The sequence below is a fragment of the Proteus sp. G2669 genome, from assembly GCF_009915245.1.
Taxonomy (GTDB): domain Bacteria; phylum Pseudomonadota; class Gammaproteobacteria; order Enterobacterales; family Enterobacteriaceae; genus Proteus.
In genome coordinates this window covers 115,343-207,793 of the sequence record NZ_JAABLX010000026.1, presented here as the reverse complement: position 1 = coordinate 207,793, position 92,451 = coordinate 115,343, and the positions used below count along the sequence as shown (strand labels likewise).

Here is a 92,451-nt window from a genome sequence, read left to right as displayed (position 1 = left end):
AGAGCGCCTAGCTAAAGAGCAAGCGGACAAAGCCAATGCTGAACGAGAGCACCTAGCTAAAGAGCAAGCGGACAAAGCCAATGCTGAACGAGAGCGTCTAGCCAAAGAGCAAGCGGACAAAGCCAAAGCTGAACAAGAGCGCCTAGCTAAAGAGCAAGCGGACAAAGCCAATGCTGAACGAGAGCGTCTAGCCAAAGAGCAAGCGGACAAAGCCAAAGCTGAACAAGAGCGTCTAGCTAAAGAGCAAGCGGACAAAGCCAAAGCTGAACGAGAGCGCCTAGCTAAAGAGCAAGCGGACAAAGCCAAAGCGGAGCAAGAGCGCCTAGCCAAAGAGCAAGCGGACAAAGCCAATGCTGAACGAGAGCGCCTAGCTAAAGAGCAAGCGGACAAAGCCCAAGCAGAGAAAGAACGCTTAGCGGAAATCACCAAACAACAAGAAGCCCAAGCTGAAAAAGAAAAAACAAAACCATCCATTGTTATTAGTAAACCTATTGATATTGAAAATACCTATAAATCAATGCAATTAATGGCTGAAAACGGTTATAAGTTTATGGATATGCAACAAGGGCAACTGCGTTATTTAGCTTCTGCAACCTGTTCTGTTGGTACTGAAAAAGCCTGTATTAGTGGCTTTGCACATCATCAACGCGTGAGTAAAGCCAATGCAACGCAAACCGGTATTAGCGCTGCTTATCGTTTTGATATTAATCATATTCCATTAGTTGTAGGGCTTGCCATTGATACAGATATCTCTTCTTCATTACCTAAAGGCTATCAATATCAAAGTTATGCATTACCTTTAATTGGTTTTAGCCTAGATTTAATACCATCACTCAATGCTGAGTTAAATAACAACGCATTACATCTGTCATTAAAAGGTGCTTATTTAAATCGTAAAGTTTCTATTGAAAGACAAGCATTAGCAGATACTGAATCAGGTAAAGGCAACACTAAAATATCTGGTTATCACATTGATTTACAAGGCTCTTATCCATATGCCATATCAAATGAATTTATGCTTACACCATTTGTAGGACTTACTTTTAATCAAATCTCACGTTCAGCTTATAGTGAAACTCAAAATGCCCAATTTGCAGCACACTATGATGCCCTCAAAACGCATTCATTATTAGCCAAAATAGGATTGGGTATGGATCATTTATTAGGTTCCTCTTTCATACTTAATACAAAAGCAGGATTACTGTGGAACTTATCACATTATCAAGGAGACTTCCGTAGCCATATTGACTATTTAGGTCAACAAAAAATTGATTATTTAGAAAATAAAAAGCAGTTAAAACAACGTCCATTTGTTCATATTGGATTAACGTATCAAGTTGATAAACACTCATCTATTGGTACTAAAGCAAATTGGGAAATGACTACATATCGTAATCACGATATGCAATTTGGTATTGACTACACTTATCGCTTCTAATTCCTTATTGTTTTGTTTGAGGTTAATTTTAGCTGTATTATTTGGCTTCCTATAAAAATATAGGAAGCTCTTTTTTTATTAGCTGATTGAAGAATTCAAATTTAAAATAGTAGAATTATTTTTTTCTTCATTAACCCACCACACCTTCGTCGATACTTTTTCAAGTAGTGCTTTATTGTGGCTAAAAATAATCAAACTTAAAGGACGCTTCTGACTTTCATCGATCAATACTTGCCAAATATCAGCTTGAATTTTCGCATCTAATTGTGCCGTGACTTCATCTGCAATCAATATTTGAGTACGAGGATCTAACGCACGTAATAACGCAATACGTGCCAGTTCTCCGCCAGATAGTTCATTAGGTCTACGTGTTAACCATTCTGATTTTATTCTTAATTTTTCAAACCAATCTTTATCTGGCGACCAAGCATCACGAACACTATCTCCTGTTGTTCTAAACGGATTAAAACATTTATCAGGATGCTGAGGGACTAATTGAATAGGGCAATAACCCTTGTTAGATAATGGTTTACCATTAACAAGAATTGAACCTTGAGTTGATGCTTGCCACTGCGCTAGAACACGACCTAATGTCGTTTTTCCTGTACCGCTTGGCGCTGAAATACCGAGTCGCTCTCCCGCATCTAACGAAAAGGAGAGATCTTGCCATAACACCTTACCTGCTTGCTCCACAGATAATTGTTTTAACTCTAAAAGTGGCATAAAGATAACTCCCAAAATAACAAATGAAATGTATAAAAATAAAACTTAAGAACTCAATATTATAATGGATTAAGTGATGCTTCTTTTGTATTTATAAATTGTTGTTCAGGTAATGCGTTCCAGAGAGTCTTCAACCACTCACTACCTTCATGACGATTAAGCACATTAGCAGGAATAACTTCGTTAACTTCACCCTGATTAAGCACTGCTATCGTATCCGCAAACCTTGCGGCTAAGGCCAAATCATGTGTAACCCAAAGTACTGATTTACCTTGATTACATAACTCTCTTAAATGCCCTAATAACAAACAAGCATGTTCATCATCCAGCCACGAGGTGATTTCATCAGCCAAAATATATTGTGCATTAGAGAGTGTTGCATTACAGGCCAATACACGTTTTGCCATCCCACCAGATAATTTTGCTGGATAGGTTTTTATCAATGAGCCAGAGAGATGATAAAGCCCTAATTGCTGCACAATATCATCTGATGTAACTTCAGCACCACTCAAATGCGCAGAGCGACTTAACTGTTCACCGATACAAATTAAAGGATTAAGTGCAGTCACTCCCTGAGGAATATAGCAAAAAGTATTTCCTCGATAAGCAATAAGCTCCCGTTCACTTAGTGTATGCCCATTCAATTTAATCGCACCACGAACGCGCATATTGGCAGGCAAAAGTCCTAAAGCGCTTTGAAGTAATAAACTTTTACCTTCGCCACTTCCCCCCACTAATGCCAACATTTTTCCTGGTTTAATATCCAAAGAAATTGATTTTAGCAACGGTTGCCAATTTCGTTTTCCCAACCAACGAAATTGTGCAATATCAATGGAAAGCTGTTCAAAACTTAACATCCTGCCCCTCTTAACCACAGTTGTTGCATTGCCTTAGCAAATTGATCGAAAATCAAGACCAAGCACATCAAAATCAATCCCGGAAACACCACCATCCACCAAGAGCCTGTACTTAAATAACGTAATGCATCAGATAGTAATAAACCTAAAGAAGGTTCATGAGCCGCTTGTCCAAAACCTAAAAAACTTAACGCTGCGCTATGTAATACTGCATGAGGAAACATCAATAGCGTTCCTACAATCCACTGCGGTAATAACATGGGAATATAGTGTTTTTTTACACATTCAAAAGGTGAATTGCCAATACGACGTGATAGCATGACGTAATCCGCCTCTCGAATACGTTGAATTTCACCACGTAAAATCAACGCAAGCTTAGGCCAATGAGTTAATGCCACAGCCCAAATCACTCCTTGTTGCCCACCACCTAAGGTAAAACAAATCAAAATCAATAGTAATAAATGAGGTAATGCTAAAAGCGCATCAACAATACCTCTAACAAAGAAATCACAATAACGATTAATTGACGAAATACCCGCGAAAATCAGAGCGATAGCACCACTAACAATCGCACTTGTCACACCAATATTTAAACTGCTTAACATTCCTTGAAAACAACGCAACCACAAAGAACGCCCTAAATTATCAGTACCGAACCAATATTGATCTGACGGCGCCTGATTTCTCGCCAAAAAGTCCATTACGATATCAGTATGAGAAACAGAAAAACCATATGCAACTAACCCAATTAACGCGAGGGTGACTAACAAAAGTCGTAGCAAAGGCTTGTTCGGATCGTAAATCATGAGTCTCGTAAAATTCCTTTATTAATACGTCTTAATAATATGTTAGAAATACTATTACCAAAGAAAATCAAAATAGTGCTGAAAACAACAATCCCCATTAAGAGAGGAATATCACCTCGTAATCCTGCATCGACCGTTGCTTGCCCTAAGCCTGGATAAGCAAATACTTTTTCAGCCAAAAGTGAGCCACCAAGTAATTCACCAATTGATGCAAACTGTAAGCAAAGTGCAGGCGTTATGGCATGACGTAGAACATGAAATAGCATCATAGCCCAACCTTTATCACCTTGAGCCTTAGCAAAATGAATAAACTCACTTCCCATCACTTCAGCAACTTTCGCTCGAGTATGCAGTGCGATATTTCCTGTACCTAATAATCCAAGAGCAATCATAGGTAAAATAAGATGAGAAAAACGTTGGCTTAATGTTGCTGTTTCAGCACTACTTCCCATCGGCCATGCGCAACAAATTGGTGCCCAGTGCAAAGTGACAGAAAACAGTGATAACAGCAGTAATCCTACCCAGAATGTCGGTAAAGAGGCTAACAAATAAGAGAGTGTAGAAATAATTCTATCGGGCCAACGATTAAGGTATCGGCCAGCCACTAATCCCATCACAACACCAATAACGCCTGAAAACACCCACGCGGAAGAAAGTAAAATAAAGGAAGGTCCGGCACGCTCACGAATAACATCAATAACAGGCATGTTATACAGCATGGAATAGCCAAAATCCCCTTGGATAATTTGACTAAACCAGAGCCAAAATCGCATCCATAAAGGCTGATCAATTCCCCAACGAGCTGCGATTAAAGGGTATTGCTCAGGGGGAACATTCAGGAGATCACTACCGATATAGGCCTTAATGGGATCAATCGGTGAAAAACTTAATAAAATAAAAACACCCGCTGTTGTCACCAACAGCAGGCAGAGTAATCGCAGGAAAAAACCTGCACTTTGACGTATTACTGACAAGTCCACTTCCAAGTATCTACGCTATTTAATAATGACCATGAACCATGGATTTCAGGTGTTCCTGTACCCAGATCAACACAAGGGTTAGTTAGATAAGTATGTTGCACATTCATCAGCCAAGCCCAAGCTGCGTCACCTTTAACACCAACGCCATTTTTACCATCCCACTCAACAGCTTTCCAATGAGGAACGGCTTCTTGCCATGTATGAGCATCAAGTGCAGCTTGTAGGTGTTTTTCAACTTCAGCGTTTTTGTAATAACCTGGATTATAATAACCAACACCTGCCGCATTTTCGCTGTAGTGATGATATAACTCCATAGGATCAAGACTTCCCCAACCAAATAAAGTTGGATTTGAGTGCATATAACGCTCTACCGTATCCCAACTTCCTGATTTAAGATCCATTTGAATACCAAGAGGCTGTACTAACGCACGAACTGATTCTGCTAAATCGCGACGTGTCGCATCACCACTGGTATACCACAAGGTTAATTTAGCTTCTAAACCGTCTTTTTCACGAATACCATTTTTGTTGAGTTTCCAACCTGCATCTTCAAGAATTTGTTTTGCCTTTTCAACATCACCATCTTTAAATGCTGCCTCAGTTTGATCCCAAGGTAGTCCTTTTACACCGGTATAAGCGGGAACTGCATAACCATCAAGGACTTGTTCTGACAGCAATTTACGATCAAGAGCATAATTTATGGCTTTACGGATAGCGATATCAGCCGTGATATCATTACCAATATCATAGCCTTGTGCGTTCTTCTCACCTGATTTTACCATTGGAAAAACAATACCGCGATTTTCAACACTCGGCCTTTCCCATAATTTTGTATTAGGTAAATTTTTAGCAATAGCCGCTGTTGCTGGTGGAATACGAACGATGCCTAATTGCCCGCTTTGAGCCGCAGCAAAGGCCGCATCTTCATCAAGAAAAACAAAAATGAGCTTTTCAAAATCGTTTTTCTGCCCCGCATAATAAGGGTTAGCTTCAACAATTAATTGCTGACCCGGTTGGAAACTGACCATGCGATAAGGACCTGCACCAATTGGTTTTTGTGCATAGGTTTTTTCATCATACTTATCAGCAGAGACGATACCTAACGAGCCTAATACATTAACAAACGTACTCTGTGGTGCTTTTAAGGTAATAGTGACATGTAAATCGTCATCTGCTTTTGCAGAAAGAAAATTTCCCATATCTACTTTACCGCCACTTGCAGCCGCATTGTTATAGGTAAACACAATATCTTTTGCCGTTAGTGACAAGCCATCCGAGAATTTTAAATCAGGTTTTAATGTTAATTTCCATGTTTTACCATCTTCACTTGGCTGGTAGTCGCTTAACATATTGCTATACCAAGAGAGATCCGCATTTTGCTTTAACAATGGGCTATGAAGAAGTAAATAGCTACCATGGCTCCACCCCAACATTGGGTCAAAACCTTCTGTTGGCTCTTCACCAATAGCCAGTTTTAACGTTTGAGCAGATGTTGCAAAAGGAACGCTTAGTGCGGCTAAGCAAGTTAAAGTTACTAATGATTGCCGCCAACCAAACCGAATAGACATAAAACATTCTCCGATTTTTTAGATACGACTTATCACCAGTCTCTGATCCCATTAGAGAAGAGGCTGAAATAAGATAAATAACAATGATAATTACGATGCTCTACAATTATTGCAGATAAAGAATAAATCAGTGGCACCATAATAAAATTTTTCATCCAACTACTCGAATAATATTCGACAGTTTATTGATTTTACATAAACTTTTATTAAGCAGCATTACTCATTATGGCAAACTTCTAGCAAGTGCACAGTATTTTTATAATAAATAAGTTATATATTTATCATTGAATTTATCAGTGAGCGTAAAACTAAATAAAGTGACTTTTTAACGAAATTAAATTATTTCATTTTATTTAATATGCATTAAAAATAAAAAGGCACATTATTGTGCCTTTTTATGATTATGAGTTTAATATTTTCTTTAATTTAAAATAACGCCTACCTAAACGCCAACGTAATCTGAAATCTTTCGCATTCTGCCAGATAAGTGTCCAAATTCCTCTATCAAAAAACTCTTTAACTATTTGTTTTTTAACCTCAATAGATTGAATAGAACCGATTGAGTGAATAATTCCCAAACCTTCTTTTGCGATTTGCCAATAACATGCATTAATATTTTTAGCGACATCCTTATGCTTTTGATTAATAGCATCAAGCATCTCTAATATTTTCATGTAATTATGAATAGTTCGAACATGAATAGTATCATTAGGCGTTGCATGAGAAACTGATTCAGAGTGAATAAGATAGTCGTAATAACGCTCATCAATATATTTAACACGTTCGGCAGTTAATAATACCTCCGTTGTCCATGGAATATCTTGATGATGTAAGCCTGGCTCAAAATAATAACCATGAGCAAGTAAAAACTCACGTCGATAAATATTTAACCAAGTTACATGTAAGAATTTTTTAGAGTTTAATGCTATTTCTAACCACCGTGGCCCTGTTAAAACATCCGTTGAATGTAATCGGTTAGATGGAAAGATAGGACGTGAAGGGCGTCCATCGGCATAAACATAATTACCATTGCAAGTCGCAATATCTAAATCATCTGCAAGGGCGATTTCAAGTAACCGAGGATACATTCTGGCATCAATAACATCGTCAATATCCGGGAAAGCAACGTATTTTCCACGGGCAACATGAAAACCAGTATTACGAGCAACAGAAACGCCTTGGTTTTCTTGGGTTAAAATAGTGACATCAGGGAATTTATCTTTCCATTCATAAAGTAATTTTAAGGAATTATCTTTAGAACCATCATCAACAAGAATAAGCTCCCAATTCTGTAGTTTTTGCGCTTGTAAATAATTAAAAAATTGCGATAAAAATTTTTCACCATTATAAACGGCAACCACAATACTTAATTGAGGTACAAAAGAAGACATAATCAACCTTTCATTCTTTGTAATAGGTAACTTTTGCTCTGAAAATACTGCTTAAGGATAGCAGAGGTACCTAGCTGAATATGGAGCTATTCTTGCTATTCTCTTGTTATGCTTAAGTGAAAAAGTTACTTTTCTGCTAATTCGAAGTAAAAATCATTATTAATAAAGAATTAGTATAGTTAACTTTTGAAATATCCGATGAAGAAAAGGTTAAGCAGGATTGTTTTTTAAAAGAAATTACTAAAGGAAAAATTAAGGTTTATACAAAAAAAACATGTTATCAGTCGTTATGCTATTTATTAATGAGTAATATAAGTGTCATTAATGAAAAACATCCGCAAAGCGGATGTTTTAGTTTTTATCTATAATCTTTGGATACTTGTTCTATTTTTATTCTTCGATATCTTCTTCATCACAAACTTCAAGCTCTGGAAAGTAATCAACTCGCCAAGACTTGATACCTTGATAAACCTCATCAACGGCATTTTTTACTGCTTCAGTCATTGGGTAGTAAAAACCGACTAAATCAGGTTGGATCCCTAGAAAAGTGATATCAGGAATATCATCTTTTAATTGATCAATAAGAAAATTCAGTGGCATATTATGGGTGCTCATAATAAACATTTCCGCTATATAATCAGGATCTATCACCCTAATCTCACCTGGGTTTAAACCAATGTCAGCAGCATCAACAATGACAACACATTGCGGTTGTAGCGCTCTTACTTGGTAAGAAACATTCTCAGGTGCACTTCCCCCATTGATAACAATCCATCCATCAATTGGGTTTGCTTCCATTAATTCAGCAAGCAGAGGGCCTGCACCATCATCGCCCATCATGCTGTTGCCAACCGTTAATACCACTTTAGGTGCTGTCATTGCTTCACTCATGGTTTTCTCTTCACTATCAAATAAATCGCAGGTTCTGCGTGGATCTCACCTAGTAATTTAATCAGCGTTTGACTCCACTCACTAAAAATAGGATCGTCACTTTTTGTGATAGGATCAAATGCTAACGCTAATAAGTGAGTATGCTCAGAGTTAATATTGATTTCACCAAATGTCAGTAATCCGTGCATTTTGCGCTTCGCTTCACCTTCAGGTAATAAATCGATCCACTCTTTATATTTTTCTAAAGGGCAGACTAACTCTGTTTTTAAACAGTCAATCATTCCCACATGGTGGCCAATTGCGAGCGAGTAATACATCACCTGTTGTGCTTGTTCAGGAATATCATCATCACTATCTACAAACTTTTGTCTTAATGACCAAAAGTAGACTTTAGCGTCATCAGGCATATATGCCTCCTTGACTTAAAGAGTAAACCAAGCGTTTCACAATCTCTGATAAACGAGGATCGTTAGCTTGTCGTAACCATTCATCAACACGGCCACTCACTTCTTGAATTGTGGCACCTTCAAGTAACGTCAAGAAATGATCACTGATTTGTCTTCCTTGGTAATAACCTGCAAGACGACGCGCTTCACGCTCAATCATTACCCGAGCATCAAGAGGAATAGAAGGCAAAATAAGTGAGGCTTTTTCATTCTCAACTTCTATGTGTGATTCGCCTTTTAATTTTTGATCGAGCAAACCTAAAGCAACAGCAAAACCATAAATAGTTGCTGCTGGCGTCGGAGGACAACCTGGGATCCATACATCAATAGGCACGATAGATTCGCTACCACCCCATACGCAATATAGATCGTGGAAAATACCGCCACCACAGCCACAAGCACCATAAGAGATACAAATTTTTGGATCCGGCGCTGATTCATAAGCACGTAATGCAGGAACACGCATCTGACGCGTTACTGCGCCAGTGAATAATAAAATATCAGCGTGACGAGGTGAGGCTACCACTTTGATACCAAAACGTTCAGCATCAAAAACCGGTGTAATTGCGGAGAAAATTTCAATCTCACAACCATTACAACCACCACAGTCAACACGATAAACATAAGCTGAACGCTGAATATCTTTCAACAATGTTTGCTTTAGCTTTTGTACCTGTTCATCAAGAGTGATAGGTTGGCTAACATGATGATTAATGGGAATTTCTGGTAGACTCATTTTATTGTACTCCCGATCTCGCCCATACTAATATTTTCACGGCCATCAGATAATAAGTTATGTTTACGCTTACATTCAGGGCAGGTTTCAAATTGTGGCCGCATTGCTTCCACGGTATTTTCATCCCAACCCGATTGCACTAATAATGCCATCGCATATTCAACAGATTTTTTAGGGGTAAATGGCTGATGACACTCACGGCAATTCAATAACTTAAATGTTCCTTTAATATAAAGGTCTGATTTTTTCGTTACTGCCGTTTCAAACATATCCGATAAAACAATCGCTCTTGTTGGGCAAACCTCTTCACAGCGACCACAGTAAATACAACGACCAATAAACAGTTGCCAGTGACGCTCACCTGTTTCTAAATTGGTTTCCATCGTTAATGCATTGGCAGGGCAAGCCGCAGTACAAGCACCACAAACAATACACTGCTGTGGATCATATTCAGGCTTTCCTCTAAAACCATCCGGTAAATCCAGTGGTTTAAATGGATATTTTGTTGTTGCTTCGCCTGTTTTGATTATGGTTTTAAACAATTTTAACATCGTTCATTCCCTCACTTGAGCGGCGAATTTTTACGTTCGATGCTATAACGTTCAATTTCTTTATAAGAAACTGTTTTAGATTTACGTTTTTTCACATCGACGAGCGTTACCCTGTCAGTACAGGAATAGCAAGGGTCAAGGCTACCGATAATCAATGGCGCATCGGATACGGTATTTCCTTGCAACATATAACGTAATACAGGCCAGTTAGCATAAGTCGCTGCACGACAACGCCAGCGGAAGAGTTTTTGGTTATCACCCAACATACTCCAGTGAACATCTTCACCGCGTGGTGCTTCTGTAAAGCCCAGTGCAAATTTATAAGGTTGATAAGTAAAGCCTTCCGTTAATAAAGGCCCTTCTGGCAGGTTATCTAAGGCATATTCAATCATTGCCATTGAATCCAATACTTCTTTAATACGCACCATCACACGAGAGAATACATCGCCACCTTCATAACTAAAAAGAGTGAGAGGGAGATTGCCATAATCGGCAAATGGATGGTCAAAACGCACATCACGTTTAAAGCCACTCGCTCTGATCATAGGGCCTACAGGGCTAAAATCACGAGCCACTTTCTTATCTAAAATACCTACGCCGACAGTACGCTGTTCCATATTAGGGGTTGATAGAAGTATATCTACCAATTCAGTGACTTCACGACGCATTTCTCTAACTAGTTGAATAGTTTTAAGGCGCTGATCTTTTAAGATATCGCGACGAATACCACCAATTAAGTTTAAGCCATACGTTTTACGTGCGCCGGTGAGCATTTCTGCAATCTGCATTGATTTTTCACGAATGCGGAAAAATTGCATAAAGCCAGTATCAAAACCTGTAAAGTGACTCGCTAAACCAATATTTAATAAATGGCTATGAAGGCGTTCAACTTCTAATAAGATTGAACGAATGGTATGCGCACGACGAGGCACTTCAATACCTAATGCATTTTCAACAGAAGTCACATAGGCCACACTGTGAGTGAAACCACAGATACCACACACGCGATCTGATAAAAATGTCACTTCGTTATAACCCATTCGGGTTTCAGCCAGCTTTTCCATACCACGGTGAACATAGAACATGCGGTAATCTGCATCGACAATATTTTCACCGTCTACAAATAAACGGAAATGTCCAGGCTCATCTGAAGTAATGTGCATAGGGCCGATTGGTACAACACGCGCATCTTGCTTACCTTCATTCACAAAAGGGTAAGTCTCAACTTCTGTCGTTGGAGCCGGACGTTGACGATAATCCATCGCATCTTTACGCAATGGATACATCTCTTCAGGCCAGTCATCTGGAAGCACTAAACGACGCTCATCAGGTAAACCAACGGGAATAAGGCCATACATATCACGGATTTCACGTTCACCCCAGACAGCAGCTGGCACTCGCGGGGTTACAGACGGAAATTCTAGCGTAATTGGACTAACATGGGCTTTAACTACAACCCAACATTTTTCACCCTCTTCCATTGATAATGCGTAGTACACGGCATAATCCCCGTTTAAACTACGTTCGTCATTACCAAATAAAACCGGCAACCAACCGCCTAAGCCGTAATACAAGTATTCCACCACTTCAGGGAGTGATTCTGTTTTTACTGTTATCGTCAATTGATCAGCGGTTTGTCGCTCTTCATCAAGAACAGCTGATGGGAATTTTTCACGAACTTTGGCAACATAATCTCCACCTAGTTCTTTTCCCTCTTTTCTACTGACATAATTTTGGTAGCTCACGTTACATCTCCTGAACTGATGTGGATTGATTGCTGATTAAAGTTGTTGGCCATGCATAATTTGGTGATTCATTTTTATCAATATTCATCACGATATTAGCGGCATTTTCTAACAGCTCGCTGACAGGCTTAGGAATGTGAGTTCCCATTAACAACATAAGGGCAATCAAAATGACCATTGGTAATGTGGTTAAGATCCCCAGTTCACCTTTAGCAACAACATCAGGTTTTGGACCAAAGACAGTTTTCGCCACCATACGAACTAATCCACCTAATACTATGGTTAATAACAATAATAGTAGAATAGTTAAACCTATGTGCTGAGAAGCTAAACCTGCCACAACAATCATAAATTCACTGATAAAGACGTTGAAAGGAGGCATACCTCCTAACGCTAACGCACCACCAGCAAAAAGAGCCGCACTTAATGGCATCACTTTAAACATGCCTTTTACGACATTTAAATCACGTGTACCGTATTTCAATAGCACGTTACCAGAGCCACAGAACAACAGTGCTTTCGCTAAACTATGGTTTAAGGTGTGGAATAAAGCCGCCAAAATACCGATTGGTCCGCCAATTCCTAACGCGACGGCAATTAATCCCATGTTTTCCACACTGGAATACGCTAAAAGACGTTTCATATCGCGCTGAATAAGAATAAAGAAAGCCGCGATAGCAACAGAGAGGAAACCAAAGATTAACAGTAAGTTACGTGTGAACTCAGTGCCAATAGCAGCATCGATAATGATGTAGTAACGAATAATGATTAATAGAGCACAGTTCAGTAACACTGCCGATAACAAAGCACTGACTGGGCTTGGTGCTTCACTGTGCGCATCTGGTAACCAAGCATGCATTGGGAATAACCCCGTTTTGGTACCAAAACCGATTAAAATAAAGACAAAAGCTAAATGCATCAGAGTTGGGTCTAACTGGTCTGTATATTTCAACACTTCAGTCCAGAAAATGGCCTGATCTGGATCAGGCATAAAGCTTGCAGCATTGGCATAAACCAAAATAGTACCAAAAAGACCAAACGCGACACCGACACTACAGATGATGATGTACTTCCACGCTGCTTCCAAAGAAGAACGTTGACCATAAATTCCCACTAAGAATGCAGAGCTTAGGGTTGTTGCTTCAATGGCTGCCCACATTAAGATCAGGTTATTACTGGTGATCGCTAATAACATGGTGAATAAAAACAGGTGGAAGAAGCCATAGTAATTACACAAAGTACGTACTGAGATTTCACCCTCATCCACTTCGTGGCTCATATAGCCAATAGAATAAAGCCCCGTTAAAAAGCCAATAATGCCTAAGATTGCTAGGAATAATGCGCCTAAGCTATCAACGTGAACCCAATTAGCCGCCGCCAATATTTCGCCATGAGACATGACATCTGCCACAGTTCCTAATGCGGCGACTAACAAGACGGTGATACCAATTGCATGAATGCCTGTCACAATAGGACGAGCACCCGCTTTTAATAACGGACTCAGAAACGCCAATATTGAAAATACCAACGGCGCAAACATTAAAATTGTTAACATGGTTGTTTGGTTCATCTCCTCACCCCTTCAGCGCGGTCAGTTGATCCACGTTCAGTGTGTTGAGCGTGCGGTAAATCTTACGAGCCAACACTGCCATCACAATCACAGCAAAGATGGCGTCAGTGGCGATACCGATTTCGACCAGTTCTGGTGCTCTCCAAGCTAATAATGCCAGTGTTAAGTGAGAGCCGTTTTCCATTAAGCAGTAACCAAAAGCTTGTTTTAGGATATTACGTTGAGTCACAATACAAAGTAGCCCCAACATAAAGTGCCCCAAAGAAACTGCGAGTGCAGGTTTCAAATCAACAACCATTGGTATTTGAATTGGTTCAACCACAAACCAGCTTAAAATGACGATAACAGCCGCCAGCAACATCAATAGTGCGGGGCTAATAACACTGATATTCGCACTAGGATCTGATAACTTACGGAATGCAAATCCTAAAATAAGTGGAACAAGCAGAACTTTAGTAAAGAAGGCGGTAATCGCCCAAAGTGTCAGTTGGTGTGCATCTAACGTATTAGCCAAGGTGACAAAAATCATCACCAAGACGAAAGATTGCAATGCATAGAACCAACAAGAAGCAATCGGCTTTTTCGCGCCAATTACCAATAGCGAAGTTATCATCATTAACCCCGCCAAATTGTTTACGATAAGTGCTCCAGTCATGATTTATCTCCCTTATCCTAGCCAAGTGACTGCGATAACACTGGATGCAAAGGACATAATAATCAGTATTCCAATGACAATTTGCATCGCCATAGGAACGGGTTGTCCTTCCTCAACTTCTTTACTTGGCTTGCCCGGTACAACACGACCAAACCAGTAGATAAACCAAGTGAAGCTAGCCACAGACTCAATCAGCACTAGCACCATAATTGGTGTCATCACCCAGAAAATACTCGACAGTTCAAAACCTGCAGCAAAAATTGGGAATTTACTAAAGAAGCCATTAAGTGGTGGAACACCTGCAATTGCCAATGCGGCGACACAGAACCCCACACCCAATAATGGATATTTATTAATTAACCCTTTTAAGCGAGGCAACATACGAGTACCGCAGCTATAGCTCAATGCACCAGCAACTAAGAAGAACAAACTTTTAGCAAAGGCATGGTTAAAGATATAAGCGATACCGCCTTCAAACGCTTCGCGCGGTCCAAAGATAGAGATAGATAATGCGAGGAAGATATAAGAGAGCTGAGTAATGGTTGACCATGCTAACAGGCGTTTCATATCTTTTTGTGGCAGATACATCATAAAGCCATAAATCAACGTGATAACCGCCATAGTAATACCCACCCACCCAATAAGATGAGGGACATCTCCATCAGCTGACATAATCGCACGAGCAAAGATATAAACACCGACTTTCACCATTGATGCTGCGTGTAAGTAAGCACTCACAGGAGTTGGTGCTTCCATCGCATCAGGTAACCAAGCTTGTAGTGGTAGTTGAGCTGATTTACCCCAAGCAGCAAAGAGGATACCGCCAAACACAATCAGTTTGGTTGGTTCATCTAAGGTGGCAATGGCGGTTAATTCAAATGTACCCGTACTCACAAATAAAGTTGCTGCTGCGAGATAAAGACCGATTGAAGCAACGTGAGTGATCAACAACGCTTTCATTGCTGAACGGAGTGATTTTTCAGATTGGTAGTAACCGATTAATCCCCAAGAACATCCCCCTGTGATTTCAAAAAATAGGAGTTGCCCCAAAATAGTCGATGAAAGGACTAAACCAGCCATTGCTCCAATAAAAATCAGCAAGAAGGCATAATAGCGACGAGTACCATCATGTGGATGCTCACGGTTGCCGTTAGTCAGATAGCCAGTAGAGTAAAAACTCACTAACAATCCTAAGAACACAACAGCGAAAGCAATCAAAGTACTGACACGGTCAATGGTAAAACCAAAGAGCGCGACATCACCATATTGTACTAGCGTAATTGTGGTATCGACTTTACCTTCAGCGAGGAACTGCCAACCTAAAACAACCGTTCCTAATGTGGCTAATAAAGCGAACAGTGTACATAACCACTTCGCCATCCGATTTGGCATTAAGGACGTAATCAACGCCCCCGCAAATGGGATGAGTAAGGTCGCAAGAGCTATATTTTCCATTGTAATCATCGCTCCTTATAGACCGGTTAAATAGAAAACAAGAGCCAGTGCCGCAACACCGAATCCTAACCATGTCACATGGTGAGTCAGCAGGAAGCGACCACGCGCTAAACTGTTTTCAACCAATGACGCTAATACAAACACCACTAACAATTTCACTGCCATTAAAACTAACGCTATGATCAGTGCAATAAAGGTGAATTCTGTTGCTTTACCGAAAGGAATAAATATGGCTAAGAACAGTTCAGCCACCACGACTTGTTTTAAGCCAAGACCTAGTTTCACCATGGCAAAACCAGAGCCTGAATACTCAGTTAATGGTCCTTCTTGTAACTCCTGTTCAGCTTCAGCAACGTCAAATGGCATTTTGCCCATTTCGATAAATGCCGCAAAAGCACAAGCTAATAAGGCTAACAGTGTGGCTGTGGGTGATACCCAACCTTGAGCCAGTGTTGCACTGATGGTGCCAACGTTGGTTGAACCTACAATTAAAGCCACCACAATCAGCGATAACACTAAAATTGGCTCAACTAACACACCCAATGTTAATTCACGACTAGCACCAATACCCGCAAATGGGCTTCCTGAATCCAGACCAGATAAAGAGAAGAAGAAACGATAAAGTGCAAACAAATAAATCAGTGCGATAAGATCAGCCGCACCCGCAAACAGTGACGTTGCAGTAAAGACGGGCAGTGCCATAGCAACCACTAACATACTTCCGAGTAACACATACGGCATCACTTGGAAGATCACACCAGATTGCTCGGGCGCTACTGATTGGCGTTTAAATAACTTAAAGATATCTCGATAATCTTGCAAAATTCCGGGGCCTCGACGCGAATGCATCTTGGCACGAATTGTGCGCGAAATACCTGTACATAATGGGGTTATCGCCAGCAAAAAGAGTGCTTGAATTAATGCGAATATTCCCATCATTAACGTAGGTGCTTCTTGGAAAGTCATAAGTCCCTCTCCTTACGCTGCGATGACTAAAAGCAAGATGACCAGCGCTGCGACAACGTAGAGACAATAGAGTCTGAAATCCCCGCCTTGTAGGCATTGGATACGTTTTGCAAAGCGTTGGATACCACGAACCAGAGGATAAATAATGCGTTCATCCCAGAATGGTTCGACCTTTTCAGCACCGAGCTGTGTTTTATTAAAACCACGAGACAGCAATGGAGATGGATCAAGTTGTTTACGCATACGATAAAGCGGTGCAAACATGCTACGTAATGCTTGAGTAAAGCCACCTGCTGATACTGCCATGTCTTTTTCCCATACATAACCACACGCCCAAGGGTTACCTTTACGACGAAACGCAGGTTGATTGCCCTTTAGGCCGAGATAAATCAGGAATGGGATAAGCGGTAAGGCAATTAATAAAACAAATGTTAATGCTGGAGAGAACATTGCTTGTGATGCGGTATCAGGAACAAGCATTGTGCCTTGAGTCACGGTTAATGCACTGGTTTCGCTAAGTGACATTGCAATGTTTGCAATAATTGGCGCAACAAAAGCAGCCCCAACACCTAATACAACACAGAATAGTGCTAATAAACCCATTGCAATCGTCATTGGTAAAGGCACTTCTTTCGCTTTTGTTGCTTGCTCGCTACGCGGGCCACCACAGAAGCTAACACCATAGACTTTAACGAAACACATGGCCGCTAATGCCCCTGTAATTGCCAACATAATAATGGCAATTGGACCACTTAAGCGCATTACAAAGTTACCTTCGTAACTCATCGAGAAAAGGGATTGATAGGTATACCATTCACTCACAAAACCATTTAATGGTGGTAACGCTGAAATCGCCATACAACCAATTAGGAAGGCGGTTGCGGTATAAGGCATTAGTTTTGCTAAGCCCCCCATTTTATCCATATCACGAGTGTGAATTTGGTTAATAATGGCACCGGCACCAAGGAATAATAATCCTTTGAACACCGCATGGTTTAATAAGTGATATAAAGCGCCTAATAGGCCAAGTGCTGCTATAACAGGATGATCGGTTGCCATTCCTACCATGCCAACACCCACACCCATTAAAATGATGCCGATATTTTCAACGGTGTGCCATGCGAGTAAGCGTTTTAAGTCATGCTCTGCTAAGGCGTACATAACACCTAATACAGAAGAAACAGCACCAAACCCAAGAACAACAATGCCCCACCACATTTCTGTGGCACCTAATAAATCGATACCGACTTTGATTATCCCAAAGATACCAATTTTAACCATGACACCTGACATTAATGCCGATGCGTGTGAAGGTGCTGCGGGGTGGGCTTTTGGTAACCAACTGTGTAATGGCAACATACCGGCTTTGGCACCAAAACCAAAGAAACCCAGTAAGAACACCACAGAGGCCATTGCAGGAGAAAGAGAGAGTTGACGGAATGAATCAAAATCAAGGCTACCACTTTCACGCCACATCAAGAAGAAGGCAATCATGATTAACACGGAGCCTGCGTGAGCGATAAAGAAATAAAGTAAACCTGCGTGAATAGATTCGTCATCTTGATCAGCAATAACTAAGAACCAAGAAGCTAGTGACATCATTTCGAATAGGATAATAAAGTAGAACGCATTATCCATCACTACTAAGCCAACCATAGAAGCAATAAACAGATTCATAAAGAATCCCATGCTCCAAGCGCCACGTCCTTTATATTCTTGCACATAAGCAAGAGAATAAAGCGCGCACACACTGACCAATAATGAAATGACGAACACCATAAAGGCGCCTAACATATCCATGCGTACCACGAAGGCAGCAAATTCAAATGGGCCTGCCGCGGTAAATGTGGCGATTTCACCACCAAAAATAACCGGTAATGCACTTAAAACACCTAATACACCGCCGATGATTGCGCTGATCCCTGAAATAAGGATTGCCAACCCTTCCTGTCTCTTTAAAAACAGTGCAATAACGCCACCAACAACATACAGGATGACTGACCACAGCAGTAACTGAAGAGGTTCCATATTACTTCCGCTCCTGTGTCAAAGTAGATAAATCGTCAAGACTCGTAATAGGTTCCATCACAGAATCTAAGCGACGCGTTTTCATCTGCTCTTCAAGTTTGTCTTCTTCAACTAAATGCAATGCATCTGTCGGACACACCTTGACACAAGCAGGGCCTTCATCAGAGAAAGCACACAAATCGCATTTCACTGCAATTGCACGAATACCCACATTCCACGCAAGAAATGGGTTGGTTGTTGGAAGACTTGCTGGCACATCGGCCAACATCTCTTCTGGAACAAAATGTTCAAAGACAGCTGGTAAGTTAACGGGTTTGCTACCTGATGGTGTAATTGCCCCAAAGGGACAAACCAGACCACATAACTTACAGCCAATACACAGGCTCTCATTAAGAAAGATCATATTATCTTCATGAGTAATGGCATTGACTGGACACACGCGAGCACAAGGAGCATCCTCACAGTGCCGACAAAGCATCGGGGCTGTCTGATCCTCCACTTTTACCACTGTAAGACGCGGATGCGCCTGTAATCCCACAGCTTGGTGAACTTCCGAACAAGCTGCCATACAGGTATTACACCCTATGCATCGTTGTGGCTCTGCAATTACAAAGCGATTCATTCGCCACATCCTCCGAGAAAAACGTTTAACAGCATTACTGTCGTCAATTTTTCTTTAGATGAAGCATATTTCGTGCCAAGAGATGACTTATTTTATTTTCATTTAAAATCAATAAATTAAAAAACAGAAAGGAAACAAAAAATGACGTGTCGACAATTATGACGTTGACAGTAAGTGGTGAGTCCTAAACAACAATTTTGTCATCACTATGATGAGGTATCAAAAATGGCAGAGCACAAAGAAAAAAATAGCTGAATTATCTTTAGATAACTCAGCTAAGTTCAAATACGTAATATTAATATTTTCTTTTATAACATAAGATTAAGGCATTAAAGGCGATACCAGTGGTGTTCTTTCATCATTAACCACTTTACCAAAACGCTCACTGCCTGCATTCCAATCGGTGATTGCTTGTTGAATTTCTTCTTTGCTACGACCAATAAAATTCCACCACATCAAAATTTTTTCATTTAAAGGTTCGCCACCTAAGAAAAGAATTTGAGCATTATCACTTAGTTCAATCGTTAGTGATTCAGTGTTTTGTATTCCAATATAAGCAAGTTCATTCGCAGCAAAGGTTTCCCCTTCTATTGTCATTTCTCCAGTTAAGACAAAAAGCCCATATTCATATTTAGGATTTAATGATAAAGGAATCCGAGTAGCATGTTTTGCCATAATATCTATGCCAACCATGGGTAATAAACATAATACGGGGGAATTGTAGTTTTGATAATCACCGATTAGTAACGTGAAATCAGCGCCATCGGCTTGCCATTTAGGGAGATCAGGATAGTGATCAAAGCGCGGTGGCATATTTCTTTTATCTTTTGGTAGCACTATCCATAATTGTGCCAGATGAACTTCTTTTTTATCACCGTGACTATCTTCTGAATGGCTAATACCGTGACCTGCTGTCATTAAATTCACTTGTTGAGGTCGAATAACTTGCTGAAAGCCGAGGCTATCGCGATGCAAAATTTCCCCTTCTAACATCCAAGTAAAAGTTTGCAAGCCAATATGGGGATGTGGAGAAATAGCTAATTTATCGACAGTGTCATTAAAAACAGTGGGGCCTAAATGGTCGAGAAAACACCAAGGCCCAACTAATCGTTGTTTTTTATCAGGTAAAGCACGATAAGTTTCAATCCCTCCAACATCACGGGTTTTAGAGGTAATACGTAATGGGGCATTTACTGCATCAGAGTGTTGATGTTCCATTGTTCACCTACTTTTAATTTATTGTTAAGCCATAAAAATGCTTTATTTATTATCTAGTATAGATACTAGATCTTTATCTATTTAATAAGCAAAATATATCACTTAAGCAAAAAATAAGCCTGATAATTCAGGCTTATAAAAGTGAATAATAATAATGACTTAAATTTTATAAATTTTCTTTTCTATTTGTCTCATTGAATTTAAGCCAGATTGCAAATCTTCTGGTGTTGCTTCAGAAAAACCTTCTGTAAAGGTCGCTGACAAATAAGCATCAACCATCATTTTAGCTTTAAACGGTGTTATTAATAAGCCACCCATTGCCATCATATTACAGTTATTAATGATCTTACAAAAACGGGCTGTCGTGATACTTTCACATACACCACAATAAACATTTTTATGTTTATTCGCACTAATGCTCACCCCCATTCCTGTACCACAGAAAACAAAGCCAATATATTCAGGATGTTCAGAAATAATTGAGCCTACTTTATCACCTACATCACAATAGCCAATAGGGCCTGATTCTGTGAGATCTTTTATTGTGTAATTTTTTTCTAACAAATACGTTTTAATCGTATTTTTAAGTTCAAATCCTGAAGGGTCAGCGCCCATAATAATCGTTCTATTTTCCATATAGCCTCCTAAAATAACTCAAGCACTACTGGTAAATATAACTAATTGATAATATTCAAATTTAAAATAAATTTAAAGACTATTATTTATATTTAACCTACATAAAGTATAGATTAAAATTCTATTACTTGTGTTTAAGTATGGGGGATTTACAAAAAATAAGAAGAAATAAAGAAATGGAAATTCATTCCATAAAAAAAGTATTTAACCTATAAAATAAGTTAAATCTTTTATGTCATAAATTGAATTGATAAAAAAATAAAAGAGATATATCAAAGTAAATGTCTATATTGAAAGGGTTTCCCTAGTACAACTAAAATATAAAATAAAGATCAATAATATTACAGGATTAATGTTTTTATCTATACTCTTCAATATCTCTTAAAGGAAAGTCAAAAAACTTAAAATAAATATTGCTGTGGATTATCTTTACCAAAACAACCTACACATTCATTCTAAGAAAATGGTTATTTTTTACCAATTCCAATATTGAATAGAGCATTCATTTTTGGCATTTAAAATATAATGAAGGGATAAATAAATTAGGAACAAAATAATAACATAAAAAATTAAATAATGCAGTAATACAAATTAATCAATTTTTTAGAAAGAAAATAGTATAGTTTATTCAATTATTATAAATTAAAACAAAAAAATACCGCAGATAGTTAACATTATCTGCGGTAATTAATTATTGTACTTAACGTTGTACTCAGTAAAATAATCTACGCGATTATTTTACACGTGATACGTATTCGCCTGAACGAGTATCAACTTTGATAACTTCACCAATTTGTACAAACAGTGGAACCTTAACAACAGCGCCAGTGCTTAATGTTGCTGGTTTACCACCTGTACCTGCGGTGTCACCTTTCAGACCTGGATCAGTATCAACGATTTCTAATTCAACAAAGTTTGGTGGAATAACAGCAATAGGACGATTATCCCACAGTGTTACGATACACTCAGCTTGGTCGATCAACCATTTAGCATTATCACCAACAGCTTTTTCGTCTGCAGCTAATTGTTCGAAAGTTTCATTGTTCATGAAATGCCAGAACTCACCGTCGTTGTACAGGTAAGTTAAGTTGATATCCATGACATCAGCACCTTCTGCTGAATCAGTAGATTTAAATGTTTTTTCCAGTAATTTGTTAGAGATCAGTTTACGCAGACGTACACGAGCAAATGCCTGACCTTTACCAGGTTTAACAAATTCACATTCAGTAATGACGGCTGGCTCGCCATCTAACATGATTTTAAGACCTGAACGAAAATCGTTGGTATTATAAGAAGCCATGAATATCCTCTAACTTTTTTAATTTAAAATGGCATAGCCAAAAAATGGCACACATTGTAACTCATAATCACCCCACCAGAGAAGTCTGGTTAACACAACTCGCGCAGGCAATCAGTGATCCTGTTGAATTACTCCAACTTTTAGCATTGGAACATCACGCTGATCTCCAAAAAGGGGCTCAGGCGCGACGGCTTTTTCCGCTACGGGTTCCCCGTGAATTCGTTGCACGCATGAAAAAAGGCGATCCTAACGATCCATTACTTTTACAAGTATTAACTGCAAATGCTGAATTTACCATAACACCGGGATTTTCTACGGATCCGTTAGATGAGCAACAAAATGCGGTGCCAGGTTTATTACATAAATATCAGAATCGTGCATTGCTTCTGGTCAAAGGTGGTTGCGCTGTCAATTGTCGCTACTGTTTTCGTCGTCATTTTCCCTATGAAGACAACAAAGGAAACAAGGCTAATTGGCAAAAGGCAATAGAGTATATCAAAAATAACCCAAAACTCGATGAAATCATCTTCTCTGGGGGCGATCCTCTTATGGCGAAAGATGATGAGCTTGATTGGTTAATAACACAACTAGAAGCGATCCCCCATCTTAAACGTTTACGTATCCACTCTCGCTTACCTGTGGTTATTCCTGCTCGCGTCACTGATGCACTATGTCAGCGCTTACAACAATCACGTTTGCAAAATATTATGGTACTGCATACCAATCACGCTAATGAAATTGATGACGCATTGAGAGAAGCCTGTTTAAAGCTAAAAAAGGCCAATGTCACTTTATTAAATCAAGGTGTGTTATTGCGTGGGGTTAACGACAGTGCTGAAGTCCTTGCCGATTTAAGTCGTGCCTTATTTGATGCAGGTGTTATGCCTTATTACTTGCATGTTCTAGATAAAGTACAAGGTGCGGCTCACTTTATGGTGCCAGACAGTGAAGCTAGAGAAATTATGAAAGGGCTTATGAGCTTAGTATCAGGTTATATGGTGCCTAAACTCACGCGTGAAATTGGTGGTGAACCAAGTAAGACGTTACTTGATTTAGGGTTACGTCAAGAGTGATCCCTGATGCTAACCGATACTATTTACGTTTAGATTATATAATTAACCCAACATAATCACACAAAAGTGACTACACTATAAAGATAGGTTTGGTGGTGATTTTCATAAAAATCATTTATCTAATTAAGTTATGTTCACTTTCTTTCATTATGAAAAAGCACCTTCTTGGGTGCTTTTTTGTCTTTTAAATCAGTGAACACTTAAATAGTATTGAGGAGACAATATGAACATAATGGTAATCGGTGCAAAAGGGCGAGTTGGGCATAAATTAGTTGGAACACTATTAGCTAATGGGCACCATGTCATCGGAACTACCAGAAAAATCTCACACTCATCTAAAATCAAAGATTCACATTATCGTGAAATTGAACTAGATATCACAAAACCTTTGTCTTCCATTTCTCATAAATTCCCTGAACATTTAGATGCCATCTATTTTACAACAGGCTCTAGAGGGGAAGATCTATTACAGGTTGATCTACATGGTGCTGTAAAAACCATGCAAATTGCCATGGAGAAAGGTATAAAAAGATATATCATGCTTAGTGCAGTAAATTCTTTATTACCTGATAAATGGACCACATTAGTTGATTATTTTACTGCTAAATATTTTGCAGATCTTTATCTGATCAATCAGACCAACCTCGATTACACAATAATTCAAGCTGGTTATTTAACTGAACACTCAGGAACACATAAGATCTGCACAAAAAAAGAAGAAATACCCGCTGATGGCGAAATATCTATTGATAATGTAGCGTTAACGCTTGCTGAAATTTTAGATAAGAAGAATACCTTTAAAAAATGTATTCCAATATTAGATGGTGATATCGAGATAAAAGAGGCTATTAAGCAGATCTAAATACTCAATAGAATTTGCCCTTAATAATAAAAAAACAAACCTGACCCCAAAGAAAAAAGTATTGAGGTCAGGTCTTGGTACTTAAAAAGTAACCACGTATTCAATTACTGACACTTATAAACTTGCCCACTCATTTTGCTATCTAATGGTGCAAAGCTATCAACAAAGCTACCTGCGCCAGTACCAACGTTAAAAATAACGTTACCACCCATTGAGGCTGCTTTATTACGTAAGTCGTTAGCAGCACCTCGCAGTGATTGGCTTTCAGTACGGGAACCTGATAACCAGTTATTTTGAACACCTGTCACTGTTCCTAATAATTGGCATTCACTGCCTGGTTGCGTATCAGTGATTTGTACCTGTGAGCCAGCAGTGCTTAATGTGTTTGTTGCAGAACAGCCTGCTAATAACAACGCTGCAGCAGCTCCCAATAACAATTTAATTCGCATGATCCCCTCATTTATTTGAGTGTCCGTTTAGTCAAGACAACAATATACCTTGTCATCCCTCTTATGCGCAAAAATAAATCATTATTACTATCTCACATTAGCCAATAGCCTTAAGATATTATTTTCGCTTTAAACTTATTTTAACGTATAAATTCGGCTTTGAGATAGACAAAGCAACAATGCCCCTATTCTACACCGCTTTTATGCTTTTAAAATGATCTGTCCTATTTTCAGCCTACACAGTGCGAGAATGAACACACTATTTGTTCATTTTTTAAAAATCGTCAGACAATCAATCATCATCTGACGATAATATTGGCCTAAATTAACTCAAATGATGATTCAGCGCTTCTTCTTTTAAATCTAATTCATGACGTAAACGATGATAAATATGTTCACTAATATGACGAGATTTACGCAGTTGTTGCAATGCATCACGTTCAACCTTTAATGCACTACGAGATAATTTTCGCTCCATACTAAACAAGCGCTTAAGATCAAGCGCACCTTCTTGCACACTATCTTCACTATCAAGGCGGCGACTGTAGATCTCTAATAAATGAGAGCCTGCTTCTATGCGTAGCGACATTTCATCTAAGTCTTCGCAAGGTTGATTCATTAATTCATTGATATGTGCAATTGCTGCTTCATTTAAGGCTAAACGTGTACGAATTTCATCATCCTCATATGGTAAGTCTTCTGAGAGCCCTTTAGTTAAAATCGGCAATGCGATTGTTGCGATTAATAATGAGCAAAGAATAACTCCCATAGCAATAAAGATAGCGAGATCACGCGTTGGGAATGGCGAGCCGTCAGTCATTAATAAAGGAAGTGTTAAAATACCAGCTAATGTAATTGCACCTCTCACACCAGCAGTTGCCATAATCGCCATTAAACGCAGATCATGACGAGATAAACGTTTATTAGGTGAACGAAAAACGGTAAGTGACATTGATACCCAAACCCATGTAAAACGCAGTACAGCAAGTCCTACAGTGATCACGATAATGTAACCTAAAACAGCCCAAGGGTTAGTAGCCCCAGCGGATTGCGTCACTTCAGGTAAAATTTTCCACATTGCCGGAAGTTGTTCACCTAATAAAATAAAGATCATGCCGTTAAGTGCAACTTGAACCGTATCCCAAACCGCTTTACTTTGCATACGTGTGGCCGCTTGCATACGGCCAACAATTTTTTCATAGTGCATTGCAATACCTGCAACCACTGCAGCTAAGATCCCCGATACATGGAAATGCTCTGCCAATAAATAGGCAAAAAATGGCATTAATAAACTAATCAAAATTTGGATTGCAGGATCTTCACCAGTGCGTCTCACCAAAAACTGATTAAACCGCCCTATAATACCTGCCACAATTAAACCAATTGCCGCCCCACCTAAAGCCACAACTAAAAATTGTCCTGTTGCTGAAGCAATAGAAAAAGATCCCGTTAATGCAGCCGCAACCGCAAAGCTAAAACAAACTAAACCTGTTGCGTCATTAAGTAACGATTCCCCTTCTAAAATATGCGTCATACGAGAAGGAAGTGGCGAATTTACAGTCATTGCAGATACTGAAACAGGATCGGTTGGAGACAAAATTGCTGCTAAAGCAAATGCAATCGCAAGCGAAATAGAAGGAATAAGCCAGTGAATAAAAAAGCCCATGCCAATTACGGTGACAACCACTAAACCGATCGCCAATGACATAATAGGTTTAATTTCTTGAAATAGTGCCTCTTTAGGGATACGCCACCCATCTAAAAATAGAAGCGGTGGAATAAAGAGGAACAAAAAAAGATGTGGATCAAAAGCCACCTCAAAACCAAAAATCGACAAACAAGCCCCTACAGCTATTTGGATCAATGGCAGAGGAATTTTTTCTGACAATAATCGTGAGATAAACACACTCACAATCACAGCAAAAAGAAAAATAAGTACAATCGCGACGACAGACATGGTGGATACCCCAATTTATTTAATTATTTTTAAGCGATGCAGTAAAAACGATCTGTTGTCTCGTTGTAAAGAAATAAGTTGTTTCTAATTATATAAAAAACAAATTATCTGATAATTCTGAAATAAAACAGCATAAAAAAACCCGAGCCTAAGCTCGGGTTTTTCGTGTAAAACAGTTAGCTGATGAATTACATCATGCCGCCCATTCCACCCATGCCGCCCATACCACCAGCGCCACCTAAATCCATTTTGTCATCTTTAGGTGAATCAGTGATCATCGCTTCTGTTGTGATCATCAGACCTGCGATAGATGCAGCAAATTGCAGTGCAGAACGAGTAACTTTAGTTGGATCTAAGATACCCATATCAATCATATCGCCGTAAGCATCAGTTGCAGCGTTATAACCGTAGTTACCTTCACCCGCTTTCACGTTGTTTACAATAACAGATGGTTCTTCACCTGCGTTAGCAACGATTTGACGCATTGGAGATTCCATTGCACGTAATGCAACACGGATACCCACGGTTTGTTCTTCGTTATCACCAATCATCTCACGCAGAGCGTTAGCAACACGAACCAGTGCAGTACCACCACCAGCAACAACGCCTTCTTCAACAGCTGCACGAGTTGCATGCAGAGCATCGTCAACACGAGCGCGTTTTTCTTTCATTTCAACTTCAGTTGCTGCACCGACTTTAATTACTGCAACACCGCCAGCTAATTTAGCAACGCGTTCTTGTAATTTTTCACGGTCATAATCTGAAGTTGCATCTTCGATTTGTTGACGGATTTGAGCTACACGACCGCTGATTGCGTCTTGGTCACCTAAACCATCAATGATTGTGGTAGTGTCTTTGTTGATAACAACACGTTTTGCTTGACCTAAGTCTTCTAAGGTTGCTTTTTCTAACTCCATGCCGATTTCTTCAGAAATGACAGCACCGTTAGTTAACGTTGCGATATCTTGTAACATTGCTTTACGGCGATCACCAAAACCAGGTGCTTTAACCGCAGCAACTTTAACGATACCACGCATGTTGTTTACAACTAAGGTTGCCAGTGCTTCGCCTTCAACATCTTCTGCAATGATAAGCAGAGGTTTGTTAGCTTTAGCAACACCTTCTAAAACAGGCAGTAATTCACGGATGTTAGACACTTTTTTGTCAACTAACAGAATGAATGGGTTTTCTAATTCTGCTGTACCTGTTTCATGTTTGTTGATGAAGTAAGGAGACAGATAACCGCGGTCAAACTGCATACCTTCAACAACATCTAGCTCATCTTCTAAGCCAGTACCTTCTTCAACAGTGATAACACCTTCTTTACCTACTTTATCCATCGCTTGCGCGATCAGAGTACCGACGGTTTCATCAGCGTTAGCAGAAATTGTACCAACTTGAGCAATCGCTTTAGTATCTGAACATGGAACAGACAGTTTTTTCAGTTCTTCGACAGCAGCAATAACTGCTTTATCGATACCACGTTTCAGATCCATTGGGTTCATGCCAGCGGCAACGGCTTTTAAACCTTCGGCAATAATTGATTGTGCTAATACTGTTGCAGTTGTAGTACCGTCACCAGCCGCATCATTGGCTTTAGAAGCAACTTCTTTCACCATCTGCGCACCCATGTTCTCGAATTTATCTTCAAGTTCAATTTCACGTGCGACAGATACACCATCTTTAGTAATAACAGGTGAGCCGAAAGATTTATCTAAAACAACGTTACGACCTTTAGGGCCTAAAGTTACTTTAACTGCATCTGCAAGAACATTAACACCACGTAACATTTTATTACGAGCATCTACACCGAATTTGACGTCTTTAGCTGCCATCGTATATTTCCTTTGAATTCGTTCAGTTTAAGAAGATCTTAAAAGAGAAAAATTATTCTTCTACAATTGCTAAAATGTCGCTTTCAGACATGATAAGCACGTCTTCGTTATCAATTTTTTCTGTTTTAACGCCATAACCGTCGTTAAAAATTACGATATCGCCAACTTTAACATCCAGTGGTTTAACGTCGCCGTTTTCCATAATACGGCCTTGACCTACGGCTAAGATTTCGCCACGAGTAGATTTACCCGCCGCTGTGCCAGTAAGGACGATACCGCCTGCTGATTTAGCTTCGACTTCTTTACGTTTAACAATAACACGGTCATGTAATGGACGAATCTTCATTAATAGTGCTCCTATAAAAAAGTCCATATCAGGATTAAGGTTGATACCAGTGCCTAAGATGAACCAGTACCATGACGATACAGGTGGGGGCATCCGGTAAAACTTCAAGGGGAGAAGTGTGTTTTTTTTTCAAATTTTCCCCTTTTTAGTCGATTATGCTTTGGGCTAATTATTTTTTATCAGAAAAATGGTCGTTATCCTGATCTTCACCCTTATTATTCAGTTGGTTACTTGGTGAATCTTCTTTGCGCTGATACTCACCTTCAAAAGTGGTGCCATTTTGACTAGAAGAAAATCCACTTTGTCCGTTACTACCTGAATAAACACGAATACGAGAAATTAATTTTGTCACTAACAGTGCTTGTAACGGTGGCAGTAATAACAGCAAACCTAAGAAGTCCGTAAAGAAGCCGGGGATCAGCAATAAAATACCCGCCAGTATTAACGAAACGCTTTTCACCATTTCAGCAGCAGGCACTTCACCCACGGCAAGTTTTTGCTGCATTGAAGCAATATTTTTTACGCCCTGATTTTTTACCAATGAGACACCAACACAAGAAGTCAGCACCACAAGGAATAGTGTTGTAAGTACGCCAATCGAAGATGCTACATTGACGAAAATAACAGCTTCTACATAGATAAGAAGACAAATAACAATTAATGGGAGCCAACGCACTTGGTTCTCCTTTTTATAAAAAAAGATTCATATTATTAATAGAAAGGAGTGTGAACTACATCTAAGGTGATGGTTTACGAACTCGCTTTTTCTTAGTTTATCTACATAATAATGGGGAGCCTAACACTCCTTTTCAAGGGGCGTTAAAAAGAGAAGTAGAACTGTAAAATCCATGAGATAGATCACAAAAAGAAAATATTTAGACGTTATTTACGTATAAAGTGATCCAGCTTAAAGGTATTTGTTCACAACCCGAATATGATCGTGTCAGTACCAAGCAAAACGGTAAGTTATATTACATTATTAACCGTTAACGATATATTTTATTAACAAGCGCATAACTAGACAGTTAAAATTTTAATAAGAAGGTTCTCATGTCAAATAAAACTCGTATCGAAGAAGACCTGTTAGGTAAAAGAGAAGTTCCTGCTGATGCTTACTATGGCGTCCACACTTTACGTGCAATTGAAAACTTCTACATCAGTGATCGTACCATCAATGATGTTCCAGAATTCATCCGCGGTATGGTAATGGTGAAAAAAGCCGCAGCATTAGCAAACAAAGAACTTCACACTATTCCTCGTGAAATCGCTGATACGATTATCAAAGCCTGTGACGTAGTATTAGAAACAGGTAAACACATGGATCAATTCCCAGTTGATGTATTCCAAGGCGGTGCGGGTACTTCATTAAATATGAATACCAATGAAGTTATCGCAAACATCGGTCTGGAATTAATGGGCCACCAAAAAGGTGAATACCAATACCTGAACCCGAATGACCACGTCAATAAGAGCCAATCAACAAACGACGCTTATCCTTGTGGTTTCCGTGTAGCGGTTTATAACTCTGTTATCAAATTAACTGAATCTATCGAACTGCTGAAAGCAGGTTTTGATAGAAAAGCAGTTGAGTTTAAAGACATCCTGAAAATGGGTCGTACTCAATTACAAGATGCTGTACCAATGACTTTAGGTCAAGAATTCCACGCTTTCTCTGTACTGATGAAAGAAGAAATCAAAAACCTGAAACGCACTGCTGAGTTACTGTTAGAAATGAACTTAGGTGCAACAGCTATCGGTACTGGTCTGAACACAGCACCAGGTTACCAAAAACTGTCTGTTGAAAAACTGGCAGAAGTAACTGGTTTAGCTTGTGTTCCAGCAGAAGACTTAATTGAAGCAACTTCTGACTGTGGTGCTTATGTAATGGTTCACGGCGCATTAAAACGCTTAGCTGTGAAAATGTCTAAAATCTGTAATGACTTACGTTTACTGTCCTCTGGTCCTCGTGCAGGTCTGAAAGAAATCAATCTTCCAGAACTACAAGCAGGTTCTTCAATCATGCCAGCTAAAGTAAACCCAGTTATTCCAGAAGTTGTTAACCAAGCTTGCTTTAAAGTTATCGGTAATGACACTTGTGTAACAATGGCTGCTGAAGCAGGTCAATTACAATTAAACGTAATGGAACCTGCAATCGGTCAAGCAATGTTCGAATCAATCTCTCTGTTAAGCAACGCTTGCCGTAACTTAGTAGAAAAATGTGTTGATGGTATCACTGCGAATAAAGACGTCTGTGAACACTTCGTATTTAGCTCAATCGGTATCGTTACTTATCTGAACCCATTCATTGGTCACCATAACGGCGACATCGTTGGTAAGATTTGTGCAGAAACTGGTAAGAGTGTACGAGAAGTTGTTCTAGAACGCGGTTTATTAACCGAAGAACAACTGGATGATATCTTCTCTATCGAGAACTTAAAAAACCCGGCTTACAAAGCAAAACGCTTCGATGATTAATAATTGTGTTTTATAACATGACACTGTTAAACATAAGAATGAGCTCTTAAAAATACAAGGCACGGACTCTTTAAGAGGCGTGCCTTTTTACTTGATTGTAAAAACAAAAATTTAACTTATCTTTCTCATTTTTTTAATTATCTCAAGGAGTAAACGCTATGTTAGCCGTAGAATTGATTATCGTTCTGCTGGCCATTTTCCTCGGTGCGAGACTTGGGGGAATTGGTATCGGGTTTGCCGGTGGTTTAGGGGTTTTAGTTTTAGCTGCTATCGGTGTTAAACCTGGTTCAATCCCTTTTGATGTTATCTCCATCATTATGGCTGTTATTGCCGCAATCTCTGCGATGCAGGTTGCTGGTGGTTTGGATTACCTTGTTGGCCAAACTGAAAAACTGTTAAGACGTAATCCAAAATACATCACAATTCTTGCGCCAATTGTGACTTATTTCTTAACTCTATTTGCAGGTACAGGGAACATTTCTCTAGCAACACTGCCAGTTATCGCAGAAGTTGCAAAAGAACAAGGCATCAAACCTTGCCGTCCTTTATCAACAGGTGTTGTTGCAGCTCAAATCGGTATTACTGCATCTCCTATCTCTGCTGCAGTTGTGTACATGGCATCAGTCATGGAAAACCCAGCAATGGTCGGTGAAGGTAATACAGTAAGTTACATCACTCTACTGTCTATCTTATTACCAGCAACTTTCCTTGCTATCATTCTGATGTCATTCATCGTGTCTTGGGTATTTAACTCAAAACTATCTGATGATGCTGTCTATCGTGAACGTTTAGAACAAGGTCTGGTTGAGTTACGTGGTAGCCAAGAACGTAGAGAAACATTACCAGGTGCTAAATCATCTGTAATGCTGTTCTTACTGGGTGTTGTCTGTGTTGTTACTTATGCAATCATCAACAGCCCAAGCTTAGGTATTGTGAAAGAACCGTTAATGAACACCACTAACGCTATTCTTATCATCATGCTGAGTGTTGCAACGCTTATCACTGTTTTCTGTAAAGTTAAAACTGATACCATCCTCAACTCAAGTACTTTTAAAGCCGGTATGAGTGCATGTATCTGTATTCTGGGTGTTGCATGGTTAGGTGATACTTTCGTTTCAAGTAACATTGATTGGATCAAACTGACTGCGGGTGATTTAATCACTGGCCATCCTTGGTTATTAGCCGTTATCTTCTTCTTCTGTTCTGCACTGTTATATTCACAAGCAGCAACAGCAAAAGCATTAATGCCAATGGCTTTAGCACTAGGTGTATCTCCATTAACTGCAATTGCATCTTTCTCTGCGGTTTCTGGTCTGTTCATCCTGCCAACTTACCCAACACTGGTTGCGGCAGTTCAAATGGATGACACCGGTACAACCCGTATCGGTAAATTAGTCTTCAACCACCCATTCTTTATCCCTGGTACAATTGGTGTGGTATTAGCTGTCGGATTTGGTTTCCTCTTCGGCGGTATGATCCTGTAGTTTGAAGTAAAAAATTAAAACATTGCAAAAAAGCGCCTAGCGCTTACAAGAAATAAAAAAACAAGAAAATACCCCGTCGCAAGATGGGGTATTTTCATTTTACCCTGTCGCCTCTTGCTTTCATTTTTAGTTAAAGTCTGCTAATTATGATGTTTTCGCGACAACGTGATTTAAGGAGATTTCCGTGCAACGTGAAGCATTATTAGACCACGTACTTATCAAGCTAGAGCAATACGGCTTAGCCGCAACTTTACCAGAGCTTCTTCAAGATTCGGGTATCAATGAATCTCAACTTCACCCATTTTGGCCTGATAGAGATGCCTTAATTTTTGATTGTCTTCGCCATCATGGGCAGCAAATTGATATTTGGCAACGCCAAGTGATGTTAGATGAAGAACTGACTATCGAACAAAAGTTACTTGCCCGTTATGATCAACTGGTCATACGTTTAGAGAAAAACCGTTTTCCTGGTTGTTTATTTGTTGCAGCATGTAGCGCATACCCTGATGAGCACTCTCAAATTCACCAATTAAGCCAACGTCAAAAGCAAAGCTCATTTGATTACTCTAGAACGCTACTACGCGAGCTTGATATCGAAGACAGCGAGTTAGTTGCTAAACAGATGGAACTCATCTTAGAAGGCTGTTTAAGCCGTTTAATGGTGAATCATCATGCTGATGATATTATTACAGCAAAATTATTGGCTGAGGATATTCTTAAGATTGCTCAATGCCGTAAAAATGGTGCATTAAGTTAGTTTTGAGTGTTGGAAAACGAGAAAAATGATCTGTTTTTTTGCTTGTACCCAATTTCTCTCTGCTGAGTAGTAAAAATCAAATTTAATCATCAAAAAAAGAGAAAGTTTTCTCTTTGATCTGCAAAAAAGTGAATATCTTTACTGATTGTTATTTAAGCACTTTTTACTAAAAAATTGCTTATGATGAAAATTTAAACTCGAATAGAATAAAAAGAAAGCAAACAAACTTATTTTTGCATTTTTTATTAAAAAGACGTTGACGCATCACGCTGAATACGGTTTAATGCGCCTCGTTAGCCCGAATAGCTCAGTCGGTAGAGCAGGGGATTGAAAATCCCCGTGTCCTTGGTTCGATTCCGAGTTCGGGCACCATCTTTAGAAAAACCAGCCTTAGGGCTGGTTTTTTGCTTTCATAGACTAAACTAATTGTTATTCTTACTAAATATCGCTTCTCTTTTCTACCTACCTCATTCCTATCTATTAGAAAGTAGATCAAAATAAATACAACACTATTAGTAATATGCTAGTTCAGATATATTTGTATCATATGAGGATCAGGAAGATAGATTATGAAAAATGGAATTGAAGGCTTAATGTTAAAAAATGACATTTTTAATTACCATCGCTATCGTTCTTTTCTCTTCCACACCAATATTAAGATATAAATCTTTGTATTTATAAAAAACACAAAGGAAAATAATTAGCTACCATTATTATCTCTTAAATATCATAGGTCGAACACGTTGAGTGTTTATTAATCACCTCATTAAAAGAGTGAAATACGACTGACTCATCGATAACTAAAAGCATAATTGAAAACGATAGAGCAACTCCTACATAAACCAAACATCTAAGTATTTTCTTATATCCTAATAATTCAAATATTCCTTCATACTCTTTTCTTACAAAGCCTTTATAATTTGGAACATGATAAAAATAGAACTACCTCATCGGTATAACTTCAAGGATCAACAAAAATGGAATTTCCCAAAGACCGAATTTATCACTCCTTTATTTGCGTACTTGCCTTTATAGGTTATTTTTTCTCATCTTTTAGTCTATTACTGACTCCCTCTCCTGTTGCACTATTTCAATCACCTTATATCATCTCATTGATCAGTTTTTTTATTTATCTCCCCTACTGTCTAATTATTTGGTTTGCCTATCAAAAACATATTAAATTAATGCCGTTAGGTCGCCTTCAATGGAGTACACTAAAAGCCCCCTTTTTGGCCTTAGTGGGATTATATTTTATTAGTCTATTTTTAGGCTCTGAAGATGATTCATGGGTTACAGAAATTGAATCCATTACAGGTTTTGCCTTCTTCTTATTTGCACTCTCAGTTATTTTTATTGCTCCAATTACTGAAGAAGTCATTTTTAGAGGTTTTCTACTAAATGCGGGTATGTGGTATGGCAATATCGGAAAATGGATTGCCATTATTATCTCTTCACTTTTATTTGCCGCTATGCATACTCAATATGAGTCAATGACTACGTTTATCCTTATTTTTGTTGTGGGTGTTGTGTTTTGCCAAATCAGAATAGGAACTCGTTCATTAATCGCACCGATAGTACTGCATGGAATGCACAACACTATTAGTGTCATTTTTTTAATGTTATAGAGTTTTTATTTAATAAATTTCTATTTTTTATAACAAAACACTTATTCAGTTAATAAGAAATGATATGTAATAGATAAAAATATTTTTATTATTACTTTAGAGAATGATCTGATTTTATACGCAATAATACCGAATATTATTCATCATTATCTAAATAAGTTATATTAACTTCCATAAAAAATAAAATGAAAAAATAAATATAGAATGTGATTATAACTACATGCTTTTTCAGCGTATTAAAGTATGATAAGAGATATTAATATGACAAGGATATTACCTTCTTCTTAAATTAAGAGAACTCTTTATGAATTTGTTTTTCCAAAATAGCCTAGCTTTTCCTAGCATTATTTTTAGTGCATTACTTATTATTATCTCTTTTTATTGGCTTTGTGCTGCTTTTGGATTATTAGATATTGATTTATTTAATATTGATAGTGAATTGGATGTTGATGCAACAGGTTTCGCAGGTTGGTTAACAAAATTAGGATTAGCCGGTATCCCAGTTACGATTATTGTAACCTTTTTTACCCTTATTGCCTGGTTTATCAGTTACTTTACTAACTATTGGATTATCAGCGCTATTGAAACCAATTTTATTCATTATTTAGCTGGCTTTGTTGCTTTAATCATTATCTCTTTTATTTCTCTTAATCTTACTGCGGTATGTTTAAAACCTATTCGCAAAAAACTCATGTCGCGTAATAAGCCTAAATCAGTACACCAATTAATAGGTAAATTAGCCATAGTACGATCAGCGAATGTAGCGGAAAACAAAGGTGAAGCCGTTTTAGAGGATGGAGGTGCAGGTTTAATTTTACAAGTTAGAGCACCAGAACAAGAAAATATTAAACGAGGAGACAACGTTATTATTATTAGCTATGACGCGTCTACTCACAGTTATCAAGTCGTAACGGAAGATGAATTTCATCGCTGATATTCGCATTCGATGAAATGCAATTAAGTTAACAGACAAATACGATTAAAAAATGACGGCATCGTCTGAACCTATGGAGAAAAAAGTATGGATTTGGCTTTCGTTATGCCTTTCTTAACTATTGTTGGCTTCGCAATTCTAATTATTTTAGGGTTATTTGGATTATTTAAAGCTTTTTATATTAAAGTGCCACAGGGTACAGCCTTAATTGTCAACGACATGAGCTCACAACCTAAAGTCCATTTTACAGGTGCTTTAGTTTATCCTGTTATCTACAAAAAAGAGTTTATGCGTATTTCTCTTTTAACGTTAGAGGTTGATCGTCGTGGTAAAGATGGTTTGATTTGCCAAGATAACTTACGTGCTGATATTACCGTTGCATTTTATTTACGTGTAAATGAAACCACTGAAGACGTATTAAAAGTCGCAAAAGCCATTGGTGTTGATAGAGCATCAGATCACCAAGCAGTCAGTACCCTATTTAGTGCTAAATTCTCAGAAGCATTAAAAACAGTAGGTAAACAGTTTGAACTGTCTAAACTTTTTGAAGATAGACAAAATTTCCGTGATCGCATTGTTGATGTCATCGGTAAAGATCTTAATGGTTATGCATTAGAAGACGTTGCTATCGACTATTTAGAACAAACCCCGAAATCAGCACTTGATCCTAATAATATTTTTGACTCTGAAGGTATCCGTAAAATCACGGAAATTACCGCCATTCATAATATTGAAACCAACCAAAAAGAGCGCGACCAAGAACTTGCTATTCAAAAGAAAAACGTGGAAACCCGAGAAGCAAGTCTGGCCTTAGAACGCCAACAAGCCGATGCAGAAGCACGCCAAAAACGTGAAATCGATAATATTCGTGCTCGTGAAACATCTGAAACCTTGCGTGTACAAGAAGAAGAGCGCTTAAAAGCAGAACAAGCCCGTATTCAAACGCAGCAAGAAATTGAAATTCGTGAAGAAAACCGCATGCGTGAAGTGGAAGTTGCACAACAAAATCGTACTCGTGCAGTCACCATTGAACAAGAGCGAGTTAATCGTGCTCGTGAATTAGAAATTGTTGCTCGCGAACGCGAAGTTGAGTTGCAACGGATTGAGAAAGAAAAAGCGTTAGAAGAAGAACGTAAAAACATCTCAAATGTTATCCGCGAACGCGTGGTTGTAGAAAAAACGGTAGCACAAGAAGAAGAGCGCATTAAAGAAGTCCGTGAAATATCTGAAGCGGATCGTATGAAACAAGTCACAATCATTAATGCACAAGCTGAAGCAGAAGAATCATTAGTGCGCCAAGTGAAAAAAGCAGAAGCAGATGAAGCCAGTGCAAAGCATAAAGCGGAAGAAATCAGTACGATGGCAAAAGCAGAACTCGAAGCCTCTGTTAAACAAGCAGAAGCCAAGAAACGCTTAGCAGAAGGTATTGAAGCAGAGCATGCTGCATTAGGTCTTGCCGAAGCACGAGTGCGTCAAGCCACAGCCGAGGCTGAAGAGAAAGAAGGTCTTGTACTGGCAAACATCACTGCTGAAAAACTATTAGCTGAAGCACGAGGCATGAAAGAAAAAGGCTTAACGGAAGCGCAAGTGATGGAGGCAAAAGCACAAGCCCAGCAACAACAAGGTCTTGCTGAAGCCAAGATTTTAGAAGAAAAACTTACTGCACAAGCGCGTGGTGAAGAACAACAAGCCAATGCAAAAGAGAAATTAGGTCTTGCTGATGCGAAAATTCTTGAAGAGAAACTCGCAGCACAAGCGCGTGGTGAAGGCCAATTAGGATCAGCACAAGCTGAAGTTATTCGCCAACGCTTGAAAGCAGAAGCCGATGGTTTAACAGATAAATTCAAATCTATGGATCACCTTAGCGATACGGCTCGTTCACATGAAGAGTTCCGTATGCAACTTGAAAAACAATTTGAACAGGCTATGGCGTCTATCGAAGCCAACAAAGAAATTGCACGCGAACAAGCCGATGTATTGGCCGCTGCACTGAGCAAAACCAATATTGAAATTGTAGGCGGTGATGGCAGCTTCTTTAACACCTTCTCTAAAGCATTAAGCTTAGGTAAAGCGGTAGATGGTTTTATGGATAAAAGCAGTTTTGCCAAAGAGAACGTTGAAAAACTGATTAACCGTACTCAACAAGATAAAAAGCTCGATATCGCTTCTTTATTAAAAAATCCTGAAGTTCAAGATTTAATTAATGGATTTATGGCAACAAAAGGTGCCAGTCAGCTGATTAAAGATGTGACAACTAAATCAGACTCCTCTAAAGAAGAATAATGCTATTTAGGAGGCGAAAGGCATAGAGACATCTCTATGTCTTTTATCTTGTTTTTATCGTTTAAGCCAAGGAAATCCGTTATACCATGTCTGAAATTCTGGATACGAATCGCGAGCAGGAAATACTCGATAGCGCCGTTGCACAAGGTGGCGCGTATGAAATCTTACGCAAACGCCTCACTGAGCAAGGCCAACAACTTCATCAAAAAGCCACTGAGTTAAATCAACATCGCTTAGATGAATTTGGTCAAAGCCAAATGGATATTATTGGCCGTATCCGTATTCGTACTGAAAATAACTGCCAAGCCAGAGATATTGTTCGTGTTGGTGAATGGCTACTGTTTGGTTATAACGTTTTCCTTGGATTAAAACGTGAAATTCATCTTGAAGATGTCTTTTCACTTTATCGTTTAACTGAAAGCGAGGGAGAGTTTGACGTTGAGGCAGTCCCTTATGAAGAGACTTTTTTAAACGATAATCGTTTTATTCAGGATTTTACTGAGCTTTATACTTATTACAAAAATACGCAACTACTACAACTTGTTGAGCGTGATGGGAAACTGCTTGCCAGTTTTCAAATTGGTGCGCGAATTACTGATGTGCGTGTTTTCCGCTGGGCTATCTCAAGTGATAAAAAGCGTATCGACTATATTGATAATCGTGGTGAACGCGATATTGCCCTCCCTCCTGCTTACGATTTCGAATGGACAAAAACCCAACGTGAAGATACGGTTAATGGCCGTTTTCCCCATATCAATATTCTTGATACCGTTTTTGTCGAAACGACTGGTGGTGATCTAACCGTTAAATGTGAAAATAACACCGAAGATGGTTTAGGGATTTATCGTGAAGCCGTCTTAGATAAAAACCAATCTCTCGATGATGCACAAATTGAATATGCTCAAACAGGCAGTTTAATTCTGTTAAAAATCTTACCGTATCGCGAAGAAAACTGGCGTTATTTGGTCTACAACATTTTGACGCAAACTGTACAACGCATTGATGCAATTGGACAAGCTTGTGTTCAATTACCTGAAGATCACGGCATTATTTTCCCGGGTGGCTATTACCTGCAAAATGGCGAATATAAAACCTTTGATCAACCAATGGAAGGAATGTATTTCCGCCGTCTACGCCGTTCGCCTAATGGCGAAGATGTGTTATATGTTTTCTACTCTCCTTCACAAGGTCGCCTTGCGCTTTTCAATTACAATATGATTGAGCGTAAACTTGCTGTGCCGTTAGTTGGTCATGGCTATGCGATGCTTGAAGATGGGAAAATGGTGCTGTTTGAAGGTGAAGGCGAAGAAGCCACGCGTGTTCATCCAATGCAAGTTTGGCAAACTCCCTTCTATTCTGAAGAATTTGCCGATAAACAACCGCCTCGTAATGGTTTTTATGGCCGTATTGGTAATGCTGATTTAGTACGAGGTATTTCTGAAATTTTGCATGTTTCAAAAGAAATTGAAGGTGATCAAATCTCTATTGCTCGTTATGAGCAACTCAGCTTACAACCTAAAAACTTATTAGATCTCTATTATTGGTTTAATGATGAACACTGTTTAGGAATTGGTAAATTATTAAAAGATATCGCTCAAACCAGTGAATTAGTACTTGATGAATATGAAAAAGTGGAAAGTATTCGTCAACAATCTGCGAAATCAATGCTTGAAGCGGTTAATCGCCAAAAATCACTACTGGCCTTAACACTCCCCGATAGTTGGACTGATATTCAACAATTTGTTGATAGCTTGAATTTATTAAATGCCCATCGAGGGCATCTGATTTCATTGCGTGAATTCCGTTATATGGACTTAACCAAGCTTAGCGCCATGGAAACAGAAATTACCGAAACACAACAGCGTGTTTCACAAGCAACCGCACTTTTCCTTGCCAGTGATAAAGCATTACAACCATTCAAAGCTCAACTTGTTACCTTTGAAAACCTCATTGAAAAAGCCCAGAACAGCGCACAACTAGATGCACCAATGAATGACATGGAAAAAATGTCTGCTGATTTGGATATGCTTTCTAACTTAATGGCATCTTTAACGTTCCAAGACGTTACCCAACAAACGCATATTATTGATGCAATCTCACAAATCTATGCTCAGCTCAATCAATCTCGCGCTCGACTACAACAAAAACGCAAATCACAAAGTAGCGTCGAAAGCGTGGCACAATTTGGTGCTCAATTTCGCTTATTTAGCCAAGGGATCACCAATGCTTTATCCCTTGCAACCGATCCTGAACGTTGTGACGATCAGCTTTCGCGTCTTTTAGTTCAATTAGAAGAGCTAGAAAGTCAATTTAGCCATCATGATGAATTTCTTGATGATATTATGGCTAAACGTGAAGAGTTAGTAGAAACTTTTGAGTCACACAAACAAGTGTTGCTTGATGATCGCCAACGTCGCTCACAAAGCCTATTAACCGCAGCCAATCGCTTACTGGAAAATCTGCAACGTCGAACATCTCGATTACAGTCACAAGATGAGTTAAATGCCTTTTTCGCATCAGATCCTTTATCACTAAAAACACGAGAGATCATTGAAAAATTAAGAGAAATCAATGATAACGTCAAAGCTGATGATATTGATGCACGCTTAAAATCCTCTCGCGACCAGGCTATTCGTATTCTGCGGGATAAAACTGATATTTTTGAAGACGGTGGCAATGTTATTAAATTAGGGCCTCGCCATCGCTTTAGCGTTAATACGCAAGAACTTGATCTCACTATCTTACCTAAAGAAGATAAGCTTTGGTTATATCTGACAGGAACGGATTACCAAGAACCGATTGAAAATACAGAACTTGCTCAATTACAGCCTTATTGGAATGCCTCACTTGAATCTGAATCGGACACTGTTTATCGTGCAGAGTACCTTGCTTATTCCATTATTTATGCAGCGGCAAAACGTCAAGATGGTCTTGATTACGAAACGCTAAAAGAAGCACTCACTCTTCCAGAAAAGCTGGAAAAACTCGTGCGTGATTTTGCAACCCCACGTTATAAAGAAGGCTATGAAAAAGGGATCCACGATCACGATGCGATCGCCATATTGAAAAAGCTGATCCCTATTGGCGAAAGTGCTGATCTTCTACGCTACAACCCAACGGCACGCGCAATAGCTGCGCTCTTTTGGGAAACAAAACAAAATGAGCAATATCCCGCTTTATGGCCTGAACGCGCAAGAACCGCACTGAATATTCAGCAATTATTCCATACTGACGATGCGTTAACCGATCTGCAAGCAGAAATCGAAGCAGATATACGCCTCTTCCTTCATGATAATCCGATTGAGTGCGAACACTATGTACCGATGCAGGCCTCTGAATATTTAAGTTTTGCGTTGGCGAGAACACCTATTGAATTAGTTTATAGCAAATATGCTAAAGAGTTAGTGATTGCATTACAAAGTCGATTAGAAGAAGCCCATATGTGGATAGACTTTAATCGTTCACAACAGAATTTAGGTACGCGATACGCACAGCGTTGGGCGCTGATCCAAAATTGGCTACAAGGGTTATGCTCTCTGCCTGATTATGCCGAACTCTCACCTTATATTCCGGGTGCTATCGCTATCATTATATTAGATAAAGTCGCATCAGCTCGTTATAGTGAAGCTGATTTATACTTCACTGTAACGGGTTTATTAGGCTCTCACTCCACCATTGAAAACCAAGCATTATCACTCAGTTTAGATGACTATTTCAGCCGAATGCGCGGGCAAAGAAAGAACTTTATTCCTGCATTCCGACAGTATCTCACACTGCGTCAAAAAATAGTCAGCGATGAACGTGAACGCTTAAAACTGCATGAATTTAAAGCCAAACCATTAAGCTCTTTTGTCCGTAATAAGCTGATTAACGATGTCTATTTACCGATTATTGGCGACAATATGGCAAAACAAATTGGTGCGTTAGGCGAAGGTAAACGCACCGACTTAATGGGATTATTATTAATGATCTCCCCTCCGGGTTATGGCAAAACCACATTAATGGAATATGCAGCCGCACGTTTAGGTCTTATTTTTATGAAGATCAATGGCCCTGCATTAGGACATAACGTGCTATCACTCGATCCCGAACAAGCGCCCAACGCAACAGCGAGACAAGAGCTTGAAAAACTCAACTTAGCATTAGAAATGGGTAATAACGTTATGCTGTATGTGGATGATATTCAGCATACTCACCCTGAATTCTTACAAAAGTTCATTTCGCTCTGTGATGGAACAAGACGTATTGAAGGGGTATGGAAAGGAAAAACCAAAACCTATGATATGCGGGGTAAAAAATTCTGTGTCGTCATGGCAGGTAACCCTTACACCGAATCAGGTGAAGTCTTCCGTATTCCTGATATGTTGGCTAACCGAGCTGATATTTATAACTTAGGTGAAGTATTAGGTGGTATGGACGATGCTTTTGCCCTGAGTTATATCGAAAATAGCTTAACGTCGAATGCGGTATTGGCACCGCTTGCACTACGTGATCTTAACGATCTCTATATTTTAGTTGATAAGGCGATGGGGAAATCTGTCTCTACCAATACATTAAGTTATCCTTATTCTGATGCTGAAATTAATGAAATTGTAATGGTGCTTAAACACTTAATTACGCTACGCAATGTCATTTTAAAAGTAAATCAGCAATATATCGCCAGTGCGGCACAATCAGATAAATATCGCACAGAGCCAGCATTCCGTTTGCAAGGCAGCTACCGCAATATGAATAAATTAAGTGAAAAAGTCTCTGCGGTAATGAATGATGAAGAGATTGAACGCTTACTCGACGATCATTATCTTGGCGAAGCACAATTGCTGACAACTGGAGCCGAAGAAAATTTATTAAAACTCGCTGAATTACGTGGAAAACTAACTGAAAAAGACGCTATTCGTTGGCAACAAATCAAGAAAGACTTTATGCGCAATAAAGCATTGGGTGGTGATAATGCCGATATTGGCGACCGCGTAGTATCACAGTTAGCCAATTTAGTGGAAAGTGTGCAAGGTCTACGTTAAAGATAGAAAATATTCATTTTCAGCCCACTAATTTTAGTGGGCTAAATACTACATAAATAATGTTTATAAATCGAGAAACCTATTTCACGCTCACAATATTGATTTTTTCAAAACAAGTGAAAACGTGAACGTCATTAAGATTAAATATATTTACTGTTAATACTTAAATTTATAAAAAATTAATTTAATTTTATATAATTAATAATTATATGATTAACAATAAAAAAACAAAATTATTTAACAACCAATTCTATTATGTACATAAAATCCATATTAACTCACACTCTGAAAAGAATGAAATAAATAAGACATTAATAATAATCACTCTTAATCCATTTATGAGATCTCTCTCTAAAGATAGGAAATTAACTTAGGATTAATAGCATAGAAATGATAGCATCAAAAATGCTATAAATTAATTATATTATTTATATGGCTTTAATTTAAAAAATTAAAAATTTTTAAATATATTACCTTCAATTTATTAACAAAAAAGATAATAACTATCTTCGCTAATAATTATTTAAATGTACTATTTTAAGTTTAAAGTTATAAAAAATATTATTCTATTTCCGTCTAGTTTAAGTTGTTTTTTATACTAGATTGATGGCAACACAACAAAAATACTTTCAATAAAAGTGGGCGTACTATGAAAAGCATGTTTACGACTCGGGAACTCCCTGACGTAGATCGGTTTTCCGTATTCAGGGATACAATAAAAGACCGCTTTTTATCGTCTTATGAATGCAATGAAGTCGAATTGCCTCCTCATTCTCGATTTTATGCCAATATTGTCGAGCAGCAGGTGACAAATATGCGCTTTATTCAGTTAGAGTCTAATGGACACTGGGCAAGTAGCCGTCCTTTGAGCCATAAACTGAGCTTAGAAGAACATTTTCAAATTGAGATACAGCGTTCAGGAACCAGCCATCTAACTCAAGATGGAAGAACGGCATTTCTGCGACAAGGCGACTTTTGTATTTTTGATATGGCAAGACCCGTATCCTGGTCTTTTGATAACGACTACTCGTTATTTAAGATCCTTATCCCAAGGGAGAAACTAGCATCACGTTTAGGTAATACCCAAAATCTTACAGCAAGAGCAATACGCGGTAATAGCATTACCGGCTCTCTCGTTTATAGTTTTGTGATGCGTTATATTCCATTTTTGGATTCAATGCCACCACAACATGCACAACAACTTGCTGATATTTTATTGAATTTAATTACTTCAGCCTTTAGCGAATTTAGTATTGCGACACCACCGCAAAGCTTAGGAAGATCAACACTGTTTTATTTTGCTCAGCACTATCTTGAGCAACATCTTTCCGATCCCGATTTAAGTGTTAATGAATGTGCTAATGCGTGTGGGATCTCAGTCCGCTATTTACAGATGCTATTTAAAGAACAAAATACATCTGTACTTCGTTGGATCTACCAAAAGCGTCTTGAGAATTATAAAACAGCGTTAGTTAACCCGCTTTTAGCAGAGAAAAATATTACACAACTGGCTTATGAATGTGGGTTTAGTGATATTTCTAATTTAAGCCGAAAATTTAAATCTGAATTTTTTATGACACCTTCAGAGTATCGAAAAATACACTCGTTGAGATAAGTTATAAAACAAAATTATGGGTTATATAAGTATCATTACAAGCATTATGGTTCGTATATGAATCAATATGTACCCAGAATACTTATCCCCCTCTAGTTTAAATTTTGGAGGTTACACTAGAGGGGAAAAAGATCTATTTCATTAGCCGTAACGAAATTCAATGCCTAGTGTGCCACACGGATATTCCCATTTCTTTAAAATCGTCTCACCACATAACACACGGCAAGTACCACACTCTAAACACCCCGCATAATCAAAAAGATATTGCCCTTTCTCATCTTTTTTATATAGCCCTGCGGGACAAGCTTTCATTAAGATTTCAAATTGCGCAGGATCGATATCATCCTTTAAGACAATATGCGGATTTTCTTCATCCACATTAAATTTATTGACGCCTAATTTAACGTCTACGTTTACTTGACTCATAAAGAACGTACTCCTTTAAAGCCATCTTTAATTAAGTTCATCACACCAACTTTCTTCACTTGAGACAGTATTTTCTTACGTACTGGTTTTTCTGGGCCATTAATCACGAATAAATCATGCATGACATTGGCCGCCATTTGTGGGTAATCCGTAAAAAATCTGGTGTTATCAAGGAAAGCAGGCAGATCTTTATATAGCTTCATATCTTTCATCACAAAGCTGTCATTTAATAAAGATTGATAACAACTTAATTCTTTTTGGCTATAACTACCTTGTTCTTTCGCCATTAATACCGCTTTTGCGGCCGCTTCACCTGAAGCAATCGCCAGATCCATCCCTCTTACGGTATAACCCACATTGAGGCAAAAACCAGCTGCATCACCCGCCACTAATACACCATCTCTCACTAATTCAGACACCATATTCATGCCACCTTCTGGCACCATATGGGCTGAATATTCTAATAATTTTCCGTCTTTGATAAGCGGTGCAACAACAGGATGTTGTTTAAAATCTTCTAATAATTGAGGAACCGTTTTTTCGAACTTATCGACGTTATGTAGCCCTAAAACTAGGCCTAAAGAAACGGTATTTTTATTGGTATATAAAAAACCACCACCTAAGTATCCCCCTGATGGTGCGCCCGCAAAAAGCCAAGCTAACCCTTCATCATTGGTGCAACCAAATCGGTCTTCCATTTGTTGAGGAGTAAATTCAAGTAACTCTTTAACACCAACGGCAACAGTATGAGGATTTACTTTTTGCGTCATACCTAATTGCTTCGCTAATAATGAATTAACACCATCAGCTAAAATCACAACATGGGCTTCAATTTCATCATCACCCGCTTTAACGCCGCATACTTTGCCCTCTTTTACTAATACTTCATCGACACGAACGCCCGTGATCACTTGTGCGCCAACATCTTCCGCTTTTTCCATTAACCACTGATCAAATGAAGAACGCAATACAGTATAAGAGCGCGCCGCTTCCTCTTCTTGCTGTGTATGCTGATAATCTAACGTCACGCCATCTGTCGGCGTTAACATGGAGATCTTTTCACGCGTCACAAGGCGCTCAACTGGGGCTTCTTCAGCAAAGTTAGGAATGATTTTTTCAAGACTATGTGCGTATAAACGCCCACCCGTCATATTTTTACTGCCAGCGAAATTACCTCGCTCAACCACTAAAACATCACATCCTGCTTGCGCTAAAACATAGGCAGCAGTACCACCAGCAAGTCCACCACCCACAATAATGGCGTCAAAAATATCGTCTGACATACTTTTCTATCCTTTTATTATGTGTGGTCGCTTAGCACACTTTCACTAAGCGACCGACGGGGATTAGCCGCCAAGTTTTGCTGTTAATGCAGGTAACACTTTGTAGAGGTCGCCGACAATCCCGTAATCCACCATATTAAAGATAGGCGCATTTTTATCTTTGTTGATACCAACAATAATTTTTGCTCTATCTACACCGACCATATGTTGAATTTGCCCTGAAATACCGACAGCAACATAAACATCAGCACCTAAGGTCACGCCTGAAACACCAATGTAGCGATCGTGTTCCATCCAGCCTTCACCTTCAGCAATTGGACGTGAGCAACCCACTTCACCTTGAAGGGCTTTTGCTAATGCTGACGCTAACGCAATATCATCTGCCTTACCAAAGCCACGTCCAACACCAACAACACAATGCGCTTTACCTAAATCAACGCTACTACCTTGTTTTGGCTTACGTGTTAACACTTTTAATGTATGCGCAGGGGCGACAAAGGTGCCTTGTACCACTGATGCATTGGGAGCATCTGTAATAACTTCCACATCTAATGCACCACCAACAGTAGCAATAGCATAAGGTGAGCGAATTTCTGCTTTAGCATGTGCTAAACCACCATAAACTTGGTGTGTTGCGATCACGGTATTGTTTTCAACAGTCAGACTTAATGCATCACTGACAACACCCGCTTTTAACGTAACACCTAGGCGGGCCGCAATGGCTTTTGCTCGTTTTGATGATGCTAATAAAACCAATGCATTAGCACCTGCTTCTTTAATAATTTCAGCAAAAGAGGCCGCATAATCTTCAGCAATCACACCTTCTTGTGGCGCAAAGCAATAGACACAATCAGCACCAAGGCTGACACATTCACGCGTGCTTTCGTCATCACCGATAAATAACACATTCACTTTTTCACCAAGACCACGAGCAAACGCTATCAGCTTTGCTAAATCATCCGCTTTCTCGGCATAAACAAAGGTAGTAGGTAGTAAACTAGCCATTTTTAATCTCCTTATTGATTAACCGCTTGGCGTAAATGCTCAGCAAATGTGGCAATATTTTCATCTGAATCACCTTCTAAAATAATGCCAAGGCGATCAGTCTGTTCTGGTGCGCACACTTGTGTTTGCACGACAGTCAGTGCTGAAATATCAACACCAATATCACCTAAACCAAGTTTCTCAACAGGTTTTTTATTCGCAGCTAAAATGGCTTTCATTGACGGTAATTTGGGAGTGTTAATGCTTGATGTCACGCAGACAACGGCAGGTAATGTCAGCTCTAGCTCTTCAGTGATATTTTCTAAATCACGCTCAACAATGATTTTGTCACCATCAACGGTGATTTTGTTAACGGCATTAACACAAGGTAAGCCTAAGTATTCACCTACTGCTAAACCTGTTTGTTGAGCGTATAAGTCACCAGATCCTTCACCGAAAACTAATAAATCAAAACCCACCTTTTGTGCTGCTTGCGCAATAATATTGGCGGTATCTGTTGAATAAAGAGCATTGCACGCATCATCAGCAACAAGTGTTAATGCATCAGGGCCACGCGATAAAATATCTTTTTTAATTTTCGCGTTTTCTACCATTGCACTAGTGCCTACACTAAGCGCAGTTACGGTACTATCACCCAGAGCAGAGGCAATTTCTACAGCGGTTTCAATTGCATTTAAATCATATAAACTAATTTTTAAACCCGCATTATCAGTTGCGAGTGTACGATCAGGCCGCGTTGTGATGTCTTGTTCGTCATGAACAACCTTACAGCAGGCAATAAGTTTCATAATTCACATTCTCCGTTTTGCTCAAGGGAGCAAATTAATAAAATCCCAATGTCATTACGCTAAAATATGTTTAGCGATCACCATGCGTTGCACTTCGCTTGTGCCTTCAAAAATTTCAGTGAGTTTTGCTTCACGCATTAGGCGTTCAACAGGATAAGATTTGGTGTAGCCCATACCACCGTGGAGTTGAACAGCTTTTTGAGTGACATAGGTTGCTGTTTCAGAAGCGTATAATTTGGCTTGCGCTGATTCGCGGGTATAAGGAAGCCCAGCAATTTTTGCCGCAGCTGCGCGATACACCAACATACGAGCACAATCTACGCGGGTAGCCATATCCACTAGCATCCATTGCACACCTTGGTTAGCTGCAATAGGTTTTCCAAATTGAATACGCTCTTTGGTGTAATCAATCGTGGCATCTAATGCACTTTGTGCGATACCTAACGCAATAGCTGAACAGCTTAAACGGCCACCATCTAAGGTTTCCATGGCAATGCTAAAGCCTTTACCTTCCGCGCCTAAACGTGCACTAACAGGTACAACACAGTCACTAAAACTGACAGAACAAGTTTCAGAGCCATTCATACCCATTTTTTCTTCTGGTAAACCAATGCTGATCCCTGGGTTATCACGCTCAACTAAGAATGCGGTGATCCCTTTAACACCCGCACTTTTATCAGTCATGGCAAATACGATAAAGAATGCACCTTGAGGTGCTGCAGTGATCCACAATTTAGAGCCATTGATCACATAATTATCACCTTGACGAACAGCGGTTGTTTGTTGAGCAGCAGCATCACAACCCGCACTTGGTTCGGATAAACAGAAGCAACCAATTTGTTCACCTGAAACCACTCCCGGTAAAATACGTGCTTTGGTTTCTTCATCAGCATATTTTTGAATAACAGGGCCAGTTAATGAACACTGTGATCCCATGATCATCGCGTGTGCAGCGCTGACTTTTGCCATTTCTTCTGTTGCTAATACATAGCTAATTGCATCCGCTTCTGTTCCACCATAATTTTCATCAATATTGAAACCAAAGAGTCCTAATTCAGCCATAGGTGCAATGCTTTCACTTGGAAAACGGTGTTCTTTATCAATTTCGCCAGCAATAGGCTTAATATCATTTTCAACAAACTCTCTGACCATATCGCGGATCAGGACTTGTTCTTCTGTTAGCTGAAAATCCATGTTTATTTTCCTCTGTGAATATATAGGGTTATCTCTATGGCGTGCGATTTCACGTTTGTCGTCTTATCGCACGCATTAATGGGTTAACGTTATTTCTACATCGTCGCTATGGATGCAGGTAAGAAGGTGTACAGCAGCAACATAAACATCATGGCTAACAGTGGAATAGCGAGAGTTAACGTTCCTACAGGGCCATAGCCCTCTTTATGGCTGACACCACAAACGCTAAAGACAGTAATAATCAATCCGTTAAATGGTGGAGTTGTACTCATTGATGCCATTGTTGCCACACGGTGTAAGGAGCCTTGATCAACCACAGTTGCAGGGAACATTGCGGCAATCATTGGCATAGCAATACTTAGCGCACCAGAGCCAGAACCACTGATAAACACCAAGGCACCGACTGAAATTGCAGTAACAACAAGTGGATTAAGACCCGATTGAGCAATCGCTTGGAATGATTCTTTGAACGCAGGTAAGGTCATCACTAATGCCCCAAACCCAACAATAACCGCCGTATTAAAGAGGGAGGTCACCCCTTCCATTGTTCCTGCGGCTAAATTAGGTACGAGCTTTTTCCAATCGAGATAGCGTAAATACACAATCAAGGCGGCGATAATGGCGCAGAATAGTGCGATAGCTGGGTCCCATTTCAGGATATTCAGCACGACCAGCAAAATAAGCATAGGGAGTAATGCAACGAGCACATTAGGTAATTGACGATCTTTTTTACCTTCTTCGGCTTTTGCTGTTTTTTCGTCTTCAACCCAGCCTTCACCTTTCGCTTTTACACGCTTAAATAACCAAGTGAGATAAATAATCACTAAGGTGACTTGGAATAATGCTGTCAACATACCCGGTACTAAACCGGCCGTAGCTGACGTACCTAAGAACTTCATTGGGATAAGGTTTTGGATTTGTGGTGATCCAGGCATTATCATCACAAACGTACCTGCACCAGCAAAATAGACAGCAGGAATAAGTCTGCGAGGAAGATTCGCTTTGCGGAATAAACTCACCATCATCGAATAAACGGTAAACAGTGCAACAAACACTGAAACACCGCCGTAGGCTAAAATGGCACAAGCCGCAACTAATGAAGGAATAACGGCTCTTTCACCAAATTTACCAATAATAAAAGAGGCAACACTATCAGCAGCGCCACTGATAGCGGTTAATTTGCCAAAAATCGCACCAAGTACGAAAATGAAGAAGAAGCTACCAAAATAGCCACCTAATCCACCGGTATACACTTGTAACAGTGCATCGACAGGATTAAGCATATCTGGTGATACAAGCCATGCAGTCACAGCAAGAAATAGGCTGGTGGTAAAGACAGAAATGAAGATATGTATGCCTTTCATACACATGATCATTAATATCGCTAGCCCAATGATTAAACAAATAATACCCATGATTGCCCCACTTATATGTGTTAGGGTTCAATTGACCTGTGCTATCCACACAGGTCTTTTGTGACTATTGATTAATGTTGTTAAGCAGAAAGCACATCAGCAAAAGTTTGCAGTGCCGTTCTAGCTTGTTCATACGTTTTAGTTTGCTGATCGATTTCGATAATGATGGAAGGAATGCCTTCTCTATCGAGGAATTTCTTCACTATCGGGGCATCGAACTCTTCTGGATCACAGAATTTTGTTAGCAAATAGACAACACCATCAGCGCCTGTGTTTTTCACCATATCGGCAATTAAACGGCCACGTTTTTTCTCTGGATCATATAAAAGTGAACACCCTTCAAGCTGGGCGATTTGCTCTGCCATTGCTTCATAAGGTGCGTTATTTTCTGGGATATCTTGACGGAACTGACGAGACTCATGTGCCACTTCATCTGCCACAATCGCTATCTTGTTATCAGCCAAAATTTGTAGAATAGAAGGGCTATCCGCAATAATGCCTGTCACAACAACTTTGTGCCCTTTCCAAGGTTCTGGAGATAAGGTTTTGCATTGTGCAACAATGGCTTCAACGGCTTTTGTATGTTCAACGACATCCATAAAGTAACCACTTTTGATCACAGTATTACGACGTTGTGGTGTGATTAAGTTTGGATGAAGCGCGGCCATCTCTGAAAATTCGCGTAACGCGGCGCGTCGCTGATTAAACAAATGGATTGCACTTTTTAGTGCATCATCTGTCACAGGCTGACCTGAAATTTCCCCTAATTGCAGTGCGATTTTTTTGTATTGTTCGGTTAAGAAAGCAATACCCGCTGGGGTTTTACGATTTTGTGGATGCACCAGTTGGATAAAAGGCACTTGTGGCACACCGGCTTTCCAGTTTTGCCCTAAGCATTTTAAGGTGTCACACAAAGAAGGAATTATGGCTGCTGACAGTTTATTCAGCGCACCATCCAATCCCATCTCAAGAGAAGAAAGCACTAGCGCACAATAGAAAGGAGGAAAATATTTCTTCGCTTCTGAGATCTCACGTCCTTCCGCGCCCCAAATGCCAAAAGGCACCATGCCTGCTGCATAGACAATTTCATTCGGAGTATATTCAGGAAAACAACCAATCACCTTTTTGCCACTACGAATAAAACCCTCTAATTGCGCAACGGGGTTATCCACCACGGCTTGCAGCTCATCAAATCTATCCGTTAATGCTTTCATTAGATGTCTCCCTTTTTCATATCTGCTTTATTCGCAGCCATAATTTCTGTTAATGCTTCAACACGGGTGACATACTGCGCTTCAGAGAAAACACGAGGATCAGCTTGGTCGCCATCAAAAGTCACTGTTGGGATCTTAAGTTCATGGCGAATCCGGCGCTCAATTTCGGGCATAATGCCACTCCAGAGCTTACAACTGCGGTTAACGTGAATAATCGCGCCATCCACTTTATTCTGACGACTAACGTCAATACGCATATCAGCAGCACGCTCAACAGAGACACAGTTAGGAACATAAGAGTAAGCACGCATCATCTCGTCACTGTTTTGATAAATCACACCAAATGCAGTGGCGTAAACAGTAGCGGTAACGTTAATACCTTGCTCTTTTAACGGGGTAGATGTGGCACGCAAATAAGGCCAGCAGGCAATACCTTCAAAGAGAACACGGTATTTTTCTTCACCGCGGTAAGTCGATTTTTTCTCTTTGATATTTTGTTCCATCTCCTCACACAGTTGCTCAAAAGCCAGTGCAGCTTCTAATTTACCGCGAGCACAAACAGCAACCGCCATGTGATTAAACAGATCAAAACCATTCATTGGAGACGGCTCAAATTGGCAATATTCTGCCGCTTTTAACCATGCACGCCCTGTACGTTGTGAGATCTCACAAACTTCTTTAAACTTCTCTTCGGAGAAGACTTTGCCAGTGACTTTTTCAAGTTGTTTAATCGCATCATCAAATTGTGCTTGAACATACTTCACTGTCACATCATCAGTGTCATAATCATTTTTATAAGGAATATCGATAAGGATCATCGGGATATTCAATTCGTATGCGATATTTTCATACCACTTGATCATGCAGTTACAGATATTGTTACAGCACAGCAAGAAATCAGGCTGAGGCATATCCATCTCTTCACACTGCTTAATATCCATGTAAGAGAGGCTGATTCGAGCATAAGCACAGATATCATTGGAATATCCCATGCTTTCTGCATGCTCACACATTTTTAAACCTGCACCTTTTGCCGCAATGGCTGCGGCTTGGTTTTCAGGATAAACCACGCATAAACCTAATGTTTCAGCAATTTCTTGTGGGAAGTTAGAGGCACACCAGCCTATTTTTTCACCGCTATTTTTAGCATCCCACGCACGCTGATAAGCATCAGCAGCGATTTTTTGCAGTCGTTTTTTCGCAGGAATATAATCCGGCGCATTCATATCTACATTGCTCATTTTGATGTTCCTATTGTTAACGCATCGTCTTCCAGTTGATGGCGGTACGCTTCAAAGGCATAAATGGCGGCACCTATCGCCCCGTTGTATTGTGATAAAGGTGAAGTGGCGATAGAGGCGTTCAACTCTTCGCTAACATAACGAACAACTTCAAAATTACTGGCAACACCGCCTGTCATCACGACAGGGGCTTCAACCCCCACTCGTTTTGCAAGACCAGCAATACGGCTAGCCACAGAACGGTGAATGCCATTAATAACGTCGGGTATTGTTTCGTTATTCGCGAGATGAGAAATCACTTCTGATTCAGAGAACACGGTACAGGTTGAGCTAATCGTGACTTTCTTAGTGGACTTAGCGCCCTCTTGAGCGAGGTCAGAAATCTTGGTTTCTAATACTCTCGACATTACATCTAAAAAGCGTCCTGTACCGGCGGCGCATTTGTCATTCATCACAAAGTTTAATAAACGGCCTGCACCATCCATATGAAGTGCTTTAACGTCTTGACCGCCGATATCAATCACTGTTTTTACGCCCGGAAAAAGAAAGTGCGCGCCTTTGGCGTGACAGCTCAATTCGCTCACTTCTTTATTGGCTTCTTTCAGAGAATTACGGCCATAACCGGTTGCACAGATCCAACTGATCTGACTGAGATCGCCACCAAACTGGCTTAATACTTCAGCGATCGCTTTTTCAGGCCCAGAAGTTCCTGCACCCACAGATGCCAGTGATTTAGCGACAATAGCGTCACCATTTTTCATGATGATGCATTTTGATGCAGACGATCCGATATCAACGCCCATTGTGAAAATGTCTTGTTGCATGCCTTTGCTCTCCTGAAAATTAAAAAAATAAGTGGATTATTCTTTCCACGTCATCACGTCTTTATTGGCTTCAAGGCTGGCAATTTCTTCTGCGCTATACCCTAATTCAGCTAATACAGACGGTGTGTCTTCACCTAACAAAGGACCACGACGATATTCAGGTAAACCACTCTCTAAGAAATCAATAGGTGGGCGAACTAAGGCTTTTTCACTGCCATTTTTGTACTTCATGTTGTAGAAGGTGTTGATTGCCCAAGCCTGTTTGTCTTCCAACACTTCTTCCCATGTTTGCGCAATACTGAATGGGATATCGTTTTTGGTGAAAATATCTGCCCATTCTGATGCTGTTTTTTGCTCAACTTGTTGCCAAATCAGATCATATAATTCAGGGGAGCGATTATTTTTCGCTACTTCTTGTAGACGTGTATAACGAGCGTCTTCCGCTAAATCTGGACGACCAATACAAGAAATAAAGGTTGGATAGTAGGCGTCATAAACAGGCATACAGACTTGAATAAAACGGTCATCTTTTGTTTTATAAGCCAGAATAAATGGGCTAGTAGTATTACGACGATCGATTGGATACGGCTGACCATAATCTGGGTATTGTGCCGCTTGGATCATGATTGCTTGGGTATAAATTGAGGTATGCAGTAAGTTAGTTGAAACATACTCACCTTGCCCAATATTTTTAGCGCGAATATAAGCAGCTAACACACCAGACACTAAACCTAATGCACATTGGTGATCACCAAGGCCAGGGATCACATTCATCGGTACTGTGCCTTTTTGGTACAGCGAACCTAAAATGCCACCACGAGCAAAGAATGCCGTGTAGTCAAATCCAGGTAGATCTTTATCTGGGCCTTCATCACCATAGCCGGTCACGCTGGCGTAAACTAATTTTGGAAAACGTTGTTTTAACGTTTCATAATCCAACCCTGCACGTTCTCTTGCACCAGGACGCCAGTTAGTTAAGAAAATGTCGGCTTTTTCTAGCAGTTCAAACAGAATTTTTTTACCTGCTTCTGTTTTCGTATTTAACACGATGCCACGTTTATTGGCATTTTCTAAATCAAAACTGGTGTTTTCATGTTGATCTAACGGACGGCCTTCAGTCGGTGCGGTATAACGTAAGTTATCACCACTTGGGGATTCAATTTTGATTACGTTCGCCCCCATATCAGCTAAAATACGGCCCGCTGCGGGTACGGCAATAAAGGTCGCCAACTCAACTACAGTGACGCCTTCCAGTGCTTTACGACTTGTCATTTTTTCTCCTAATTATTTTTAGACTTCATACTGCTGTTGTCAGAATGTGGATAAATCCGTTGTCACTTAACCCGCTACTTTGGTTTCTTCATCCTTGATTGAAACGCCATAACCCAATTGCAATTTCAGGGCTTGCACATCAATTTTTCCGCAAGGGGTATGAGGAAACTGCGTAAAGAAATGGAGTTCTTTGGGAATTTTGTAGCGAGCTAGTCGCTCTTGTAGAAATACACGTAATTCGCTTTCATTTAGGGTGCAATCTTTTTGCACACAAATAGTGGCAATGACTTCCTCACCTAAATCGACAGAAGGAATGCCGAACGCTTTCGTTGCGTCAACACCGGGATATTCCGCAATAGCCTCTTCTATTTCACAAAGGCTGATATTTTCACCACCACGAACGACAATCTCTTTCATGCGATAGGCGTAGTGATAATTTCCTTGTTCATCGACATAACCAATATCCCCTGTATGTAACCAACCTTCCTCGTCTAGAGCTTCCTTGGTTTTATCAGGGGCATTGTCATAACCCATCATCACATGAAAACCACGAGTACAAATTTCACCCAAAACGCCCACTGGCACAGGTTTACCCGTTTTCGGACTAATGATTTGCATTTCAACAAAAGGTAATGGTTTACCGATAGAACTGCGTTTTATGGGTAAAGTATCGTTTGGTAATGTTTGAGTACAACAAGGCGAGGCTTCTGTTTGTCCATAAGAGACGGTGATCCCTTTCATTCCTAACGTATTTTCAATGTCATCAATTAACACAGGAGGAAAACTTGCCCCGGCAATAATGCCTTTATCAAGGCTAGATAAATCGTAGTGAGAAAACTGCTCGTGCTTCATTAAACGGCTAAAAATCGTTGGTACGCCATGCATAACGGTGCAACGATAGTCTTGGACGACTTTCAAAACATCTTCTGCACAATAGTTATCAAGAAGAACTAATTGGCATCCAGTTGTTAACGCAAAAAAGAGACAAGAAGAGAGCCCAAAACAGTGGAATAAAGGAACAGCAAGACAAATGACATCGTTATGCGTTACGCCTAATCGCTGTGCTGACAGCATGGCATTATTAATCACATTATATTGGCTTAACATGACACCTTTAGGCATAGCTGTACTGCCTGAGGTCATTTGAATAGTCAGTAAATCTTTTACACTAACTTGTGAAATAGCATGTTGATATTCTTTATCTGATACTTTTTGGCTAATTGCTTTTAATTGAGATAATGAGACACTTTTTTCTGCCGATTTATTTCCCATACTAATAAATAACTGAGGTAATACATCCTTATTTTCAGTTACTTTTTTAGCAAGGCAATTAATCACTTCAATAAAGTCATTACTTTTAAACCCATCAGAAAAACATAATGCTTTAATACCGGTTAATCGACATAAATCTAATAACTCTCTTTTTTTAAAATGAAAGTTAATACAAACAACAGGAACACCTATTTGAGCAGCCGCAAGAAAACAAATTATCCACTCTTTACTATTAGCAGACCAAATACCTAAACGATCACCTTTTTTTAAACCAATCGCTAAAAAACCACGCGCAACACTTTCTACTTCTTGTTGTAATTGTTGCCAAGAAAGTGTCTTTTTACTTTGGTTTTCAATCAAGGCTGTTTGTGAAGCATATTGCTTTACAATATTGTTTAGACATTCTTTAACTGTCATTTCTAATAAGGTCATAAATACCTACTCAACCGCTTTTTTGCTGGTGTTTGCGTCTGTAATGACCTTATTCTGGGTAGGGGGAATTATTCATTCTTGGTAAATAACGAACTGTTTTTCGTCATTTGAATAGTATGAGAGAGATCTGTGATTGGGGTCTAGATTTGATGAGTTAAATATAATTTGTAATTGAAGATGAATTAATAACAATGAAATAAATTTGAAACCAAGGCGTTATAAAGGTGTTATTTTTAAAAATAAAAAGGAGAGTCATTTTATTTAAATAATAAAAATAAAATCACTCTCTCTTTAATATAAATAGTCTCATCTCTCTTTAAGGTATAAATAAATCTTATCAATAATCATTGGTGTGATAATTTAAATTAAAATAATATAAAAATAAATACAATAATGATTAAAATTTATAACATCTAAATAAAAAACGTTTTAAATTACTTAACTTATTTTCTTGCTTATCAATTAAAAATGTTATTTACCTCGCCTCATTGGCATGGTTGAAGTCTGATTAAGTGTTAATCCTTTGGTTTCTGGCGCAAACAACACAGAAACTATCATGCCGAATAAAGAAATTGCAGCCCCCACTAACATCGTCGTATTAATCCCGTAAGTGGCGATAAAGGCAGGAAGCGCACAAGTTGAAATAACCGTACCAATACGGCTTATTGACATAATGACACCAACTGCCGATGCTCGAATATCGGTTGGGAACAATTCATTAGGATAAAGCCATTGTAAAATTCCGGGGCCACCAGAAAAGAAGGCATAAGTCGCAAAGGCTAAGATAACAAATAAGATAGGTAAATCTGGGAAAACCCCTAGCACTAATAATGCTAATGTCATCATGGCAAAACTACCAATCAATAACGGACGTCGCCCTGTTTGATTTAACCAAAACATAGCAGGAATACATCCAAACATGAAGAATAGGCTAATCACCACATTACCCAGTGCCGCACTCCTTCCCGCATCCCATCCTAATAAACCCACAATCTGAGGCCCAAAGGTATAAATGGCAAACATCGGAATAACTTGGCAAGTCCAAATGACCGCAACAAAAAGCACGAAAGAAAAATGACGTTTATTAAATAGCTCGATAAAACGCGTTGTTTTGGCATTTTCAGCTTCAAAAACGACAGGTTCACCAAAAAGCTTTATCATCATTTCATTACACTCTTGAATACGCCCTTTGCGTATTAGCCAAAGCGGGGATTCAGGTAAATCAAAGCGACCAATTAAAATAATAACGCAAGGAATAAAAGCACTGCCCAACATCCAGCGCCAGCCATCTGCAACATCATATAAAAGATAACCGACTAAGTTGGCACATGTTGCCCCGATATACCACATTGCGGCAATAAAACCGACAGCAAAAGCACGTTGTTTTTTATTGGAAAACTCCGTGATCATTGACGTCGCAATGGGGTAATCAGCACCAATCACAATTCCAATAAGGAATCGCATCACCAATAGACCCACTGGCGTTGACACAAACATCGTTGCAATCGAAATAAGCCCAATAGCCACAATATCAACGAGGAACATTTTGCGACGACCCACTTTGTCACAAATATAACCAAAAAGTGATGTGCCAATAAAAAGCCCTGCTAATGTTGCCGCACCCAACAGGCCTATCCACTGTGCATCAAGCTGTAATAACGGCGTGAGTTGCTCTAATGCCACACCGATAATCACTAACACATAGCCGTCAAGAAAAGGGCCGCCACTCCCCCATAACATCACCCGACGATGTACAGAGGTAAAACGAATATCATCAAAGTTTCTGGGTTGCATGACTGCATCCTGGTATTTTTCTAAATAAAATAAAAAAGAAAAGCTCCCAGGCCGGAGATAGCACTGGGAGAAAAGTAGCGATACATCATCCGTAACGATATTCCACGCCAAAAGTTCCGCGTGGGTATTCCCATTTTTCAAGCGCACTATCTAAACCAAGAATTCGACACGTTCCACACTCTAAGCACCCTGCATAATCAAAACTGATAGTGCCATCTTCTTGTTTTTTATATAGACCTGCAGGACAAGCTTTGACTAAGGTTTCCAATACCTGCATATCAGGTTGCTCTTTAACGACGATATGTGGATTTTCTTCATCGACATTAAATTTATTGATGCCTAATTTGACATCGACATTTACGGGAGAACTCATATTGCTTTTACTCCTTTGATCCCATCTTTGATCAGATTCATCCAACCGACTTTTTTGGTATGACGCATCATGGTTTTACGCATTGGTACGGGCGCTTCACCCGTAACGGTAAAGAGATCTTTCGCGATACCAACGACCATTTCAGGATAAGCAGTGAACATACGAGGATTATCAAGTAGATCAGGCATACGCTGATACGCTTTCATATCGCGCAACGGGCCATCTTCTAAATGTTTGAGATATTCATTAAGTGATTGTTTACTAAAATCATTTTTTGCCATAGCAGAAAGCACCGTTTTTGCAGCCGCTTCACCAGATGCCATCGCTAAATCCATTCCTCGGATAGTAAAGCCAAGGTTCATACACATCCCTGCTGCATCACCAGCAATTAATACGCCATCGCGTACTAATTCGTTTTGCATTCTTAAGCCCGCTTCTGGAACGACATGCGCACCGTATTCCACCATCTTTCCGCCCTCAATTAGCGGAGCAACAACGGGATGCTGTTTAAAATCTTCCAGCATTTGTGGTACTGATTTTTTCGCATCTTTAATATGGTGCAACCCACAAACAAGACCTAAAGAGAGCGTGGTTTTATTGGTATATAAAAAACCACCGCCCATTAATCCATCGGTAGGTGATCCTGCAAATAACCAAGCCGCGCCTTCGTTATCTTTTAGGTTAAAGCGATCTTTAATCACACTTTCAGGCAATTCGATGATCTCTTTTACACCTACGGCTACATTTTCAGCGGCAACACGTTTTGTCATCCCTAACTGTTCAGCTAAGATAGAATTCACACCATCAGCTAAAATAACGGCTTTAGCTTCTAACACATCACCATCAGCTTCCACACCAACAATCTTGCCATCACGTTCGACGAGCTTATCAACGCGAATACCTGTAATACATTGCGCACCGGCATTTTCGGCTTGTTCCATTAGCCATTGATCAAACTCACCACGTAATACAGACCAAGAAGCCGTTTTGGGGTTATTCCCTTCGGCATTTTGGTAATCAATTGTCATTGCACCGGCTTCAGTCATAAACGACAATTTTTCGTGAGTAATAACGCGTTCAACAGGTGCTTCTTGCGCAAACTCAGGAATGATGCGTTCAAGAGTATGTGCATACATACGACCACCGGTTACATTTTTCCCGCCAGCGTAGTTACCTCTTTCTATTAGCAATACTTGTGCGCCTTCCCTTGCCAAAACAAGTGCAGCCACAGATCCTGCTAATCCTGCGCCAACAATAATGGCATCGAAAATATCTTCGGAATCGGACATAACATCTCCAGAATTTGCGATAAATGCAGAGAAGTCACCTTCTCTGCTTAAATAAATCAGTTAGATAATTGACGAGTTAATGCAGGTAAAATCTTCATTAAATCACCGACAATGCCGTAGTCAGCAAATTGGAAGATAGGGGCATTTTTGTCTTTATTAATAGCAACAATAGTTTGTGCGCCATTAGCGCCGACCATATGTTGAATTTGTCCTGAAATACCCGCAGCTAGGTAGAGTTCAGGTTTCAGCATCAGGTTAGAAATACCGACATAGCGTTCGTGCTCCATCCATTTCTCATTTTCAGCAACAGGACGAGAACACGCGATTTCAGCACCAATGGCTTTCGCTAGCTCTTCTGCAATAGCGATATTTTCTTTACTGCCAATACCGCGACCTACACTGACAACAAAACGCGCTTTATCTAAATCAACCGCATTGATTGCGCGCGGTTGAACTGAATTACGAACGATGGTTTGAGCGGGAGCAATCCATGCCACTTTTTGTGCATTACCTGCCGCACTTGTTTCTGGTGCAACATCAAAAGCACCGACACTTGCAGTCACTACGCAATAAGGGGTTTTCAGGGTTTCATCACCAAAGGCAAGACCCCCGTAAACCATGTGTTTTGTTACTAATGCATCACCGTCTACTTTTAAAGATTGTGCGTCATTAGAAACAACCGCCGCTAAACGATGACCCAAACGTGCTGCGAGTAATTTTCCGCGACGTGTATTAGGTAATAGCACTAAACCTGCATCACCTTTTTGTTTGATGGTTTCAACCATGCTTTGTGCATAGTCTTCAATCATACGATCGTCAGGTTTACCTTCTAATTGGAAAACCTCAGTTGCCCCTAATTTAAAAGCAGCCACGCTTTGTTCATCATTCAATGTAAATACATTGATAGATTGTCCTAATGAAGAAGCGCCACCCACTAACTCTGGTAAACGGGAAAGTGCATCACTAAATACCCAAACAGTTGAAAACTGGCTCATAACTCCCCCTATTACTTAAGAATTTTACGTAAATGTTCTGCCAACTCAGCAATCTGATCGTCACCATCACCTTCAATAATGATGCGTTGACGCACTTTCTGTTTTGGTGCCGCAATTTTTTGCTCTGAACGCGCAGTAATCACATCCAGACCAAGATCGGCAACACTCCATTGCTGAACAGGTTTTTTGGCAGCGCCAAGAATGGCTTTCATCGAAGGAATTTGAGGTGTGTTAATATCAGTAGATACCGCAATTACAGCAGGTAATGGAATGGTCAGTGTTTCAATTTCATTTTCTAATTCACGCTCAACCGTAATTGAATCATTAGAGAGCGAAACAATTTTGTTAATACCATTGATTGCAGGGATATTTAAAATTTCCCCCACCAGCAAGCTAACTTGTTGTGAGCTGAGATCTGCAGAGCCATCACCACAAAGAATTAAGTCATAACCTTTTTTAGTGGCTGCAGCTGCCAGCGCAACCGCCGTTTGATAGGGTAAAGAGGCTTCAAATTGGTCATCAACCACAACCACTAAATCGTCAGCACCACGAGAAAGAACGTCTTTACGTGCTTTCGCATTTGTCAGTGCTTTACCACCAACACTCATTGCCGTGATTTGAATACCATCAAGTTGCGTCTTAAGCTGATTAGCGGCTTCAATCGCATTTAAATCATATTGGCTGATTTTGGTATTAGCGCGAGAAAAATCTAGCGAACTATCTGCGCTATTTACCGTAATATCCTGCTCATCGGGAACACTTTTGTAACATGTAATAATATTCATTACATCTCCTGAAATTAATAAATAATGTCATTTACTCTGGCAATGTAATATAGAATTAACATAATTAAGTGATTAAAAAATTAAACCTAGGTCACCAATATTGAACATTATTAAATAAAGAAGAGATAGCGTTCAATATTGCTAAATACATCACCAATATTGAAATTAGTTTTAATTAAAGTGTTCAACTTTCAATATTGCTACTTTGATCAACAATATTGAACATAATAAATATAATGGTATTTAACATTCAATATTGCCACTCAGATCAACAATATTGAAAGACGGAATATAACAAGCCGATTACATACAATGCAATACCAATAATTATCAATAAGTTATAATGAAAATAAAACGTTATAAAACGTAACATAAAATCGACAAAAAGAATAGTGTGAAGTGAATAACAGAATAGATTTCTTATAATATCCATCATTCTTCATCATTAATGGATTTGTAGATTAGCCAATGACTTTATTTTTCTATTATGATGAATCACCAATAGACAAAATATTCATAAATAAACTTAATTGTTTTATTAGTTATTAGGAATTAACACCACTTAAACTTCTGCGCTAAATATATTTGGAAAATTTACCTATGAGCAAAGATAATAAAAAGGCAGGAATAGAACCGAAGGTTTTTTTTCCGCCATTGATCATTGTTGGTATTTTATGTTGGTTAACGGTACGTGATCTTGATGCTTCAAATGAAGTGATTAATGCCGTATTCAGCTATGTTACCAATGTCTGGGGTTGGGCCTTTGAATGGTACATGGTTATCATGTTCGGAGGTTGGTTTTGGTTAGTCTTCGGTCGTTATGCCAATAAACGTCTTGGGGAAGACAAACCTGAGTTTAGTACCGCAAGCTGGATCTTTATGATGTTTGCGTCTTGTACATCAGCCGCCGTCCTTTTCTGGGGTTCGATTGAAATATACTACTACATTTCAAGCCCGCCTTTTGGAATGGAAGGTTATTCGACTCAAGCTAAAGAAATTGGTCTTGCTTACAGCTTGTTCCACTGGGGTCCTCTACCTTGGGCAACTTACAGCTTCCTTTCTGTTGCGTTCGCTTATTTCTTCTTTGTTCGCAAAATGGAAGTTATCCGCCCAAGTAGCACCTTAACGCCATTAATTGGTGAAAAACACGTTAATGGCATTGTTGGGACGATTATTGATAACTTCTATCTTGTTGCTTTAATTCTGGCAATGGGGACTAGCCTTGGTTTAGCAACACCGTTAGTCACTGAATGTATTCAATACTTATTTGGTATTCCTCATACCCTGCAATTAGATGCCATCATTATCTCTTGCTGGATCTTATTAAACGCGATTTGCGTGGCATTTGGTCTGCAAAAAGGGGTAAAAATCGCCAGTGATATTCGTACTTACCTGAGTTTCTTAATGTTAGGTTGGGTGTTTATCGTTGGTGGTGCGAGCTTTATCGTCAATTATTTTACCGATTCTGTCGGTACATTGATGATGTATATGCCTCGTATGCTGTTCTATACAGACCCAATCGGTAAAGGTGGATTCCCTCAAGGTTGGACGGTCTTCTATTGGGCATGGTGGGTTATTTACGCCATCCAAATGAGTATCTTCTTAGCTCGTATCTCTAAAGGCCGTACTGTTCGCGAGCTGTGTTTAGGAATGGTTTCAGGCTTAACCGCAGGAACTTGGTTAATTTGGACAATTCTTGGTGGTAACACCTTACAACTGATTGACCAAAATATTCTCAACATTCCACAACTGATTGAACAATATGGTGTTCCACGCGCCATTATTGAAACATGGGCAGCATTACCGCTTAGTACAGCGACAATGTGGGGCTTCTTTATCCTCTGCTTTATTGCCACTGTCACTTTAATCAATGCCTGTTCTTACACACTAGCAATGTCCACTTGTCGCTCTATGAAAGAAGGCTCTGAGCCACCTTTATTAGTGCGTATCGGCTGGTCTGTGCTGGTCGGTGTTATCGGCATCATTCTTCTAGCACTTGGAGGTTTAAAACCAATTCAAACCGCCATTATCGCCGGAGGATGCCCACTATTTTTCGTCAATATCATGGTCACCTTGTCCTTTATTAAAGATGCCAAAGTACATTGGAAAGACTGATCCGCTATACGCAAAGAATGACATATTAAGAGGTTATTAACATGGATTTTAGATTGAATGATGAGCAGGAACTGTTTGTTGACGGTGTCCGCGAATTAATGGCCAGTGAAAACTGGGAAGCTTATTTCGCACAGTGTGATCGCGAAAGCAAATACCCAGAACGTTTTGTCAAAGCCTTAGCGGATATGGAAATTGACAATCTGCTTATCCCTGAAGAGCACGGCGGCTTAAATGCAGGTTTTGTTACTGTTGCTGCCATCTGGATGGAATTAGGTCGTTTAGGTGCGCCAACTTACGTGCTTTACCAATTACCTGGTGGCTTTAACACCGTATTGCGTGAAGGGACTCAAGAGCAAATTGATAAAATCATGGCGTTCCGTGGTACAGGTAAACAGATGTGGAACTCTGCTATCACTGAACCGGGTGCAGGCTCCGACGTTGGTAGCTTACAAACCACTTATACCCGTAAAGATGGCAAAGTTTACCTTAACGGTAGCAAATGCTTTATCACCAGTAGTGCCTATACCCCTTATGTTGTTGTGATGAGCCGTGACTCAGCATCTCCAGATAAACCAATTTTTACTGAATGGTTTGTGGATATGAGTAAACCGGGTATTAAAGTCAACAAGTTAGAAAAACTGGGTTTACGCATGGATAGTTGCTGTGAAATCACTTTCGATAACGTTGAACTTGAAGAAAAAGACATGTTTGGCCGTGAAGGCAACGGCTTTAACCGTGTGAAAGAAGAGTTCGATCACGAACGTTTCTTAGTGGCTCTCACTAACTACGGTACCGCAATGTGTGCATTCGAAGATGCGGCTCGTTATGCCAACCAACGTGTGCAATTTGGCGAAGCTATCGGCCGTTTCCAACTTATTCAAGAAAAATTCGCTCATATGGCGATCAAACTCAATTCAATGCGCAACATGTTATATGAAACTGCATGGAAGAGTGACAACAACTTAATCACTTCTGGTGATGCAGCTATGTGTAAATACTTCTGTGCAAATGCGGCATTTGAAGTAGTTGATAGTGCAATGCAAGTGCTTGGTGGTGTTGGTATTGCTGGCGAGCACCGTATTTCTCGTTTCTGGCGTGACCTTCGTGTTGATCGTGTCTCTGGTGGTTCTGATGAAATGCAGATCCTGACATTAGGACGTTCAGTACTTAAACAGTATCGCTAATTAATCACGAAAACTCTCTCATCATTAGGTGAGAGAGTATTCATTAAACCACTTACGAGGTGACGCTATGACAGAACATTTACCAATGCCACAATTCGGCCCACTTTCAGGGGTTCGTGTTGTGTTTTCAGGAATTGAAATTGCAGGGCCATTTGCAGGACAAATGTTTGCAGAATGGGGTGCTGAAGTGATTTGGATTGAAAACGTTGCATGGGCTGACACCATTCGCGTTCAACCTCACTACCCTCAACTTTCTCGCCGTAATCTTCATGCACTATCGTTAAATATCTTTAAAGACGAAGGTCGTGATGCGTTCTTAAAATTAATGGAAACCACTGATATCTTTATCGAAGCCAGTAAGGGCCCAGCCTTTGCACGTCGCGGTATTACAGATGAAGTATTATGGGAACATAACCCTAAATTAGTTATCGCGCATTTATCGGGTTTTGGTCAATATGGCGATCCGCAATATACCAACCTACCCGCTTATAACACCATCGCTCAGGCTTTCAGTGGTTACCTTATTCAAAACGGTGACAAAGATCAGCCAATGCCAGCCTTCCCTTATACCGCAGACTATTTCTCAGGGATGACCGCAACCACTTCGGCGTTAGCGGCACTGTATAAAGTTCAACAAACAGGTAAAGGCGAAAGTATTGATATTGCTATGTATGAAGTGATGTTGCGCATGGGGCAATACTTCATGATGGATTATTTCAATGGTGGAGAAATCTGCCCTCGAATGACCAAAGGGAAAGATCCGTACTATGCAGGCTGTGGGCTTTATCGTTGCCAAGATGGTTATATCGTGATGGAAGTTGTCGGTATCACTCAAATTCAAGAAATTTTCAAAGATATCGGACTTGCTCATCTGCTTGGTACACCTGAAGTACCAGAAGGCACTCAACTTATTCACCGTATTAACTGCCCTCATGGCCAATTATTTGAAGACAAGTTAGATGAATGGTTAGCCAAACAACCCATCACTGAAGTACTTAAACGTCTTTCAGAACTTAATATTGCCAGCGCCAAAGTGCTGACTATTCCTGAGCTTGAAGACAATCCGCAATATGTCGCGCGTGAATCGATCACCGAATGGCAAACCATGAATGGAGAAACCTGCAAAGGACCAAACGTGATGCCGAAATTCAAAAATAATCCGGGAAAGATCTGGCGTGGAATGCCATCTCACGGCATGGACACTGACGCGATTTTGAAAAACATCGGTTATAACGACGAACAAATCAGGGGGCTAGTCGATAAGGGGCTGGCTAAAATCGAAAAGTAATACCGTTAAATTCAGATAGCACATAGGTAGAAAATGCATCTGAACTCACGGCAAAAGAATAGGGTAACAGTTTAATGGATGTGATTGGCAAACAAAACTTACGTCAAATGTGGGATGATTTAGCAGAGGTTTTTGGCAAAAAAACAGCGCTAATTTTCGTATCCGCACAAGGACAAGAGAGACAATTTAGCTACAGTGAATTAAATGAAGAGATCAACCGAACCGCAAATCTTTTCCATGCTGGTGGCATAAAAAAAGGCGACCATGTTGCCTTGCATCTTGATAACTGCCCTGAGTTTTTCTTTTGCTGGTTTGGCTTGGCAAAAATTGGTGCTGTCATGGTGCCCATTAATGCGCGCTTTATGTATGAAGAGAGCGCATGGATAATCAATCACTGCCAAGCTCATTACGTGGTAACTCGCGATAATTTCTATCCTATTTACCAACCTATGTTGCAGGATGAACAATGCCCTTTAACGCAACTGTTTTTAATAACAGAAAACAGTCCGCCTGCTGAAAAAGGGGTTATCGACTTTTTAAAAGAGAAAGCCAAGCATCCTGTTACGCTTAATCATCACACACCATTAAGTGTAGATGACACTGCTGAAATTCTTTTTACCTCAGGAACAACTTCTCAACCCAAAGGCGTTGTTATTACACACTATAACTTACGCTTTGCGGGTTATTACTCATCATGGCAAAACGCATTACGTGAAGACGATGTTTATCTCACCGTTATGCCTGCCTTTCATATTGATTGCCAATGCACCGCATCTCTCGCGGCATTTTCTGTAGGTGCGACATTTGTCCTACTCGAAAAATACAGTGCTAGAGCTTTTTGGAAACAAATCCTTAAGTATCAAGCGACGGTGACGGAATGCATTCCCATGATGATGAGAACCTTAATGGCACAACCAGTTTCATCCGAAGAAAAGCAACACAAATTACGCGAAGTAATGTTCTACCTCAATCTCGCAGATGAAGAAAAAGACGCTTTTATTGAGCGCTTTAACGTGCGATTGCTCACCTCTTATGGCATGACAGAAACTATCGTTGGTTTAATTGGTGATAGACCCGGAGATAAACGCCGTTGGCCATCAATTGGTAGACCGGGTTTTTGTTATCAAGCTCAAATCAGAGACAAACAAAACCACGAAGTGCCTGATGGCGTTGTGGGTGAAATCTGCGTAAAAGGCGAGCCTGGAAAAACCTTATTCAAAGAGTATTACAACCGACCCGATGCCACAGCAAAAGCGCTAGAGCCAGAAGGTTGGTTACATACTGGTGATTATGGTTATCGTGACGATGAAGGCTTTTTCTATTTCGTTGATCGCAGTTGCAATATGATCAAACGTGGTGGCGAGAATGTCTCTTGCGTTGAGATTGAAAATATCATTTCTTCACATCCTAAAATTCAAGATGTCGCCGTAATTGGAGTGCCTGACAACATTCGTGATGAAGCAATTAAAGCCTTTGTGGTACTGGTTGAAAATGAAACCTTGAGTGAAGAAGAATTCTTCCATTTCTGTGAGCAAAATATGGCGAAGTTTAAAGTTCCCAGCGCAGTTGAATTTAGAGAGGGCTTACCACGTAATTGCTCCGGAAAAGTGATTAAAAAGCATTTGAAATAAGGCATAGGTAGGTTCAACCACAACTTAATAACCTCAATCATAAATGCTTATTTTTGATGATGAAAAGGAATACAACATGAGCCAATCATTACACCTAACAACGCGTGGTTCAGTACTTGAAATTGTATTAGATAGGCCAAAAGCCAATGCTATTGATGCGAAAACCAGTCATGAAATGGGCGAAGTTTTCCTACGTTTTCGTGATGATCCCAACCTACGTGTCGCGATTATTACAGGTGCAGGCGAACGCTTTTTCTCGGCAGGATGGGATTTAAAAGCAGCGGCTGAAGGTGAAGCCCCTGATGCTGATTTCGGTGCAGGCGGTTTTGCTGGTTTAACTGAGCTTTTCAATCTAGATAAACCTGTTATTGCCGCCGTTAACGGCTATGCTTTTGGTGGTGGATTTGAATTAGCACTCGCTGCCGACATGATAGTGTGTTCAGACAACGCTTCTTTTGCGTTACCTGAAGCACAACTAGGCATTGTGCCAGATAGTGGTGGCGTATTGCGTTTACCTAAACGTTTACCTCCGGCTATCGTCAATGAAATGCTAATGACCGGCCGTCGTATGAATGCGGACGAAGCATTGCGTTGGGGCATTGCAAACCGTGTTGTTAGTTCTGCTGAATTAATGGATAGCGCTCGTGAACTCGCAGATCAAATCGCCAATAGTGCCCCACTGGCTGTTGCAGCATTAAAAGAGATTTATCGTGCCACTAGCGAACTTTCTATTGAAGAAGGCTATAAATTAATGCGCAGTGGTGTATTAAAACATTATCCAAGTGTTCTCCATTCAGAAGATGCCACAGAAGGGCCACTTGCCTTTGCTGAGAAACGAGCACCTGAATGGAAAGGTCGATAATTATTTAGTGTTTCGATAATACAACAAAGAGGAAAACAGATGAGTATCTACGCGTTTGAAGGCCTTGTCCCTGTGGTTCATCCAACAGCTTATGTTCATCCATCTGCAGTATTAATTGGTGATGTGATTATTGGTGCAGGAGTTTATATCGGCCCATTAGCCTCACTCAGAGGGGATTATGGGCGCTTGATTGTTGAAGCAGGCGCTAACCTTCAAGACGGTTGTATCATGCACGGTTATACCGATATGGATACCATTGTTAGAGAAAATGGACATATTGGGCATGGTGCAATTCTCCATAGTTGTATTATCGGGCGTGACAGTTTAGTGGGTATGAATAGCGTGATTATGGACGGTGCAGTGATTGGTGAAGAAAGTATTGTTGCCGCGATGAGCTTTGTGAAAGCAGGCTTTCAAGGACAACCTCGGCAAATGCTGATTGGCAGTCCTGCGAAACATGTGCGTGATATTACTGATAATGACATGGAATGGAAGCGTATGAACACACGCGAATATCAAGACTTAGCGGTGCGTTGTCGTCAAAGCTTAGTCGAAACCACACCTTTAACGGCACCTGAGCCTAATCGTCCACGTTTACGAGGCACAACCGAAGTGAAACCAAAAGGTCAGTAACAAACAGCGACAGGCGTTATACGCGCCTGTCGTCATTGTTCTTTTTTCAACCTGCAACTTAATCAGTCACGTTATCGTCGTTGTGATTTTGATAACATCCATTGCCATTTTTGTTCATGGTTTAACCCATGAGGGATCATGGATGCTAATTTCTCAGGAGAACTTTGACTACTTTTACCTTGAACATGGCCTTTTAAGCGTGAATAAAGTTGAGGATCGATATGACTCACTTTGATCATTCGTTGGCATTGGCATCCTCTGCCTTCAAGCTGATTAGGGACACTTTTCGTTTCACATTCAATTTCTTTTACATCAGAAAGAATATAAGAAACGATATTAATCGCATTACATTGAGGAATATCGAATTTTGTTGCAATTTCTTTCGCACTTACCCAACGTTCTTGCGCTTGAACCCAGTCAGCAATTGATAGATAAAGTGGCTTATTCATGTATTCTTCGCACATATTTACTCCAGTATCACAAATAAAGTTTTATTTATCGCTAAATAAAGATAATAACTGTATATGTTAATTATCATTGCACCGCGGAGTATCGGTTTTCCCTGTTAATCTGGTAAGTTAACAACCCCATCAATATAATATTTAGTTTATTCTTAACAACCAAACTCTTTAATTAACACACTTGTCACAATTTGTTATTTTATTATTAAAGCCAAAGCAATAACAATTAAACCGAGTAAAAACAAAAAATTAATTAAATATTAAAATATAAAATAGCTTTTAGAGAAAAAATAACAATTCATTGATAAATAAACTATTTTTCACAAAAAAATAAAAAATAGATAGATTATATTAATAATCCATTTATAGACTAAGATTATAGTAATAGATCTAAATTTAGATTGCCAGAAAGGTGACTTATTATTAGATGTAAATCAATATTCTTTTATTTTAAGGCATCATAATCTAGTTATTAATACATTAGTAAAAGTGAAGATTAATATCTTAAATATCCCAAAACTGATAAATTAAGTGCTATATAGCGCTATAGCACTTAGTCTCATATTATTAATTTGATTATAAAAAACGACGTTCAAATGCGCCTTGCCAATCATCTGCAAATCTATTTACTGCATCATCGACAACCGGTGAGCGAATAATTGAGTAAGCAAGTTCAATCGGTAATGTCACCGAAGAAGCCCCAGCTAATAAACAATCAACAACCTGACGGGGTGTTTTAAAGCTCGCAGCTAAGATTTTCGTCGGTAAATTATGCATGGTAATCAGTGTTTGTAACTCTTTTACTACTCTTACCCCATCAGAGCCTTGTCTATCCATACGATGCACATAAGGGGCTATATAATCTGCCCCTGCTAAAGCTGCCATTAATCCTTGTGAGACACTGTAAATCGCGGTACCTAATACCAGCATATTTTTTTGTTTCAATTGTTTAATGGCGACAAGTCCCGCTTCAGTAACTGGGATTTTAATCACGGTATTATCCGCGATATTGCCAATACGTAATGCTTCTTCAATCATGGTATCGACATCACTGGCAATAACCTGTGCAAATACCCGACCTTTTCCTCCCATTGCCGCTTTTAATTCAGGCAACAGCGTTTCAATATCTTGTGCCGATTTAGCAATAATAGACGGATTGGTAGTGACACCTGCAATAGGAAGAACTTGAGAGAGTTTTCTGACTTCTTCGATATCCGCTGTATCTAAATAGATTTCCATAATCGCGCCTCAATGATGTGGTTTTTAAGCTAAATAATTATAGGTATAACGTAGAAAGTAGCATTGTGCGCGATGGATTTCTAGTCGATTCAATGAAAATAGCGCCCACACAAAGGCGCTATTGATTTAATTTCAATAATAAATAGCTATTATTTTCATTTAACAACTAAATAATTACCAATCTAAATTTAATATTCAATACCGGATTACATTTTAGATGAAATAATATATATACAATATCATTATTGATATTAAAAAATAATTTTATTTGATTTGACTATTTTTTAAATTCAGCATCAATAACTTGATAAAAAGCATTACCTGTATCCGCAATATCCCAAACACCTAAAATAATTTGATAACCTGAACGCTCTGGTATATTACAATTTATCTCTACGTTTTCTGTTGGTATTTTGCCATTATCATTTTGTTGGCAGAATGGTGTTAAATCAAAATCAGCACGGGTCAGTGGCTTATTTACATCCCACCCTGGTTTCGTAATAAAAAATCGCCATGATTCAGTGCTATGTTTAGCCGTTAATGTCCATTTAAACATATTTTCTCCACTTTTCATTGCCACTTTATGCCAACGATCCGCACTTTGTGCATTTAAAGCAGAAAAAGTCTCTTTCCCACCACTGGCAATTTGACCATCAGCAGGCCCATCTTTAGGAAATCCTTTAAGCCCTTCAATTGATTGAGGTTCATACTGAATTGGTCCACAATTTTTATTTAAATTTCCTCCTTTTGATGAACAAAGGAAAGCTCTACTAGGAGGTACATCAATATATCCATGTTTTAATGTCACATCTGCTGACACGGTTGAAATAAAACTCGCTGATGATAGTAATAATGTTGCAGTAAATACCATAATTTTATTTTTCTTCATAATGAAACCTCAATGATTATTAAAAATTTTAAAATATAATGATTGTGTCAATCCCAATAGATATTAGTCAAAAATAGATAGTTGAATATGTATTTATTTATATTTGTGAGCAATATCGCCATTTAATTTAATATTAAAATGGAATTAAAACAGCTATTTAATATTTATTAGATATACAATTTATTATGGAAATGAAAATAAAACCTTAAAGCAAGATATAAAAAATAAGTATCCAACTGTATCTGACTATTAAAATTTATCAAACTTCATTATTTAAATAATTTTTAAAATGTATTTTTTTGAGAAAATAATCACATTTAAATTAACGATTATATATAGAAAAGTAGCATTATAAGAAAGGAGTTTAGTAGAAAAACATCTTCATTAAGATAGCGTTAAAAACTGTCAGAGCAATATATACATGTTGCCCTGACAAATTTTAAAATACACTATTGTAGATTAGCCTCTTGGAAGCATATTAGCATTAATAATATAGCGATGAGACGAACCAAACTTCTCTGGATTATTCATATAAGAACTTCCTTCTGGTAAATATTGCAATGAAGTAATTTTCATCTTGTTATAAACAGGGAATGTCACTTCATCCTCACCTTTATAGACAGGCATAGAAACACCTAGATTTTCGGGTTCAAGATTAAAATGCCACATAACATTTGCGTTAGAAACATAACCTGACTTCGGTGTAGTTGCAGTAGACATTATAGAAACAGCAGAAACAGGAATATTTACTTGCTTTAATACTGCTTTCTCCTTGTTTTTAACTTCATCTACAAAATCCTTAAACCACGGGTAAGTTTCACTAATCGATAATCCATCACCTCGATATGTTGTTTTCTCATGAGTCTTAACATATTTAGGCCATTCTTCTTCCATTTTATTTAATTTATTTTGTAGATATAATACTTTCTGTTCATTAATATTTTCCTTTATTAATTGACGTTGAGATTTTTCATTAATACCTTGCCATTCATCAACAAACATTTTTATATTAGAAATATCGTTATAATGTTTAATTTTAGAGACATATAAAGTTCTAAAAAATCCCGTATAGTATGGATAATTTCCTCCTTGCTGATCCGATAATGCCGTACTATTAGCATTCTTTAATGGATCACCCCAAGTTTTCCGTGGTTTTGATATTGCCTGCATACCATCAGGTACTGGTGGTGGCAATGGTGCTCCCCCCATCATAGGCGGTGCTGGCGGTGCTGGTGGAATTGGCATTCGCCCATCAGGATCATGCAAAGTCACAGGGTTATTACGCACCATTCGGTATAAATTAAGCCCATCAACCGTACCTGCGGGATCAGCACTTAACCAACGACCAAGCCAAGGTTGATAATAACGGTGGCCGTAGTAATAAAGTCCGGTGGAATCTTTCTCTTTCCCTGAATAACGGATCGTTTTGTAGTCAGCTTCTACCGCATTTTCGCTAGACCAAATTGCAGTGCCTCCATAAGGGTAATACTCTTCATAACTGATTAATTGCCCTTTACCATCAGTTTCTAATCCGCTGTTACCAATGCCATCATCATAGCTATAACGCAATGAATTATTTTCAATGCCTTGCGGTGATCCGATTTCCCAACATAATGCTCTGACTTTTGCACTAGTGCCTACCTGAATATGGACGACATCATATTTTTCTCTTGTCGGATATTCACCAAACTCCCAAACATCAATATTAGATAAGTAATGAGTAAGCACTTTCTCCAACTTATCAGATGAACCTTGCTTACGTCCTCTTAGTTTAGTGGCTCGCTGGCCTTCACTATCATATTGATAAGTTTCCCCCTCATAAATTGATCCGTTTTCTATTTTTCCATTTGTGGCTTCTAATTCATTACAATTATTCCAAAATAGCGTATCGCCATTCAGTAGTTTGGTTAAATTACCACTCTCATCAAAATAGCTATCCACATTTTGTGGATCTGCACATTGAGATTTCAATAAAGCACGATTGGTTTTATGAGAAACAATAATATCTTGAGTAAAACTTTGTTGTGCCGTCGGGGAGTTGTGACGAATTTGCGTTAAATTACCACCACGATCGTAAGTGTATAAGCGGGTGTAATTAGTATAACTTTGCGCATCTTTAGCGAATATTGTCACTGGTTGGGATTGCATCGAAGCAGGTGTTTGCTGATTGGCGGATTCTCGACCAGTAGCACTGACTAATTGATACAGAGAGTCATAAACATAACGATTTTCAGGTACCACTTTCTGATTACGCCAATAGCGAGTCGCTTCAGCGTCGTTTTTTAGTACAATAATATTCCCCACAGGATCATACTCATAACGCAGATCTTGCATGATCTTCGCCCCTAAAGCATGACCTTGAGGACGTTCTGTTTTGACCTGTAGTAAACGCTGTGTTTCTGCTTCATATTCATAAGTGGTTACTAGTCCATTACCGTGCTCTTCGCGTAATTTTTGCCCTGCCGCCGAATAGGTGAGTGAACGTAAAACCTCTTGTTCTGATTTTCCTTTTAAGGTTAGCCACGATTGTTTAACAAAACCAGCAATATCATAGACAATACGGCGTTGATGACCTTTAGCATCTGTTTCTTTTAATACAGCCCCTGTGGCATCATGAGTGAGCATAGTTTTATAATTCTCCGCATGCTCCACTTGATTCATATCGTAACTGCCTTCCTCCCAATGTATATCATTACCAAAGTGAAATTTTCTGATGAAATAGGTATTTTTTCCTAATAAAGAAAACGTCTTAAATTCTTTTTTACCCGCAGTGTCATAATGAGCAATACATTTTCCTACACGATTATTATTAACTGATATTTCGTCGCTATTTGCCCATTTCAACAGTTGTTTTACCTTACTACCTTCCTTAACTTTTTCTAAATTACGCACAAACTCAGGTTTACTATATTCATATGTAATCACAGTACCTTGGGCATTAATCTGCTGTGCAACAGTGCCTTCAATATCATTTAGATTAAAGTTATTTCCATTATCAACACATTGTGAAAGCGATAATGCACCACCTAAACTGATTGTTTGCTGAATATTGGGTTGAATAGAGGAGTCTGATTGCTGTGCTTCATACAATCTAGCATCAATACTGCGCTCTAAGTAACCACGAACATGATAGTGATGACGGATAATACGCTCATCGGTTTGGTTACTTGTATCTGGATGACGACAATAGTTAATTTCACGGATTGTTGATCCATGATTGTCATGAACCACCACAGTGGGTGTTCGTGTATATAATTGTTGATTTGACATATTTCTATAATTCCTTAGTTGATTTTCTTTTTAGCATCTAATTCGTTACTACTACGCTGATTTTTTAAAGCTAAAATTTCGGCAATAGCTTTTTTATCGGTATTACATTTTTCTAAAACCAATATTAAACGGGCCACATAATCAGGGTAATCTCCCCACACTTGCACATTAAAGAAGGGTGCAGAGCACGGCTGTAACAAATGTGAAGGAACAAATTTATCCGGCGCTTTAACGACGATTGAGGGTGTTCTGTTGCAACCGGATAACAGCATCAGGTACAGACTCATTAGCACAAGGCGTTTGAGCCAAAATCTGCCGTAATTCTTGTCGTATAACATGATTTTCTTCCTCTAAAAATTGTTGCTCCTTTTGTTGGTGCATTAATGCTTCAGACACTTGCTCAGCTTGCTCATGCCATTGAATTAATTGTGATTGCAATGTGCGTTGTTGATATTCAAGCTGGCTGTTTTGTTCTGATAGTCGATTGATTTGCTTATATTGATAACGAATAACCAGCAGAGTGAGAACAATAATAATTGCCACTCCACCTTTAACACCTAAACGTAAAAAAGTGCTTATATTCATGGATATGTCTCTCGACAAAGTTCGTAATGAGGGCCATCACGAAATGAAACCCAATCCCCCCCCCAATTAATTCGAGCATTCAATTGATAAGCAGCTTTTTTCATCGCTTTTGATACCGACTCGAATGCTGACCAATCTTGCCAAGGGATCTCTCCATTCACTAAGGGCACAATATCAACGGCATGACCTGTTAAATGGCGACTATTGAGTGTTTTGCTTTTACCTTCCTTCATTAGCTCTTTTTGTCGAGCTAATGAACGTACCCCTTCAATAACGACAAAGTCATATTCACTAAATGTCAGTGCCAAATTAACCACTTGGACTAAATCCTGATCCACACCTTCTAGGTTTTTTTGGCTACGCTGACTCAATGTATATATGCTCATTTAGGCTCCTTAAGGTTATTCACACCAAAAATCCGGTTCCACAACCAAATTAAAGTTGTGCTACCCATCGAGCCAAAAAGCCCTGCAATCATGTAAGACATATAACGACTTGCCCCACTTTCAAAACTTAATAATCCGCCTAATAATCCCGTAAAAACAGAGATCACTATTTGGCTGGTGATACCACACCAAGACCACTTAATTTGTTTTTGCCTAATTTCCATTAAATACCTCACGATACCTCCCCAGGCTGAAAATCCACCGATTATCATCCAAGCCAGTGCATCGCTTTCTGATGGGATCGCAACTAGCATAATAAAATTCCTAAATAATGCGGATTAAGCGACATCGCCAATTAATCCGCGTAATAAGCAATAAATAACTTACATTAAGGTGTCATTTTCATCTTCCTGAGCCACAAACCAAGGCGTTACTATCGTATTACGTTGATAGTTCTTTGCTGTGTTCACTTGATATAAGCGACCTAATGCATCGTAATAATGGGTATCCGCAAACCGATTCGATTGTGCAGAGCTATTGTTGATATAACGCCAATCATTGAGAAAATAAGGCTGATAAACTCGCTTTATATTTCCTTTATTGTCATATTCTGTTTCACCCGAAATAGCCCATCTTATCGGTGCATTTTTAACTTGGACGTGTTGCTCTCCACTCATCACCAACATATCCGTTTCGCTGCGCAAGAAAGCCTCTCCCGTTTCAACTCTCACGGAAGTTTGTAATAAGCGACCAAAACCATCACTAAACGCGATTTGTTGGCGGATTTGTTGTTGTGGATCGCTGTCATAACGATCAGTCATGATTTGCAATGCATGAGGAGGCAATTTTGCAGATGTTGACATCCAACTGTCTGTCACATACACAAAACCAGTGGCAATAGGCAGCGTTGATGTTAGCGCCAAAGCCCCATTAATGGTTGTTGGCATGATGCACGTTTTATCGCTATAGCCACTTTGTCTATCGTTTTCACGCCCCGAAAAACGTGTTGTTGTCACTCGGCCAAAACCATCAAAGGTTACTTGATGAATATTTTTATTTTCATCAGTAATAGAGTTAGGTGATAAAAAACGCCAATCATAAGTAAGATGGAAATCTTGTGTATTTAAAGGAGACTCTTTACCCATCAAAACACAGAATTGTTTATCCCATAGCAAAGTGTAATCACAAGAGAGTGCTGTTTTCTTGTACACGAGTGGTTTATAGAATTGCGCTAATGAACCGTAGGTTTTGATACCTAATAACGATTTCACCCACAGTTTTTTGCCTTTTTCTGGAACATCAGCAAATAAATACACTTTTTGCTGATAACCCGCATTTTCCATGACTTCATCCAGTTTTAAATGTGGATAAGGTTGTGAAATAGCTTTTGCGATTTCTTCATCGAGTTCGGCCGTTTCGCTAGAGGCTAAACGCGCAGGGAAATCAGGTTCTGCAAATGTGGCGTTACTGCTCGCATTCAGGTAAGCAAGTTGCTGTTGTCCTACAAATACGGATGCCGATTTTTGTGTGAGCAAATTATCAGTTGCTAATAATGCTTCGATACTTAAACCATCTTTAGGCTGTTTTTCTACGCCATATGTCCAGATATCTTGGCGACTTGTTGCTGTAACACCTAGTTGATAAACCTGCTTTTCAGGATGATTAATATGATGGCAAGTTTGACGTGATAAACCTAAGCGCAGCGTATGTTGTTGCTCATCATAACTGGATCCCCATAAAGTTTCTGGCAGGCTTTCATAATGTTGATAAGGATTTTCTGTGCCTTTAACTCGTCTTGGATAATCAATAGAAACTGTTTTAGAAATAAAACCATAACTATCTTGTTCTAAGATGATTTGTTGATGACAAGCAGGATCAGTCGCAATACGCTCATAGTGATATTGACGGCTTTCCACCACCGAAGGCATCACCACAGGCGAGCGCCCTTGCGTTTCAATTAGACGTACCTGCGCTCGTTGTTCTGTGACAGCATAAGGCACATTGGAAACAACAGAACTGTCTAGCCCATAGACCTCTTTTCGAAGTAATTGACCTTGCAATCCACGCTCAAGCCAATAGGCTTGTTCTTGACGTACTGTGTTATCACAGATCTTTTCAGCACTTCCTTCACCTTGTGTAAAACGCGGTGAGAAATGAGGAAATGCCACACTGTCACCTTGCCAAAACTCATTATAAAGCTGAGCATCAACAATGGATTTACCGGTTGAAAACCATTGACGGGTTAACGCACTTGGCGTTTTATTCGTTGTATTTTCTTCACTTTTAAAAGACTCCGCATTTGTGGCTTCAACACAGCCAAAACCACGAAATTCTTTTTCTTTACCATCCCAGACACCATAACGATAATTGAAAAGCTGTGTTAACTGGCTTTGTGTAATTTCATCAACCGTTTCAATTTTCCAAAGCGTATGCAGAGGAAAAGGTAAATGACTCACCACTTTATTCTTACTTCGCTGCTGAGCTAATTTTTCGTCCAATCCATATTGAGCAGAACTACGATAGTGCAAGTTTTGGATCAGCCCCATATTGTTATTAATCGAGGTTAATAACCACGGTTTGTTATTTTGTAAAGAAAGCACCCAATGTTGCGGTGTTGGATAAGATTTTGTCAGTAAAATACTGGCAATACCTAAACCTTGAATATCCGCCACTTGCAGTTGGCGCTGGTTATCAAAACGCATACCTTTAGGTAATGGGATATCATCACCACGTACAAATTGATTACCACTTTGATTAAAATAAACTTCTAAATGAGTAGATTGGATATAAATGATGTCAGTTGTACCACTGCCATCTAAATCAGCTAAATAGAGTTGGTTAGGATTAAATTTAAGACGATCTGCCGAAAATCCCGCAATAGTGATTGGTGTGCTAAATTTACCCTCACCGAGATGTACCCAACAGGTTACTCCTTGATAATCCACTTTAATTAGATGTTGTTGACCAGAACCCAATACGTCACTAAATGCGACTAAAGCACGACGATTGATATTCTTAATCGGCAAGATCACACCTTCAGCCTGCATTATCTCTTTACTTTCTTTCCAACCTCGAACTGAGCCAGCATAAAGACGAATACTACGAGGACCAATCAAGGCAAGATCAGCAAAACCACTGCCTGTTAATGAGGTAATTTCAGCTCTAGGGTGAAAATATTCCACAGGTATGGCATCAAGTGGCACAAAATTAAGCCAATTCTCGGCTTTAGTATCATCCTGAGTGTAATAACCGTTTACATCACCTTGTGTGACTAGCCATTCTAATTTCCCATCACCTGTAACGTCTGTCAGCATAGCTGAACCTCGTAGTGATGGAATAACAGGGAGTTTTTTAGGGTTATCCCATGTTATAGCATTAGGATTTTGCTTATCTTCTTTTCTAATCGGTGCGCGATACCACCAAGCACCATGGTCTTGATACAACACCCCAGCAAGCCCTTCCCCAAATAAATCAACATATTGATAAGGCTGTTGTGGTGTAAAAGAAGCAAGCTCATCCAATGATTGCCACTGAGCTTGTTTTGTCGTACCAACCTGTTGCCAATCAAATTTTACAGGAGGCAATGTCACTAACGACTGTGTATCTTTATTGTCGTTAAACGCCGATTGTTGTGCAGAAACTAATATCGAACTAGCTCCAGACTCGGCATAAGTCAGTGTTAATCTAGCGACTAATTCTGGTGTTTCTGTCAGTGCTGTTTGTTTTTCTAAGCTTTCAATACGGTGATACATCAGCACTTGGCGACATAAACGGCGAGTACGGACTTCAAAACCGTAATGGAAAAGCGAAAAACAGTCTTGACGCAGTGTCCAGGATGAATTGCTCTGCCATTGAGGATAAGAGGCTAATGCACTGCTACGCTCACCATAATCAAACACCAAAGTAAATAAAGCATTTTTAGGTAATGTGTTATCAATTTTAGTACATGAAAGCGCGCGCTCTCCCACAGGGTTGCCATAATACACCTTCTCTAAATAGCGTTGTGTATTGGCATTTTTATGTGATTGAATTTCTTGTTTATCACAGCCTTGTTCATCTTCAGCGCGATAGTGATATTCAATTTGCTCACCCATCGCTGAAACCGAAGCATTGAGGTTCCATTGCGCAATATGTGCGCTGTTTTGGCTATCCACAATCTGTGCTGTGGTTTCATAACCGAATAAATGAACCTCACCATTTGCACTCAACATCACCCAAAATTGTTTTGGTATATTGGCAGAAGTATTAGCCTCATGTAATGACCAACACTCAAAACGACTAAAGCTTTTTTCAATACGAGAACGATAAGTTGTGACTTGGTATTGATGTGCAAGTTTTATGCCTAATAATGTATTACGTTGTGCCGTTTCAATTTCACCTTTCTTATTGATAATCGGTACAATCACTTCACCATCTGGCCCAACAAACTCATCTTGTTGAGTGTACGATGGCACACCTTTTGATGTACGACGGCGAATCGACATCGTACCGACAGACCAGCCAAAACCAAACGCACCATTGCCCGCTTGATTTTGATACGTTAAACCTAAAGAAGGGGCATAACCACGACCTTGGCTAATCGGTAATGGTAAGTTAAAAGTGGCTGCACCATCAGGGCCAACAGCACCCATGTTGCCCGTTAATCCTGTGACAGCCCCACCACCTTTCGGTAAATTCGGCGCATCAAAGGTCAATGTCTCTGAATTTTGCATGTAGAACTCCTGACAGGCTCCCTAAGGAGCCTGTAATTAATTAAGATTTAGATAATTAACGAATGGTGTAATTAATATGGAGAATGATATCGTTCAGTGTCAGTAACATCTCTTTTTGCTTACTTGTTGCATCAGGGAAGCTTAAAGTCAGTGTACTGCTATCATTCACGGGTAAACCTTCAAAAGGCAGATAACGATCGTCATTGAAGTTCAGTTGGAATTGACCACTGTCATTCATACCATGAGAAATCGCGATTGCATTACAACCTCTTGGTTTCACCGCACTACCGCCATAATTCAGCACTGCTCTGATATTCTGATAAGCGCCTGTTAATGCAGGTAATGTCACACTAATTTGTTTAACTCGACGTAATTGACCTAAATCAGCAGGGTAATCTTTGTCGATAGCTAAATCAGAGAGCCTAATTGAAGCTTGTAATTGACCGTTTTTCAGCGTAATACCATTTACTGCTGTACCTAACTGTGTTTTCGATTGATTAATCACATCAGTTACTTGTTCAAATCCAAATGGCTTAGTGCTTAACCCTTGATATACATCACCCAACGAAACAATCTTGGTAATTTCCAGTGCGCGTTTATCTTTTTCAAGGTAGCTGTTTTCCATATGAGTCAGGTTATGCATTAAATTTTCACCCGCCATCAAACCAGAATAGTTACCTTGCCATGCACCTGGGCGAATAAAGGTTTGGGTTTCACCTAAATCATACTGATAAGCTAATTCCGCCATACGACAGCGAGAAATAGCTAAGTCGTAGAAAGGTTTATAAATCGCCATTAATTTACCGCGTAACCAGTTATACAGGGCTTTATTGGTAAATTTATTTTGTAAGAAAGTTAAGTGCTCTTGCGTTTGTTGCTGTTGTAATTTCAAGCTATCCAGCTGCAAACTCGTGGCTTCTTTACGTACTTTTAAGGCTTCAAGTTGTGCATCAATTTGTTCCAACTCGGATTTTGCGTTATCGCGAGATAATACCCACTCTTCACGACGGCGACGATAAGACTCAGATTGACTTAATCTATCTGCCGCAATACGAGTTGCAGATCCTGATAATTGCAGACCAATTGATGTGGCATTAAAAATAGCGCCTAGACGCGAGCCACCGACCGCTAAACCGTAAATATTCGGCACCAAATCTGCAGCAGCTCCTGCAATGTTTAGCCCTTGGCTGGCGGTATTCAACACTGACGATGCCAGATAGAGATCCATCGCTTGTTGCTCTGAGGTACTGATATTTTCATCATATAACTTGCTATAGTGATCAAGTCGATTTTGTGCCCCAACGCGTAACGCTTTTAATGCTTTCTCGTTATAGATAAATTCTTCAATACTCTTCGTCTGATACTTCATATTTTGCAGAATAATTTCGCTACCTTGCGTAGTGAATAATTCTGACAATGCTTGTGCGTCTTGGCGTTCTGTAATGCTAAATAATGAACTACCAAACTGCATTAACTGACTAACCACCGATTTAGCACTATTTAAAATCACAGGGAAGCGCTGTGTTGGCATCACGACATTTGGCAATGTACTGCCACCTTGAGATTGATTCACGGCTGCATTTTGTAATGCTTTAGGATCTGCCGGTGTAGCGTAAATCGCTAACGACAGAGGTTGCCCATCAATTGATAAATTGTGACGTAAATTAAACAGACGCACTTTTAACGTGTCGCGATACTGCGCTAACTTCTCATTAATTTGCGGTAAAAAGAGCGCAGTTAATGAATTTGCTGTACGTGGTGATGCCGCTTCTTCATTTTCTTTCTTGATTACGCGTGTTGATTGTTTCGTTTTTGTTGCTGCCTCAGTTAATTTAGGGGTTAACCAAACGTTATCACCTAACAGCTCAGTTTCATCACCCAGTAATTTCAGCGCTTGCATATACCACATTTTGGCTTCATTTAAGGTGTCGCGTTCTAATACACGGTAAGCACTATCACCACGCTCCATAAGAATATCCAAGCACTTCATAAAGGTCGCTAACTTATAGTGCATCGGATCTGTTTGCGCAACGGCATCCGGATCGGTTGAATCGAGTTGAATTTTATCCCAATCCGTATCAGTTAAAAGGGGTTGTGAATTCCACACGCGATCAGAATAAGTCCCATTTTCTATATAGCCATTAGGACTAAATACATAACGTAACCAGCGACCAGCTTCATCATAGTTATGTCCTTCCAGCATCACATTAGCAACCATCATTGGGGTATAATAGAACAGCTCCCAAAAATAGAGTGCATTGGCACCATTAAAATCCATGGTGTCGTCCGTATTACCCTCTAATGCAGGTTCAGGTAAACGCTGAGTATCTAAGGTTAAAATAGTATCAATACCTTTATTGGCACGTTTAACCAATTGACGGGCAAATAAAGTATTTAAACGCACAAGCATTGGCTTATTTGTAATGCTCATTGACATATACTGAGCCATTGCTGAATTTGTTTCTACTTTAATAACGCTTCCTGTATCCGCAACGATAGTTCTCTTAACTTCAAATGAAAAAGCCTTTTCTGATAACACCTCCGATTGTTTATTTTTAACCTTAACATTTACCGTTACCGTTGTTTTTCCATTTCTGGTAAATTCACTAACAGGAATATCTAAACTAAGTGCACCATCTACATTATTGAAACTATTTATACCTCCATAAATTTGGCTATGATTACTCCAACTATTAATATTGTATTCTTTATTGTTTTCCGCAGATTTTATTTCAATTGCAATATCACTGATCTTATTTGCTGTACTGTTATACATTGGATCAAAATTTTTAATTGGTAAATTATCCAATGTGCTTTTACCATAAATACCATAAAAACCATCATCTAGTTCAAATGTCATAACAAGCATACAGTTGTTTTGTTTTATTAGATCATAAAAATGATCATCTATACTCATAGAGAAATATCCATTTTCCTCAATAGAGCCGTTCATTAGGTTAATGGCATCACCATCTTTATCAACCATATTAAAAACACCAATCAATGGAGCATAAGAATTCATAACTTTACGAGTAAAGTCGAGATCCACTTTGTATTCATTACCTTTATAAATAAAATAAAAATAAAAATTTCTTGATTTCAAATCAACAATAAAATACAAAGCAAAATCCGTCTCTTCATTATGTATATTTTCCCAATAACCATCCTCACATTTACCTATATTAATCCTAGCATAATAAATATCTTCAAATTCATCATTAGAATCATTATGATATGACAGTATTTTTGCCACGTGTTGTTTTACATAATCATCAGCTTCAATTGTTTTTTTAATTTCACATTTAATAGCAGCAGAAAATAAACACGTTATGCGATTATTATTTAATTCAATTTTAGCATCATTAATTAAACTACCTTGTAATGATGCTAGTTCAGACTCTTTAACTGTAATATTAGAATTAGGTTCACGTGAAATAGTATAATTCGTTTTATCTCTTTTAATAAAATGATTGTTTATAACTTTAACACGAATTCCTTTTGAATCATCTAATATATCGAATTCATTTTTTGCATTAATATAAACACTTTCAATTTCACTTGAAGTTCCTTTGGCAAAATTCAATTCATTATCAATATAGTAAATCTTGAATTCATCTTTTTCAGCTGAGTATGTTTCTGACATTTTATAAAACACAATCATAACTTTATCAAACTCATCACTATAACTGAGATAGAAGTTGAGTTTATTCAGTTTGTCTAAACTATCCCATATTTCATAAGTAATAGGCGAACTCCAAGAACCATCATAACGAATATGAGAAAGTTTTAAGCTATATTTAATTTCTTTTTCAATTTTTTCCGCCGTTTCATTTTTGGCCTTTTCAAGTCGTTCAACCCAAGCAATATATAAACGACTATTAAAAATAACAGGGCGAATTAAACCATTATACGGATTTAAACCATTTTCAATTTTAGTCCACTCTGTCCACGCGTTGGCTGCCATTTTGCCATCTTTAATTTTACTATGATCAGCGCTACGCCAATAATAGCTCATTTGATCAGCGGGATTACGGCCAATAAAATAGGTAATGCCATCATCCAGTGTTACGCTATCATGATATCCACTAATCACTTCTAAATTAGCAATTTGCTCAAATGAAGTTAAATAGGTTTTAAAGGCATCTTCTACCGTATCGCGATTAACACTATTTTGGCTAATAGACTGTAATAGGGTATCCATCATTTTGGTTTGCCCAATACGCATCGTTGGGTCAACATAGTTTTCTGGATAATAAACTAATTTAGAAACACCTGCCCAAGTGCTATAACGTTTATTAAATTCATCCCACTGAGCAAAAAAAGTACGGCCTTTTACATTCTTATCAACATCTTTTTCATCACCTGACAAGCAGTTATTAATATAAAATTGAATATTGGCAATCGCTTGTGCAATCGGTGTTGTCATAATTTCAGCAGAAACTTGATTATCAATTAATAAATGGTGATACACATCATCACGACTGATTAACGATGGATTTCTACTTTGACTGGCATAATAATGGGTTAATACTGCCGCTTCTTTCACATCCTTAATTTGAGTAAGCTGTGCCGTTTTTTCACTGTTTAAATTCGCCTGCATAATTTGGCTTAACCTATCCCACTTATCATAATTTCCCGCGACATCATTATTTTCAGTGTATTTTAAATCAATTAACAATTTAAAATCTTTAGGTGAAATACCCAGTGTTTTAGATAACTCTAAATATTGAATCAAAATAGTAATATTTTGAAAATCTTTTAATTCTTTGGTTGGCGTTAATACTAAGGCTTGATTAAGCGTTGTTTCATCAATATTTAAAATAGAGGTCATTTTTTCAGTCGTTAATGACTGGTTTTTAAGTCCAGTTAAAAACTCATTCGCCATATTGCCACATTGGGAAATAAAGTGATGAAAATAAGTAATATGCTTTATTTTATCAATGGTTAAAGCATGCTTTTCTTTAGGATAAAGATATTCTTGTTTTACACTAATAAATTCTAATTCATACTTATTTAATCCCACTTTATTGGAAACCAAGGTGGTTTTTTTAAGTCGATTAAAGAATAGTGCAATATCTACTTTATCTTGTTGAGTTAAAGTATCTTTAATAATTATTGGCAATATCTCATTTAGATATTTATTACCTTCTTCTAGATCAACCCATTGTAATATTGAATTTGATTTTTCAATAGAGTCAATACCCATTTCAGCAGCAATAAATGAAGAAATGGCTGAGAATTGTTCTGCATAATCTGTTGGTGTATTTTTTAATATTTCTTTTAAATTATTGATTAACACTTCAAGTTCAGAGCTAAATTCAGACTCAAATTTTGATGAACAAATTAAAAATAATTCACTTATCGTCCACTTTTCTTTTTTAGCAAAGTTAATGACATCATTAAGAGTATGAATTAAATTACCCATATCATCAGAACTATCATGAGATTGAATCGTTCCATTGAATGGTTTTGGTAAAATATTAATAAGTAATACTAACTCATTAACCGATAAACCATAAATTTGTGCTAATAAGCTCGTACGGTAAAGTAAAGAAAGGCTTTTTAATGAGCAATCAAATTCGCTATTATAAGATATTGCTAACCGCCATAACATAACAAGTTCAACATCATTAACATCAAATGCACGCTTTAAAGTATTTAAACGAATAATACTAGTAGCTTCATTTGCATTATCTAGAGGGAAATGATAACCATCATCTGTAAAAGTGTTACCATTAAGTGGCGGATGATTAAATAATTGATCAAATTGTGATAGTGTATTACCTAATGATGTTTTTGAAATTAATCCACCATTAAGCACAATCGCTTGTTCCACTGTAATAGGGTAAGTATTCATCATTACTTGCAAATGAAAAATATTGCTTAATACTTCTTTATCAATATTTAATTGCATATTTTTAGATTGAATTGCAGTAATCAAAGAAGACAATGGCATGTCTGTAGCTTTATATAAGCGAATGATTTTATTTAAATTTAAAAATTCTTTATTAGATAACTTCCCTTTTTTATTAAACGCTTTAATAACAAATTGAGCATCTTTCTGTTCAATATTATAATATTTCGCTAAAAAATGAGTGCTATTTAGAATATCACTGTTAGTAGAGCCAAAATTTTTCTTAAATAGTGTATCGGTATCTTTATCAACATCTTCGACTAAAATATTATAAAGCTCAGGGGAAATATCAGCTTGAATAGAAGCCAGTAGTGCTGAATCTAAGGTTCTTGTCACATCAACCGCAGACATTAAACCTTCAAGATTTTTATCTTGAAGTAAAATTGCTTGGCGAATGGTTTCATAAGGTTGATGATAAGGTGTGCCACCAGTTAAACGGTTAGTCGCTAATTCACGAAATAAATCTTTACCACCACCTAATTTATTTTGTAGTGCTCTGGTTAGAATTTGATTAGATAAAGTAAGTGTGGAAACTTCTTTATCCATATTTTCTTGTGAAAGCACTAATTGCGCTAAATCGGGACGGCGTTTATCAAGATGATAAACCGAACTTTCAGCATGTAATACTTTTGCTTCACGATAAAGTTCTGTTAAATACCCCGCGGGTGAAAACATAGAAGCCACAGATTTATCATCGACAAAAATATTGCCTCTTTCAGGGATCCAATCACCTAATGCGCGGCTTTGTGCTGATTGTGGTTGAATACCTAACGCGACCGCATTTTGTACTTGAGGATTATTACGCGCTAAATAATGAGCTTCATTAAGTTTATTAATTTTTTCGGCTTCTTGTGCTTGTGTATATAATATTTTTGCTTCATCCCACGTTAATTTTTCATCACTTAATGCACGTATTTCATGCAGTGATAATGGGGCTAATTCCTTTAATGTAATAATTTCCGAAGTGGAAGATTTCATTTTCGTTAAAAGCGTATTAATGTTTTTCATTAAATATTTCCTAATATAAGTTTATTAAAAATAGAGATAATTACATCGCCTTTTCATCTCGAAAATTAAAATATCAAGAAAATTAAAAATGAAAATTGAGTTTTTTATAATGTGATCTTGAGTTTTTTTATACTTTATAGGCTGTCCGTGATTTTTAATAAAAAAATATATTAAAAAAACAGACATAAGCAATAAATAAAATAAAGTAATAATAAAAAATCAATCATTTGATTTTATTTTTTGTGAAAAATGCTCTTATTTATTATCAATTTTAGTCGTCAAAGTTATTTTTTTAATTTATCTTCAATAATTTTTCACTTTTAGTCGCTCTAAAAATATTATTGACAAATATCAATGTAAAAATCTCATTCAAGCAGATTATTAATTTCAATTAATATGTCTCTGTGGAGAACACCTGCATGTTTTTCTCACGAAAAATAAATCAATTCTTTGCTGTTGCGACTTACCAAAGTCTAGTAAAAGCAGCAGAAAAAATTAATGTCACCCCATCTGCGTTACGTCATGGTATTAATGAACTTGAAAACCAAATAGGTAAATCATTGATTAAACGTTCAAAAAATGGAATGGAACTTACTCCGGCAGGAAAAACACTGTATGAACGACTATATCCCTATTATAAAAAAATTAGAAAAATTGAAACTCAGATCTTAGATTTAAATGAAGATAAGACATTGCTTTCAATTAAGTTAGATGGGCTTTATTATCCTGATTTGAAAACAAAACTATTGGAAATAAGACAAAAAAATGATCAATACAAGTTGTCTTTAGAAGATGGTTATATTGATGATATTAATGAAGAACTTTTTGATAAAGAGTTTGATCTTGTTATTTCCTCTCTTGAATTTGACTATTCTCATAAAAACATTAATACGATTAATCTATGCACACAAAAAGTCGGCTTATTAGTAAATAAAAAACTCTTTGAAAAACATTCAGATACCAAAACATTCTTTGCTAAAGAAACATTAATACAAAGAAACAGTTCTTTGCATAATCCGATATTTTCAACAATTTTAGATAGATTAAAAAAACAGGGTTACCAATATCATACTTTAGGTTTAACAGAAATGGCTGATGTATTGCAATGTATTGATGAAGGAGCTGGTTATTGCTTTATGCCTGAAAATATTCATTATATTTCAACGATCACAAATGATGAGGTACAATTTATTCGCTCACCATTTCCTTTTGATATTTTCTTACATCAAAAAGTCTATTTTAAAAAGAATAATGATAAAAAATTAGCTGATATCGCAATGACACTACGCTAATCAATTAAAACAGCGCATTGATATAATCAGAGGTAAAGCCGCGATATTGCAGATAACGGATTTGTTTCGCTTTCTCTTTATAGTCCTTAGGATTGTCTGTACCAAATTTTTTCTCTTTGACCTCTTGGCAAAGTGCGTACCAATCAGTGTCTGTTTCTTCTAATACACGTTCAATAATTTCGCTGGGAAATCCTTTTAGGCGTAATTCTTGGCGAATACGTAACGGCCCATAGGATTTATTTAAATAACTACGAAAAAAACTATAAATAGTTCGATTGTCATCAAGGTACTGACTTTCAAGTAAGCGTTCGATTACTTGAGGCAAACATTCAGGGGCAGTCGGTGAGTCTTTTTCAGTTTCGCGAATTCGGCGTTCGATTCGACGTTGTAGTTCTCTTGTACTGTAATCACGACGAGACAGCATAAAAATTGCGTATTGATAAAGCTCTTGATAGGTCATAACGTTCCTTTATTAAAAAAGTCCATATAAAACGACTATTATCATAACGCGTTATCACCGAAATAGCTTATTTTGCTGTTAATTTCATCAATAATAGGGAAATTAATATATTAGTAATAATTAAAAGAAGAATTATCATTCTCTTTTATAATTGAAATCGACTACTTTTATTAAGGTTAGCTTAGAAAAAATAGGGTTTTTTATTTAATAAACCCTTAATAATCCTTTAAAAACGCAAAATATAAGCATCTATTACTGTATATCGCACTTATAGCTGGTGACCACCTATTAGAAAAAGATTAAAATTTCCGGCTACTCTTTTACTACTTACTTTTTTAATTTTTTGTGGGTTATGTATGAACTTTTCCAATTTAAATAAGGTGGTATTGACCGCCTCCCTTCTTGCCACGAGTTTTTCTTATGCGGACAGTGATCGTCCTCTGCTCTCTCTAAGTGTGAGCCAATCTGGTGGCACAGCATTAAATAATGAAGGTTCGCTAGATACACGTACCCCAGCAAGCCAATCTCGTGTTTTACCCATTTGGGGCGATGAAGCTCGCGCCCGCGGTTATGATATTCCAGAGCCTTTTGGTATTGGTTATAACTATATGAATCTACGACAAGATGTAGTTGTAGATAAAATTGGTTTTAGCTCCAGTACTCCAATAGGTCAGGCTCTTCTTGGCCTTGTTGACATTGATGTTGGCCACACTCGCAGTAACAACGAATCCCATATGTTAAAACTGGATACTTGGGTTTTTCCTTTTATGAATGTGTATGGGATTTATGGAAAAACAAAGGGTACATCTGTTGCACAATTAAACTCCGTTTACTTTGCTGATGCAACTGAACCTTCTGTTGAAAATGTTCCTTTTAAATTAAATTATGAGGGCAAGTCTTATGGTGGTGGATTTACCTTAGCGGGTGGCTATAACCAGTTTTTTGGCACCTTCGATTTAAACTATACCAAAACAAACCTTGATATTTTAGACGGTGATATTAAAGCCTTAGTTATCACCCCTAGAGTGGGCTATGAATTTATTTTCTCACCACTAATTTCGGGTCAAGGCAATACCAAACTACAAGTCTGGACAGGTGCAATGTACCAAGATATTACTCAACGTTTTAGGGGAGATGTCAGCAGACTAGATTTACCTGATGGGTTAGATGATTTAATGGGTCTCGGTTCTTCATTTATGGGTAATATCAAATTTGATGTTGAACAGCATCTTGCCCATAAATGGAACCAAACTCTTGGGGCGCGTTTAGAAGTGACACGTAACTTTAATGTGATCACTGAAGTAGGTTTTAATAATCGTAATAGCTTCCTTATTTCAGGTGAGTTCCGTTTTTAATGGTTAAATACCCTTTTATTTTTGGGCTGGCATTTGCCAGCCTATTTACTTCACACACAGCACAAGCTCAACTCTTTCCCGATAGACAACAAATAGACCAATGGCTAGTTGAATTAGGGGGAGAAAATAACTTCGATCGCAGTAAAACTATCGACTGGGGTGTATTACCGGGCCCATTTTATACGCCAGAGCTAGAATTGGGTGTAGGCATTGCGCTTGTTGGTCTTTATCAAGCGGATAGTCGTCCTGATAGTAAAATCTCGTCTC

General features: G+C 38.8%; 72 protein-coding genes and 1 tRNA gene (1 of these 73 running past the window's edge). 21 read left to right on the top strand and 52 right to left on the bottom strand.

Going from position 1 to position 92,451, the window contains the following annotated elements:
• The coding region (locus GWI68_RS20275) for an autotransporter domain-containing protein (protein WP_243733316.1) at positions 1-1,438 on the top strand (1,438 nt) is incomplete at its 5' end.
• Between the two features lie 78 nt (positions 1,439-1,516).
• Here the strand turns inward: GWI68_RS20275 and GWI68_RS08430 are convergent.
• The 20 genes from GWI68_RS08430 to efp form a co-directional block, all read right to left on the bottom strand.
• Positions 1,517-2,161, bottom strand: coding sequence for an ATP-binding cassette domain-containing protein (locus GWI68_RS08430; RefSeq protein ID WP_166539987.1), 645 nt, complete (start codon positions 2,159-2,161; stop codon positions 1,517-1,519).
• Between the two features lie 59 nt (positions 2,162-2,220).
• A complete protein-coding gene (locus GWI68_RS08425; protein ID WP_166539986.1) occupies positions 2,221-3,018 on the bottom strand; it encodes an ATP-binding cassette domain-containing protein in 798 nt (265 codons plus the stop codon).
• Complete coding sequence (locus tag GWI68_RS08420; RefSeq protein WP_166539985.1) at positions 3,012-3,824, bottom strand: ABC transporter permease; 813 nt, start codon at positions 3,822-3,824, stop codon at positions 3,012-3,014. Before GWI68_RS08420 ends, GWI68_RS08425 begins: the two co-directional genes overlap by 7 nt.
• A complete protein-coding gene (locus tag GWI68_RS08415) occupies positions 3,821-4,804 on the bottom strand; it encodes an ABC transporter permease (protein ID WP_109408326.1) in 984 nt (327 codons plus the stop codon). The genes GWI68_RS08420 and GWI68_RS08415 overlap by 4 nt, the downstream gene beginning before the upstream one ends.
• Positions 4,789-6,372: an ABC transporter substrate-binding protein gene (locus tag GWI68_RS08410; protein ID WP_166539984.1), complete on the bottom strand. Its 1,584-nt coding sequence runs from the start codon at positions 6,370-6,372 to the stop codon at positions 4,789-4,791. The genes GWI68_RS08415 and GWI68_RS08410 overlap by 16 nt, the downstream gene beginning before the upstream one ends.
• A 401-nt stretch (positions 6,373-6,773) precedes the next feature.
• Complete coding sequence (locus tag GWI68_RS08405) at positions 6,774-7,763, bottom strand: glycosyltransferase (RefSeq protein ID WP_166539983.1); 990 nt, start codon at positions 7,761-7,763, stop codon at positions 6,774-6,776.
• Between the two features lie 390 nt (positions 7,764-8,153).
• The gene (hycI, locus tag GWI68_RS08400) at positions 8,154-8,654 is read right to left on the bottom strand and encodes a hydrogenase maturation peptidase HycI (protein ID WP_166539982.1); all 501 of its coding nucleotides are present in this window, start codon (positions 8,652-8,654) and stop codon (positions 8,154-8,156) included.
• Positions 8,651-9,061 carry a formate hydrogenlyase maturation HycH family protein gene (locus GWI68_RS08395; protein WP_072069031.1) on the bottom strand — a complete coding sequence of 137 codons (411 nt, stop codon included), beginning with the start codon at positions 9,059-9,061 and terminating at the stop codon, positions 8,651-8,653. Before GWI68_RS08395 ends, hycI begins: the two co-directional genes overlap by 4 nt.
• On the bottom strand, positions 9,054-9,836 hold the full coding sequence (locus GWI68_RS08390; protein ID WP_109408331.1) for an NADH-quinone oxidoreductase subunit B family protein: 783 nt from the start codon (positions 9,834-9,836) through the stop codon (positions 9,054-9,056). Before GWI68_RS08390 ends, GWI68_RS08395 begins: the two co-directional genes overlap by 8 nt.
• Positions 9,833-10,387, bottom strand: coding sequence for a hydrogenase 4 subunit H (hyfH, locus tag GWI68_RS08385; RefSeq protein ID WP_036934329.1), 555 nt, complete (start codon positions 10,385-10,387; stop codon positions 9,833-9,835). Before hyfH ends, GWI68_RS08390 begins: the two co-directional genes overlap by 4 nt.
• Positions 10,388-10,398: 11 nt before the next feature.
• Entirely contained in the window at positions 10,399-12,132 is a 1,734-nt protein-coding gene (locus GWI68_RS08380; protein ID WP_166539981.1) for a hydrogenase large subunit, read from the bottom strand.
• A 1-nt stretch (position 12,133) separates the two neighbouring features.
• A complete protein-coding gene (locus GWI68_RS08375; RefSeq protein WP_109408333.1) occupies positions 12,134-13,702 on the bottom strand; it encodes a hydrogenase 4 subunit F in 1,569 nt (522 codons plus the stop codon).
• 4 nt (positions 13,703-13,706) lie between these two features.
• Positions 13,707-14,357 carry a hydrogenase 4 membrane subunit gene (hyfE, locus tag GWI68_RS08370; RefSeq protein WP_036934333.1) on the bottom strand — a complete coding sequence of 217 codons (651 nt, stop codon included), beginning with the start codon at positions 14,355-14,357 and terminating at the stop codon, positions 13,707-13,709.
• Positions 14,358-14,369: 12 nt separating this feature from the next.
• Complete coding sequence (locus GWI68_RS08365; protein ID WP_109408334.1) at positions 14,370-15,821, bottom strand: hydrogenase 4 subunit D; 1,452 nt, start codon at positions 15,819-15,821, stop codon at positions 14,370-14,372.
• Between the two features lie 6 nt (positions 15,822-15,827).
• On the bottom strand, positions 15,828-16,778 hold the full coding sequence (locus tag GWI68_RS08360) for a respiratory chain complex I subunit 1 family protein (RefSeq protein ID WP_036934336.1): 951 nt from the start codon (positions 16,776-16,778) through the stop codon (positions 15,828-15,830).
• A gap of 12 nt (positions 16,779-16,790) precedes the next feature.
• Positions 16,791-18,806 carry a hydrogenase 4 subunit B gene (gene hyfB / locus GWI68_RS08355; RefSeq protein WP_109408335.1) on the bottom strand — a complete coding sequence of 672 codons (2,016 nt, stop codon included), beginning with the start codon at positions 18,804-18,806 and terminating at the stop codon, positions 16,791-16,793.
• Between the two features lies 1 nt (position 18,807).
• On the bottom strand, positions 18,808-19,428 hold the full coding sequence (locus GWI68_RS08350) for a 4Fe-4S dicluster domain-containing protein (RefSeq protein WP_072069038.1): 621 nt from the start codon (positions 19,426-19,428) through the stop codon (positions 18,808-18,810).
• A gap of 321 nt (positions 19,429-19,749) precedes the next feature.
• Positions 19,750-20,646, bottom strand: coding sequence for a pirin family protein (locus tag GWI68_RS08345; RefSeq protein ID WP_166539979.1), 897 nt, complete (start codon positions 20,644-20,646; stop codon positions 19,750-19,752).
• A 159-nt stretch (positions 20,647-20,805) separates the two neighbouring features.
• The gene (locus tag GWI68_RS08340) at positions 20,806-21,282 is read right to left on the bottom strand and encodes an RpiB/LacA/LacB family sugar-phosphate isomerase (protein WP_109408338.1); all 477 of its coding nucleotides are present in this window, start codon (positions 21,280-21,282) and stop codon (positions 20,806-20,808) included.
• 733 nt (positions 21,283-22,015) lie between these two features.
• Positions 22,016-22,582: an elongation factor P gene (efp, locus tag GWI68_RS08335; RefSeq protein WP_006536168.1), complete on the bottom strand. Its 567-nt coding sequence runs from the start codon at positions 22,580-22,582 to the stop codon at positions 22,016-22,018.
• A gap of 44 nt (positions 22,583-22,626) precedes the next feature.
• On the opposite strand from efp, the gene epmB reads away from it, so the two are divergent.
• Both epmB and GWI68_RS08325 read left to right on the top strand, forming a co-directional pair.
• Positions 22,627-23,655, top strand: a complete 1,029-nt coding sequence (gene epmB / locus GWI68_RS08330) for an EF-P beta-lysylation protein EpmB (RefSeq protein ID WP_109408339.1) — start codon at positions 22,627-22,629, stop codon at positions 23,653-23,655.
• 223 nt (positions 23,656-23,878) lie between these two features.
• Complete coding sequence (locus GWI68_RS08325) at positions 23,879-24,517, top strand: NAD(P)H-binding protein (RefSeq protein ID WP_166539978.1); 639 nt, start codon at positions 23,879-23,881, stop codon at positions 24,515-24,517.
• 104 nt (positions 24,518-24,621) lie between these two features.
• Here the strand turns inward: GWI68_RS08325 and GWI68_RS08320 are convergent, their stop codons facing one another.
• The 5 genes from GWI68_RS08320 to GWI68_RS08300 all read right to left on the bottom strand — a co-directional run bounded on the left by GWI68_RS08320 (position 24,622) and on the right by GWI68_RS08300 (position 29,780).
• Positions 24,622-24,966 carry a DUF4156 domain-containing protein gene (locus tag GWI68_RS08320; RefSeq protein WP_166539977.1) on the bottom strand — a complete coding sequence of 115 codons (345 nt, stop codon included), beginning with the start codon at positions 24,964-24,966 and terminating at the stop codon, positions 24,622-24,624.
• A gap of 325 nt (positions 24,967-25,291) precedes the next feature.
• Positions 25,292-26,923, bottom strand: coding sequence for a Na+/H+ antiporter (locus GWI68_RS08315; protein ID WP_109408341.1), 1,632 nt, complete (start codon positions 26,921-26,923; stop codon positions 25,292-25,294).
• 188 nt (positions 26,924-27,111) lie between these two features.
• A complete protein-coding gene (groL, locus tag GWI68_RS08310; protein WP_166539976.1) occupies positions 27,112-28,758 on the bottom strand; it encodes a chaperonin GroEL in 1,647 nt (548 codons plus the stop codon).
• Positions 28,759-28,810: 52 nt separating this feature from the next.
• On the bottom strand, positions 28,811-29,104 hold the full coding sequence (locus GWI68_RS08305) for a co-chaperone GroES (protein ID WP_036914050.1): 294 nt from the start codon (positions 29,102-29,104) through the stop codon (positions 28,811-28,813).
• 169 nt (positions 29,105-29,273) lie between these two features.
• The gene (locus GWI68_RS08300) at positions 29,274-29,780 is read right to left on the bottom strand and encodes an FxsA family protein (protein ID WP_109408343.1); all 507 of its coding nucleotides are present in this window, start codon (positions 29,778-29,780) and stop codon (positions 29,274-29,276) included.
• Between the two features lie 374 nt (positions 29,781-30,154).
• Between GWI68_RS08300 and aspA the strand changes: the two genes are divergently transcribed.
• From aspA to GWI68_RS08255, 9 genes are all read left to right on the top strand, one after another.
• Complete coding sequence (aspA, locus tag GWI68_RS08295; protein WP_109408344.1) at positions 30,155-31,579, top strand: aspartate ammonia-lyase; 1,425 nt, start codon at positions 30,155-30,157, stop codon at positions 31,577-31,579.
• 158 nt (positions 31,580-31,737) lie between these two features.
• The gene (locus GWI68_RS08290) at positions 31,738-33,063 is read left to right on the top strand and encodes an anaerobic C4-dicarboxylate transporter (RefSeq protein WP_072069058.1); all 1,326 of its coding nucleotides are present in this window, start codon (positions 31,738-31,740) and stop codon (positions 33,061-33,063) included.
• A 184-nt stretch (positions 33,064-33,247) separates the two neighbouring features.
• Positions 33,248-33,820 carry a transcriptional regulator gene (locus tag GWI68_RS08285; protein WP_166539975.1) on the top strand — a complete coding sequence of 191 codons (573 nt, stop codon included), beginning with the start codon at positions 33,248-33,250 and terminating at the stop codon, positions 33,818-33,820.
• Positions 33,821-34,116: 296 nt separating this feature from the next.
• Positions 34,117-34,192: transfer RNA gene (locus GWI68_RS08280), tRNA-Phe, on the top strand.
• A 605-nt stretch (positions 34,193-34,797) separates the two neighbouring features.
• On the top strand, positions 34,798-35,445 hold the full coding sequence (locus tag GWI68_RS08275; protein ID WP_166539974.1) for a type II CAAX endopeptidase family protein: 648 nt from the start codon (positions 34,798-34,800) through the stop codon (positions 35,443-35,445).
• Between the two features lie 304 nt (positions 35,446-35,749).
• The gene (locus GWI68_RS08270; protein WP_166539973.1) at positions 35,750-36,379 is read left to right on the top strand and encodes an OB-fold-containig protein; all 630 of its coding nucleotides are present in this window, start codon (positions 35,750-35,752) and stop codon (positions 36,377-36,379) included.
• Between the two features lie 87 nt (positions 36,380-36,466).
• On the top strand, positions 36,467-38,662 hold the full coding sequence (locus tag GWI68_RS08265; protein WP_166539972.1) for a flotillin family protein: 2,196 nt from the start codon (positions 36,467-36,469) through the stop codon (positions 38,660-38,662).
• 86 nt (positions 38,663-38,748) lie between these two features.
• The gene (locus GWI68_RS08260) at positions 38,749-43,683 is read left to right on the top strand and encodes a DNA repair ATPase (protein ID WP_166539971.1); all 4,935 of its coding nucleotides are present in this window, start codon (positions 38,749-38,751) and stop codon (positions 43,681-43,683) included.
• Between the two features lie 649 nt (positions 43,684-44,332).
• Positions 44,333-45,298 carry a helix-turn-helix domain-containing protein gene (locus tag GWI68_RS08255; RefSeq protein WP_166539970.1) on the top strand — a complete coding sequence of 322 codons (966 nt, stop codon included), beginning with the start codon at positions 44,333-44,335 and terminating at the stop codon, positions 45,296-45,298.
• A 141-nt stretch (positions 45,299-45,439) separates the two neighbouring features.
• On the opposite strand, the gene GWI68_RS08250 is transcribed toward GWI68_RS08255, so the two are convergent.
• The 16 genes from GWI68_RS08250 to fixA (GWI68_RS08175) form a co-directional block, all read right to left on the bottom strand.
• Positions 45,440-45,724 (bottom strand): ferredoxin, encoded by a 285-nt coding sequence (locus GWI68_RS08250; RefSeq protein WP_060556296.1) that lies wholly within the window; start codon positions 45,722-45,724, stop codon positions 45,440-45,442.
• The gene (locus GWI68_RS08245) at positions 45,721-47,007 is read right to left on the bottom strand and encodes an FAD-dependent oxidoreductase (protein WP_166539969.1); all 1,287 of its coding nucleotides are present in this window, start codon (positions 47,005-47,007) and stop codon (positions 45,721-45,723) included. The genes GWI68_RS08250 and GWI68_RS08245 overlap by 4 nt, the downstream gene beginning before the upstream one ends.
• A 63-nt stretch (positions 47,008-47,070) precedes the next feature.
• Positions 47,071-48,012 (bottom strand): FAD-binding protein, encoded by a 942-nt coding sequence (locus GWI68_RS08240; RefSeq protein ID WP_166539968.1) that lies wholly within the window; start codon positions 48,010-48,012, stop codon positions 47,071-47,073.
• Positions 48,013-48,023: 11 nt separating this feature from the next.
• A complete protein-coding gene (gene fixA / locus GWI68_RS08235; protein WP_109408353.1) occupies positions 48,024-48,800 on the bottom strand; it encodes a putative electron transfer flavoprotein FixA in 777 nt (258 codons plus the stop codon).
• A gap of 54 nt (positions 48,801-48,854) precedes the next feature.
• Positions 48,855-49,994: an acyl-CoA dehydrogenase family protein gene (locus GWI68_RS08230; protein ID WP_166539967.1), complete on the bottom strand. Its 1,140-nt coding sequence runs from the start codon at positions 49,992-49,994 to the stop codon at positions 48,855-48,857.
• Between the two features lie 95 nt (positions 49,995-50,089).
• On the bottom strand, positions 50,090-51,409 hold the full coding sequence (locus GWI68_RS08225) for a GntP family permease (protein ID WP_072069069.1): 1,320 nt from the start codon (positions 51,407-51,409) through the stop codon (positions 50,090-50,092).
• A gap of 80 nt (positions 51,410-51,489) precedes the next feature.
• Positions 51,490-52,623: a 2-hydroxyacyl-CoA dehydratase family protein gene (locus tag GWI68_RS08220; RefSeq protein ID WP_166539966.1), complete on the bottom strand. Its 1,134-nt coding sequence runs from the start codon at positions 52,621-52,623 to the stop codon at positions 51,490-51,492.
• A complete protein-coding gene (locus GWI68_RS08215; RefSeq protein ID WP_166539965.1) occupies positions 52,623-53,864 on the bottom strand; it encodes a 2-hydroxyacyl-CoA dehydratase family protein in 1,242 nt (413 codons plus the stop codon). The genes GWI68_RS08220 and GWI68_RS08215 overlap by 1 nt, the downstream gene beginning before the upstream one ends.
• Positions 53,861-54,688: an acyl-CoA dehydratase activase gene (locus GWI68_RS08210; RefSeq protein WP_109408356.1), complete on the bottom strand. Its 828-nt coding sequence runs from the start codon at positions 54,686-54,688 to the stop codon at positions 53,861-53,863. The genes GWI68_RS08215 and GWI68_RS08210 overlap by 4 nt, the downstream gene beginning before the upstream one ends.
• A 36-nt stretch (positions 54,689-54,724) precedes the next feature.
• Positions 54,725-55,960, bottom strand: coding sequence for a CoA transferase (locus GWI68_RS08205; protein WP_109400052.1), 1,236 nt, complete (start codon positions 55,958-55,960; stop codon positions 54,725-54,727).
• A 66-nt stretch (positions 55,961-56,026) separates the two neighbouring features.
• Positions 56,027-57,664: an AMP-binding protein gene (locus tag GWI68_RS08200; protein ID WP_166539964.1), complete on the bottom strand. Its 1,638-nt coding sequence runs from the start codon at positions 57,662-57,664 to the stop codon at positions 56,027-56,029.
• 471 nt (positions 57,665-58,135) lie between these two features.
• Entirely contained in the window at positions 58,136-59,458 is a 1,323-nt protein-coding gene (locus tag GWI68_RS08195) for an MFS transporter (RefSeq protein ID WP_109408358.1), read from the bottom strand.
• Between the two features lie 85 nt (positions 59,459-59,543).
• Complete coding sequence (gene fixX / locus GWI68_RS08190) at positions 59,544-59,831, bottom strand: ferredoxin-like protein FixX (protein WP_023582978.1); 288 nt, start codon at positions 59,829-59,831, stop codon at positions 59,544-59,546.
• Positions 59,828-61,120 carry an FAD-dependent oxidoreductase FixC gene (gene fixC, locus GWI68_RS08185; RefSeq protein ID WP_109408359.1) on the bottom strand — a complete coding sequence of 431 codons (1,293 nt, stop codon included), beginning with the start codon at positions 61,118-61,120 and terminating at the stop codon, positions 59,828-59,830. The genes fixX and fixC overlap by 4 nt, the downstream gene beginning before the upstream one ends.
• A gap of 56 nt (positions 61,121-61,176) precedes the next feature.
• Positions 61,177-62,115 carry an FAD-binding protein gene (locus GWI68_RS08180; RefSeq protein ID WP_166539963.1) on the bottom strand — a complete coding sequence of 313 codons (939 nt, stop codon included), beginning with the start codon at positions 62,113-62,115 and terminating at the stop codon, positions 61,177-61,179.
• Positions 62,116-62,126: 11 nt separating this feature from the next.
• Positions 62,127-62,900, bottom strand: coding sequence for a putative electron transfer flavoprotein FixA (gene fixA / locus GWI68_RS08175; protein ID WP_166539962.1), 774 nt, complete (start codon positions 62,898-62,900; stop codon positions 62,127-62,129).
• A 600-nt stretch (positions 62,901-63,500) separates the two neighbouring features.
• Between fixA (GWI68_RS08175) and caiT the strand changes: the two genes are divergently transcribed.
• From caiT to caiE, 6 genes are all read left to right on the top strand, one after another.
• Positions 63,501-65,015, top strand: a complete 1,515-nt coding sequence (gene caiT / locus GWI68_RS08170; protein ID WP_072069078.1) for an L-carnitine/gamma-butyrobetaine antiporter — start codon at positions 63,501-63,503, stop codon at positions 65,013-65,015.
• Between the two features lie 41 nt (positions 65,016-65,056).
• Positions 65,057-66,199, top strand: coding sequence for a crotonobetainyl-CoA dehydrogenase (gene caiA, locus GWI68_RS08165; protein WP_023582983.1), 1,143 nt, complete (start codon positions 65,057-65,059; stop codon positions 66,197-66,199).
• A gap of 67 nt (positions 66,200-66,266) precedes the next feature.
• Complete coding sequence (gene caiB, locus GWI68_RS08160) at positions 66,267-67,487, top strand: L-carnitine CoA-transferase (protein ID WP_166539961.1); 1,221 nt, start codon at positions 66,267-66,269, stop codon at positions 67,485-67,487.
• A 74-nt stretch (positions 67,488-67,561) separates the two neighbouring features.
• Complete coding sequence (gene caiC, locus GWI68_RS08155; protein WP_166539960.1) at positions 67,562-69,118, top strand: crotonobetaine/carnitine-CoA ligase; 1,557 nt, start codon at positions 67,562-67,564, stop codon at positions 69,116-69,118.
• 76 nt (positions 69,119-69,194) lie between these two features.
• Complete coding sequence (gene caiD, locus GWI68_RS08150) at positions 69,195-69,980, top strand: crotonobetainyl-CoA hydratase (protein ID WP_109408364.1); 786 nt, start codon at positions 69,195-69,197, stop codon at positions 69,978-69,980.
• A 39-nt stretch (positions 69,981-70,019) separates the two neighbouring features.
• Positions 70,020-70,613: a carnitine operon protein CaiE gene (gene caiE / locus GWI68_RS08145; RefSeq protein ID WP_166539959.1), complete on the top strand. Its 594-nt coding sequence runs from the start codon at positions 70,020-70,022 to the stop codon at positions 70,611-70,613.
• A gap of 71 nt (positions 70,614-70,684) precedes the next feature.
• Here the strand turns inward: caiE and caiF are convergent, their stop codons facing one another.
• From caiF to GWI68_RS08100, 10 genes are all read right to left on the bottom strand, one after another.
• Positions 70,685-71,077: a carnitine metabolism transcriptional regulator CaiF gene (gene caiF, locus GWI68_RS08140; protein ID WP_109408366.1), complete on the bottom strand. Its 393-nt coding sequence runs from the start codon at positions 71,075-71,077 to the stop codon at positions 70,685-70,687.
• 573 nt (positions 71,078-71,650) lie between these two features.
• The gene (gene fsa / locus GWI68_RS08135) at positions 71,651-72,313 is read right to left on the bottom strand and encodes a fructose-6-phosphate aldolase (RefSeq protein ID WP_109408367.1); all 663 of its coding nucleotides are present in this window, start codon (positions 72,311-72,313) and stop codon (positions 71,651-71,653) included.
• Between the two features lie 277 nt (positions 72,314-72,590).
• Positions 72,591-73,202, bottom strand: coding sequence for a lytic polysaccharide monooxygenase (locus GWI68_RS08130; protein WP_166539958.1), 612 nt, complete (start codon positions 73,200-73,202; stop codon positions 72,591-72,593).
• A 459-nt stretch (positions 73,203-73,661) separates the two neighbouring features.
• Positions 73,662-76,472 (bottom strand): RHS repeat protein, encoded by a 2,811-nt coding sequence (locus GWI68_RS08125; RefSeq protein WP_166539957.1) that lies wholly within the window; start codon positions 76,470-76,472, stop codon positions 73,662-73,664.
• Positions 76,473-76,486: 14 nt separating this feature from the next.
• Positions 76,487-76,609: a hypothetical protein gene (locus tag GWI68_RS20570; protein WP_279542716.1), complete on the bottom strand. Its 123-nt coding sequence runs from the start codon at positions 76,607-76,609 to the stop codon at positions 76,487-76,489.
• A 91-nt stretch (positions 76,610-76,700) separates the two neighbouring features.
• Positions 76,701-77,057, bottom strand: coding sequence for a DUF2570 family protein (locus tag GWI68_RS08120; protein ID WP_166539956.1), 357 nt, complete (start codon positions 77,055-77,057; stop codon positions 76,701-76,703).
• Positions 77,054-77,443: a M15 family metallopeptidase gene (locus tag GWI68_RS08115; RefSeq protein ID WP_166539955.1), complete on the bottom strand. Its 390-nt coding sequence runs from the start codon at positions 77,441-77,443 to the stop codon at positions 77,054-77,056. Before GWI68_RS08115 ends, GWI68_RS08120 begins: the two co-directional genes overlap by 4 nt.
• On the bottom strand, positions 77,440-77,757 hold the full coding sequence (locus tag GWI68_RS08110) for a phage holin family protein (protein WP_166539954.1): 318 nt from the start codon (positions 77,755-77,757) through the stop codon (positions 77,440-77,442). The genes GWI68_RS08115 and GWI68_RS08110 overlap by 4 nt, the downstream gene beginning before the upstream one ends.
• A 69-nt stretch (positions 77,758-77,826) precedes the next feature.
• Positions 77,827-82,155 carry a SpvB/TcaC N-terminal domain-containing protein gene (locus tag GWI68_RS08105; protein WP_166539953.1) on the bottom strand — a complete coding sequence of 1,443 codons (4,329 nt, stop codon included), beginning with the start codon at positions 82,153-82,155 and terminating at the stop codon, positions 77,827-77,829.
• A gap of 55 nt (positions 82,156-82,210) precedes the next feature.
• Entirely contained in the window at positions 82,211-89,077 is a 6,867-nt protein-coding gene (locus GWI68_RS08100) for a neuraminidase-like domain-containing protein (protein WP_166539952.1), read from the bottom strand.
• Positions 89,078-89,496: 419 nt separating this feature from the next.
• On the opposite strand from GWI68_RS08100, the gene GWI68_RS08095 reads away from it, so the two are divergent.
• Positions 89,497-90,369 carry a LysR family transcriptional regulator gene (locus GWI68_RS08095; protein WP_166539951.1) on the top strand — a complete coding sequence of 291 codons (873 nt, stop codon included), beginning with the start codon at positions 89,497-89,499 and terminating at the stop codon, positions 90,367-90,369.
• Between the two features lie 4 nt (positions 90,370-90,373).
• Here the strand turns inward: GWI68_RS08095 and GWI68_RS08090 are convergent, their stop codons facing one another.
• The gene (locus GWI68_RS08090) at positions 90,374-90,829 is read right to left on the bottom strand and encodes a regulatory protein RecX (RefSeq protein WP_109408377.1); all 456 of its coding nucleotides are present in this window, start codon (positions 90,827-90,829) and stop codon (positions 90,374-90,376) included.
• A 356-nt stretch (positions 90,830-91,185) separates the two neighbouring features.
• Here GWI68_RS08090 and GWI68_RS08085 point away from each other — a divergent pair, with 356 nt between their 5' ends.
• Together GWI68_RS08085 and GWI68_RS08080 are read left to right on the top strand one after the other, a co-directional pair.
• Positions 91,186-92,184, top strand: coding sequence for a hypothetical protein (locus GWI68_RS08085; protein ID WP_166539950.1), 999 nt, complete (start codon positions 91,186-91,188; stop codon positions 92,182-92,184).
• Positions 92,184-92,451, top strand: the 5' portion of a protein-coding gene (locus GWI68_RS08080; RefSeq protein ID WP_166539949.1) for a BamA/TamA family outer membrane protein. Its footprint extends 875 nt past the window's final position; 268 of the gene's 1,143 nt are visible here — the first part of the coding sequence; its start codon is at positions 92,184-92,186; its stop codon lies off the right edge, out of view. The genes GWI68_RS08085 and GWI68_RS08080 overlap by 1 nt, the downstream gene beginning before the upstream one ends.

Excerpts from the sequence above, each read along its gene's own strand:
- groL (WP_166539976.1), bottom strand. The coding sequence starts at position 28,758 with ATGGCAGCTAAAGACGTCAAATTCGGTGTAGATGCTCGTAATAAAATG.
- GWI68_RS08360 (WP_036934336.1), bottom strand. The coding sequence starts at position 16,778 with ATGACTTTCCAAGAAGCACCTACGTTAATGATGGGAATATTCGCATTA.
- GWI68_RS08240 (WP_166539968.1), bottom strand. The coding sequence starts at position 48,012 with ATGGCTAGTTTACTACCTACTACCTTTGTTTATGCCGAGAAAGCGGAT.
- GWI68_RS08130 (WP_166539958.1), bottom strand. The coding sequence starts at position 73,202 with ATGAAGAAAAATAAAATTATGGTATTTACTGCAACATTATTACTATCA.
- GWI68_RS08325 (WP_166539978.1), top strand. The coding sequence starts at position 23,879 with ATGAACATAATGGTAATCGGTGCAAAAGGGCGAGTTGGGCATAAATTA.
- caiT (WP_072069078.1), top strand. The coding sequence starts at position 63,501 with ATGAGCAAAGATAATAAAAAGGCAGGAATAGAACCGAAGGTTTTTTTT.
- GWI68_RS08125 (WP_166539957.1), bottom strand. The coding sequence starts at position 76,472 with ATGTCAAATCAACAATTATATACACGAACACCCACTGTGGTGGTTCAT.
- GWI68_RS08430 (WP_166539987.1), bottom strand. The coding sequence starts at position 2,161 with ATGCCACTTTTAGAGTTAAAACAATTATCTGTGGAGCAAGCAGGTAAG.
- GWI68_RS08275 (WP_166539974.1), top strand. The coding sequence starts at position 34,798 with ATGGAATTTCCCAAAGACCGAATTTATCACTCCTTTATTTGCGTACTT.
- GWI68_RS08395 (WP_072069031.1), bottom strand. The coding sequence starts at position 9,061 with ATGCCTGATGACGCTAAAGTCTACTTTTGGTCATTAAGACAAAAGTTT.
- GWI68_RS08345 (WP_166539979.1), bottom strand. The coding sequence starts at position 20,646 with ATGGAACATCAACACTCTGATGCAGTAAATGCCCCATTACGTATTACC.
- efp (WP_006536168.1), bottom strand. The coding sequence starts at position 22,582 with ATGGCTTCTTATAATACCAACGATTTTCGTTCAGGTCTTAAAATCATG.
- fixC (WP_109408359.1), bottom strand. The coding sequence starts at position 61,120 with ATGTCCGATTCCGAAGATATTTTCGATGCCATTATTGTTGGCGCAGGA.
- fixA (WP_109408353.1), bottom strand. The coding sequence starts at position 48,800 with ATGAAACTTATTGCCTGCTGTAAGGTTGTTCATGACGAACAAGACATC.
- hyfE (WP_036934333.1), bottom strand. The coding sequence starts at position 14,357 with ATGACTGGAGCACTTATCGTAAACAATTTGGCGGGGTTAATGATGATA.
- caiE (WP_166539959.1), top strand. The coding sequence starts at position 70,020 with ATGAGTATCTACGCGTTTGAAGGCCTTGTCCCTGTGGTTCATCCAACA.
- GWI68_RS08210 (WP_109408356.1), bottom strand. The coding sequence starts at position 54,688 with ATGCAACAAGACATTTTCACAATGGGCGTTGATATCGGATCGTCTGCA.
- GWI68_RS08260 (WP_166539971.1), top strand. The coding sequence starts at position 38,749 with ATGTCTGAAATTCTGGATACGAATCGCGAGCAGGAAATACTCGATAGC.
- GWI68_RS08365 (WP_109408334.1), bottom strand. The coding sequence starts at position 15,821 with ATGATTACAATGGAAAATATAGCTCTTGCGACCTTACTCATCCCATTT.
- GWI68_RS08425 (WP_166539986.1), bottom strand. The coding sequence starts at position 3,018 with ATGTTAAGTTTTGAACAGCTTTCCATTGATATTGCACAATTTCGTTGG.
- GWI68_RS08305 (WP_036914050.1), bottom strand. The coding sequence starts at position 29,104 with ATGAAGATTCGTCCATTACATGACCGTGTTATTGTTAAACGTAAAGAA.
- GWI68_RS08215 (WP_166539965.1), bottom strand. The coding sequence starts at position 53,864 with ATGAGCAATGTAGATATGAATGCGCCGGATTATATTCCTGCGAAAAAA.
- GWI68_RS08120 (WP_166539956.1), bottom strand. The coding sequence starts at position 77,057 with ATGAATATAAGCACTTTTTTACGTTTAGGTGTTAAAGGTGGAGTGGCA.
- caiD (WP_109408364.1), top strand. The coding sequence starts at position 69,195 with ATGAGCCAATCATTACACCTAACAACGCGTGGTTCAGTACTTGAAATT.
- GWI68_RS08340 (WP_109408338.1), bottom strand. The coding sequence starts at position 21,282 with ATGGAAAATAGAACGATTATTATGGGCGCTGACCCTTCAGGATTTGAA.
- caiB (WP_166539961.1), top strand. The coding sequence starts at position 66,267 with ATGACAGAACATTTACCAATGCCACAATTCGGCCCACTTTCAGGGGTT.
- GWI68_RS08115 (WP_166539955.1), bottom strand. The coding sequence starts at position 77,443 with ATGAGCATATATACATTGAGTCAGCGTAGCCAAAAAAACCTAGAAGGT.
- GWI68_RS08180 (WP_166539963.1), bottom strand. The coding sequence starts at position 62,115 with ATGAGCCAGTTTTCAACTGTTTGGGTATTTAGTGATGCACTTTCCCGT.
- GWI68_RS08420 (WP_166539985.1), bottom strand. The coding sequence starts at position 3,824 with ATGATTTACGATCCGAACAAGCCTTTGCTACGACTTTTGTTAGTCACC.
- GWI68_RS08105 (WP_166539953.1), bottom strand. The coding sequence starts at position 82,155 with ATGCAAAATTCAGAGACATTGACCTTTGATGCGCCGAATTTACCGAAA.
- caiC (WP_166539960.1), top strand. The coding sequence starts at position 67,562 with ATGGATGTGATTGGCAAACAAAACTTACGTCAAATGTGGGATGATTTA.
- GWI68_RS08090 (WP_109408377.1), bottom strand. The coding sequence starts at position 90,829 with ATGACCTATCAAGAGCTTTATCAATACGCAATTTTTATGCTGTCTCGT.
- GWI68_RS08245 (WP_166539969.1), bottom strand. The coding sequence starts at position 47,007 with ATGTCAGACGATATTTTTGACGCCATTATTGTGGGTGGTGGACTTGCT.
- epmB (WP_109408339.1), top strand. The coding sequence starts at position 22,627 with ATGGCACACATTGTAACTCATAATCACCCCACCAGAGAAGTCTGGTTA.
- GWI68_RS08320 (WP_166539977.1), bottom strand. The coding sequence starts at position 24,966 with ATGCGAATTAAATTGTTATTGGGAGCTGCTGCAGCGTTGTTATTAGCA.
- GWI68_RS08255 (WP_166539970.1), top strand. The coding sequence starts at position 44,333 with ATGAAAAGCATGTTTACGACTCGGGAACTCCCTGACGTAGATCGGTTT.
- GWI68_RS08200 (WP_166539964.1), bottom strand. The coding sequence starts at position 57,664 with ATGACCTTATTAGAAATGACAGTTAAAGAATGTCTAAACAATATTGTA.
- GWI68_RS08225 (WP_072069069.1), bottom strand. The coding sequence starts at position 51,409 with ATGGGTATTATTTGTTTAATCATTGGGCTAGCGATATTAATGATCATG.
- GWI68_RS08375 (WP_109408333.1), bottom strand. The coding sequence starts at position 13,702 with ATGAACCAAACAACCATGTTAACAATTTTAATGTTTGCGCCGTTGGTA.
- GWI68_RS08290 (WP_072069058.1), top strand. The coding sequence starts at position 31,738 with ATGTTAGCCGTAGAATTGATTATCGTTCTGCTGGCCATTTTCCTCGGT.
- fsa (WP_109408367.1), bottom strand. The coding sequence starts at position 72,313 with ATGGAAATCTATTTAGATACAGCGGATATCGAAGAAGTCAGAAAACTC.
- GWI68_RS08100 (WP_166539952.1), bottom strand. The coding sequence starts at position 89,077 with ATGAAAAACATTAATACGCTTTTAACGAAAATGAAATCTTCCACTTCG.
- GWI68_RS08270 (WP_166539973.1), top strand. The coding sequence starts at position 35,750 with ATGAATTTGTTTTTCCAAAATAGCCTAGCTTTTCCTAGCATTATTTTT.
- GWI68_RS08220 (WP_166539966.1), bottom strand. The coding sequence starts at position 52,623 with ATGAAAGCATTAACGGATAGATTTGATGAGCTGCAAGCCGTGGTGGAT.
- GWI68_RS08315 (WP_109408341.1), bottom strand. The coding sequence starts at position 26,923 with ATGTCTGTCGTCGCGATTGTACTTATTTTTCTTTTTGCTGTGATTGTG.
- GWI68_RS08085 (WP_166539950.1), top strand. The coding sequence starts at position 91,186 with ATGAACTTTTCCAATTTAAATAAGGTGGTATTGACCGCCTCCCTTCTT.
- GWI68_RS08205 (WP_109400052.1), bottom strand. The coding sequence starts at position 55,960 with ATGACAAGTCGTAAAGCACTGGAAGGCGTCACTGTAGTTGAGTTGGCG.
- GWI68_RS08110 (WP_166539954.1), bottom strand. The coding sequence starts at position 77,757 with ATGCTAGTTGCGATCCCATCAGAAAGCGATGCACTGGCTTGGATGATA.
- caiF (WP_109408366.1), bottom strand. The coding sequence starts at position 71,077 with ATGTGCGAAGAATACATGAATAAGCCACTTTATCTATCAATTGCTGAC.
- GWI68_RS08195 (WP_109408358.1), bottom strand. The coding sequence starts at position 59,458 with ATGCAACCCAGAAACTTTGATGATATTCGTTTTACCTCTGTACATCGT.
- GWI68_RS08350 (WP_072069038.1), bottom strand. The coding sequence starts at position 19,428 with ATGAATCGCTTTGTAATTGCAGAGCCACAACGATGCATAGGGTGTAAT.
- aspA (WP_109408344.1), top strand. The coding sequence starts at position 30,155 with ATGTCAAATAAAACTCGTATCGAAGAAGACCTGTTAGGTAAAAGAGAA.
- fixA (WP_166539962.1), bottom strand. The coding sequence starts at position 62,900 with ATGAATATTATTACATGTTACAAAAGTGTTCCCGATGAGCAGGATATT.
- GWI68_RS08095 (WP_166539951.1), top strand. The coding sequence starts at position 89,497 with ATGTTTTTCTCACGAAAAATAAATCAATTCTTTGCTGTTGCGACTTAC.
- GWI68_RS08250 (WP_060556296.1), bottom strand. The coding sequence starts at position 45,724 with ATGAGTCAAGTAAACGTAGACGTTAAATTAGGCGTCAATAAATTTAAT.
- GWI68_RS08230 (WP_166539967.1), bottom strand. The coding sequence starts at position 49,994 with ATGGATTTTCAGCTAACAGAAGAACAAGTCCTGATCCGCGATATGGTC.
- fixX (WP_023582978.1), bottom strand. The coding sequence starts at position 59,831 with ATGAGTTCTCCCGTAAATGTCGATGTCAAATTAGGCATCAATAAATTT.
- caiA (WP_023582983.1), top strand. The coding sequence starts at position 65,057 with ATGGATTTTAGATTGAATGATGAGCAGGAACTGTTTGTTGACGGTGTC.
- GWI68_RS08265 (WP_166539972.1), top strand. The coding sequence starts at position 36,467 with ATGGATTTGGCTTTCGTTATGCCTTTCTTAACTATTGTTGGCTTCGCA.
- GWI68_RS08410 (WP_166539984.1), bottom strand. The coding sequence starts at position 6,372 with ATGTCTATTCGGTTTGGTTGGCGGCAATCATTAGTAACTTTAACTTGC.
- GWI68_RS08405 (WP_166539983.1), bottom strand. The coding sequence starts at position 7,763 with ATGTCTTCTTTTGTACCTCAATTAAGTATTGTGGTTGCCGTTTATAAT.
- GWI68_RS08390 (WP_109408331.1), bottom strand. The coding sequence starts at position 9,836 with ATGAGTCTACCAGAAATTCCCATTAATCATCATGTTAGCCAACCTATC.
- hyfB (WP_109408335.1), bottom strand. The coding sequence starts at position 18,806 with ATGGAACCTCTTCAGTTACTGCTGTGGTCAGTCATCCTGTATGTTGTT.
- hycI (WP_166539982.1), bottom strand. The coding sequence starts at position 8,654 with ATGAGTGAAGCAATGACAGCACCTAAAGTGGTATTAACGGTTGGCAAC.
- hyfH (WP_036934329.1), bottom strand. The coding sequence starts at position 10,387 with ATGTTAAAATTGTTTAAAACCATAATCAAAACAGGCGAAGCAACAACA.